This window comes from Kutzneria chonburiensis (assembly GCF_028622115.1).
In the GTDB taxonomy this organism is placed as follows: domain Bacteria; phylum Actinomycetota; class Actinomycetes; order Mycobacteriales; family Pseudonocardiaceae; genus Kutzneria; species Kutzneria chonburiensis.
In genome coordinates, this window is record NZ_CP097263.1 from 9871895 (window position 1) to 9987237 (window position 115343).

At 69.9% G+C, this 115343-nt stretch carries 102 protein-coding genes and 3 pseudogenes (2 of these 105 running past the window's edge); 47 read left to right on the plus strand and 58 right to left on the minus strand.

Features of this window, described 5'->3' with window-relative positions:
* The 4 genes and pseudogenes from M3Q35_RS45950 to uppS form a co-directional block, all read left to right on the plus strand.
* A pseudogene (locus M3Q35_RS45950) lies at positions 1 to 16 on the plus strand (ABC transporter ATP-binding protein) (it extends 882 nt beyond the left edge of the window).
* A complete protein-coding gene (locus M3Q35_RS45955; RefSeq protein ID WP_273938906.1) occupies positions 13 to 864 on the plus strand; it encodes an ABC transporter permease in 852 nt (283 codons plus the stop codon). The pseudogene M3Q35_RS45950 and the gene M3Q35_RS45955 overlap by 4 nt, the downstream one beginning before the upstream one ends.
* A gap of 7 nt (positions 865 to 871) precedes the next feature.
* Positions 872 to 1111: a helix-turn-helix transcriptional regulator gene (locus M3Q35_RS45960; RefSeq protein WP_273938907.1), complete on the plus strand. Its 240-nt coding sequence runs from the start codon at positions 872 to 874 to the stop codon at positions 1109 to 1111.
* A gap of 53 nt (positions 1112 to 1164) precedes the next feature.
* A complete protein-coding gene (gene uppS / locus M3Q35_RS45965; RefSeq protein WP_273938908.1) occupies positions 1165 to 1938 on the plus strand; it encodes a polyprenyl diphosphate synthase in 774 nt (257 codons plus the stop codon).
* On the opposite strand, the gene M3Q35_RS45970 is transcribed toward uppS, so the two are convergent.
* The 3 genes from M3Q35_RS45970 to M3Q35_RS45980 all read right to left on the minus strand — a co-directional run bounded on the left by M3Q35_RS45970 (position 1935) and on the right by M3Q35_RS45980 (position 3567).
* Positions 1935 to 2720, minus strand: a complete 786-nt coding sequence (locus tag M3Q35_RS45970) for a M56 family metallopeptidase (RefSeq protein ID WP_273938909.1) — start codon at positions 2718 to 2720, stop codon at positions 1935 to 1937. The two genes, uppS and M3Q35_RS45970, sit on opposite strands and share 4 nt — an antisense overlap.
* On the minus strand, positions 2713 to 3066 hold the full coding sequence (locus tag M3Q35_RS45975; RefSeq protein ID WP_273938910.1) for a BlaI/MecI/CopY family transcriptional regulator: 354 nt from the start codon (positions 3064 to 3066) through the stop codon (positions 2713 to 2715). The genes M3Q35_RS45970 and M3Q35_RS45975 overlap by 8 nt, the downstream gene beginning before the upstream one ends.
* A gap of 69 nt (positions 3067 to 3135) precedes the next feature.
* Entirely contained in the window at positions 3136 to 3567 is a 432-nt protein-coding gene (locus M3Q35_RS45980) for a MarR family winged helix-turn-helix transcriptional regulator (protein WP_273938911.1), read from the minus strand.
* 109 nt (positions 3568 to 3676) lie between these two features.
* Between M3Q35_RS45980 and M3Q35_RS45985 the strand changes: the two genes are divergently transcribed.
* Positions 3677 to 4906, plus strand: coding sequence for an MFS transporter (locus tag M3Q35_RS45985; RefSeq protein ID WP_273938913.1), 1230 nt, complete (start codon positions 3677 to 3679; stop codon positions 4904 to 4906).
* Positions 4907 to 5057: 151 nt separating this feature from the next.
* Here M3Q35_RS45985 and M3Q35_RS45990 read toward each other — a convergent pair whose 3' ends face one another.
* Positions 5058 to 5999, minus strand: a complete 942-nt coding sequence (locus tag M3Q35_RS45990; protein ID WP_273938914.1) for a hypothetical protein — start codon at positions 5997 to 5999, stop codon at positions 5058 to 5060.
* A gap of 814 nt (positions 6000 to 6813) precedes the next feature.
* A complete protein-coding gene (locus M3Q35_RS45995; protein WP_273938915.1) occupies positions 6814 to 8448 on the minus strand; it encodes a PHP domain-containing protein in 1635 nt (544 codons plus the stop codon).
* Between the two features lie 131 nt (positions 8449 to 8579).
* Between M3Q35_RS45995 and M3Q35_RS46000 the strand changes: the two genes are divergently transcribed.
* Positions 8580 to 9251 (plus strand): DUF742 domain-containing protein, encoded by a 672-nt coding sequence (locus M3Q35_RS46000; RefSeq protein ID WP_273938916.1) that lies wholly within the window; start codon positions 8580 to 8582, stop codon positions 9249 to 9251.
* Between the two features lie 93 nt (positions 9252 to 9344).
* Entirely contained in the window at positions 9345 to 11807 is a 2463-nt protein-coding gene (locus tag M3Q35_RS46005) for a glycoside hydrolase family 3 protein (RefSeq protein WP_273938917.1), read from the plus strand.
* A gap of 6 nt (positions 11808 to 11813) precedes the next feature.
* Here the strand turns inward: M3Q35_RS46005 and M3Q35_RS46010 are convergent, their stop codons facing one another.
* Both M3Q35_RS46010 and M3Q35_RS46015 read right to left on the minus strand, forming a co-directional pair.
* Positions 11814 to 12566: a dioxygenase family protein gene (locus tag M3Q35_RS46010; RefSeq protein ID WP_273938918.1), complete on the minus strand. Its 753-nt coding sequence runs from the start codon at positions 12564 to 12566 to the stop codon at positions 11814 to 11816.
* 73 nt (positions 12567 to 12639) lie between these two features.
* Positions 12640 to 13806, minus strand: a complete 1167-nt coding sequence (locus tag M3Q35_RS46015) for a cytochrome P450 (RefSeq protein WP_273938919.1) — start codon at positions 13804 to 13806, stop codon at positions 12640 to 12642.
* A 93-nt stretch (positions 13807 to 13899) separates the two neighbouring features.
* Between M3Q35_RS46015 and M3Q35_RS46020 the strand changes: the two genes are divergently transcribed.
* Positions 13900 to 14496, plus strand: a complete 597-nt coding sequence (locus M3Q35_RS46020; RefSeq protein ID WP_273938920.1) for a TetR/AcrR family transcriptional regulator — start codon at positions 13900 to 13902, stop codon at positions 14494 to 14496.
* Between the two features lie 119 nt (positions 14497 to 14615).
* On the opposite strand, the gene M3Q35_RS46025 is transcribed toward M3Q35_RS46020, so the two are convergent.
* The 4 genes from M3Q35_RS46025 to M3Q35_RS46040 all read right to left on the minus strand — a co-directional run bounded on the left by M3Q35_RS46025 (position 14616) and on the right by M3Q35_RS46040 (position 19607).
* The gene (locus tag M3Q35_RS46025) at positions 14616 to 15269 is read right to left on the minus strand and encodes an SAM-dependent methyltransferase (RefSeq protein ID WP_273938921.1); all 654 of its coding nucleotides are present in this window, start codon (positions 15267 to 15269) and stop codon (positions 14616 to 14618) included.
* Positions 15270 to 15357: 88 nt separating this feature from the next.
* A complete protein-coding gene (locus M3Q35_RS46030) occupies positions 15358 to 16512 on the minus strand; it encodes a hypothetical protein (protein WP_273938922.1) in 1155 nt (384 codons plus the stop codon).
* Complete coding sequence (locus tag M3Q35_RS46035; protein ID WP_273938923.1) at positions 16509 to 18254, minus strand: dynamin family protein; 1746 nt, start codon at positions 18252 to 18254, stop codon at positions 16509 to 16511. The genes M3Q35_RS46030 and M3Q35_RS46035 overlap by 4 nt, the downstream gene beginning before the upstream one ends.
* A 117-nt stretch (positions 18255 to 18371) precedes the next feature.
* Complete coding sequence (locus tag M3Q35_RS46040; protein ID WP_273938925.1) at positions 18372 to 19607, minus strand: IniB N-terminal domain-containing protein; 1236 nt, start codon at positions 19605 to 19607, stop codon at positions 18372 to 18374.
* A 261-nt stretch (positions 19608 to 19868) separates the two neighbouring features.
* On the opposite strand from M3Q35_RS46040, the gene M3Q35_RS46045 reads away from it, so the two are divergent.
* A complete protein-coding gene (locus tag M3Q35_RS46045) occupies positions 19869 to 21137 on the plus strand; it encodes an Hsp70 family protein (RefSeq protein ID WP_273938926.1) in 1269 nt (422 codons plus the stop codon).
* Positions 21137 to 23575 carry a helix-turn-helix transcriptional regulator gene (locus M3Q35_RS46050; protein WP_273944724.1) on the plus strand — a complete coding sequence of 813 codons (2439 nt, stop codon included), beginning with the start codon at positions 21137 to 21139 and terminating at the stop codon, positions 23573 to 23575. Before M3Q35_RS46045 ends, M3Q35_RS46050 begins: the two co-directional genes overlap by 1 nt.
* Here the strand turns inward: M3Q35_RS46050 and M3Q35_RS46055 are convergent.
* Complete coding sequence (locus tag M3Q35_RS46055; RefSeq protein WP_273938927.1) at positions 23535 to 24275, minus strand: hypothetical protein; 741 nt, start codon at positions 24273 to 24275, stop codon at positions 23535 to 23537. The genes M3Q35_RS46050 and M3Q35_RS46055 overlap by 41 nt on opposite strands.
* 183 nt (positions 24276 to 24458) lie before the next feature.
* Here M3Q35_RS46055 and M3Q35_RS46060 point away from each other — a divergent pair, with 183 nt between their 5' ends.
* Both M3Q35_RS46060 and M3Q35_RS46065 read left to right on the plus strand, forming a co-directional pair.
* Positions 24459 to 26201, plus strand: a complete 1743-nt coding sequence (locus M3Q35_RS46060) for a DUF5107 domain-containing protein (protein ID WP_273938928.1) — start codon at positions 24459 to 24461, stop codon at positions 26199 to 26201.
* 20 nt (positions 26202 to 26221) lie between these two features.
* Positions 26222 to 27676 (plus strand): SDR family oxidoreductase, encoded by a 1455-nt coding sequence (locus tag M3Q35_RS46065; protein WP_273938930.1) that lies wholly within the window; start codon positions 26222 to 26224, stop codon positions 27674 to 27676.
* 65 nt (positions 27677 to 27741) lie between these two features.
* Here the strand turns inward: M3Q35_RS46065 and M3Q35_RS46070 are convergent, their stop codons facing one another.
* Positions 27742 to 28161: a MarR family winged helix-turn-helix transcriptional regulator gene (locus M3Q35_RS46070; RefSeq protein ID WP_273938931.1), complete on the minus strand. Its 420-nt coding sequence runs from the start codon at positions 28159 to 28161 to the stop codon at positions 27742 to 27744.
* A 55-nt stretch (positions 28162 to 28216) separates the two neighbouring features.
* Between M3Q35_RS46070 and M3Q35_RS46075 the strand changes: the two genes are divergently transcribed.
* Positions 28217 to 28828, plus strand: a complete 612-nt coding sequence (locus M3Q35_RS46075) for a TIGR03086 family metal-binding protein (RefSeq protein ID WP_273938932.1) — start codon at positions 28217 to 28219, stop codon at positions 28826 to 28828.
* Positions 28829 to 28865: 37 nt separating this feature from the next.
* The gene (locus tag M3Q35_RS46080) at positions 28866 to 29159 is read left to right on the plus strand and encodes a hypothetical protein (protein WP_273938933.1); all 294 of its coding nucleotides are present in this window, start codon (positions 28866 to 28868) and stop codon (positions 29157 to 29159) included.
* A 6-nt stretch (positions 29160 to 29165) separates the two neighbouring features.
* Here M3Q35_RS46080 and M3Q35_RS46085 read toward each other — a convergent pair whose 3' ends face one another.
* Together M3Q35_RS46085 and M3Q35_RS46090 are read right to left on the minus strand one after the other, a co-directional pair.
* The gene (locus M3Q35_RS46085) at positions 29166 to 30044 is read right to left on the minus strand and encodes a serine/threonine-protein kinase (RefSeq protein WP_273938934.1); all 879 of its coding nucleotides are present in this window, start codon (positions 30042 to 30044) and stop codon (positions 29166 to 29168) included.
* 11 nt (positions 30045 to 30055) lie between these two features.
* Entirely contained in the window at positions 30056 to 31822 is a 1767-nt protein-coding gene (locus M3Q35_RS46090) for an N-6 DNA methylase (protein ID WP_273938936.1), read from the minus strand.
* Between the two features lie 107 nt (positions 31823 to 31929).
* Here M3Q35_RS46090 and M3Q35_RS46095 point away from each other — a divergent pair, with 107 nt between their 5' ends.
* The 3 genes from M3Q35_RS46095 (at position 31930) to M3Q35_RS46105 (ending at position 35609) form a co-directional block, all read left to right on the plus strand.
* On the plus strand, positions 31930 to 32688 hold the full coding sequence (locus M3Q35_RS46095; RefSeq protein ID WP_273938937.1) for a PP2C family protein-serine/threonine phosphatase: 759 nt from the start codon (positions 31930 to 31932) through the stop codon (positions 32686 to 32688).
* 10 nt (positions 32689 to 32698) lie between these two features.
* Entirely contained in the window at positions 32699 to 34729 is a 2031-nt protein-coding gene (locus tag M3Q35_RS46100; protein WP_273938938.1) for a sensor histidine kinase, read from the plus strand.
* 226 nt (positions 34730 to 34955) lie between these two features.
* Complete coding sequence (locus tag M3Q35_RS46105) at positions 34956 to 35609, plus strand: response regulator transcription factor (protein ID WP_273938939.1); 654 nt, start codon at positions 34956 to 34958, stop codon at positions 35607 to 35609.
* Between the two features lie 21 nt (positions 35610 to 35630).
* Here the strand turns inward: M3Q35_RS46105 and M3Q35_RS46110 are convergent, their stop codons facing one another.
* From M3Q35_RS46110 to M3Q35_RS46120, 3 genes are read right to left on the minus strand one after another with little or no spacing between them, the layout of a single operon-like run.
* The gene (locus M3Q35_RS46110) at positions 35631 to 38975 is read right to left on the minus strand and encodes a TM0106 family RecB-like putative nuclease (protein ID WP_273938940.1); all 3345 of its coding nucleotides are present in this window, start codon (positions 38973 to 38975) and stop codon (positions 35631 to 35633) included.
* 28 nt (positions 38976 to 39003) lie between these two features.
* Complete coding sequence (locus M3Q35_RS46115; protein ID WP_273938941.1) at positions 39004 to 39867, minus strand: hypothetical protein; 864 nt, start codon at positions 39865 to 39867, stop codon at positions 39004 to 39006.
* Positions 39780 to 40394: a hypothetical protein gene (locus M3Q35_RS46120; RefSeq protein WP_273938942.1), complete on the minus strand. Its 615-nt coding sequence runs from the start codon at positions 40392 to 40394 to the stop codon at positions 39780 to 39782. The genes M3Q35_RS46115 and M3Q35_RS46120 overlap by 88 nt, the downstream gene beginning before the upstream one ends.
* Positions 40395 to 40595: 201 nt before the next feature.
* Here M3Q35_RS46120 and M3Q35_RS48700 point away from each other — a divergent pair.
* From M3Q35_RS48700 to M3Q35_RS46135, 4 genes and pseudogenes are all read left to right on the plus strand, one after another.
* Positions 40596 to 41021 (plus strand): annotated as a pseudogene (locus M3Q35_RS48700) (RICIN domain-containing protein); the annotation flags it as partial.
* A gap of 95 nt (positions 41022 to 41116) precedes the next feature.
* Positions 41117 to 42739 carry a coagulation factor 5/8 type domain-containing protein gene (locus M3Q35_RS46125; RefSeq protein ID WP_337960653.1) on the plus strand — a complete coding sequence of 541 codons (1623 nt, stop codon included), beginning with the start codon at positions 41117 to 41119 and terminating at the stop codon, positions 42737 to 42739.
* Between the two features lie 60 nt (positions 42740 to 42799).
* Positions 42800 to 43708 carry an RluA family pseudouridine synthase gene (locus tag M3Q35_RS46130; protein ID WP_273938943.1) on the plus strand — a complete coding sequence of 303 codons (909 nt, stop codon included), beginning with the start codon at positions 42800 to 42802 and terminating at the stop codon, positions 43706 to 43708.
* A 1040-nt stretch (positions 43709 to 44748) separates the two neighbouring features.
* Complete coding sequence (locus M3Q35_RS46135) at positions 44749 to 49887, plus strand: type I polyketide synthase (RefSeq protein ID WP_273938944.1); 5139 nt, start codon at positions 44749 to 44751, stop codon at positions 49885 to 49887.
* Between the two features lie 66 nt (positions 49888 to 49953).
* Here the strand turns inward: M3Q35_RS46135 and M3Q35_RS46140 are convergent, their stop codons facing one another.
* The 7 genes from M3Q35_RS46140 to M3Q35_RS46170 form a co-directional block, all read right to left on the minus strand.
* A complete protein-coding gene (locus tag M3Q35_RS46140; protein WP_273938945.1) occupies positions 49954 to 50544 on the minus strand; it encodes a GTP-binding protein in 591 nt (196 codons plus the stop codon).
* Positions 50525 to 50899, minus strand: a complete 375-nt coding sequence (locus M3Q35_RS46145) for a DUF742 domain-containing protein (protein ID WP_273938946.1) — start codon at positions 50897 to 50899, stop codon at positions 50525 to 50527. Before M3Q35_RS46145 ends, M3Q35_RS46140 begins: the two co-directional genes overlap by 20 nt.
* Positions 50896 to 51330 (minus strand): roadblock/LC7 domain-containing protein, encoded by a 435-nt coding sequence (locus M3Q35_RS46150; RefSeq protein WP_043717399.1) that lies wholly within the window; start codon positions 51328 to 51330, stop codon positions 50896 to 50898. The genes M3Q35_RS46145 and M3Q35_RS46150 overlap by 4 nt, the downstream gene beginning before the upstream one ends.
* Before the next feature lie 21 nt (positions 51331 to 51351).
* Entirely contained in the window at positions 51352 to 53796 is a 2445-nt protein-coding gene (locus tag M3Q35_RS46155; RefSeq protein ID WP_273938947.1) for a sensor histidine kinase, read from the minus strand.
* A 406-nt stretch (positions 53797 to 54202) separates the two neighbouring features.
* Complete coding sequence (recQ, locus tag M3Q35_RS46160) at positions 54203 to 56014, minus strand: DNA helicase RecQ (protein ID WP_273938948.1); 1812 nt, start codon at positions 56012 to 56014, stop codon at positions 54203 to 54205.
* The gene (locus M3Q35_RS46165; RefSeq protein ID WP_273938949.1) at positions 56011 to 57186 is read right to left on the minus strand and encodes an FAD-dependent monooxygenase; all 1176 of its coding nucleotides are present in this window, start codon (positions 57184 to 57186) and stop codon (positions 56011 to 56013) included. The genes recQ and M3Q35_RS46165 overlap by 4 nt, the downstream gene beginning before the upstream one ends.
* 118 nt (positions 57187 to 57304) lie before the next feature.
* The gene (locus tag M3Q35_RS46170; RefSeq protein WP_273938951.1) at positions 57305 to 57748 is read right to left on the minus strand and encodes an ArsI/CadI family heavy metal resistance metalloenzyme; all 444 of its coding nucleotides are present in this window, start codon (positions 57746 to 57748) and stop codon (positions 57305 to 57307) included.
* A gap of 72 nt (positions 57749 to 57820) precedes the next feature.
* On the opposite strand from M3Q35_RS46170, the gene M3Q35_RS46175 reads away from it, so the two are divergent.
* Positions 57821 to 58180, plus strand: coding sequence for an ArsR/SmtB family transcription factor (locus M3Q35_RS46175; protein WP_273938952.1), 360 nt, complete (start codon positions 57821 to 57823; stop codon positions 58178 to 58180).
* Positions 58181 to 58228: 48 nt separating this feature from the next.
* Here the strand turns inward: M3Q35_RS46175 and M3Q35_RS46180 are convergent, their stop codons facing one another.
* Positions 58229 to 59992, minus strand: coding sequence for a sensor histidine kinase (locus M3Q35_RS46180; RefSeq protein ID WP_273938953.1), 1764 nt, complete (start codon positions 59990 to 59992; stop codon positions 58229 to 58231).
* Positions 59992 to 60684, minus strand: a complete 693-nt coding sequence (locus M3Q35_RS46185; RefSeq protein ID WP_273938955.1) for a response regulator transcription factor — start codon at positions 60682 to 60684, stop codon at positions 59992 to 59994. Before M3Q35_RS46185 ends, M3Q35_RS46180 begins: the two co-directional genes overlap by 1 nt.
* A gap of 78 nt (positions 60685 to 60762) precedes the next feature.
* Here M3Q35_RS46185 and M3Q35_RS46190 point away from each other — a divergent pair, with 78 nt between their 5' ends.
* From M3Q35_RS46190 to M3Q35_RS46215, 6 genes are all read left to right on the plus strand, one after another.
* Positions 60763 to 61296, plus strand: coding sequence for a hypothetical protein (locus M3Q35_RS46190; protein WP_273938957.1), 534 nt, complete (start codon positions 60763 to 60765; stop codon positions 61294 to 61296).
* A 13-nt stretch (positions 61297 to 61309) separates the two neighbouring features.
* On the plus strand, positions 61310 to 62377 hold the full coding sequence (locus M3Q35_RS46195) for a peptidoglycan-binding protein (RefSeq protein WP_273938958.1): 1068 nt from the start codon (positions 61310 to 61312) through the stop codon (positions 62375 to 62377).
* On the plus strand, positions 62374 to 63057 hold the full coding sequence (locus M3Q35_RS46200; protein WP_273938960.1) for an ABC transporter ATP-binding protein: 684 nt from the start codon (positions 62374 to 62376) through the stop codon (positions 63055 to 63057). The genes M3Q35_RS46195 and M3Q35_RS46200 overlap by 4 nt, the downstream gene beginning before the upstream one ends.
* A complete protein-coding gene (locus M3Q35_RS46205) occupies positions 63054 to 64262 on the plus strand; it encodes an ABC transporter permease (RefSeq protein ID WP_273938961.1) in 1209 nt (402 codons plus the stop codon). The genes M3Q35_RS46200 and M3Q35_RS46205 overlap by 4 nt, the downstream gene beginning before the upstream one ends.
* A gap of 57 nt (positions 64263 to 64319) precedes the next feature.
* Positions 64320 to 65021 (plus strand): flavodoxin family protein, encoded by a 702-nt coding sequence (locus M3Q35_RS46210; RefSeq protein ID WP_273938962.1) that lies wholly within the window; start codon positions 64320 to 64322, stop codon positions 65019 to 65021.
* Between the two features lie 228 nt (positions 65022 to 65249).
* The gene (locus M3Q35_RS46215; protein ID WP_273944725.1) at positions 65250 to 66812 is read left to right on the plus strand and encodes a GMC family oxidoreductase; all 1563 of its coding nucleotides are present in this window, start codon (positions 65250 to 65252) and stop codon (positions 66810 to 66812) included.
* A gap of 4 nt (positions 66813 to 66816) precedes the next feature.
* On the opposite strand, the gene M3Q35_RS46220 is transcribed toward M3Q35_RS46215, so the two are convergent.
* Together M3Q35_RS46220 and M3Q35_RS46225 are read right to left on the minus strand one after the other, a co-directional pair.
* Entirely contained in the window at positions 66817 to 67308 is a 492-nt protein-coding gene (locus tag M3Q35_RS46220) for a MarR family winged helix-turn-helix transcriptional regulator (protein WP_273938963.1), read from the minus strand.
* Between the two features lie 55 nt (positions 67309 to 67363).
* The gene (locus M3Q35_RS46225; protein ID WP_273938964.1) at positions 67364 to 68458 is read right to left on the minus strand and encodes an FAD-dependent oxidoreductase; all 1095 of its coding nucleotides are present in this window, start codon (positions 68456 to 68458) and stop codon (positions 67364 to 67366) included.
* A gap of 135 nt (positions 68459 to 68593) precedes the next feature.
* On the opposite strand from M3Q35_RS46225, the gene M3Q35_RS46230 reads away from it, so the two are divergent.
* Complete coding sequence (locus M3Q35_RS46230; RefSeq protein WP_273938965.1) at positions 68594 to 69517, plus strand: NAD(P)-dependent oxidoreductase; 924 nt, start codon at positions 68594 to 68596, stop codon at positions 69515 to 69517.
* A 58-nt stretch (positions 69518 to 69575) separates the two neighbouring features.
* The gene (locus M3Q35_RS46235) at positions 69576 to 70586 is read left to right on the plus strand and encodes a LacI family DNA-binding transcriptional regulator (RefSeq protein WP_273938966.1); all 1011 of its coding nucleotides are present in this window, start codon (positions 69576 to 69578) and stop codon (positions 70584 to 70586) included.
* A gap of 159 nt (positions 70587 to 70745) precedes the next feature.
* Here the strand turns inward: M3Q35_RS46235 and M3Q35_RS46240 are convergent, their stop codons facing one another.
* From M3Q35_RS46240 to M3Q35_RS46255, 4 genes are read right to left on the minus strand one after another with little or no spacing between them, the layout of a single operon-like run.
* The gene (locus M3Q35_RS46240; protein ID WP_273938967.1) at positions 70746 to 71384 is read right to left on the minus strand and encodes a molybdopterin cofactor-binding domain-containing protein; all 639 of its coding nucleotides are present in this window, start codon (positions 71382 to 71384) and stop codon (positions 70746 to 70748) included.
* The gene (locus M3Q35_RS46245) at positions 71351 to 72841 is read right to left on the minus strand and encodes a molybdopterin cofactor-binding domain-containing protein (protein ID WP_337960649.1); all 1491 of its coding nucleotides are present in this window, start codon (positions 72839 to 72841) and stop codon (positions 71351 to 71353) included. Before M3Q35_RS46245 ends, M3Q35_RS46240 begins: the two co-directional genes overlap by 34 nt.
* Positions 72790 to 73239: a (2Fe-2S)-binding protein gene (locus M3Q35_RS46250; RefSeq protein WP_273938969.1), complete on the minus strand. Its 450-nt coding sequence runs from the start codon at positions 73237 to 73239 to the stop codon at positions 72790 to 72792. The genes M3Q35_RS46245 and M3Q35_RS46250 overlap by 52 nt, the downstream gene beginning before the upstream one ends.
* An 11-nt stretch (positions 73240 to 73250) precedes the next feature.
* Positions 73251 to 74153 (minus strand): LysR family transcriptional regulator, encoded by a 903-nt coding sequence (locus M3Q35_RS46255; RefSeq protein WP_273938970.1) that lies wholly within the window; start codon positions 74151 to 74153, stop codon positions 73251 to 73253.
* Between the two features lie 83 nt (positions 74154 to 74236).
* On the opposite strand from M3Q35_RS46255, the gene M3Q35_RS46260 reads away from it, so the two are divergent.
* The 3 genes from M3Q35_RS46260 to M3Q35_RS46270 are packed head-to-tail and all read left to right on the plus strand — an operon-like array spanning position 74237 to position 76788.
* On the plus strand, positions 74237 to 75442 hold the full coding sequence (locus M3Q35_RS46260) for an MFS transporter (RefSeq protein ID WP_273938971.1): 1206 nt from the start codon (positions 74237 to 74239) through the stop codon (positions 75440 to 75442).
* A gap of 4 nt (positions 75443 to 75446) precedes the next feature.
* Complete coding sequence (locus M3Q35_RS46265) at positions 75447 to 76187, plus strand: class I SAM-dependent methyltransferase (RefSeq protein ID WP_273938972.1); 741 nt, start codon at positions 75447 to 75449, stop codon at positions 76185 to 76187.
* 10 nt (positions 76188 to 76197) lie between these two features.
* Entirely contained in the window at positions 76198 to 76788 is a 591-nt protein-coding gene (locus M3Q35_RS46270; RefSeq protein ID WP_273938974.1) for a nitroreductase family protein, read from the plus strand.
* Here M3Q35_RS46270 and M3Q35_RS46275 read toward each other — a convergent pair.
* Complete coding sequence (locus M3Q35_RS46275; protein WP_273938975.1) at positions 76775 to 78325, minus strand: CocE/NonD family hydrolase; 1551 nt, start codon at positions 78323 to 78325, stop codon at positions 76775 to 76777. The two genes, M3Q35_RS46270 and M3Q35_RS46275, sit on opposite strands and share 14 nt — an antisense overlap.
* 62 nt (positions 78326 to 78387) lie before the next feature.
* Between M3Q35_RS46275 and M3Q35_RS46280 the strand changes: the two genes are divergently transcribed.
* The 6 genes from M3Q35_RS46280 to M3Q35_RS46305 all read left to right on the plus strand — a co-directional run bounded on the left by M3Q35_RS46280 (position 78388) and on the right by M3Q35_RS46305 (position 82768).
* Positions 78388 to 78912, plus strand: a complete 525-nt coding sequence (locus tag M3Q35_RS46280; protein ID WP_273938976.1) for a GNAT family N-acetyltransferase — start codon at positions 78388 to 78390, stop codon at positions 78910 to 78912.
* Positions 78909 to 79892: a GNAT family N-acetyltransferase gene (locus M3Q35_RS46285; protein ID WP_273938977.1), complete on the plus strand. Its 984-nt coding sequence runs from the start codon at positions 78909 to 78911 to the stop codon at positions 79890 to 79892. Before M3Q35_RS46280 ends, M3Q35_RS46285 begins: the two co-directional genes overlap by 4 nt.
* A 16-nt stretch (positions 79893 to 79908) precedes the next feature.
* Positions 79909 to 80220 (plus strand): hypothetical protein, encoded by a 312-nt coding sequence (locus M3Q35_RS46290; RefSeq protein WP_273938979.1) that lies wholly within the window; start codon positions 79909 to 79911, stop codon positions 80218 to 80220.
* Positions 80166 to 80888 (plus strand): GNAT family N-acetyltransferase, encoded by a 723-nt coding sequence (locus M3Q35_RS46295; protein WP_273938980.1) that lies wholly within the window; start codon positions 80166 to 80168, stop codon positions 80886 to 80888. The genes M3Q35_RS46290 and M3Q35_RS46295 overlap by 55 nt, the downstream gene beginning before the upstream one ends.
* Positions 80885 to 81907, plus strand: coding sequence for a GNAT family N-acetyltransferase (locus tag M3Q35_RS46300; protein ID WP_273938981.1), 1023 nt, complete (start codon positions 80885 to 80887; stop codon positions 81905 to 81907). The genes M3Q35_RS46295 and M3Q35_RS46300 overlap by 4 nt, the downstream gene beginning before the upstream one ends.
* 69 nt (positions 81908 to 81976) lie before the next feature.
* On the plus strand, positions 81977 to 82768 hold the full coding sequence (locus M3Q35_RS46305) for a sugar phosphate isomerase/epimerase family protein (RefSeq protein WP_273938982.1): 792 nt from the start codon (positions 81977 to 81979) through the stop codon (positions 82766 to 82768).
* On the opposite strand, the gene M3Q35_RS46310 is transcribed toward M3Q35_RS46305, so the two are convergent.
* Both M3Q35_RS46310 and M3Q35_RS46315 read right to left on the minus strand, forming a co-directional pair.
* Entirely contained in the window at positions 82763 to 83548 is a 786-nt protein-coding gene (locus tag M3Q35_RS46310) for a helix-turn-helix transcriptional regulator (protein ID WP_273938983.1), read from the minus strand. The genes M3Q35_RS46305 and M3Q35_RS46310 overlap by 6 nt on opposite strands.
* Before the next feature lie 97 nt (positions 83549 to 83645).
* Positions 83646 to 84497 carry an NAD(P)-dependent oxidoreductase gene (locus tag M3Q35_RS46315; protein ID WP_337960539.1) on the minus strand — a complete coding sequence of 284 codons (852 nt, stop codon included), beginning with the start codon at positions 84495 to 84497 and terminating at the stop codon, positions 83646 to 83648.
* On the opposite strand from M3Q35_RS46315, the gene M3Q35_RS46320 reads away from it, so the two are divergent.
* Both M3Q35_RS46320 and M3Q35_RS46325 read left to right on the plus strand, forming a co-directional pair.
* Positions 84496 to 85380, plus strand: coding sequence for a LysR family transcriptional regulator (locus M3Q35_RS46320; protein WP_273938985.1), 885 nt, complete (start codon positions 84496 to 84498; stop codon positions 85378 to 85380). The two genes, M3Q35_RS46315 and M3Q35_RS46320, sit on opposite strands and share 2 nt — an antisense overlap.
* Before the next feature lie 55 nt (positions 85381 to 85435).
* Positions 85436 to 87067, plus strand: coding sequence for a flavin monoamine oxidase family protein (locus tag M3Q35_RS46325; RefSeq protein WP_273938986.1), 1632 nt, complete (start codon positions 85436 to 85438; stop codon positions 87065 to 87067).
* Here M3Q35_RS46325 and M3Q35_RS46330 read toward each other — a convergent pair.
* From M3Q35_RS46330 to M3Q35_RS46350, 5 genes are all read right to left on the minus strand, one after another.
* Positions 87053 to 88174 carry a glycosyltransferase gene (locus M3Q35_RS46330; protein WP_273938987.1) on the minus strand — a complete coding sequence of 374 codons (1122 nt, stop codon included), beginning with the start codon at positions 88172 to 88174 and terminating at the stop codon, positions 87053 to 87055. The genes M3Q35_RS46325 and M3Q35_RS46330 overlap by 15 nt on opposite strands.
* A gap of 109 nt (positions 88175 to 88283) precedes the next feature.
* The gene (locus M3Q35_RS46335; protein ID WP_273938988.1) at positions 88284 to 89399 is read right to left on the minus strand and encodes a hypothetical protein; all 1116 of its coding nucleotides are present in this window, start codon (positions 89397 to 89399) and stop codon (positions 88284 to 88286) included.
* Positions 89303 to 90835 (minus strand): aspartate--tRNA(Asn) ligase, encoded by a 1533-nt coding sequence (gene aspS / locus M3Q35_RS46340; RefSeq protein WP_273938989.1) that lies wholly within the window; start codon positions 90833 to 90835, stop codon positions 89303 to 89305. The genes M3Q35_RS46335 and aspS overlap by 97 nt, the downstream gene beginning before the upstream one ends.
* A gap of 249 nt (positions 90836 to 91084) precedes the next feature.
* Positions 91085 to 92644: a flavin monoamine oxidase family protein gene (locus tag M3Q35_RS46345; RefSeq protein ID WP_273938990.1), complete on the minus strand. Its 1560-nt coding sequence runs from the start codon at positions 92642 to 92644 to the stop codon at positions 91085 to 91087.
* Positions 92645 to 92701: 57 nt separating this feature from the next.
* The gene (locus M3Q35_RS46350; RefSeq protein WP_273938991.1) at positions 92702 to 93166 is read right to left on the minus strand and encodes a MarR family winged helix-turn-helix transcriptional regulator; all 465 of its coding nucleotides are present in this window, start codon (positions 93164 to 93166) and stop codon (positions 92702 to 92704) included.
* A gap of 111 nt (positions 93167 to 93277) precedes the next feature.
* On the opposite strand from M3Q35_RS46350, the gene M3Q35_RS46355 reads away from it, so the two are divergent.
* Both M3Q35_RS46355 and M3Q35_RS46360 read left to right on the plus strand, forming a co-directional pair.
* On the plus strand, positions 93278 to 94738 hold the full coding sequence (locus M3Q35_RS46355) for an aldehyde dehydrogenase (protein WP_273938992.1): 1461 nt from the start codon (positions 93278 to 93280) through the stop codon (positions 94736 to 94738).
* Between the two features lie 95 nt (positions 94739 to 94833).
* The gene (locus M3Q35_RS46360; RefSeq protein WP_273938993.1) at positions 94834 to 95562 is read left to right on the plus strand and encodes a DUF4097 family beta strand repeat-containing protein; all 729 of its coding nucleotides are present in this window, start codon (positions 94834 to 94836) and stop codon (positions 95560 to 95562) included.
* Here M3Q35_RS46360 and M3Q35_RS46365 read toward each other — a convergent pair.
* The 4 genes from M3Q35_RS46365 to M3Q35_RS46380 form a co-directional block, all read right to left on the minus strand.
* Positions 95559 to 95903, minus strand: a complete 345-nt coding sequence (locus M3Q35_RS46365) for a hypothetical protein (protein WP_273938994.1) — start codon at positions 95901 to 95903, stop codon at positions 95559 to 95561. The genes M3Q35_RS46360 and M3Q35_RS46365 overlap by 4 nt on opposite strands.
* A 91-nt stretch (positions 95904 to 95994) precedes the next feature.
* Positions 95995 to 99585 carry a discoidin domain-containing protein gene (locus M3Q35_RS46370; RefSeq protein WP_273938995.1) on the minus strand — a complete coding sequence of 1197 codons (3591 nt, stop codon included), beginning with the start codon at positions 99583 to 99585 and terminating at the stop codon, positions 95995 to 95997.
* Between the two features lie 134 nt (positions 99586 to 99719).
* Positions 99720 to 100745: a glycosyltransferase gene (locus M3Q35_RS46375; protein ID WP_273938996.1), complete on the minus strand. Its 1026-nt coding sequence runs from the start codon at positions 100743 to 100745 to the stop codon at positions 99720 to 99722.
* 94 nt (positions 100746 to 100839) lie between these two features.
* Positions 100840 to 101607, minus strand: a complete 768-nt coding sequence (locus tag M3Q35_RS46380) for a helix-turn-helix transcriptional regulator (protein ID WP_273944726.1) — start codon at positions 101605 to 101607, stop codon at positions 100840 to 100842.
* A 66-nt stretch (positions 101608 to 101673) separates the two neighbouring features.
* Here M3Q35_RS46380 and M3Q35_RS46385 point away from each other — a divergent pair, with 66 nt between their 5' ends.
* On the plus strand, positions 101674 to 102360 hold the full coding sequence (locus M3Q35_RS46385) for an SDR family NAD(P)-dependent oxidoreductase (RefSeq protein ID WP_273938997.1): 687 nt from the start codon (positions 101674 to 101676) through the stop codon (positions 102358 to 102360).
* Between the two features lies 1 nt (position 102361).
* Here the strand turns inward: M3Q35_RS46385 and M3Q35_RS46390 are convergent, their stop codons facing one another.
* Positions 102362 to 103357 (minus strand): hypothetical protein, encoded by a 996-nt coding sequence (locus tag M3Q35_RS46390; RefSeq protein WP_273938998.1) that lies wholly within the window; start codon positions 103355 to 103357, stop codon positions 102362 to 102364.
* A 56-nt stretch (positions 103358 to 103413) separates the two neighbouring features.
* Positions 103414 to 104418 carry a hypothetical protein gene (locus M3Q35_RS46395; protein WP_273938999.1) on the minus strand — a complete coding sequence of 335 codons (1005 nt, stop codon included), beginning with the start codon at positions 104416 to 104418 and terminating at the stop codon, positions 103414 to 103416.
* 47 nt (positions 104419 to 104465) lie between these two features.
* Between M3Q35_RS46395 and M3Q35_RS46400 the strand changes: the two genes are divergently transcribed.
* A complete protein-coding gene (locus M3Q35_RS46400; RefSeq protein ID WP_273939001.1) occupies positions 104466 to 106595 on the plus strand; it encodes an oxidoreductase in 2130 nt (709 codons plus the stop codon).
* Here M3Q35_RS46400 and M3Q35_RS46405 read toward each other — a convergent pair.
* From M3Q35_RS46405 to M3Q35_RS48705, 5 genes and pseudogenes are all read right to left on the minus strand, one after another.
* The gene (locus M3Q35_RS46405; RefSeq protein WP_273939002.1) at positions 106522 to 106824 is read right to left on the minus strand and encodes a hypothetical protein; all 303 of its coding nucleotides are present in this window, start codon (positions 106822 to 106824) and stop codon (positions 106522 to 106524) included. The genes M3Q35_RS46400 and M3Q35_RS46405 overlap by 74 nt on opposite strands.
* Before the next feature lie 95 nt (positions 106825 to 106919).
* On the minus strand, positions 106920 to 107552 hold the full coding sequence (locus tag M3Q35_RS46410) for a cytochrome b/b6 domain-containing protein (protein ID WP_273939003.1): 633 nt from the start codon (positions 107550 to 107552) through the stop codon (positions 106920 to 106922).
* Entirely contained in the window at positions 107530 to 108195 is a 666-nt protein-coding gene (locus M3Q35_RS46415) for a molybdopterin-dependent oxidoreductase (protein WP_273939004.1), read from the minus strand. The genes M3Q35_RS46410 and M3Q35_RS46415 overlap by 23 nt, the downstream gene beginning before the upstream one ends.
* Positions 108196 to 108265: 70 nt before the next feature.
* Positions 108266 to 108757, minus strand: a complete 492-nt coding sequence (locus M3Q35_RS46420) for a MerR family transcriptional regulator (RefSeq protein ID WP_337960540.1) — start codon at positions 108755 to 108757, stop codon at positions 108266 to 108268.
* Between the two features lie 54 nt (positions 108758 to 108811).
* A pseudogene (locus M3Q35_RS48705) lies at positions 108812 to 108991 on the minus strand (MerR family DNA-binding transcriptional regulator); the annotation flags it as partial.
* Positions 108992 to 109070: 79 nt separating this feature from the next.
* Between M3Q35_RS48705 and M3Q35_RS46425 the strand changes: the two are divergent.
* On the plus strand, positions 109071 to 110282 hold the full coding sequence (locus M3Q35_RS46425; protein WP_273939005.1) for an erythromycin esterase family protein: 1212 nt from the start codon (positions 109071 to 109073) through the stop codon (positions 110280 to 110282).
* A gap of 83 nt (positions 110283 to 110365) precedes the next feature.
* Here M3Q35_RS46425 and M3Q35_RS46430 read toward each other — a convergent pair whose 3' ends face one another.
* The 6 genes from M3Q35_RS46430 to M3Q35_RS46455 form a co-directional block, all read right to left on the minus strand.
* Positions 110366 to 111400 (minus strand): amidohydrolase family protein, encoded by a 1035-nt coding sequence (locus M3Q35_RS46430; protein WP_273939006.1) that lies wholly within the window; start codon positions 111398 to 111400, stop codon positions 110366 to 110368.
* Positions 111397 to 112185, minus strand: a complete 789-nt coding sequence (locus tag M3Q35_RS46435) for a class I SAM-dependent methyltransferase (protein ID WP_273939007.1) — start codon at positions 112183 to 112185, stop codon at positions 111397 to 111399. The genes M3Q35_RS46430 and M3Q35_RS46435 overlap by 4 nt, the downstream gene beginning before the upstream one ends.
* On the minus strand, positions 112178 to 113263 hold the full coding sequence (locus tag M3Q35_RS46440) for a cupin domain-containing protein (RefSeq protein WP_273939008.1): 1086 nt from the start codon (positions 113261 to 113263) through the stop codon (positions 112178 to 112180). Before M3Q35_RS46440 ends, M3Q35_RS46435 begins: the two co-directional genes overlap by 8 nt.
* 71 nt (positions 113264 to 113334) lie before the next feature.
* Positions 113335 to 114225, minus strand: coding sequence for an oxygenase MpaB family protein (locus M3Q35_RS46445; RefSeq protein ID WP_273939009.1), 891 nt, complete (start codon positions 114223 to 114225; stop codon positions 113335 to 113337).
* A gap of 9 nt (positions 114226 to 114234) precedes the next feature.
* A complete protein-coding gene (locus tag M3Q35_RS46450) occupies positions 114235 to 114393 on the minus strand; it encodes a hypothetical protein (RefSeq protein WP_273939010.1) in 159 nt (52 codons plus the stop codon).
* Positions 114394 to 114484: 91 nt separating this feature from the next.
* Positions 114485 to 114988 (minus strand): helix-turn-helix domain-containing protein, encoded by a 504-nt coding sequence (locus M3Q35_RS46455; protein ID WP_273939011.1) that lies wholly within the window; start codon positions 114986 to 114988, stop codon positions 114485 to 114487.
* Positions 114989 to 115250: 262 nt separating this feature from the next.
* Between M3Q35_RS46455 and M3Q35_RS46460 the strand changes: the two genes are divergently transcribed.
* Positions 115251 to 115343 carry the start of a hypothetical protein gene (locus M3Q35_RS46460; protein ID WP_273939012.1) on the plus strand. It continues 240 nt past the right edge of the window, so only the first 93 of its 333 coding nucleotides appear in the window; it begins with the start codon at positions 115251 to 115253; its stop codon lies beyond the right edge, outside the window.

The window sequence follows — 115343 nt, forward strand, 5'->3', positions numbered from 1 at the left end:
GGAGGTGGCCCGGTGAACCGGCTGTCCGGCGCCGCGCGCAGCGGTTTCTCCCGTGGGCTCATCGAGTTCCGGCACATGTTCACCACGACGCAGGACCTGGTGGCGTTCCTGCTGCCCACCGTGATCTTCATGGTGGCCATGGCCTTCCTGCGGGCCGTGCCGACCGGGGCCGCCGGGCTGTCCATCGGCACGCTGATGGTGACCAGCGTGCTCGGTTCCAACGTGTGCTTCAGCGGGCTGCTGACCGTGTCGCAGGCGTTGAGCACCGAGCGTGAGGACGGCACGCTGCTGCGGGCCAAGGCCGTGCCCAACGGCATGCTGTCCTACCTGATCGGCAAGATCGTGTTCATCAGTGGCGCGACCCTGGTAAGCCTGGTCATCACGCTGACCTACGCGCTGGTGGTGTTCGACGAGGTGACCGTGCCCGGGCCGCTCGGCTGGCTCAAGCTGGCCGCCGTGCTGGTGTTCGGGCTGTTCGCCACCATGCCGCTGGGCGCGGTGCTCGGCTCCGTGTTCTCCAGTCCGCGGATGACCGGCTTCATCAGCATGCCGATCATGGGGCTGATGGCCGTGTCCGGCATTCTGTATCCCATCACCATCCTGCCGGTGTGGGTGCAGTGGATCGCGCAGGCGTTCCCGATGTACTGGCTGGGTCTGGGGATGCGGTCGGCGTTGCTGCCCGACTCCGCGCTGGCCGTCGAGATCGGACAGTCGTGGCGGGGCTGGGAGACTTTCGGTGTGCTCGGTCTCTGGGCCGTGATCGGCCTGGCCCTGGCGCCCGCCGTGCTCCGGCGGATGGCTCGGCGCGAGTCCGGCTCCAGCGTGGCCGCGCGGCGGGAGAAGGCGATGCAGCGGATTGGGTGAGACACGGATGACCGAGACGGTGCACAACCGCATCGCCATGCTGCGGGCCGAGCGCGGCATCAGCCGGCGCCAGCTGGCCGATGCGCTCGGCGTGCACTACCAGACCATCGGCTACCTCGAACGCGGCGAGTACAGCGCCAGCCTCTACCTGGCGCTGCGCATCGCCGAGCACTTCGAGGTCCCGGTGGAGGTCGTCTTCTCCACCAAGCCGTTCCCCCGCATCGGCAGCGAGGACCGGCCGGCGTAGACCTTCACAAGACCTCCGCAGCTTCTCCACATCTGGCTGGTTCGGTGGGAGGTATGGCTTCTTGGCTCACGGGACCGGTCTATGCCCTGTACACCCATCGCCTGCGCCGGCGGGTCCGGCAGGGGCCGGTGCCGCGGCATATCGGGCTGATCATGGACGGGAACCGGCGGTGGGCTCGGCACAAGGGCATGGTGTCGCCGAGTGTGGGGCATCGTTACGGAGCGGAGCATGTGGATGACGTGCTGGAGTGGTGCAGGGCAACGGGAATCGAGCATGTGACGGTGTTCGTGTGCTCGGCGGAGAACCTGCAACGCCGCGGGGACGAAGAGGTCGCCTACCTGATGGGCGTGATCGAGGACGTCGTCACGGAGCGGCTGACGAAGGGCAACGAGCACTGGCGGGTGCACATCGCGGGAAGCCTGGATGTGTTGCCGGACAGCACGGCCCACGCGCTGAAGCGGGCGGTGGAACAGACGCGGACACGGGAGAAAGGGCACATCACGCTGGCGGTGGGCTATGGGGGACGGCAAGAACTCGTGGAGGCAATGCGGGAACACCTGTACGTCAACGGGGACAAGAGTCCGAGGGACATCGCGGCGGCGCTGACGATGGACGACATCACGGACCGGCTGTACACGGCGGGCCGGCCGGATCCGGATCTGGTGATCAGGACCAGCGGCGAGCAGCGGATGTCGAACTTCCTGCTGTGGCAGAGTGCCTACGCGGAACTGTACTTCTGCGAAGCGTACTGGCCGGCCTTCCGGGAAGTGGATTTCCTGCGGGCGCTCAGGAGTTACGCACAGCGGCAACGCCGTCACGGCGCCTAGAACAGCTGCCAGAGGTCGAGAATCGCCTCGGTGGCCTCGACGAAGACGTAGCCGACGAGGACAACGGTGAGCAGGGCCAGAATCCGGTACCGGGGCCGGACGGGCGTCAACAGGGCGGCGACGCGCTGCGGTACGGGACCGGCGGAAATGCCCAGCGTGGCAACGGAAAGCCGGGAGTGGCGGGCGGCGAGGGCGGCGGTGGCGACGGCACGGGCGGTGAGCACACGGTCACCGGTGGTGGCCGCGGCGACCTCGTCGGCCCAACGCTCCACTGTGTACCGAACGGCGTCCCGAAGCGGCCACAGCAAGGGCTGGGCGGCGCTGGCCAGGTCGACGATGAGCACGAAACGGTGATGCCGCAAGGAAACGTGGGCCCGTTCGTGGGCGAGCAGGGCACGTCGCTGGTCGGCGGCCAGGGCCCGGACCATGCCGCGGGAGACGACAACGCCACCGGGCAGGGCATAGGCGACGGGCTCGTCGTCGGGCAGAAGGGCAAGCCCGTCAACGGGAATCTGCCAAGCCCGACGCCGGTGCCAACCCGCGGCACCGACCGAGAGGACCGCGGCGAGGAACAACGTGCCGAGCACGGAGCCGAGCAGCACGGAACCGTTGAGCAGCGAGGAAACGGCGGTCACGGCGAGCGTCACGCTGCTGGCCAGCGCCAGCAGCGCGCAGATCCCCGCGATCAGCCAGCTGGTCGCCCTCGGCGGCCACGACCGGCAGTGGACCAGGGCCCAGGCCAGCATCGGCGCCAGCAGCGGCACCAGCGCGCCGTCATCCATCCGAGTCCGCGAGCAGTTGTCGCAGCAGCACTTCGTCCTCCTGGCTCAGGTCCGTCACGAACCGGGTCAGCACAAGGCGCCGGTCCGGCTCGGCGTCGAGGAGCTTACGCATCCGACCGGCCGCCCGGCCCGGTTCGTCCTGGACTGGGGAATACGCGTACGCCCGACCTTGCCTCTCCCGTGCAGCCGCGCCTTTTTCGTGCAGTCGCGACAGAATCGTGACCACGGTGGTGTAGGCGAGGTCACCGCCCAGTTCGGCCTGCACCTGCGCGGGCGTCATCGGACCGTCGCCCGCCCACAGCGCGGCCAGCACCTCGGACTCGAGTTCGCCGGACCTGCGTCGCATCCGGACAATCTACGACCGGTCGCGAGTCGGCACCTAGCAGTTGCCGCCATCCGGGCAGGGATTCGACGGTCAGGCCGACAGGGCCCGCACCAACGGGGCGAACTCGGGATTGCCGGCGGCCTCGCCCAGCGCCTTCTCCAGTTCGGTGTCGTTGACCGGCCGGGCCGCCTCGAGCAGGGCGAACCCGTCCTCGGTGACCTCGGTGTAGATGCCGCGCCGGTCGGTGGGGCACAGGTACCGGCGCAGCAGCCCGCGGTCCTCCAGCCGGTTGACCAGCCGGGTGGTCGCCGACTGGCTGAGCACCACGGCGTCGGCCAGCTGATTCATCCGCAGGTGGTGCTCGACCTGGCTGGACAGCGTCAACAGCACGCCGTACTCCCGGACGGACAGCTGGTGGGAGGCCTGCAGGGCCCGTTCCAGGCGGTCCTCGATGCGGTTGTGCAGGGCCGCCAGCGTGCACCAGCCCTGCGCGCGCCGGACGTCCTCGTCGGCCAGTGTCACGGCTCACTCCTCGTCGGCTTGCCCCAGCAATCCTTGCGTGCAACATTATCAAGCGTCTGCAACTATTGCGGAAGCTTGCTACTGACGAGTCTACTGCGGAAGGAACGCCATGCCTCTGGCCCTGCTCGCCCTGGCGGTGAGCGCGTTCGGCATCGGGACGACCGAGTTCGTCATCATGGGCCTGCTGCCCGAGGTTGCCGGCGACCTGCACGTCACGATCCCGACGGCCGGCCTGCTGATCTCCGGCTATGCGCTGGGCGTGGTCATCGGCGGCCCGCTGCTCACGGTGGCCGGCAACCGGCTGCCCCGCAAGAACCTGCTGCTCGGGCTGATGGCGTTGTTCATCGTCGGCAACCTGATCTCGGCCGTGTCCCACAGCTACGCCCTGCTGCTGACCGGCCGCGTGGTCGCGGCGCTGGCCCACGGGGCGTTCTTCGGCGTCGGCTCGGTGGTCGCGGCCAGCCTGGTCCCGGCGGCCAGGCAGGCCAGCGCCATCGCGCTGATGTTCACCGGCCTGACCGTGGCCAACGTGCTTGGCGTACCCGGCGGCACCGCCCTGGGCCAGGCCTTCGGCTGGCGCTCGACGTTCTGGGCGGTGACCGCGCTCGGCGTCATCGGCCTGCTTGGCGTCGCCTTCCTGGTCCCGAAGCAGCCGCTCGAACCCGGTCCCGGGCTGCGCGGTGAACTGGCCGTGCTGAAGCGGCCGCAGGTGCTGCTCGCGCTGGCCATGACCGCGCTCGGCTTCGGCGCTGTGTTCGCCGCGTTCACCTACATCGCGCCGATGATGACCGAGGTCGCGGGTTTCTCCAGCGGCTCGGTCACGTGGCTGCTGGTGCTGTTCGGCGTCGGGCTCGTGGTTGGCAACCTGATCGGCGGCAAGGCGGCGGACCGCAGGCTGATGCCCAGCTTGTACGTCATCCTCGCCGCCCTGGCCGCGATCCTGCTGGTGTTCGTGTACACCGCCCACGCCCCGATCCCGGCCGCGATCACGTTGTTCCTGTTCGGCACGATCGGCTTCGCCACGGTCCCGGGCTTCCAGACCCGCGTGATGCAGCAGGCCGACGGCGCGCCCGCGTTAGCGTCCACGGCGAACATCGCCGCGTTCAACCTTGGGAACGCGTTCGGTGCCTGGCTGGGCGGCCTGGCCATCGACGCGGGCCTGGGGTATACGTCACCGAGCTGGATCGGAGCCGCGCTCGCGTTCGTGGGTCTCGTCGTCGCCGCATTGTCGGGTCTGCTGGAGCGCCGTCAGCAGACGTGGCCGCCATCGACTTCCAACGGGACCACGGAGCCCGCCGCGGCCGGCGTGACATGCAGCGTGAGCAGCCCGTCGGCGTAGATCGGATTTCAGGGTCCACGACTATCCCGCCGCCTGGCCGATCCGCCTCGAATGCCGCGTAAACCGTCATGCCCCATAGCTCCGAGCGTGCCCCTATTCGCCACGTCAGGGGGTGTGTTGGCACCGTAAGTGCTTAGCGACTGCTGGCCACCTATTGGGGCTGCGAAGTAGTTGATTCCTTGGAGCTTGAACCGGTTTCGTCGGAAAATACGATATTCCGCACCACGCTCTTCGGGATCTTGGCCTTCACGGAGACCCAGAGCAGTGTGAAGCATGCAAAAAGGCTGATTACGAGAAGAAATGCTGCGATTGAGATTAGAAGGCTACCTCCGGAGCTGGTTGCGTCAACCTGACGGGCAAACTCGGTTTGTCCATCCAGTGTTCTTAGATTGAACCTGTTGACATCTACGAGTGTGGCCGGTTGGGAAATAATAGGAAGTAGAATTCCAAATGTAAAAACTCCAACCGTTACGAATGGAAACAGGATTACGGCAACCCAAAATCCTCGAAATCGGTTCCGAAGGCGCTCGCGGAGCGATTTGGAGACGATGATGAGCGATTCTCGATCAAGTGCTGCTCCGCCTCGGTTCTCGAGCTCGGCACCTCTGATCGTTCCTACAATTAAAGGTGCGTCGGAGCCTTGGTGAATCAGCTCGACGACGCAGCCATCTCCAGAATCCAGGAAGTCGAATCCAACCACTACGGAAGACGCTTCGTTTGGGTCTTGTGCCACGGACAATTCGTTCTGGGTTCTGCTGTGTGCCACAATTCGGGCTTGTAGGAAGCTGTCGTCGTCGCAGAGCTGCATTCGCAACTTGTCGCCGGGGAGGATATCTGCCCCTCGTACTGTGTCTCCCTGATGATTCCATACGGCTAAGTATGTTCTGCTGATGCGTTTAATTGGGATTTCAGACGAGGAGCGGAGGAGTCCTTCGCTCAAGAATCCATCTTCAGGGCCCGCGATCGGGTCGAAATCGGTGACGTAGCGCAAGACTGGCCGCTTCCGTCCGCGGCGAGCCAGTATGACTGCGAGGGGTATGCCAATCACTGAAAGGGTGAGGCCCAAGATGCCGACTATGTCGCTCAGATTCATCTGGTAATCGCCACCGTATTTCTTGAAATTTAGCCGATCGCATCGCGAGCAACTAGCTGGATAGTGCTGGGCACCTACTTCGTCAGGAGCTTCGAATGAAGGTGGCATAACGTTACGTCCTGATCTCAATCTGTTATGCGGATGGGCCGTGTGTCATCACATTGAGCTGGGGCGCACTTGCTCGCTTGGCCTCCTGAGGTGCGGCTTGAGCCTGGCCGGACGCGGCTGCGTAAGCTCTGCGCGCGGTCACGGCCCCTTCCGGAACCGCCGCTGCGTCCTGTCTTTCGCCATACGGGCCGCCTGCCCCGATCAGCGGGTACATGATCTTGCCGGCCACCCCCATGCGATACGCGGGGGTGGCCTTGATCGAGGAACCGAAACTGCGAACGCTGACGCTGTACGACAGTTCTTCAGGTCGATGACCATGAGCCTGTGGCCGCGGTTGGTTCGCGGGGATCTGGTGACCTAATTCCTGCCGGCTGCCAGCGGGGCTCCTTGAACGGCGTGCCGTGCGTGAACTCGCCGGGTAGCCACGATACGGCGATCTTACGACCGCGTAGCCGGACACTGCACGTGTCAGGATTCGATCGTCTGAGGCTTGCGCGGCTGATTTGCGGTCAGCGGCTCGCATGGGGAATCGGAACGCCCGCCCTATTCACGCTCGGTTCGCGCCGAGAAGTCTTCAGACCCGTCCAGCTCGATGGACACGGCCTCGCCATCGATGCTGCCTCGGATACACGTTCCTGAGCTGGATCGGAGCCGCGCTCGCGTTCACGGGTCTCGTCGCCGCGGCGTCGGGTCCGCTGGAGCGGCGTCAGCACACGTCCACGAACACGGGGTTGGAGTACGTCCACAAGTCGCTCCACGGATCCACTCCGCCGGCCGGATCCATTCGTGGCTCAAGTGAGCCAGCAGCGTGGAAGTTTCCGTCGGTGCCGCGAAGTCGCAGGTAGAAGGGGTCGCGGACGTTGCGGAAGGTGTGCTGGAAGACGGCGACGGGCACGAACCCGCGGCGCGTCTCGAAGGACTGCACGACGCGGACGGCCGGGGTGGCGAAGGTGTCGCGATCGGTGACCGGTCCGGTGACCTGGCCCTGGATCAGGTCCATGCGAGCCAACTTGGGCACGCTCCCGCCGGCGTTCGGCCGGGTGGCCAACCGGGCCACCACGAGGATCGTCACGTTGCCGCCCCGACGGACGGTTGTCCGGCCGCCCAACGTGACCGGCCAGCCGCCCTCGTCGGAGAACACGGTCACCTCGAGGCCGGCGAGCAGGCCGCCCATCGCGACCCAGACCCGGCCGTTGCGGATGCCGTCCATGACCGCGCGGTAGCTGCGGTCGGTCGCGCCGACCACGGTCCGCGAGTACTGGCCGGGCCAGAAGTCGGCCCAGCTGTGCTTGACGCCGCTGTCCACGGGGTCGAGGTGCTTGCCGGTGGTGCTGTAGTCGGCGTCGGGCGAAGGGCTGGTCAGGGTGTCGCCGAAGTTGCGGTGCGAGTCGGAGTTGGACGTGATCCACCAGCCCCGGCCCTCGGCCAGCATGGAGTCCCACAGCCCGCCGAGCTTGGCCGTCATCCAGTCGAAGCCGCCGTGCGTGCGGTACAGCTCCAGCGGATAGCCGGGCCACGAGTCGGCGCCGGGGCTGTTGGAGTAGCCGCCGCGCAAGGCGCCGTTGCCGCCCAGCGCGATGGGCGTGCTGTCGGCCTGCGCGCCGGGGGAGCCTTCCATACCGACGGCGATGTGCGGCGCGACGTCCCGCCAGTTGCGCAGCTCGTGCGGCGAGAGCCGGCCGTTGCGGGACGGGTGGTTGGCCAGGAACAGCGCCGAGTTGATTTTGCCGGCCCGCACCTGGGCGTCGAGCCAGCGCAGGCCCTGCACGGCGATCAGCTCGTTGGCCGGCGAGCTCGGATTGGTGCCGTTGACGTTGCCGTCGAACAGCTGCTCGAACGTCTGGAGCATCTGCGCCTCGTCGTGCGAGCAGTCGAAGAACACCGTGGAGTGCTCGGCCGCCGGGGTGTTCCACTCCAGCCCCTGCCACAGCAGCAGCCCGCGGTGCTTCTGGCGGGCCTTCAGCACGTCGGCATAGGTCTGCTGGACCGCGTACTTCTCGTGGGCCAGGTAGCCGTGGTCGGTGATGACCATCCAGTCCAACCCGTTGCGCACACCCCCGGCGACCTGCTGCTCCACCGTGTACATGGCGTCGTTGGAGTACTGCGTGTGGATGTGGTGGTCGCCGGACAGCCACTGGTAGCGGCCGGGGCCGTCCCAACCCGGCGACGCCGATGCGGTGCCGGCCGACAGCGCGCCCGCGCCGGCGACGGTGGCGCCGAGCAGGCCGGCGTTGCGCAGGAACCGCCGGCGGCTCACGTCCAGCGGGCGCAGCTCGCGCTCCGGCACGGAGAGGTCGGCGTAGTCGGGCGTGTCACCGTGATGGTGGTGGTGGTCGTGCACGGCCGGACGCTAAGAGCCGGAGGTGGCCACCGCGTGACCGTGACCTGAACTCGGGGCGGTTCACCTGGAACGAACAGAGTCGAAACATCCCCGACACGTGCGGAACCGGTCTCGGTAATAGGTTGGCCGACGTGGTGGAGGTCGGTCGGACCGGAGCTCGCTTCGGGTCGGCGCGCAACCGTGGCCGGTGGACGGACGTCGAACCGGACGTGGAGCAGCCGACACCGGTGGCGCCGGCGGAACAGGAGCCGATACACGAGCCGGCGTCGGAGGTCGGGCGCACCGGCGCCCGTTTCGGCTCGTCACGGGCTCGCTACCGCTGGCAGAAGGACGACGACCTGCCAGGAGCCCATCGGGCTGGGGATGCGGACGATGACGACGTCGCGCACACTCAGCCGATGCCGGCCCCGCCCAAACCGACGCCGCCACCGCCGCCGGAGTACCCCGAGGACGACCGGTCATGGGACGACCTCGATGACGACGAGGAACCCAGCTCGCTGGTCCGCCCTTACGCGCGCACGGGTGGGCGGACCGAGGCGAGCCGCGAACTCCGGCTGGAAACACTGATCTCGGTCGACCGCTCCGACGTAGTACTGGCCATGGAGCACCGTCGCATCGTGGAGATCTGCGAACGGACCACCTCGGTGGCCGAGGTCGCGGCCGCCCTGCCGGCGCCGCTGGGCGTGGCCCGTGTCCTGATCGACGACCTCATCGAGCTCGGGGTGTTAACGGTGCATACCGGAGACAGCCGCCCCGACGAGGCACTTCTGGCCCGGGTGTTGGCGGGACTTCGCAGACTGTGACCCGCCGGTAACGCTTGACGGTCGTCAGGCAGCCGTGAAAAGTTCTCGCCTACTCCGCCGAACGGAGTCCCGATCGGCCTGCCATCCAGGCGGATGCCGAGGGCGAGGAAAGGGGCGGCCACGTTCCGACTCGCCGACACCGGCCAGCAGCAGGAGCCCACCCCGCGACAGGTCGCCGATGACCTCGTCGCCACCCTCAGCTTAGCGGAGAAGATCGAACTCACTCAGCAGACCCAGCCGGCCCTGCCCCGGCTCGGCCTGCCGGCCGCGGATTTCACGCTGCGGTGCGTCACCGACGGCGTCGAGTCCGAGTTCCCGCTGCCGCTGGGCCTGGGCAGCAGCTGGAATCCGGACCTGGTGGCCCGGGTCGGCGTGGCCATGGCCGACGAGATCCGGGCGTCCGGTGGCGGCGGCGTGCGGGAGATCCCGCTGGTCAACCCGTCCTACGATCCGCGGCACGCGCGCAACGAGCGCGGCTTCGGCGAGGACCCGCTGCTGTGCTCCAAGCTCGGCGTCGTGTACGCCCTGGGGTTGCGCGGCCCGGAGAAGGCCCACCCGAAGACCGTGCCGGTCGTGCGGCACGTGGACGACCTCGACCGCTGCGCCATGGCCCCCGGCTTCAACCTGCGCGTCTTCAACGAGTACGAGATGCCGGTGTACCGGGCCGTGGTGGAGACCGGCGGCGCGGCCGGGATCGTGTTGTCGCAGATGATGATCGAGGACTATCCGGCGCTGGCCGCGCAGCTGTTCCAGCTCGTGCTGCGCGGGTGGAGCGACGGCGAGGCGGCGATCTGGAGCGAGAAGCAGCCGGGCCGGCCGCTCACCTCCGGCGGCCAGGCGCTGGCGCTGCGGCTCGGCGCGGACGCCTTCATGGGCGGCGAGCGGACCGTCGACGAGATCGCCGAGGCGTACCACCGCGGCGAGGTCACCGAGGCGATGATCACCGCCGCCGCGCGGCGGATGCTGATGCTGCGGCTCCAGCTGCTGGCCTCCAGCTCCGGACCGGCGCACGTGGACCGCAAGGCGCACCAGGAGCTGGTGCAACGCGCGTCCCGTGAGTCGATCGTGTTGCTACGCAACGACGGCCTGCTGCCGCTGCTGGTCGGCCCGGGCATGCGGCTCGCGGTCATCGGCCCGCACGGCGAGGGGCTGGCCGATGAGCTGAGCCGTCGCGTCACCGCCCAGTACGTCAGCGGGGCCGACCGCGTCACCGTGCCGGGGCTGGACGGCGAGTTCGAGCTCACCGAGTGGCGGGCGGGCCGGTACACGCTGACGTCCGAGACGATGACGATCGAGGCCACCACCGGTCCCGACGGCGTGGTCACCGACGACGAGGGCGAGCCGCTGGAGTGGCAGCGGGCGGCGCACGGCATCGCCGACGCCGTGGCGTTGGCCCGCGAGGCCGACGTGGTCGTGCTGGCGATCGGCAGCAACCCCGCCTTTGACGGTGAAAACCGGGCCACGCTGGAACTTCCGCCGCAGCAGCACCAGCTGGTGCGGGCGGTGCGGGCGGCCAACCCGAACGTGGTGCTGGTCGTGCGCAGCAGCTATCCGTACGCGCTGCGCTGGGAGGACACCTACCTGCCGGCGATCCTGTGGAGCGCGCACCCGGCCGACGAGGCCATCGCGGAGATCCTGTTCGGCGACTGCGCCCCGTCCGGGCGGCTGCCGCAGACCTGGTACCGCGCCGACGACGACCTGCCGCCGACCCTGGACTACGACCTGATCCAGGGCAGCGGCACGTACATGTACCAGGAGTGCGAGCCGCTGTACGCCTTCGGGCACGGGCTGACCTACACCACGTTCACCTACGAGGAGCTGGACCTGAGCTCGCGGGTGATCAACTCGCATGATTCCGTCACGGTGACGGTCCGGGTACGCAACAACGGGTTCCGCGACTGCCACGAGGTCGTGCAGCTGTACACGCGGCAGCTCAACTCGCAGGTGCGGCAGCCGCGGAAGGTGTTGCGGGACTTCAGGAAGGTGCTCATCCCGGCCCGGGACAGCCGGACCGTGACGTTCCGGCTGCGCGGCGCCGACCTGTGTTTCTGGGACGTCACCAGGGACAAGTGGGTGGTGGAGACCGCGCTGCACGAGGTCTTCATCGGCGGCTCCTCGGCCAAGGCGGCCACCAGCGCCGTGCTCGACGTGCACGGCAGCACGCTGCCGCCGCGGACGCTGGCCGGCGTCGCGGTCAACGCCCACTCCTACGACGAGTCCATGGGAGTGTCCCTTGTGGACATTTCCAGTGTAGCCGGACCCGTTGTGGCGGCGGCGAAGGACGGCGCCTGGCTCGGGCTGCTCGGCTACGACCTGAACGGCTGCCGGTCGTGGAGCCTGACCGCGTCCAACGACGGCGACGAGCCCGTGCCGGTGGAGCTGCGCTGCGGCGCGCCGGACGGCCGGCTGCTCGGCACCGTGCTCGTGCCGCCGACCACCGACCGCCGCCGGTACGCCGTCGCCACCGGCTCGCTGATGCCGGTGGACGAGATCAGCGACCTGTTCGTGGTGTTCCCCGAGCAGGGGCCGTGGATCACGCGGATCGGCTTCGCGTAAGGGTTTCTAGCCGATCTGGATGGACCGCTTGGCCAGGCCGTGCCAGAAGCCGTCGATCACGGTGCGCTGGCTGGTCAGCTCGTCCTCGGCCGCGCCGAGCGTGACGAACAGCGGCGCGAAGTGCTCGGTGCGCGGGTGGGCCAGGCGGCCGGCCGGGGACTTGTGCTCGAAGTCCAGCAGCGAGTCGACGTCGCCGGCGTCGAGGGCGTGGTGGCCCCACTCGTCGAACTCCGACGACCACGTCGGCGTGCCGACGGACCGCATGGCGCTCAGGTTGTGCGTGAAGAAGCCGCTGCCGATGATCAGGATGCCTTCGTCGCGCAGCGGAGCCAGCTTGCGGCCGATCTCCATCAGCTTCTCGGGATCCAGTGTGGGCATGGACATCTGGAGCACGGGGACGTCCGCGTCGGGGTACATCTCCACCAGCGGCACGTACGCGCCGTGGTCGAGGCCGCGCTCCGGGGCGTCGTGCACCTGCTGGCCCAGCAGCTTGCGCACCCGGTCGGCCAGCTGCGGCGCGCCCGGGGCGGCGTACTTCACGTCGTAGTAGTGCTGTGGGAAGCCCCAGAAGTCGTAGACCAGCGGCACGGTCGTGGTGGCCGACACGGTCAGCGGCGCCTCTTCCCAGTGCGCCGACACCATCAGGATCGCCTTCGGCTTCGGCAGGTCCTTCGACCACGCGGCCAGCTGGCCGGTCCACAGCTTGTCGTCGGCCAGCGGCGGCGCGCCGTGGCTGAGGTACAGGGTCGGCAAACGCATCGAACGACCTCCCGCCTAGTTGAATATTCAACAGGATAGGCGGGAGGTCGTTCAAATTTCAAGTACCTGGCGGCTACCAGGTCACCGGGAGCTCCGTCACGCCGGACAGCAGCACGTTCTCGCGGCGCGGCACCTCGTCCACCGGCATCGTCAGGCGCAGCGTCGGGATGCGGCGGAACAGCTGCGTGAAGGCGATCTCCAGTTCGGCCCGGGCCAGGTTCTGGCCGAGGCACTGGTGGATGCCGAAGCCGAAGGCCAGGTGGTGGCGCATCGGGTTGGCCACGTCGAGCTCGTCGGACTGCTCGCGGTCGGCGATGGCCGTGGCCACCATGACACCCTCGCCCGCCTTGATCGTCTGGCCGCCGAGCTCGATGTCCTCGGTGGCGACGCGGGCCAGCGTGCCGGCGATCGTCAGGTAGCGCAGCAGCTCCTCGACCGCCCCGGGCACGGCGGCCTCGTCCTCGCGGACCTTGGCCAGCTGGTCGGGCGTGGTGAGCAGCAGCATGGTGCCCAGCGAGATCATGTTGGCCGTGGTGTCGTGGCCGGCGATCAGCATCACCATGCCCATCGCCGCCAGTTCCCCGTGGTCCAGCTGGCCCTCGGCCAGCTGCTCGGCGATGAGGTCGTCGAGCAGGCCCTGGCCCGGCTCGTCGATCTTCTTCTGCACCAGGTCGTGCAGGTACATGTACAGGTTGGCCATGGCATTGCCGTCGGCGTCGAGGCGGCGGCGGGACTGCTCCTCGAAAAACGCGTGATCCTCGTACGGCACGCCCAGCAGCTCGCAGATCACCATGGACGGCACCGGCAGCGCGAAGTCGGCCAGCAGGTCGGCCGGCGGCCCGGCGGCGATCATGGCGTCCAGCCGCTCGGTCACGATGTGCTCGATCTTCGGCCGCAGCGCGGCGATCTTGCGCACGGTGAAGGACGGGATCACCATGCGGCGCAGCCGACTGTGCACCGGCGGGTCGTTGGTGATCAGCGTCGCGGTCAGGTTGGACGGCCGCGAGGCCGCCGGGATCGGGATCGGCATCGGGAAGTTGGGCCGGCTGCGGTCCGACGACACGCGCGGGTCCGACAGCAGCGCGCGGCCTTCGGCGTGGCCCGTGATCAGCCAGGGCGTCGTGCCGTCGAACAGCCGCACGCGGGCCACCGGGCCGCGCTCGCGCAGCTCCGCCGCCCCGTCCGGCGGGTCGAACGGGCAGGACCTGGTCGCGGTGAAGTCCGGGATGGTCTCGGTCATGACGATGTCCCCCACTGCAAGAAACGGATCGTATCTTCAATTCGAGGCTAGACTCCCGTCCCAAGAAACGCAACGGATCTAATCGGGAGGGTCATGGCCGGCTTCAGACGACGCGGCGAGGAGCTGGAGCACGCCCTGCTCACGGCCGCGTGGGCCGAGCTGCTCGAGGTCGGCTTTCCCAAGCTCACCATCGAGAACGTCGCGGTCCGGGCCGGCACCAGTAAGCCGGTGATCTACCGGCGTTGGCCGACCAAGGCCAAGCTGGTCATCGCCGCCCTCGCGCACAACCTGCCGCTCGACGAGTCCAAGATCGACACCGGTTCCCTGCGCGGCGACCTCGTCGAGCTCGTCAGCCACGGCATCAAGCGCTTCCGCGGTGTCCCCGGCGACACCCTGCCCGGCCTCATCACCGAGACCTTCCGCGAGCCCGAGGTCTTCGAGGAGCTCCGCAGCCGCCTGCGCACCGGCGAGGTCGTCGAGCTCATCCGCCCCTTGCTCACCCGCGCCGTCACCCGCGGCGAGCTCCGCACCGACGCCTGCCCCGACCGCGTCCTCCGCCTGCCTTTCGACCTCCTGCGCGCCGAGACCCTCGTCTACGGCGTCATGATCGACGACGCCGCCATCGCCGCCATCGTCGACGACATCGTCCTGCCCCTGTTTCGCTTCCACTGCAACGCAAATCCCGCTTAGGCGTCCGCACGTCAGGTCCGGGCCGGGGTGAACGACGAGAGGCTGGCCGCGTTCTCCGCGGAATACCGGTCGGCGGCACCGCGCCGGCCCGGTGACCATCGCCGGGACCCCCGCGTCGGTCAGCGGGTCATCAGCGCGAAGACGCCCCAGCCGAGGTATTCGCGTTGGTACCGGGCGTACTGCGCCGGCGCGGTGGCCAACTCCACGCGCATCTGATCGGCCAGCTCGTCGTCGGGATTGGCGTCCAGCCAACGGCGGATGTTGAGCCACTGGGCCGCGATGTAACGGTCCCAACTGTCCTGGTCGGCGAGGACCATCTCGACGACGTCGCAGCCGAGCTCCCCGAACTGCGCCAACAGGTTCGGCAGCGGGCGGAAATCGTCTTTCCTGTTGGCGTGACAGGCTTCGACCGTGACCTGGTCCGGAGGATCACGCCGCCAGTACGGTTCGCCGATCAGCAGGATGCCGCCGGGACGCACGCTGCGCCGCAACAGTTCCACGGTGCCGGCGACGCCATCGCCGATCCAGGTGGCGCCGATGCAGGCCCCGATGTCCACCGGTTCATCGGCTACGTGGTTCGACGCGTCGCCGTGAATGAAGGTGACCTGCTCGGCGACGTCCAACTCGATCGCCCGCGCACGGGCCGAGGCCAGGAACACCGTGCTGATGTCCACACCGGTTCCGGTGATGTGGTGATCACGGGCCCAGGTGCACAGCATCTCGCCCGAGCCGCAGGCCAGGTCGAGCATTCGAGCCCCGGGTGGCAGGTCCAACGCCTGTCCGAGGGTGGCCAGTTTCTCGCTGCTCAGAGGGTTGTGGATGCGATGACTGCGTCGACCGGTTATCGCGTCGGCCGCGGGGTCACGGGCGGGTGAGGGTGTCGATGATGCCCTCGCAGGTGCGGACGACGGTCTTGGCGGCTGCGGTCTGGGCCCGGCGCCACACCGGGTTGCCGGCGTAGGCCTGCCAGCGGTCGAGGACGGCGAGGGCGAGCTTGAGCATGTTGTCGCTGTCCTCGACGCCGAGGCGGGCGGCCGGGCTGGTGCCGGAACGGCCGAGCAGCTGCTCGGCCTCGGCGGCGATCTCGCTGGGCAGCTCGATGCGGCCGGTCTGGAGGGCGGCCAGGAGCTTGAGCTCGGCGAAGTCCTGGGTGCTGACCTGGATCCGCTCGACCTCGGCCAACAGACCACGGGCGTCGGGACGGGGCTCGGCCCGCAGCACGGTCTCGACGGCGACGATGGCCGACCGGGCCTTCAACACCGGGGCGCGCTCGGTGAAGTGACGCTGAACGGCCAGTCGGAGGTCGTTCAAACCGCTGCGCTGCACCAACTCCGCGGCCAGCCGGCTGGGATCGCCGTAACCCCGTCGCACGAGCGTGGTGCACAGGCGAACGCCGAACAGCCCGAACCGCTCCAGCAAACCCTGACGCAGCACGACATCCTCGAGCGCGGGGTTCATGAAACGGTCGGTGGACAGCAGCAGCTCGTCGAGCTCCTCACGGGGCAGCGCGGCCAGCGCAACCAGGGCGTCGAACTCGGCGTCGGTCAGGGTGCGGCCGGCGACGGCGAGAAGTCCTGCCACGGCAACGACATCCTGGCAGAGCTGACCGAGCTCGGGCTCGGCCCGCAGCCGGCGGGCGATCATCTTGGCCGAGGTCATGGCGTCGACCCGGCCGCCGCCGAGCTCGTCGGCCCGGGCCAGCACGACGATGGTGTTGACCGGAATGGGATTGCCGGACAAAGTCGAGCGGTCCTCGGACCGTACGGGACCGGTCAGATGCAGCACGGCGTCCACATTGGACGTGTGCCCCTCGATGAAGTCGTCCTCGTCCAGCGCGTCCAGCAGCGTCGACTTGCCGGCCTTGGGTCGACCGGTGACGCCGACCCGTAGCGGCTCGTCGAACAGCTGTCGTTGCTGCGTCAGGAAATGAGTCGCCTTGTTGCTGCCGCGGTACAGCCGCAGCGCCCACTCCAGCAGGGCGCGGGTGTCCTCGGTGAGCAGCTCCTGGGTGATCACTGCGTGATCGCCAGGGCCTGGGCACGCTGCCGGAGCGCCACCAACGTGTTGATCTCCTCCGTGATGGACTGGTTGCGCTGATTGCGCGCCACGATATCGGCATTGGCCAGCTCACGGGCCCGCCGGATGGAGTCGCTCAGCGCGTCCTGCAACTGCTCGGCCTGCTCGGTGAAATGCTCCCGCAGCCGCCGCTGCACCTGCCGCAGCGCGTCCCGACTGTGCTTGCCCACCTGGAACACCAGCTCGTCGACATGCCGCTGCACGGCCGTCTTCGCCACCGCCTGCCGGCGTTTGAGCTGGGCGTCCCGCTCTTCCTTCAACGTCTTCGCGCCCATCACCGCGCCGGCGCCGACCGACACGAAGTTCACCAGCGGCATACCCATCAGGCTGGTCAGCAGACCGAACATCAGCATGCCGCTGTACGAGCCGCGCAGGCCGGTGATCACCTTGTTGGCGATGCCCGGAGGGGCCAGGTCGGGCGTCAGCAGCCCGCCCATCTTCTCCAGCACCCGGGCCGGATCCCGCAGTCCCAGATCGGGCAGCGTGCCCCGGCTCTCCTCGTCGAACTGCTCGGCGATCCGCTGGGCCAGCCAGTGCGTGCGCTCCACGGTCCAGTCGTAGTTGCGCAGCACGGCATCGGTCAGCTTGTCGGCCAGCCAGTCGCAGAACTGCTCCCACGTCTTGGCCGGATCGGCCTTGTCGAAGGCCTGGTCGGTGTGCCGCAGGATGATCCGGGTCCGCTCGCGAAGATCGTGGTCCACATCGGACATCAGGTCGGCCATGCCGTCCATCAGCATGTTCTGCCACCGGGACGACTGCCGCCGCAGCAGCTCGGCCGCGCGCTGGGCGTCCTCGAGGCCGGCGAGGGACGTTGGGTCCTGTGTGGACAGTTCGGCCCGCAGGCCCAGCGACACCTGCTCGGTCACGGCCAGGATGGCCTCGGATGCCGACCGCCGGGCCAGCAGCCCGGCCTGCGCCTTCACGGTGTTCTCCAGATATCCCACCAGGGCGGGAAAACCGGATTCGGCGTTGACATCCTGGCTGCTGGTCAGCAGAGCCCGCTCACGCAGCACGGACGACACGGCCACCAGCGGAATCGCCAGCCCGGCCTCGGCGAGCAGCATCCGGTTGCGCTCAAGGTGCGAACGCCAGCGCGGGCTCATGTCGGTCTTCGTCAGCACGCCCAACACGTTGGGGCAGATGGTGGTGGCGAACCGGAGGAACTGGAGCTCGGCCGGGGACAGTTCGGTCAGCGAGTCGGTCACCGCCAGCACGGCGTCGGCCTCAGCCAGCTCGGCCAGCGTGCGGCTGGTGTGCTCGGACCGTAAGCCGTCGACGCCGGGGGTGTCGACGATGACCAGCCCGCCGGACAGCACGGCCCGGGGCACCCCGATCTCGGCCCGGACCACCTGCCCGCCGCTGATCTCCTCGGCGATCCGGTCGAGGTCGACCGGATCCAGCCGCTGCTGCCCCGGCCGCACCACGGCCGCCCAGGACTGGTCGGCGTGGCGGATGACCGCGGGCGCGGCGCTGGCCACGTCGTCGGCGACCGGGCACACCGAGGTGCCCAGCAGGGCGTTGACCAGGTGGCTCTTGCCCTGCTTGAGACCGCCGACCACGACGACCCGGATCGCCGGGTCGGCGAGTCTGCCCCGCAGGCGGCTGAGCCTGCTGGTCAGGTCGCGCCGGCGGCCGATGGCCGGCTGCCGGAGCGCCTCGTCGATCACATCGAGGGCCGTCATGGTCATCACCCGAGAGATTGTGTCCCCTCCGAACGGGTGATGCACACCAGGCCGGGCCCACGCTGAGGGAGCGGGCCCGGCCTGGAAGCGGTCAACCAGTCCTGAAAGGAGGAAGGATCAGAAACCGGTCAGGTGGGTGGCGTCGAGGTTGTGGGTGATGTCGCCGACGTGCACGCCGCCGAGGTCCACGTTGCCGATGCCGCCGATGTGGTTGTCGTCGCCGATGTTCAGGTCCTTGACCGTGGCGTCGACGGCGCCGGTGACGTGCTGGAGCGCCTGGTCGCCGTGCACCGAGTTGACGGTGTCCAGCGTGTGGGACACGTCGGCGATGTTGGTCACCGCGTGGATCGGGTCGTTGGCGATGCCGGTGACCACGTGGATCGGGTCGGTCGTGACGTTGCCGATGCCGCCGATGTGCGAGGTGAGGCCGGTGACGGTCTTGGAAAGGCCGTCGACGTCCACGCCGTGCACCGCGGAGGTCACGTGGCCGGACGCGTCGGCGACGACCTTGCCGGCGACCGGGACGTTGCCCGCGACACCGGCGACGGTGTGCGTGGTGGTGTCGAGCGTCTTGGTCACGTCGACGTCGGAGGCCACGGAGGTGACCTTGCCGACCAGCGCGTCGACCGACGGGACGGCCGGGATGCCGCCGTGGCCGGCGACGACCGGAACCATCTGGGAGGCCACCTGCTGAACCTGGTTCAGCGAGCGGGCCGGGTCGCTGAGCGAGCCCTGCAGGTCGCCGACCAGCGCGGTCGGGTCGCTGAGGTTGGGCAGGCCGGGCACGCCCGGGGCCACGTTCTGCACGATGCCGCTGACGGCGTCCACCGGCAGGGCGTTGACCGGCAGGGCGTTGACCGGGAGCTCGCGGCCGAGGCCGTCCAGACCCGGCAGGCTGCCGACGGGCAGGCTGTCCAGGCCGGGCAGGCTGCCCACGGGCAGGCCGTCCAGAGCCGGGAGGGGCAGGCTGTCGAGGCCCGGGAGGGCGTCCAGACCCGGCACCGGCAGGGCGTTGACCGGGAGCTCGCGGCCCAGGTCGTCCAGACCCGGCACGGACGGCACGGCGACCGGCAGGGCGGAGGTCAGGTGCTGCAGGGTGGCGATGGCGTCGGCGCCCGGCAGGCCGTTGACCGGCAGGCCGGGGACGGCGCCGCCCAGCGTCTGCTCGAAGGCCTCGACCACGTGGGTCGGCGCCATGTCGAGCACGAGCGGCAGGACGTCGTGCACGTCGGCGGCGGTGATGTCGCCGAGGCCAGCGGACTGCAGGACACCCGTGGGGTCGGCGGCGAACAGCTCACGCGTGGGAGCGTCGCTCAGCAGGCCGAGGGTGAACTCGTGCAGCGTCTGGGCCATGGGGTGGTGCTCCTGACTTCGATCGGGGGACTTGACGGGGATGATCACGGTGTGAGCCGTGATGAGGACGAACCGTAGGGTCTGGCGGCCCGTACGCCATCCGGGATCACTCCCAGTCCTGCCCGCCGAGCACTAGGGATCGGGCCCGGATCCCGGCCTGGGGCACTAGGGAACCCCCTTCGTTACGGGACCAGATCACGAATGGGTTACCTTTGCCCCCACCACCTTCAGCCCTGGCCGCTGCGCCTCGTGGAGGAACACTTGCCGTACACGCTAGGGATCGATGTCGGCGCCAGCCGCGCCGCCGCCGCGATCACCCGGCTCGACGGTCCGCACCGGGGAGCCCCGCACCCGGTGTCGCCGGTCTCGGCCGATCCCGGCCCGTTCGTCGGCCGCATCGGCGACGACGTGCCCATCGTGCTGGGCAATCGCCAGCACAACGCGCACGAGCTGATGGCGACCGGCATCGACCGCATCGTCGAGCAGGTGGCCGCGCACCACGGCGACCGGCCCGCCCGCGTCACCGTCACGCACCCGTCGACCTGGGGGCCCTACCGCATCGACCTGCTGCGGGAGGCGCTGTCCCGAGTGGGCCTGGGGGACTCGGCCCTAGTGCCCGAGCCCCTGGCCGCGGTCACCGCCGCGGCCGCCCGGCACCGCATCGACGGCCCGGCGCCGATCGCCGTATACGACATCGGCGGCAGCTCGGTCACCGCCACCCTGCTGCGCCCGTCGCCGGGCGGGTTCGAGATCATCGGCCGCTCGGAGACCGCGGAGCACCCGGCCGGCGCCGATTTCGACGACGAACTGGTCGCCCTCGTGACAGCGGGCAGACCGGACCCGGGCGCCGCTGCCTGGGACGACCTCCAGAAGCTCCGGCAGGAATGTGTGCAGGCGAAACACATCCTGTCGGTGGCGCCGGAGGCCGTCGTGGCCCCGCTCCAGGTCCGAGTCACCCGTGCGGAGTTCGAGGAGCTGATCAGGCCGTTGTTGCACCAGGGAGTGGACGTCTTGCTGCGAGCGCTGTCCAACGCGGGTCTCACGCCGGACCGACTGGGCGCGGTGGTGCTCGTCGGCGGCTCGGCGCGCATCCCGCTGGTCCGCCAGACGCTGCTGGAGCGGCTGCACCGCCCCGTGCTGGTCGACGGCGCGCCCGAGGCGACCATCGCCGCCGGCGCCGCGCTGATGGCCTCGCGGTCGCTGCCCGAGCCGGTCAACCCGGTGGCCGAGACGGTGATCATGGCCAAGATCACCGACGAGACCGTGGTGCTGTTCCCGATGGACGACCCCGACGCCTTCGACGACGAGCCGGCGACCGAGGAGCCGCCGGCCAGACCGCCGGTGGAGACCGAGCCGCCGCAGCTCGTGCCGGCCAAGCCGGCGCTGGCCGCGGCGCCCCGTGGCCGCCGCCGTCGCCGCAAGGCCAGCCGGCGCGGCCTGGTCATCGGCATCATCACGATGTTGCTGGTGGTGGCCTGTGCCTACCTCGTCCTCCAGTACTTCAACACCCCACTAGGCGGCGGCCTGTGATGGTGCTGGAGTCCGATCTACGGCAACTGGACGAGTCGATCGCCGCCGATCCGTCCGCGCCGCGGGTGGTCGGGGTCCGTGCGCCCGGCGGCTACGGCAAGACCGCCCTGCTCACGCGCTGGGCCCAGATCTACCGCGAGGCCGGCGTCCCGGTGTACGACGGCCGGCACGAGCTGCCGGCGCGGGACGCGGCCGTGCTGGTCGACGACGCCCACCAGCTCGACGACGAGCGGTTACGGGCCCTGCGCGGGCTGGCCGCCTCGGGCAGCGCGCAGCTGGCCGTGGCCTATCGGCCGTGGCCGCGGCGGGCGGCGCTGACCGACCTGGTCGAAGCCGTGACCCGGGTGCGGCCGCCGGTGCTGCTGGGGCCGCTGAGCCGGGCTCAGATCGGCGAGCGCGCCGGCCTGCTGCTCGGCGCCAAGCCGTCCGAGGACCTGGTCGACCTGGTCGGCAAGCAGACCGGTGGCGTGCCGCGGTTCGTGGACCGGCTGGTCAGGGCGGTGTCCGAGACCGCGGACTGCTCGGTGCCGGCGGCGGCCGTCGAGGGGTTCCGGTACGAGGTCGAGAACCTCGAGGCCGACGTCCGGCGAGTACTGCTGGCCACGGCCCTGGGGGCCGGCACCGATCTGCTGGTGTCGCTGCTGGGGCTGGACCTGGACGCACTGGGCGACGCCATGGACGGCGCCCGAGCCAGCGGGTTGCTCGACGAGTACGGGGTGCTGCTGCCGATAGCGCAACGGGCGCTGCTCGCGTTGAGCCCGTGGGAGCGGCGGCTTTCCCTGCACCAGCGGCTGATCGAGATTCAGCTGGCGCGCAGCGGTCCGTTGTTGCCGCTGGTCCGGCCGCTGTTGGGCGCTCCCGTGAGCGGCCCGCTGTTTGCGTCCGCTTTCAAAACCGCTGGTGACGAGGCCTTGGCCGAGTCGCCGGCCTTGGCGGCGCAGCTGTTCGCGGCCGCGGTCGAGGCCGGCGAGCCCGCCCTGGCACTGGCTGCCCGCCGGGCCGAGGCCGCGGCGTTGTCCGGGGACCTCGATTCCGGGTTACGTCTCGCTGACCAGGCGATTGCCGCCGAGGCTGCGGTTGATCGCGCGCATGGGGCCAGCGTTGCCGCCGCAGTGTTGGCGCATCGGGGGCTTTTGGGTAGTAGCACCGAGTTGTACCGCTGGGCCGGCGAGGGCTCGGCCGTCCCGTTCGCGGCGTTGGGGCTGATCGGCACTGGGCGGTTGGCCGAGGCCGACGAGCTGCTGTCCCAGCCCGGCAGCGGAGGCCCGCCGACCTTGTTGGCCGGGGCCGCCCGGCAACTGGCCCAGGGCGTGCGGGAGTCGGTCACCGGTTCGGCGACGACCGCTCTGGCCACGTTGACCAGGGCCGCTGTGCTGATCGAACCGTTGGGCCGCAATGTCCTGTTGCCCGATACTCCGGCCGCCCTGGCGGCGTTGGTGGCCATGCACTGCGGCGAGTTCACCGTGGCCGAGGCCGTGTTGCGGCGGGCCATCGACTCGGGCATGGGCGGGGCCATAGCCATGCGGCGGCACCTGCTGCTGCGCGGTTGGACGGCCATGCTCCGTGGCGGCTTCGAGGCCGCCCGGTCCGATCTGGTCGCGGCCAGCGGACCGATGGAGCCGCGGGACTGGCTGCTCGCCACCGGTTTGGAGATCGGCCTGGCCCGCCGGGACAGCGACCTGTCGGCGCTGCGGACCGTGTGGGATCGGGCTCGTGAGGCCATCGTTCGGCACCCGGCCGACCTGTTCGCCCTGCTGCCGCTGGGGGAACTGGCCGTCGCCGCCGGCCGACTGCACGACACCTCGCGGCTGGCCCCGCACCTGGCCCAGGCCACCGAGCTGCTGGGGCAGCTCGGCAATCCGCCGCTGTGGTCGACGTCGTTGGCGTGGAACCGGATGCACGCCGCCGTGTTGGACGAGCACCCCGAGGACGCCGCCCGGCACGCCGCCGACCTGGCTTCGCTGGCCCCCGCACATCCGTACTGCGCGGCCGTCGCCGACGCCGCCCAGGTGTGGGTGAAGTTGCTGGCCGGCGACGTCGACCCCGTGGAGACCGAGTCCGCCGCTCGGGCTCTGGCCGCCGCGGGGTTGGTCTGGGACGGCGCTCGGTTGGCCGGTCAGGCCGCTATCCGCACTCCTGACCGTACGGCGATGGTCGCTCTACTGGACTGCGCGCGGATCATCCAGGGCCGTCAGCAGGAGCCCCAGCCGGAAGCTCCGCTGGCCGGCGACAACGCCACCACGTTGTCCGAGCGGGAGCGCGAGGTCGCCGAGCTGGTGGTCAGCGGGCTCACGTACAAGCAGATCGGGGAGAAGCTGTTCATCTCCGCGAAGACCGTCGAGTACCACGTGGCCCGGATGCGGCAGCGGCTCGGCAGCGACACCCGCAGCGACCTGCTCAACCAGCTGCGGGGTCTGTTGGGGCCTCGTCCCGTGTAGCGGCGGCGGTCTGCTCGGCTCCCCGGCGGCGGAAGAACTTGAAGCCGGGGATGCCGACGATCGCCTGGCGGACGTCCCGCGTCACCTTGAGCAGCTCAGTCACGTCCGGGCCGACCCGGTCCAGGGTGCTCAGGATGGGCAGGATGTTGGTGATCAGGTGTTCTGTCAGCTGCGGCAGCTCGTCGACCAGCCGGATCGCCGCGTCGACCTCTTCGTCGGACAGCTCCGTGACGAACCGCCCGGCCAGCGGGGCCGCGCGCAGCGCGATCGGCTCGTAGACGCGGATCAGCTCGTTGGCGATGCCCGCCGTGCTCTCCGCCAGCGCCACCACCGCCGCCGCTTCTTCGCTGACCCGGGCCGCCCCGCCGACCACGTCGTTGGCCCGCCCGCTCACGTGCTCCGCCACCGCGACGACGCCGGACGCCTGGCGGCTCACCTGCTCCGCCACCGCGATCACGCCCGAGGCCTGGCCGCTGATCTTCGCCGCGTCGACCACCACCACGCCGGCCGCGCCCGCGATGCCTTCCACCTCCGCGACCAGCCGCTCGGCCCGCTCGACCACCTCGGTGATCCGCTCCACCAGCGTCTCCGCCGCGCCCACCAGCCCGATCAGCCGCGCCGGCAGCGACACCAGCGCCACCGTCGTGTCGATGGCCGCCACGGTGACCGCCTTCGCGAGTCCGATGATCGGCAATGCCATGCCGTCCACTCTGCCCTGCTCGCGGCCGTCGTGCGAGCGAAACGCCCAGTCTGCCGCCGGCCTTCCCGCCGCCCTCTTTGCGGGCCGCGTCCCATCGCCCCCGTCCTCGCCGCCCGCCGGCATCCGCGGCCTACCACCTCCTTCCTCGCGAAACCGGGGCGGCAAACGTTTGCCTCCGGTTGAATGCTGACCATGGGGTGCACGACACTGACCGTGACCGAGCTTCGGCTGCCCGCGGCGGCCCTCGGACCGGAGAATCCGCTGCCCGTGCTGGGTGAGGACCGGGCGAAGGTGCTGCCCTGCCTCCGGCAGGACGGCTACGGGCGGTCACTGGTCGAGACCGACCTGCCGGCCGTGGTGCTGGAGAACGACTACCTGCGGGCGACGGTGCTGCCGGGGCTCGGCGGCCGGCTGTACTCGCTGGTACACAAGCCGACCGGTCGGGACCTGCTGTTCCGGAACCCGGTCCTCCAACCGGCCAACCTCGCGCTGCGCAACGCCTGGTTCGCCGGCGGCGTGGAGTGGAACCTCGGCAGCACCGGGCACACGACCATGACCTGCGCGCCGATGTACGCCGGGACCGTGGAAGGGCCCGACGGCTCGCCGGTGCTGCGGCTGTGGGAGTGGGAGCGGACCCGCAACCTGGTGTACCAGGTGGATCTCTGGCTGCCGCCGGACTCGGAGTTCCTGTACGTCGGCGTGCGGATCCGAAACCCTTGGCAGTACGAGGTTCCCGCCTACTGGTGGTCGAACGCGGCCGTTCCCCGCACCGACGACACGCGGATCCTGGTGCCGGCCTCGGAAGGCTGGCACTACGGGTACACGCAGCAACTGTCCCGTGTGGACGCTTCCTTCGTGACCGTGGCCGACCGTGACGCCGCCGACCTGTTCTACGACATTCCCGCGGACAGTCCACCGTGGATTGCCGCGGTCGACTCGTCCGGCTTCGGGCTGATGCAGGCCTCGACGGATCGCCTGCGTGGCCGGAAGTTGTTCGTGTGGGGCACCAACCCGGGCGGCCGGCGCTGGCAGTCGTGGCTGGCCCCGGGGACCGACGGCTACCTGGAGATCCAGGCCGGCCTGGCCCCGACGCAGTTCGAGTACGTGCCGATGCCCGGCGGGGCATCGTGGGACTGGCTGGAGGCGTACGGGCCGTACGGTGATTTCCCTCCGCTGCCACTGGATTCGTGGCGGTCGATCGCCGACGCCGAGCCGGCGCGGCTGTTCTCCGGCTCCGGCTGGGGTGCGTTGGAGTTGCTCCGCACCGGAACGGATCCGTTGCCCGGCACACCGTTCGACTCCCTCGGTGACGACCAGGCCCCGTGGCTGGCGCTGCTGGACGGGGCCATGCCCGTCGGCGATCCGCTGTCGCCACCAGGATGCACCTTGGTGGCTTGGCATTCGCTGTTGGAGGCGGCCCCCGAGTCGTGGATCTCCTTGTACCACCTGGGCGTTGCTCGCTGGTACGACGGCGACACTCTCGGTGCCGAGTCCGCGTGGGAGCAGTCGTCGGCGCTGGCCGAGTCGCCGTGGTCCTTACGTGCCTTGGCTTTCGCCCGTCCGGACCGGGCCGCCGGTCTGCTGCTCCGGGCCGTCGAGCTCGCCCCGACGGTGCCCGGTCTCGCCATCGAGGCCCTGGAAGCGCTGCTCGCCGCCGGTTTGGCTGCGGAGGCGGCCACAGTGCTCGCATCCCTGCCCGATTCCGTTGCCGCGCTCGGCCGGCTGCGTCTGCTGGACGCCCGTATCCGCCATGCCCTCGGCGATGTCGCCGGCGCCCGTGCCGTCTTCGACGCCGGTTTCGAGGTGCCCGACCTCCGGGAAGGCGAGGAGATCCTCACCGACACGTGGCGTCTCATCGCCGGCGACGAGCCCGTGCCGGCGGCCTACGACTTCCGGATGGTCACCGACGCGCTGCGGGAAGGCTGACACCGGGGCACCCTCGAAGCATGCGATGTGTTGTCTTCGGCGCCACCGGCTACATCGGCGGCCGGGTCGTGCCGGCCCTGCTGGACGCCGGCCACCAGGTCAGGGTCGTTGCCCGCTCGCCGGACAAGCTCGACGAAGCCGCGTGGCGGGACCGGGTGCAGGTCGTGCGCGGCGACGTGACCAGTGACGACGAGGTGCGGACCGCCATCGAGGGCCAGGAGGTTGTGTACTACCTGGTTCACTCGCTCAACCGGCGCGACTTCGTCGACGTCGACCGCGCGGCCGCACAGTCCGTGGCCGACGCGGCGGCGTCGCACGGCGTGGAACGCATCGTCTACCTGGGCGGCATCGTGCCGGACGGGGAGGAACTGTCGCCCCATCTGGCCTCACGGGCCGAGGTCGGCCGGATCTTCCTCGCCGGGCGGGTGCCGGCAGTGGTGCTCCAGGCCGCGGTGATCATCGGTTCCGGGTCGGCCAGCTTCGAGATGCTGCGGTACCTCAGCGAACGCCTGCCGGCGATGATCACCCCGCGTTGGGTGCGCAACCGGGTCCAGCCGATCGCCGTCCGGGACGTGCTGCACTACCTCGTGCACGCCGCCGCGTTGCCGCCGGACGTGCATCGGTCCTTCGACATCGGCGGGCCGGATGTGTTGACGTACTTGGACATGATGCGCCGCTACGCCGTGGTCGCCGGCCTGCCGCGGCGAATGGTGTTGCCTGTTCCCGTCTTGACGCCGTGGCTGTCCGCCCAGTGGGTCAACCTGGTCACGCCCGTGCCGGGATCCATTGCCGTGCCGCTGATCGAGTCGCTCGTGCACGAGGTCGTCTGCCATGACCACGACATCGCCCGGCACATCCCCGATCCCGCCGACGGCCTCACCCACTACGAGCGGGCCGTGGAGCTTGCCCTGGCTCGGATCGCCCGTGCCGACGTGCCGACCCGGTGGTCCGACGCCAGCGGCGAGCCCGCCGATCCGCTGCCGACCGATCCTTCGTGGGCCGGCGGCAGTCTCTACGAGGACGTCCGCGAGCACCAGTGCGACGCCGCGCCTTTGTTGGTGTGGCAGGTCATCGAGGCCATCGGCGGCGAGCACGGTTGGTATTCCTTCCCGCTCGCCTGGGCCGTTCGCGGTTGGGCCGACCGCCTCGTCGGCGGCGTCGGGCTTCGCCGTGGTCGTCGCGATCCCCGTCGACTCCACGTCGGCGAGGCCCTCGACTGGTGGCGCGTCGAGACCCTCGACCGCCCGCGGCTGCTTCGCCTCCGCGCCGAGATGAAACTCCCCGGCCGCGCGTGGCTCGAACTCGGCGTCGAGCCGTCCCCTTCCGGCGGCAGCCGCTACCGCCAGCGCGCCGTCTTCCAGCCCCACGGCCTCGCCGGCCACGTCTACTGGAAGGCCATCTCTCCCTTCCACGACCTGGTGTTCGGCGGCATGGTCCGCAACATCACCGGCGCCGCCGCTCGGACAGCACCGTGAAGGACTGCCGCCCTGCGTGCAGCTGCCGTGCTTGCCGCCGCGAGCTGGGGTGAGCCCGTCCTGCCTTATTGCGGTGGCAGGGCTGAGAGTGTCGCCAGCGCGCGGAGGAAGGCCGACCGGTCGTCGAGGGGGAGGCGTCCGAGCAAGCGGTCCTCGTTGCGCTGGATCTCGGCCTGGACGGCGTTGCGCTTGCGGCGGCCCTCGTCGGTGATGGCGAGGAGCCGGGCGCGGCGGTCGGCGGGGTCGCGGGTGCGCTGGAGGAAGCCCTGGTCCTCGAGCTCGTCGAGCACGCCGATGATGCGGCTCTTGTCGGCGCCGATGAACTCGGCCAACGCGGCCTGGGTGCGGATGGGCTCGCTGTCCAAGGCGCTGAGCACGACGTAGCCCCACATGCTCAGCCCATGGGCCCTGAGCACCGGCATCTCGGCGGCGATCAGCGCGCGTTGCAGCGGCGCGATCATCGCCGCCAGGTCCCGCCTCGTCACGGACCGCATGATACCGACCTTGCGCTTATCATAAGCTTGTGCATATCGTAAGCGCATGCATATTAATGACCTGCTCGCCCAGCATCGAGCCGTGATCCGCGCCAGCGTCGAGGTTGTGGCCCGAGTTCGGACCGATGACCTGGGCCGGCCGACGCCGTGTGCCGAGTGGACACTCGCCGAGCTGCTCGCCCACATGACGGCCCAGCACCGCGGCTTCGCCGCCGCGGCCCGTGGCAACGGCAGCGATCTCGCCGCGTGGGAGGTTCGGCCCCTCGGGGCGAGTCCTGTCGCGGACTACACCGATGCCGCCGTCGACCTTCTGGCCGCCTTCGCCTCGCCGGCCCCGGAGTTCGAGCTGCCCGAATTCCAGCCCGTGTCGACCTTTCCCGCCGCCCAGGCCATCAGCTTCCACCTCATCGACTACGTGGTCCACGCCTGGGACGTCGCCCGTTCGCTCGGCCTCGACTACGTCCTGCCCGCGGGCGTGGCCGATCTGGCGTTGCGGATTGCCCTCCTGGTCCCCGACGGCGACAACCGCCTTGCCCCCGACTCCCCGTTCGCCCCCGCCCTGACCGCCGCCGACGAGGCCGACCCGCTGGCTCGAATCCTCACCGCCCTGGGCCGCTCGCCCGAGTGGTCGCGCCACGGACAGGCGGTGCGGAAATGAGTCGGCCTGCCTGACGTCGTGCCCCTACGATGCGTCGATGATCGACATGCAGGTGCGTCGGGAGCTGTGTGGGGAGGTCGTGGCTCGCGCAGCGGCCGGCATTGCGTGGGATACGACACTCGGCGATCTCGACCGAGCGACCTTTCCCCTTGTCGGTGCGCTGATTCCCTACGGGGACACGGTGTTCAACCACTTGCAGGCAGCGGAGCTGCTGCTGGAGCTGGACCGGCTGCCCGCCCATCACGGCGGCGCCTGGGTGGATGAGGCACGCGCTCTGTGTGACCTCGTGCTGCGCAAGGCCCACCACTACTTGGTGTTCGTCGGCGACTGAAGTCGGTCAGCGGCGGCCGGCGGCGTGGAAGTACATGCGAGCGGGATGGGCCGGGTCGAGGAAACCGGGCAGGGGAGGGAGATCGGTGACGACGGGGAGCAGCCGGTCGTAGAGGGCGGCGGCGTCGGCCGGACGATGTGAGGGGTCCTTCTCCAGGACGTCCTTGAGCAGCTGGGCGAGCTCGGTGGGAAGGCCGGGGACGGCGGGCGGCGGCTCGTTGACCTGGCGGTCGAAAACGGCGTAGGCGGTGGGGCCGGTGAAAAGCTGCCGGCCGGTGAGCATCTCGTGCAACACGCAGCCGAGGGCGTAGAGATCGCTGGACGGACCGGCGGCGCCCCGCTGGATCTGCTCGGGGGCCATGTAGGCGGGGGTGCCGAGGATCTGACCGGCCCGGGTGAACTGGGCCAGATCCGACTCCCGCAGCAGGGCGAGCCCGAAATCGAGCACCTTGACGCTGCCGTCGGGACACAGCATCAGGTTGGTGGGCTTGAGATCCCGGTGCGCGATGCCGAGCGCATGGGCGGCGGCGAGCACGGCGCACGCCTGCGCGGCAATGGAAGCGGCCCACGGCACGGGAACGGGACCGTGTTCGCTGACGAGATCGGCGACGGTGACGCCGTCGATGAACTGCATGACCTGGAACAGCCGGTGCTCGTGCGCCCCGAAGTCGTAGAGCACGGGCGCGCCGGGGTGTTCGAGACGGGCGAGGATGCGCGCCTCCCGGACGAACCGGCGCTCCAGCTCGTCGTCGGAACCGCCGGGCCAGTGAAGGAATTTCACGGCAACCCGGCGGTCGAGGTGCTGGTCGTGGCCACCGTGCACGGCGCCCATGCCACCCCGGCTGAGCGGCAGGTCGTCGAGCTCGTACCGGTCGGCGACGATCATCGGCCCTCCCGCTAGCGTCCTGGCCGCAGGCTACCCTCGACCAGGCCGTCGACGCCGAGCCGCACCAGCGAACCGCCGATCGACGCGGCCGCCCGCAGCCGGTCCTCGAACGCCAGCAGCAGCTCGAACGCCTCCCCGCAGGCCCGCTGCTCGGCCAACCCCAGCCGCGGCACGAGCGTCCGCCGCGCGTCGAGTCGACTGGAGCCCGTGACGGGCCGGGCGGTGGAGGCCCGCAGCGCGCCGGCCAGGAAGCGGGCGTCGAGCTGCTGCTCGTCAACGTGATAAGCGGTGAGATACGGCCCGAGGGCAACGGTTTCCGTTGCCACGCGGGCCATGCCGGTCGGGGCGGCGACGACGTCGCCGGGCTCGACCAGCACCAGGTCGCCGGAGTCGGCGGCCCGATCGCCGGCCGGACGGCCCGCGGCGAGGTCGTCCATGGTCAGCACGGAAACGTCGTCGCCGGGCACCAGCTTGACCGGTGCGTGCCGAACGCTCAGCGCCCCCGAACGAACCAGGTCGCCGACGGTCGTGGTCGGCGCGGCGGCGTGCTCGGAAAGCACGGCCAGGTCCGGCGGCGTGAGGTCGATACCCCGGAACCGCTCGACGGCGTCGGCGAACTCGCGGCCGATGTCCGGCCCCTGGGCCAGCTGCCGCCGCCGGGCCGGACTGATGTCGACGTCGTCGTCGAGCAGGTCGATGATCCGCACGGCGTCGGCGGCGGCAGGGTCGAGCCACGCCGTCTCCACGCCAGCGGTCTCGTCGGTGATCAACACGGTCGACGGTGGCGACAGCTCGGGCATCGGCCGGCACAGCAGCCACAGGTCGGAGCCGGCGTCGGGCAGCCCGATCACGGCGCGCAGCGCGCCCGTCCGCAGCAGCTTGGCCCGGATCCGCCGGCCGGGCCGACGGCTCGCGGCGGTCGGCGGCATCAGGATCGCCACCATGCCGCCCGGTTCGACGTGGGCCAGGCAGTGCTGCACCCACGCTAGCTCGGGCTCGCCGCGTGGCGGCACGCCGTACTCCCAGCGCGGGTCGCCGACGAGCTCCTCGTGTCCCCACGTCCGGTCGTTGACCGGCGGGTCGCACAGCACGGCGTCGACGAGCTGACCGGCGAACCGGTCGTGCCGCAGCGAGTCGCCGGTGGCCATGTCGACATCGGTGTCCCGCAGCGTCAGCCGGCACGAGGCGATCACCACGGCGGCGCGGTCGGTGTCCTGCACCAGAACCTCGTGCGCGGTGGTGGCCATCGGCAGCGTGCCGATGCCGCACGCCGGGTCGAGCACGATGCCGCCGTCGGGGCAGGCGAGACGCACCATCAGCTCGGCGACGGCCGGCGGGGTGGCGGCGAGCCGGCGCGAGTGTGCTTCCAGGTAGCGCTCGACGATCAGTTCGTACGCGCCGGCGGCGCCGTGCTCGGCGGCCAGCCGGTTGAGCAGCTGGGCCAGCTGCGAGTCGTCGAACCCGCCGCTGCCGGCGAGGAAGATGCCGGCACGGGCGACCTCGTCGCCGAGCCGCAGGTCGTCGACGCCGGAGCGCAGCGCCTGCCACGCCCGCTCGGCGGTGGACACCTGGAACGCCTTGCCGTTGCGGCGCAGCCAGTCCTCGACCTCGGTCAGGGAGAACAGCGGGCTGGCCGCGCTGCCGCCGACCGGCCGGGGGAAGTCGTCGAACCGCCGCCGCCAGTTGCTGACGGCCGCCCGGCCGACGTCGACCAGTCGGGCGATGTCGGCGGCACTGACCGTGGCGGTGACCGCGCTGGCGGGCGTGTCGGGGTTCACCGACCGAAGCCTAGCAGCGTCGGTGCACAACCGTTTTGCTTGTGAACTCAGTTCACAACTGATTCACTGGCGGCATGGCGAACACATCAAAGTTTCGGTTGACCGCTGTGTCACGCACCCACCCTGGTTGCCTGCGCGGCTACAACCAGGACGCCGTCCACCTGGGCAAACACGTGCTGGCGGTGGCCGACGGCATGGGCGGCCACGCGCACGGCGAGGTGGCCAGCGCCGTCGCCGTACAGGTGCTCGCCGAACTCGAGCAGGCTGTCGACGTCGGGAAGAGTGCAAAACTCGACCAGAATTCAGCTCTCGGCTCGGTTGCCGGCGAAGTGCAACGCCGCCTCGACGACCTCGCCGCGCGAGACAGCGGTCTGTACGGCATGGGCACGACCATCACCGCATTGCTCTGGAACGGCGAAATGCTCGCCGGCGTGCACATCGGGGATTCTCGTGCGTACCGCTGGCGCGCCGGCGAGCTCCAGCAGATCACCCAGGACCACACGCTCGTCCAATCACTGCTGGACAGCGGTCGCATCACCGAAGAGGAAGCCGCCGTCTACCCGCGACGCAGCATGCTGGCCCGCGCCGTGCAGACCGGCAGCAACGCCGAACCGGACGTCTTCGCCCATCGGGTGAAAGCCGGCGACCGCTACCTCGTCTGCTCCGACGGCCTCACCGCCGTGCTGACCGACGAGACGATCGAGGGCATCCTGGCCGATGTCGTGGTCCCGGACGACGCGGTTGACCAGCTCATGGACCTCGCGCTGCGAGGTGGGGCACCGGACAACGTGAGCGTCGTGCTGGCCGATGTGTCCGAAACGCCGCGTACCGGCTACCGAAAATACTGGCCGCGGCACTCTGGGTAGCGTATGCGGGGTGAGCTGGGGCAAGGGTGGCTCCCCCAGGCGGGTGACCTGGTGGGCCTGGCTGAGCTATGGCGTGATCGTCGCCGAGGTGCTGGCCGGCGTCGGACTGTGGTTCGGCGACGGCTGGTCGTTCGCCGACGGTGTGCAGAACTTCCTGGTCACCGACAGCCTGCTGGCGATGACGTTCGCGCTGTGCGGTGCGCTGGTGGCCTGGCGGCGGGCCCGTAATCCGATCGGGTGGCTGCTGCTGTGCGGCGGCGCGGCCCACGCCACCACCGTCTGCCTGGTCGGCCTGCTCAGCTTCGGGCTGGTGCACGGCTGGTCCGACCAGACGCTGGGCGTGATCGTCACCGCCGCGACCGCGTCCTGGCCGCTGGGCCTGCGGCTGTTCATCCCGTTCGCGCTGCTGCTGTTCCCGACCGGCACGCTGACCCGCCGGTTCCGCCCGGCGGCCTGGCTGACCGTGGTCATCGCGGTGCTGTTCGAGTGCTGGGCGCTGACCACCACCTCGCCGTACTCGGTCGGTGGTCCGCCGCCGTACACCGGGGCGTTCGCGATCACCGCGCTGGAGCCGATCCGCCTCCAGCTGGACCTCGCGGCCATCGTCGTGCCGATGCTGATCGACGTGGCCGTGCTCGCGGTCCGCTACCGGCACGGCGACGAGCGGCAGCGGCGGCAGATGCTGTGGCTGATGCTGGCCGTGCTGTGCGCGGTGCCGTGGGCGCCGTTCGGCATCAGCGCCACCTCGCTCCAGGTGCTGATCTTCCTTCAGCCCGTGGCCATGGCCATCGGTCTGCTGCGTCCCCAGTTGTTCGACATCAAGCTGGTGGTGTCGCGGACACTGCTCTACCTCGTGCTCTCCGGCGCGGTCCTGCTGCTCTACAGCGGCGTGGTCCTGTTCTTCGACCTGGTGTGGCAGAGCCGGCTCGGGGAGGTGGGGGCCGCGCTGGTCGCGCTGGGCGTGGCCGTCGCGTTCCAACCCGGCCGGGCCTGGCTGCAGACCCGCATCGACCGTCTCTTCTACGGCGATCGCGGCGATCCCGTGCGGGCGCTGCGCACGCTCGGCGATCGGCTCCGCCAGGATCCCGGTTCGCTCGACGATCTGCTGACGGCCGTGCGGGAGTCGCTGCGGCTGCCGTTCGCCGCGTTCCGACTGGACGGGCGAGAAACGGCGACATCTGGTCAGCCGGGTCGGCGTGTCGAGGTGCTACCGCTGCTGAGCTCGGACAATGGCGACGTGGAACTGGTGATCGGCGTCCGGCCGGGACAGTCGCGCCTGGATCCCGAGGACCTGCGGGTGCTCGGTGTCCTGGTCGCGCCGCTCGCCGTCGCCGTCCGGGCGACCGCGTTGTCGGCGGAGTTGCAGGCGTCGCGCCAGCGGCTCGTGTCGGCCCGTGAGGAGGAACGCCGTCGGCTGCGCCGAGACCTGCACGACGGTCTCGGTCCCACGTTGAGCGGCTTGGCCTTCACCACCGACGCCGCGCGCAATCTCGTCACCGACGCGCCGGCCGGCGCGCTCGAGCTGCTCGGCCAGCTCCGTGAGCACACCGACGCGGCCATCGGCGAGATCCGGCGGCTCGTGGACGGCCTGCGGCCGCCGTCGATCGACGAGCTCGGGCTCGTGGATGCGTTGCGGCAGCAGGCCGAGCGGCTCAGCTACCGGGCCGGCGGCGATCCGCTGCGGATCATCATCGACGCCCCCGAGGGGCGGCTGGAGCTGCCGGCCGCCGTCGAGGTCGCGGCGTACCGGATCGTCGTCGAGGCCCTGACCAATGCCGCCCGGCACTCCGCCGCCGACCAGGCCCGCGTGGAGATCTCGGCCGCCGACGAGCTGCGGATCGAGGTCACCGACAACGGCGGATCCTCGTCCACCGCGTGGACTCCGGGCGTCGGCACCGCGTCGATGGCCGAGCGCGCCGCCGAGGTCGACGGCTGGTGCCGCAGCGGGCCCGGCCCCGGCGGCGGCCGGGTCAGCGCCGCCCTTCCGTTGGAAGGACGGCGCACCGGGCTCACCCGTAGCTCACCGGCATCACCGGGGTGACTTTCCGGACGAACTCGGCGTGGGGGATGGAAAAGCGCGCGACGATGCCGAAGTCCTCCACGAACATGGTTTTCTCCCAGGGAAGGTGAGGGCGTACTGCCCCCGACACTGCACAGCCTGCCCCGGCCGGCTTCCCGGTCACAGGGGGCAGGCCCCCAGCCGGACCGGGAAGTTCGTCCCGGCCGGGCCGGGTGACCTCTATCCGTCACGAACACAGGAGCAGCAGGTGTCCCACCCCGAGATCACTGTTGTGCTGGCCGACGACCATCCCGTGGTGCGCAGCGGCCTGCGGGCTCTGCTCTCCTCGACGCCCGGCGTGCGGGTGGTGGCCGAGGCCGTCAACGGGCGGGAGGCGATCCAGGCGGCCGCCGCGTACCGGCCTACGGTGCTGCTCGTCGATCTCCAGATGCCCGAGCTCGACGGCATCGACGCCACCCGCGCCGTCGTCGCCGTCGCCCCGAGCACGGCGGTGCTCGTGCTGACCATGTTCGAGGACGACGAGTCGGTCTTCGCCGCCGTCCGCGCCGGCGCCCGCGGCTACATCCTCAAGGGCGCCGGACCGGACGAGATCCTGCGGGCGCTGCGCTGCGTCGCCGAGGGTGGCGTGATCTTCGGGCCCAGCATCGCCCGCCGCATCGACGCCCTGCTCAGCCCCGGCCCGGACGACCTGCCCAACCTGCCCTTCCCGCAGCTCACCGAGCGGGAGCGCGAGGTGCTCGACCTGATCGCCGCCGGCCTGGCCAACGGCCAGATCTGCGACAAGCTCGGCCTGGCCGTGAAAACGGTCGGCAACCACATCTCGTCGATCTTCGCCAAGCTCCAGGTCGCCGACCGCGCCCAGGCGATCGTGCGGGCCCGGGACGCCGGGCTGGGCCGCTGACGGTGCGGGACCGGAGCGCGGTCACGAAGTCCAGGGCGTCGCGGCGTTCATGAGGCCGATCATGCCGGACACCAGGCGCATCTGGTCGACGGTGCGGATGTCGGCCTCCACCAGCTTGGGGGAGCAGACGAGCACGGCGACGGCCTGGGCCCGGGACAACGCGACGTTCAACCGGTTGCGGGACAACAGGAAATCGAGCCCACGGGGGAGGTCGACGGCCGAGGAGGAGGTCATGGTGGTGATCACGACCGGGGCCTCCTGCCCCTGGAACCGGTCGACGGTGCCGACCCGGATGTCGGGGAAGCCGGCGACCTCCAAGGCGCGGGTGACCACGCGGGCCTGAAGGTTGTACGGGGCGACGACAAGGATGTCCTCGTCGCCGAGCGGCCGCACGCCGGAGCTGTCCGTCCACTTGCGACCGTGCAGGGAGCGCACGATGTCAACGACGGCAGCGGCTTCCTCGACGGAACGGGTGGTGTTGCCGCGATGGTCGACGGACGCCAGGTACAGCCCGGCCTCGATGCCGTCGATGGAACGCTCGGCGGCGCAAGGGTGGGCATGCAGCAGCCCGGCGTAGGAAAGCCGCGACACGGGTTCGCAGACGGCGGGGTGCATCCGCCGGGACTGGTCGAGAAAATAGCCCAGCGAAGGGGGAATCACGTCGTTGTCGCCGATGAGGTGCCCGAGCGCGGACGCCTCGGCCCCGGCGGGATGGGTGCCCTGAACAACTTGCGGCAGCTGCTGGGGATCGCCGAGCAGCACGAGGTTGCGGGCGCACATGGACACCGCGAGCGCGTCGGCCAACGCGAACTGGCCGGCCTCGTCGATCACCAGCACGTCGAACGGCTCGGCCCGGATGGCCTCGTTGGCGAAGGTCCACGCGGTGCCGCCGACCAGATGCCCGTCGGTGTGCTCGGCCCGCCACCGGGCCAGCCCGCGGTTGTCCTTCGGCTGCTCCCAAGGCACATCCTTCTCGGGCGCCTTCTTCGGCCGCTTGGCGGCCGGCAGCGTCGGCGCGGAGGATGTGGCTGCCCGCAACACGTTCTCCACGGCCTTGTGGCTGGTGGACGTCACCGCGACCGTGCGGCCGGTGCCGACGAGGTGCGCGATCAGCTTGCCGGCCAAGTAGGTCTTGCCGGCGCCGGGCGGTCCCTGCACGGCCAGCGTCGACCCGTCGAGCAGGTCGACGGTCTCGATCACGGTCCGCACGAGATCCTCGCCGTGCGGCGGCAGGGAGCCCGCCGCGTAGGCGCGGGGCGTGCGGCGCAGCAGGTCGATGCCGGGATGGCTTGGCAGCGAAGGCAAAACGTCCACGGTGAGCTGGGCCAGCTCGGCGACGGCTTCGTCCTTGGGCTGCGGTCGCACCGGCGCGCCGGGCAGCACGGCGTTGGGGCGGCCTTCGGCGGTGTCGTCCGGCTTGGCGCTCTCGACCAGCGTCAGCTCTTCGGCCGTGGCGGCGCTGACGATCGCATCGCGCGTGGAATCCCCGTACCGCAAGCGAACCTGGTCACCCGCGGCGTAGGGATGCGGCCGGTCGGGATCGCACACGAGCGTCAACATCCGCTTGGCCAGCTTGATCCGCCCGGCCGGCGGCTGCCAGTCGCTGACCTGCACGGAAACCGGCACCGCGCAGGTGGTGTCCACCTCCAGATCGGACAGTGGGGCGGCCACCTGGCGGAAGAACTCCCACCACGCCGGGTTGGTCTCCCGGCGGTGATACCCGACCGAGGCGCCCAGCAGGGCCCGAGCCTTCTCATCGTCAGTCGCATCAACGGGATTGTCGGGCAGGTCGGCCAACAGCGGATCGACCAGCGCGGCCAACTTGGCCGCGCGTTCGGCCCGGCGCTCGGCGGCGACGAGGTCCTCGACCAGCGTGAGGAGATCCTCCTCGGGAACCTCGGCCACGGTCTCGATCCCGGCTTCGACCCGAACCCGGTGCAGGAAAAGGAAAAGCTCTCGTGTCGACACGCAGTCGTACTCGTTGTAGTCGCTGATGCCCCGCAACACCTCGGCCGCCCGCGGGTCGCCGAGCTGGTGCAGCGTCAGGTATTCCTCGTAGGCCTCGATGCTGGACACGGCCGTCTTCACGTCGCCGTCACGGGCCGACGGCATGTACAGCGGCTCAAGGTACTTGATCGAGTACGACCGCTGTGACACCCGCAAAGCCTTGCGCACCACGGCATACAGGTCGATCAATGCGCCACCGCGGAGCAGGTCGTCGACCGCCTCCTCCCGCGTGCCGTGCACGGCAGCGAGCCGCTTCAACGCCGTCACCTCGTACGGCGCGTAATGGTAGATGTGCGCGCCGGGATGCGCGGCCAGCCGGGCCGAGGCGAAGTCGACGAACTCCTCGAACGCCTTCTTCTCGGCCGCCCGCGAATGGGCCCAGAACGGCGTGAACCCATCCGTGGTCACCGCGCCGAACAGGTACTCAAGCCCGGTCCCGGCCAGCGCGAACGGGTCGCCCTCCATGTCGAAGAAGACGTCGCCGGGGCTGGGCGCGGGCAGTGTGGCCAGCTCATCGCCGTCAACCACCTCGTAGGTGATCTTCCCGGTGGCGTCCTGGCGCACCTGGATCGCCGCCTGCGCACGCAATGCGGTGAACGTCGTCGCCGACAGGTCGCGCGGGCGATCCTCGGGGGCGGCGGCGGCCAACGCGTCGATGGTGCCCATGCCGGCCTCGACGAGCTTGCGCCGCTGATCGGCTCGCATCCCGGCGACCAGCGACAGATCGCGGTCCTGCTCCCGCCCGGTTTCGCACGTGCTCAAGAACTTGCACGTCGCGCAGGCCGGCCGGGCGTCGTCCCACAGCTTCAGCGGCAACGCCGCCGGCCGCACGGACAGCTTGGCCCGCAAGCGATCCAGCAGCGGCACGAAGTCGTCCACCCGCAGCGTCACGTCGCTGCCGTCGCCCAGCAACAGGTGCATGTGCGGGCCGGTCGGGAAACCGGTGCGGCGCAAGGCATCCGCGTACGCCGTCAGCTGGAGTACCGCCGCCGGCCGGGCATGCCGGGCCAGCTTGGTGTCGTACGCCTCGTACCGGCCCTGGTCGTCGGCGATGAGGAAGTCGGCCCGCCCGGTCAGGTCGCCGTCACGGAACACCGCCTGGTAGATCACCGGCGCGCCGGCGGCCAGCGCGGCCAGGGTGGCGGCCACCGGGTCGTCACCGGAGATCTCGACCACGCCGTGCGAGGCCCGCAGCCGTTCCAACACCGCCAGCTCATGGGCCTGCCCGTGCTTGACGGCCAGCTGGTCGCCGCCGGGATCGGGCTTCGGCGCGCCGGGCAGCCCGGCGTCCAGCGCCTGGTCGAGCACGCTCCGGTGCTCGCACTCAAGCAGGTCGGCCAGGTCCGTCGGTGTGAACATCGCCGGCACAGTGTTCCACAGGCGAAGATCAACCCGCGGTTGCCACGCGCGCGGCCTCGTCGGCGAGTCGCGCGGCCAGCCCGGGGTCGGCGGCCGAGCTGAACACCGTCAGCACCAGGTTCCCGCAGCGCACGACCATCTCGGTGCCGTGATCGGTGCGCACCTGCGCGGACTGGTCGCACGGCCCGTCGACCGGGTGCGGTGCGCCGAAGACGGCCACGGTGGCCAGCGCGAACTGCCGCTTCGACTGCTCGATGTCGCCGCTGCCCACGTACGCGTCGATGGCCACGAAGTCGATCGGCAGCGGCCCGTGCTGCTGGGACCACTCGCAGCCGTTGACCGTCGCCTCGATGAAGGTGACGCCCGGCGGCCCGTCGATCTTCGGCGCGATCCGGGCCAGCGCCGCCCGTGACAGCAGCGCGCACGCCGACACCTGCCGGAACTGCGGTTCCGGCGACGGGCCGGCCAACACGGGGGTGAGCAGACCGAGCCCGACAGCGGCGATCGAGGCGATGGACAACCAGGACAGCTGGTTGATTCGTTGCGGCGTCAGGCGGTTGCGACCGCGGGTTGACGAGGTTCCCCAGCCGATTCCGAGCGATAGGACAGCAATCGCTGACACGACAAGCCATTCGCGCCCGCCGAAGTCGTGCTGCCACCAGCCCGTGTCCCAGGACTTGCGGATCGTCCAACAGATCATGAAGGCGAGCGGCGTCACGGTGATCGCCGCGATGCGGAGGCGACGGCCGCTCGACGTGCCCAGCACGACCTCGGCCAGCGGCAGGAGGCAGGCCAGGGACAGGCTCAACGCCAACGAGATCGAGCGGTGATAGGTGGCCGGCTTGATGTTCCAGGTTTGTTCCAGCCAGGCCAGCGCGGCCACGGCCAGCACGCAGGCCAGCGCGGCCCCGACGATTTCCTTGTCCAGCGCGGCTTGCGTGCCGGGACGGCAGCCAGCACCGGGTAGATCATGTTGGCCCGCAACAGCTCCGCGGCGACGGTCCGGCCGGTCGCGGTGCGCCTGGCCAGCGGCTGATGCCTCGCCGCCAGCTCGTCGGCAGCGTACGAGCGAAGATCGACATGGGGCCGGAACGGCAGCAGGGCGGGAATTGGCGCAGTGTCGTCGTCCAGTTGGCCCAGCACGAAAGCGACCGTCGCGGTTCGGGGCAGTTGAGCCAAATGCTCGCGTTGGGCCGAGGCGTACCCCGCGCGTGACCGGAGAAGTCGATCGTGCAGACTGTGCCGGAACCCGGCGGTCCCGACTCGGTGACGCAGCCAGGTCTCGACGCCCAGCCAGCCGGCCGCAGCCACCAGAAGTGGCGCGAACACCGGCACCCGCACCGCCAGTGCGGCCAGCGACAGCGTCGCCACCAGTCCCGCCAACGCGGTTCCGGTGCTGATCGGACGCCTTGTCACCATGCGAGCATGATCCTCGCCGGCAGGATTGTCTCGGTCTTATTTTAAGTCGTGTATTGACGCTCCTCTGTGACCCCCATAACATTCGGGCTCGTCGGGGCCGCCACTCAGACCTGTCCTCTCCCAGCGAAGCAGGAGGGCCCTGTGTCTTCTGTGCGCACCACCGCGCTCGCCGCGGCGGTCGTGACCCTGTCCGCGACCGCCATGTCCATCGGCCTGGCGCCCGCGGCCGGCGCCGCGGTGTCTCCCGGCACCTACACCGTCACCAACGCCGGCAGCGGGAAGTGCGTCGACGCACGCTCCGCCGCCACCGCCAACGACACGGCCGTGCAGCAGTACACCTGCAACGGCACCGCCGCCCAGTCCTGGACGTTCACCGCCACCGACTCCGGCTACTACCAGATCGGCGCGTCGACCGCGACCGGCCAGGTCTGGGACGTCGCCAACGTGTCGACCGCCGACTCGGCAGTGGTCCACCTGTGGACCTACGGCGGTGGCGCCAACCAGCAGTGGCAGCCGGTCGACGAGGGCAACGGCAACTACCACTTCGTCAACCGCAACAGCGGCAAGTGCCTGGACGTGCCCGGCGCGTCGGTGAACGACAGCGTTCAGTTGCAGCAGTACACCTGCAACGGCACCGCGGCGCAGACGTTCTCGCTCAGCGGTGGCGGCACCACCCTCCGCCGCCTCCGCCGCCCCCGAACCAGCCGGACTTCGGCCCGAACGTGTCGGTGTTCACGCCGTCCACGCCGCAGTCGACGATCCAGAACAAGCTCAACTCGGTGTTCAGCCAGCAGGAGTCGGCCCAGTTCGGCACCGGCCGCTACGCACTGCTGTTCACGCCCGGCACCTACAACGTGGACGCCAACGTCGGCTTCTACACCGAGGTCGCCGGCCTCGGCCTCACGCCCGGCCAGGTCACCATCAACGGCCAGGTGCACGTGGAGGCCGACTGGATGGGCGGCAACGCCACGTGCAACTTCTGGCGTGACGCCGAGGGCCTGACCATCAACCCGCCCGGCGGCACCAACACCTGGGCCGTGTCGCAGGCCGACCCGCTGCGCCGGGTGCAGGTCAACGGCAACCTCAAGCTGGACGACAACGGCTGGTCCTCCGGCGGCTTCCTGGCCGACTCCCGGGTCACCGGCCAGGTGCAGTCCGGCTCGCAGCAGCAGTGGCTGTCCCGCAACGACCAGATCGGCTCCTGGAACGGCCAGAACTGGAACATGGTGTTCTCCGGCGTGCAGGGCGCGCCCGGCAACACGTTCCCGAACCCGCCGTACACCACGCTGAACACCTCGCCGGTGATCGCCGAGAAGCCGTACCTGTACATCGACGGCAACGGCAACTACAGCGTGTTCGTGCCGGCGCTGCGCACCAACAGCTCGGGCACGTCGTGGGCCAACGGCAACCCGGCCGGCACGTCGTTGCCGATCAGCGGCTTCTACATCGTCAAGCCGGGTGACACCGCCTCGACGATCAACGCCGCGCTGACCGCCGGCAAGAACCTGATCGTCACGCCGGGCATCTACCACCTCAACCAGACGCTGAACGTGACGCGTCCGGACACCGTGGTGCTCGGTCTCGGTGTCGCGACCTTCGTGCCGGACAACGGCATCACCGCCATCCAGACGGCCGACGTGAACGGCATCAAGATCGCCGGTCTGCTGATGGACGCCGGCACGACCAACTCGCAGCAGCTGCTCCAGGTCGGCCCGAACGGCTCGTCCGCGGACCACTCGGCCGACCCGACCGTGCTGTCCGACGTGCACTTCCGGCTCGGCGGCGCGACCGTCGGCAAGGCCACCCGGTCGCTGGTGATCAACGCCAACAACACGATCACCGACGACACCTGGATCTGGCGGGCCGACCACGACGACAACAACGGCACGTCGGGGTGGAACACCAACACCGGCGCCAACGGCCTTGTCGTGAACGGCAACAACGTCACCGCGTACGGGCTGTTCGCCGAGCACTACCAGCAGTACCAGGTGATCTGGAACGGCAACGGCGGCAAGACGATCTTCTACCAGTCCGAGATGCCGTACGACGTGCCCAACCAGAGCGCGTACATGAACGGTTCGACGCAGGGCTGGGCCTCGTACAAGGTGGGGTCCAACGTCACCAGCCACGAGGCGTGGGGCATGGGCGTGTACGCCTTCTTCAACACCAACCCGAGCGTGGTCAACTACCACTCGTTCGAGGCGCCCCAGAACGGCAACGTCCGGTTCCACAACATCCTGGACCTGTCGTTGGGCAACAAGGGATCGATCACCCACGTCATCAACGACACCGGTGCGCAGACCCCGACGAACACCTCCCCGGTGAACATCGTCAGCTACCCGTGACGTAGCGCGTTTCGAGGCCGCCCTGCTTCGGCAGGGCGGCCTTGTTATGTTTGTGTCGAGATGAGACGTCGTGCCAAGCCCCCGCTGCCCCAGCGCCTCGGCCTCGACCCGGTGCGCATGCGGATGCCGGCCGAGGGGCCGTGGCGGACGCTGCGTGAGCACCTGGTGTTCCGACTGCCGCGGGTGGATCCCGCGCGCATCGACGAGATGTTGCGGGAACGGCGGATCGTCGACCTCGACGGGCCGCTGGGGCCGGACGCGCCGTTCGTGCCGGACGGGGTGATCTGGTTCCACCGGGACCTGCCGGTGGAGACGCCGGTGCCGTTCGACATCGGGATCGTGCACCGCGACGATGATCTGCTCGTGGTGGACAAACCTCACTTCCTGGCCACGATTCCGCGCGGCCAGCACATCGCCGAGACCGCGCTGGTGCGGCTGCGACGGGACCTCGGGCTGCCGGATCTGGTGCCGGCACACCGTTTGGACCGGGTGACCGCCGGCCTGGTGATGTTCGTGATCACCCCTCATGTTCGCGGCCGCTACCAGACGATGTTCCGGGATCGCTTGGTGCGTAAGGAATATGAGGCGATCGCCGGCTACGACCCGGCGTTGGCGCTACCGACGACCGTTCGGAGTCGGATCGTCAAGGAGAAGGGCGTCATTGTCGCCCAGGAGGTCCCCGGTGAACCGAATGCGGAGACCGTTGTGGACCTGGTCGAGCAGCGCGACGGCATCGGCCGATACCGGCTTTCCCCGCTCACCGGCCGCACTCACCAGCTGCGCCTGCACATGGCCGGTCTCGGCGTTCCGATCCTGAACGACGACTTCTACCCGGTGCTCACCGAGAAACCGTTGGACGACTTCACCAATCCGCTCCAGCTGTTGGCCAGGACCCTGGAGTTCACCGACCCGGTGTCCGGTGAGCACCGTCGCTTCGAGAGCCGGCTGCGACTGTCCGCCTGGGGCTGACCCCCGATTCGATTGTCCATTCAACGAGTCGCCGGCGTGTCGTTATTCGAGGTCTTGCATAACGGGCGTTCGGTTATTTCCCGGGTTTGCGGGACTGGGCCGCTCGGCTTCTTCGAGGCGCTCGGCCGGCCGGGTCCAGGCGGCCGGGCCGGCCGCCTGGACAGGGTTGCCGGGCTGGACGCCGGGTCCGGGTGGCCGGGCCGGCGGCCGGCTGGGCAGGGTTGTCGGGCTGAGCGGCCGGGCTGGGCTGCCAGGTTCGAGGCGTAGCGTGAGCTGGGGGCCTCTGCCCGGCGAACGGGTGGGCGATGGCACCCCCGGAATCCGATCCAACCACACGAAGGTGTGGGGGCGGGTTGGGCGACGGCCGGCGGACCGCGGCCGGGCCCGGTTGCCAGGTTCGGGGGCTAGGCTGGAATCGGGGGCTGCTCAGATCTGGGCGGCCCGGTCATCGGACCTGACGCGGCCCGGTCATCGGACCTGACGCGGCCCGGTCATCGGACCTGGCTCGGTCGTGGCGGCGGCTCCGGTTGCCGGCCCGTCAAGTGTCCGGTGCTGTCGTGGCGCTCGGTGATCACCGCAGGTCCCGCCGGTAACCGACCGGCGCGGCGATGTGGCGTTATCGTCACTCGTTTCACTCCGTCATCTCGGCCGGGTAATCTCAGTCGCGCTTGATACGGACTGTCCGGGAGGGAGGGGCCGCCTTGGCGACCGCTTCGACGAGTTCGACGCGAGACCGATGCACGCACCGTCGAATATAAGCTTGCACCGGGCGTCCGTTCCGGTCTGACAACGTTGTCAGACCATTGGTTGACAGCGCTGCGTCACACCGTTGAATCTCGAATCACCGGGTGGGCGGTATGTGCTGTCGGTCGTTGTCGGATAGGTTCTTCAGCGCACGTGGAACCGGCCACAGTAGACGGTCTGCCGTGGTCGGAGCTGGTCGCCGGTCTACTACTTCGTCATGAGGCCGCCGTGGTCGCACGGGAGGCTTGTTTTCGCGCGTCTTTGCCATCGAAGTGGGGCTCGAGCAGGAGGTGCCGGTGGGCGCAACCCGTCAGCCGCGGCATGAGTTCATTCCGGTAGCCGTCGTCGGCGTGGGGTGCAGATTCGCTCCCGATCTGGCATCGGTGGCGGATTTCTGGTCGTTCGTCATGGGCGGCGGCAATGCCGTCGGCGACATTCCGGCGCAACGACTCGAGCCGTATGTTGATGGCAACCCGCAATTAGCAGCCGCTTTACGGAAGGCGCAGACGCGGGCCGCCTATCTTAATGACATCGACGCATTCGATGCCAACTTCTTCGGTATTTCGCCGCGCGAGGCGGAAGTGACCGATCCGCAGCAGCGTCTTTTTCTGGAAGTGGTGTGGGAAGCGCTCGAGCACGCGGGTATCGACCCGCTTTCGCTCAGCGGCACGAACACCGGCGTCTACGCCGGCGTGACGTTCGCCGAGTACGGCCGGCGCACGCTGGAGGACCTCACCGACGTCGAGCCGTGGGCCGGCATGGGCAGCACCTACTACGCGGTCGCCAACCGCGTGTCGTACTTCCTCAACCTGTTCGGCGAGAGCCTCGCGGTCGACACGGCCTGCGCCTCCTCGCTGACGGCCGTCGACCTGGCCTGCGAACGGCTGGCCGCCGGCCGCATCTCGGCGGCGATCGTCGGCGGCGTGAGCGTGCTGCCGACCCCGCACGGCTTCGTCGCGCTGGACGCCATGGGCGCGACCTCCCCGGATGGCCGTTCCAAGTCGTTCTCGGCCGATGCCAACGGCTACGGGCGTGGTGAAGGCGCTGGCGCAGTGGTGCTCAAGCGCCTCGACGACGCCCTCGCGGCCGGCGACCGGGTACTCGCGGTGATCAAGGCCAGCGTGTCCCGGCACGAAGGCCGCACCCAGGCGATCATGGTGCCCAGCACCGAGCGGCAAGGGGCCATGCTGGCCGACGCCTACGAGCTCGCCGGCATCCTGCCCGAGGCCGTCGACTACGTCGAGGCGCACGGCACCGGCACCCCGGTCGGCGACCCGATCGAGGCCGCCGCGCTGGCCGAGGTGGTCGGCCGCGGCCGACCGGCCGGGCAGCCGTGCCTGATCGGCTCGGTGAAGCCGAACATCGGCCACCTGGAGGCGGCATCGGGCATCGCCGGCCTGATCAAGACCGTGCTGGCCGTGCACCGCGGCGAGATCCCGCCCAGCGCCGGCGTGACCACGCCCAACCCGGAGATCCCCTGGGAGGACAACGGGTTGCGGCTGGTGACCGAGCCGACCCCGTGGCCCGGCAACGGTCCGCGACGGGCCGGTGTCTCGTGCTACGGCTACGGCGGCGCCATCTCGCACATCGTCGTCGAGCAGGCCCCCGAGACCGCAGTCCCGTTGCGGGACAACAACGAGTCCCTGACGACCGTGGTTCCGCTGTCGGCTCGTACCGAGGCTGCCCTGCGCGCCAACGCTTCGAACCTGGTGTCCTGGCTGGAGTCCAACCCTGACCAGGACTTCGCCGCGGTCGCCGCCACGCTGGCCCGGCGGCGGGCGCACCTGCCCAGTCGCGCCGCGGTCGTGGGCGACCGCGACACCGTGCTGACCGGGCTGCGGGCCCTGGCTGCCGGCGATCCCGCCCCGGGCCTGGTTTCCGCCGAGGCCGGCGAAGACGTCGCCCCGGTATGGGTTTTCTCCGGCTACGGCGGCCATTGGGCCGGCATGGGACGCGAACTCGTCCTCACCGAGCCGGTTTTCGCCGCGGTGATCGACGAGCTGGACCCGATCTTCGCCGAGGAACTGGGCGTCGGGGCGCACGACCTGCTCATCGACGGCGACCAGGACCACGTCGATCACATGCAGGCGGCCACTTTCGCCGTGCAGGTGGCCCTGGCCGCGCTGTGGCGTTCCTACGGCGTCGTCCCGGCGGCCGTGCTCGGCCAGTCGTTGGGTGAGTATGCAGCCGCGGTCGTATCGGGAGCGCTCACGCTCGCCGACGCGGCCCGCGGCGTGTGCCGGCGTGCGATGATCATGCGTCGCGTCGAGGGCCAGGGCGGAATGGCCCTGGTGTACTTGAGTTTCGACGTGGTAAAGGCGCGACTGGCCGGGCGCGGCGACCTGGCCGCGGCGATCACCTCGTCGCCGACGTCCACAGTGGTCTCCGGCGACGTCGACTCGATCGTGGCGCTGCTGGCCGAGTGCGAGGCCGAGGGCATCAAGGCGTTCAGGATCAACACGCCGGTCGCCTATCACAGCCACCACTTGCGTCCGCTCGGCGATGACGTGGTGGCGGCGCTGTCGGACATCGAGGCGAAACCGCTGACCCTGCCGGCCTACAACACGACGCTGGTCGACCCACGGTCGGATGCGGTGCGGGACGCCCGTTTCTGGGCCGTGAACATGTACGAGATGTGCCGGTTCACCGCGGCTGTCACGGCAGCGATCGAGGACGGTCACCGGTTGTTTCTCGAGGTGTCCCCGCACCCGCTGGTCCTGCACTCCGTCGGCGAGATGCTGGCCGGCGAGGGCGCCATCGTCGGCACCTTGCGCCGCAACGAATCCGAGCAGACGCAGTTCGGTCTGGCGCTGGCCGCCCTGCACTGCCGGGGCGCGGCCGTCGACTGGGGCCGGGTGCATCCCGACCTGGCCATGATCGACCTGCCGACGAACGCCTGGCAGCACCGGCCGTACTGGCACAGCGGCAAGGCCCGCGCCGCCGATGCCGGCCACGACCCCGACAGCCACACCCTGCTCGGGTCCAAGGTCACCATCGGCGGCGGCAGCCCCACCCAGATGTGGCAGACCACTTTGGACGAAGCCAGCCGCCCCTACCCGGGCGAGCATCCGGTGCACGGCGTGGAGATCGTGCCGGCAGCGGTGCTGCTGAACACCTTCCTGGCCAGCGGCGACCTCACCGGGCTGACCGATGTGACCCTGCGGATCCCGCTCGCCGTCGAGCCGAGCCGGGACGTGCAGGTGATCCGGCAGGGCAGCCTGCTGACCCTGGCCAGCCGCCCGCACGGCGACGACGACGACACCTGGCTCACCCACACCACGGCCGTCGCCGAAACCCGAAAGTCGGTGGAGGACAACGGCTTTCCCGACTTCGTGGCGGCACGGCAGCGCTGCGCGACCGTGTTGGACGGCACGGCCGTGCCGGCGTTGATGGCCGAGATGGGGGCCGACGGTCTCGGTTTCGACTGGCAGGCAACGGAACTGCGGCGCGGCGACGGCGAGATGTTCGCCCGCATGACCATGGGCGACGGGCCGCTGTCCTGGGCCCACGCCTTGGACGCCGCCGTGACGCTCACGCCGCTGGTGCTGCCGGACCGGACCGTGCAACGGATGCCGGCGCACATCGCTCTGCTGTCCGTGGCCGATGCCCTGCCGCCCAACGAGATCCAGGTGTCGGCGCGAGTCAACTCCTCCTCGCCGTCGGACTCGGTCGACGTGTGGGTGGCTGACGCCCTGGGCGTGCCGGTCGCCGTCGTCCGGGGAGTTCGCTTCGGGCTGCTGGATTCCACCGACGGCGTCGTGACCGATCCGCGTCGGCTGGTGCACGAGCTGGCCTGGCGTCCGCTGCCCGATCCCGAGCCCACGCACCGGATGGCCGACCCGCGGCTGGCCGTCATCATCAGTGACGACAACGAGTTCGTCCGCGAGCTGTCGTCCCAGTTCGTCGTCGGCGGCCTTCGCTGCGTGCACGTTCGGGAGCCTGAGGAGCTGACCGACCTGCGCGGCGACTTCGACACGCAGAGCGTGATCCTGTTCGCGCCGGCGATCCCCGGTCCCGGCGCGGCGCTGGCTGACGTCATCAGCGATACCACCTGGCGGTATACGCGAACAGTTCAGCGCCTCAACGAATTGGGCGCGGCGGTCGAGCCGCGGCTGTGGTGCTTGACCCGCGGCGTACGTGCCGCCGAGTCGGGTGCTGTCGCCCACGCGCCGCTGTGGGGCGCCGGGCGCGTCACAGCCAACGAGCACCCCGAGTTCTGGGGCGGCACCATCGATCTGGCCAACGGCATCGAGGGCCTGCTGGGGCTGCTGCGCGCCGCCCCGCGTGACGACATTCTGTCGCTGACCTCAGGCATGGTCGAGGTTGCTCGGTTGGCTGCGGTTGACCGGGCACCCGACCAAGGCCCCGTCGAGCTTCGGGCCGACGGGACCTACCTGGTCACCGGCGGTCTCGGCGACCTCGGCCTTGAGGTTGCGACCTGGCTGGTCGGCCGGGGCGCCCGCCGTCTCGTCCTCGCCGGCCGCACCCCGCTGCCGCCGCGCCGCAAGTGGCCGCTCGTCACCGATCCGGCCGTGCGCCGGCAGGTGGACGCCATCGTCGCCCTGGAGTCGTTCGGCGTCGCCGTCCATCCCGTCGCCCTGGACATCGCCGACGCCGGCAAGACCATCAAGGTGCTCGACGCCCTTCAGCTGCCGCCCATCCGGGGCGTCGTCCATGCCGCCGGTGTCCTGCACGACCAGCTCATCTCGCAGGTCGAGCCGAGCTCCCAGGCCAAGGTCCTGCGCCCCAAGGTCGACGGCGCGCTCGTCCTGCACGAGCTCTTCCCGCCCGGCTCGCTCGACTTTCTGGTGCTGTTCTCCTCGTGCGGGCAGGTGTTCCAGGTGCCCGGGCAGATCAGTTACGCCGCCGCCAACAGCGTGCTCGACGTGCTCGCCGCCCAGCGTGGCGACAACACCCAGAGCCTCGCCTGGACCGCTTGGCGGGGTCGGGGCATGGCCGCCGGCGCCGGTGACGCCCTCGCCGCCGTGATGGCCGCCCAGGGCACCACCGATCTGTCCACTGTGGACGCGTTCCGGTGCTGGGAATGGGCCGAGCGCTTCCGCTCGCCCTACCTGGCCGTGCTACCCCTCACCACGTTGGCCCCCGGCGAGCGCCGGCTCCCCGTTTTCGCCGAGCTCACCCCCGACACCCCTGTCGTCGAGGAAGAGCCCGTCGAGGAGCTCACCGTTGACCGCCTTGCCGACCTCGTCACCACCGCTGTCGCCACCGAGCTCCGCCTACCTGCCGCGGAGCTCGACCCACGCCGGCCGCTGACCGAGATGGGCATCGACTCGGTGATGAGCATCGCCATCCGTGGCCGCCTGCAACGCAAGCTGCGGGTCGACCTGCCGGCGACGCTGCTGTGGACCTACCCCTCGGTGGCCCGTATCGCCGAGTTCGTGGCCGGCCTGATGGGCGTGCCCGATCCGGTCTAGGTGCCACGAAAGCGCCGTTGGTGGCGCTGGGCGCCACTGAAGCACCAGTGGTGCCCAGCGAAGGCCCTAGGCCGGGGTGGCCTCGGGGATCTTGCTCATGGCGTGCTCGATCAGCTTGATCAGGGCCAGCTTGCTCGAATCCCGCTGCCGGGCGTCGGCGATGACGATCGGCACGCCCTCCTTGATCGCCAGGGCGCTGCGGATCTCCTCCGGCTCGTAGTGGTGCGAGCCGGCGAAGTTGTTCACGGCCACGATGAACGGGACCTCGCGGCGTTCGAAGAAGTCGATGGCGGCGAAGCTGGTGTCGAGGCGGCGGGTGTCGATGAGGACGATGGCCCCGATGGCCCCACGGGCCAGCTCGTCCCACATGAACCAGAAGCGGTCCTGGCCGGGCGTGCCGAACAGGTAGAGCACCAGGCGCGGGCTGATGGTGATGCGGCCGAAGTCCAGGGCGACCGTGGTGGTGGTCTTGCCCTCGATGCCGGCGAGGTCGTCAACGCCGGTGCTGGCCTCGGTCAACAGCTCCTCGGTGCTCAGCGGCGGGATCTCGCTGACCGACGCGACCAAGGTGGTCTTGCCGACCCCGAAACCGCCGGCCACCAGGATCTTCACCGACTCGGGGACCACGGTTGACGGGCTAGAGTGCACGGACACCATCGAGAACCGCCTGAAGTAGTTCCCGGCCCGGCGCGCGCAGCGCCTGGGCGGGAGGACGGACAACCACGTCGCCCCGGTCGATCAGGTCGCTGATCAGCACCTTGACCACGACCAGGGGCACGTTCACGTAGTGCGCGATCTCGGCCACCGACAACGCCCGGTGGCACATCTCGAGAATCGCCGCCTGCTCGGGGCCGATGCCCACCCGCTCCGCGGTGGACGGCACGGTCACGACCTGCGTGGCCACGTCCAGCCACGACGCCCCCGGCCGGGTCCGGCCGCCGGTCATCGCGTACGGGCGGACCAGCGGACCGGCGGCCTCGTCGAACCACTCGGCCTCGTTGTCGGCGGTCATGCCCGCTGCCCGCTGTCGGCTGTCGCCGCCTCTGGATTGCGCGGCGCCGAGCTGAGGTACACCCCGACCTGCTTGACCAGCAGGTTCATCTCGTACGCGATCAGCCCGACGTCAGCGCTCTCCACGGCCAGCACGGCCAGGCACGCGCCGCGCCCGGCCGCGGTGACGAAGAGGAAGGCGTGCTCCATCTCCACGATGGTCTGCCGGACCTGCCCGCCGCCGAAGTGCCGGCCGGCCCCTCTGGCCAGGCTCTGGAAGGCCGACGCCATCGCCGACAGCTGGTCGGAGTCGTCCCTGGACAGCCCGTCGGACTTGCCGATGAGCAGGCCGTCGGCCGACAGCACGACCGCGTGCCTGGCGTCCACCACCCGCTCGACCAGGTTGTCCAGCAGCCAGTTCAGATCCGTTTCCGAATGCGCCTTGTCGTTCATCAGGTCCTGACTTCCCTGTTCCTACGCTCGAGAGTCCGGGTACTCGCCTGCTTGACGGCCCTTCAGCGAACCCGCCTGGTACGCCGACATGGTGTGCCGGATCTCTTCCGGCGACCGGTAGTCGTCGTCGATCTCCAGCTCGGGCTCGTCGTCGAGATCGCCGCGCAGCTGCGGCGCCAGGCTGTTCTGGGGCTGCCGCTGGGGCAGCTGCGGGCGGATCGCGGGCAGCGGCGGTGGCGCCTCGTCCACGTCCTCCGCCTCGGGCCAGCGGGTCACGCCGGTCGGGACCGGCAGTGAGCCGGAGTCGGGGTTGAGCCGGTCGGCGATGTCGGCTCCCGGCGGGATCGGGTCCAGTGCACCGTGAAGACTCTCGGTGGTCTGAACCTTGTCGGCAAGACGCGAACGGCTCAGTGCCCAGAACTCGTCGAGCTCCGAGCTCTCCGGCTCGACGGCGGCCGCCTCGGACTCGGCGGCGGCCACCGGGTGCTGATGGGTGAGCTGCACGGTCTCCGGCGCGCGGTCGGCCGAACCGCCGCTGGCCAGGATGGACGAGGGCAGCAGCACGATGGCCCGCGTGCCGCCGTAGGGCGACACCCGGAACTCCACGTTGATCTCCAGCCGGTTGGCCAGCCGCGCGATCACGAACAGGCCCAGCCGCGAGTCGCTCTTGAGCGCCATGGCGTCGAACTCGGGGGACTCGGCCATCATCCGGTTGGCCCGGTCCCGGTCCTCCTCGCTCATGCCAAGGCCCTGGTCCTCGACCTCGACCACGGCGCCGCGGGCCACCAGCGTGCTGCTGACCAGCACCTGGGAGCGGGGCGGGGAGAACGAGGTGGCGTTGTCGACCAGCTCGGCGATCAGGTGGATGGTGTCGGCCACGGCCGAGCCGATCACCGACACGTCCGGGCCGCGCTCGACCTGGACCCGGTGGTACAGCTCGGTCTCCGACACGGCGGCCCGCAGCACGTCGACCAGCTTGACCGGCTTGCGCCAGCGCCGTCCGGGCAGCTCGCCGCCCAGGATGATCAGGTTCTCCGCGTTGCGCCGGGCCCGGGTGGCCAGGTGGTCCAGCTGGAACAGCCGCTCCAGCTGCTGCGGGTTCTCCTCGCCACGTTCCATGGTGTCCAGGATCTTCAGCTGGCGGTGCACCAGGCCTTGGTTGCGGTGGGCGATGCTGAGGAACACGTTGTGCACACCGTCGCGGGCCTGCGCCTCGGTGACGGCCGCGGTCACGGCGGTGTACTGGGCGGCGTTGAACGCGTCGGCCACCTGCCCGATCTCGTCCCGGCCGTAGTCCAGGTCGGGCATCTCGGCCCGGACGTTCACCGGCTCGCCCTCACGCAGTCGCCGGACGATGTCGGGCAGCCGGTGCTGGGCCAGCGCCAGCGCCTCGTCGCGCAGCCGGGCCAGTCGGGTGACCAGGGTCCGGTCGACCAGGGTCCGGGACACCCGGACCGCGGCCACGATCGCGCCGATGGCGGCGATCAACGCCACGATCGAGCCGATCACGACCCAGGTGAGCTGCTGGTTGGCGTCGGAGATGGCCTGGCTGGAGACCTCGTCGGCGTTGGAGATGGTCAGGTCGGTCAGCTGGTCCAGCACCTGGGTGGACAGCTGGTTCCAGGTCGCCTCGTTGACCGGCAGGCCGGCGGCGCCCTTGGTCCACACCCCGTGCTCGATCAGCGCGTTCTCGGCCGCCACCAGCTGCTTGTAGGTGTCGCCGGCGAACAGCGCCTGGAACTTGCCGCGGATGTCGGGCCGCAGGAACGGCACCGACTTGTCCAGCTCGGCGTGGTAGGTGCCGACCAGGTTGGTGAAGGCCCGGAAGTCCTCGGGGGCCAGCGCGTTGGCCGCGAACCCGGCGGAGACCAGGGCGGCGCCGCGGGACATCTGGTCGGTGGCGCGGAAGACCTCGGTGGTGGTCGCGCCGTCCAGCGCGACGCTCACCACCGGAAGAATGCGGCCCTGGGTGTCGAACAGGCTCGACGCGTTGTCGAGGAGCGTGTTGTAAAAGGTATAGACCTCAGCCTTGTCGATACTCTTCGTGTCGATCTGTGCACGGATCTTGGGCAACTGATCGATGCTCGCGTACAACTTCTGCGCACTGGCCCCGACCTCGGGCGGCGCACTCGACAGCACCGCCTCCGATGCCGTCCGCATCGCGGCGAAGGACTGGTCGGTCTGCTGCTCCTGGTTGTGCAGGTCGGTGGTGCCGGTTGCCGGTTTGCCCAGATAGGCCATGCCGAGCTGGCGCTCTTTCTCGGCCGAGACCAGGCCGGTCACGGCCGGAATGGAGATGTCCCGCACACTGGAGACGACGGCTTTCACGTAGAATGCGTCGAACACCAGGTAGGCCGCGCCGACCGTCCATAGCACGATCAGCGTGATGCTGGGGATCAATACCGCGCCGACAAGCCGTGACCGGATCGACTTGTCGTCTTTGCTGGAATCACTCTTGTTCTTCACGGCGCTCCATGACCGACCCCGGGGTCCGGGCAGGCGGTCTCTGTCGGCTTCGACTGGTCCGGTTCTACGACAGCTGTTCCTACCTGGTGGATAAGCCTGCGACTCACGGACACGGGCCGATCGCACACGTCAGTGTTGATCATCCCGCGGCCGAGAAATTTAGCAGATCCCGCAACGCCGCCCAATGGGCCTCCGGACGGCCATCAGGGCATTCGGCAGCTACTGCGATGAACGTACATCACCTTGCGCCGAACGGTCGCCTCGGGTTGGGTCGCGCTATCGCTATCCGGCAAGAACTGCACTCGGCCGCGCAACCGGTTCACTCCTTCGGCGGTGTTCGGGCAAAGATCAACACCGCTAAGGGGAAAGGCGTCTTCTTCTGGTTGACAGCCATCGTTCGCAGCCGCTATGCGCCGTCCGAGAGGGCATCGAGAATGGCCTGTCCGTACTTCGCCAACTTGTTCTCGCCGACGCCGCTCACGGTGCCCAGTTCGGCCAGCGAGCCCGGCGCCTCAGTGGCGATCTGTCGCAGCGTAGCGTCATGGAAGATCACATAAGCGGGCACTCCCTGCTCACGCGCGGTTGCAGCGCGCCACGAACGCAATTGTTCGAAGATCGACGCCGCCTCCGCCGGCAATTCGACCGCGGCACCTTTGGCCGGGCGGGCGGCCTTGGGCGGTTTGGCGGCGGTCTCCCGGCGCAGCCGGACCTCGCGCCTGCGCCCGAGCACCTCGCCGCTGGCCTCGGTCAGCGACAACGTGCCGTAGTCGCCCTCCACCGCCAGCAGGCCCTGGGCCAGCAGCTGCCGCACCACACCCCGCCACTCCGACTCGTTGAGCTCGGTGCCGATGCCGAACACGGTCAGCCCGTCGTGGTCGTGCTGGATGACCTTGGCCGTCTTGCGGCCCAGCAGGATGTCGATCACCTGGCCGGCGCCGAAGCGCTGCCGCCGCTCCTTGTCCAGCCGGAACACCGCGGACAGGAACTTCTGCGCGGCCACCGTCCCGTCCCATGACTCGGGCGGCGTCAGACAGGTGTCGCAGTTGCCGCACCGCTCGGTCAGGGTCTCGTTGAAGTAGGCCAGCAGCCCGCCGCGCCGGCACTCCACGGTCTCGCACAGCGCCAGCATCGCGTCCAGGTGCTGGCCCAGCCGCCGCCGGTGGGCGTCGTCGCCCTCGGAGGTGTCGATCATCTTGCGCTGCTGGATCACGTCCTGCAGCCCGTAGGCCAGCCACGCCGTGGACGGCAGCCCGTCCCGGCCGGCGCGGCCGGTCTCCTGGTAGTAGCCCTCGACCGACTTCGGCAGGTCGAGGTGGGCCACGAAGCGCACGTCCGGCTTGTCGATGCCCATGCCGAAGGCGATGGTGGCCACCATGACCAGGCCGTCCTCGCGCAGGAACCGGGCCTGGTTGGTGGCACGGGTCTGGGCGTCCAGCCCGGCGTGATAGGGCAGCGCGTCGATCCCCTGCTCGGTCAACCACTCCGCGGTTTTGTCCACAGAGGACCGGGAAAGGCAGTAGACGATGCCGGCGTCGCCCTTGTGCTCGTTGCGCAGCAGCTCCAGCAGCTGCCGCTTGGGCTCGTTCTTGGGCACGATCCGGTACTGGATGTTCGGCCGGTCGAAGCTGGCCACGAAGTGCCGGGCCTGCTCCAGGTTGAGCCGGCTGGCGATCTCCTTGCGCGTGGCCTCGGTGGCCGTCGCGGTCAACGCGATCCGCGGGATGTCCGGCCAGCGCTCGTGCAGATGGGACAGCTGGAGGTAGTCCGGGCGGAAGTCGTGGCCCCACTGGGAGACACAGTGCGCCTCGTCGATGGCGAACAGCGAGATCTTGCCGCGTTCCAGCAGTCGCGGCGTGGACTCCATGCGCAGCCGCTCCGGCGCCAGGTAGAGCAGGTCCAGCTCGCCCGCCACGTAGAGCGACTCCATCAGCTGCCGCTCGCCCGGATCCTGAGTGGAGTTCAGGAAACCGGCCCGCACGCCCAGCGCGTTGAGCGCGTCCACCTGGTCCTGCATCAACGCGATCAGCGGCGAGATGACGATCCCCACGCCGTCACGAGCCAGCGCGGGGATCTGGTAGCACAGGGACTTTCCACCGCCGGTGGGCATCAGCACCAGCGCGTCGCCGCCGGCCACGACGTGCTCCACGATCGCCTGTTGATCGCCGCGGAAGGAGTCGTAGCCGAAGACGGTGCGCAGTACCTGAGCCGGATCACTCACGCCGCCCGAGTGTAGTCCGGTAGCGTCAGCGAGTCGGCGGAGCGGTTCACCAGCCACGTCAACAGGCCGGTCATCGGCCGGGTGTTGAGCACGCGGTACACGTACTTGCGGCCGCGGATGCCGCGCGCGGTGCCCGGCGCGAAGAAGCCGCCGCTGTGCCTGGCCTGGTTCTGGCCCATCTTGGCGCTGGGTCGGATGATCTCCTCGTACGCCGCGAAAGCCTTGTCGTGGCTGGATTTCGCGGCCAGCTCGCCGGCCAGCACGTAGCCGCCGATCATGCCGAGGCCGGTGCCGCCGCTGCCGGGGCCGCCGGCCCACGCCGCGTCGCCGACCAGCACGATCCGACCCGTGGACCACTTGTCAAGTCGGATCTGGGTGAGCGAGTCGAAGAACAGCGTGTCGGCGTTCGCCAGGCCGTCCAGGATGATCGGGATCTCCCAGCCGGCACGGCGGAACTTGTCGGTCAGGATGCGCTTCTGCTGCCCGATGTCGTGCCGGTCGTAGGTCAGCGGCTCGGAGGCGAAGTACATGGCCACGCCCATGGTGTCCTGGTCGAGGTGGCTGGTGACCATGGCGCCGATGCCCGGCTCGGAGTACATCTGGCCGGCGTGGTCGAGGCCGATGTGGTTGGGCACGGTGAAGTACGCGACGTAGTAGCCCAGGTCGGTGGCGAAGTCCCGCTCCGGGCCGAAGGCCAGCGCTCGAACGCCCGAGTGCGCGCCGTCAGCTCCGACGACCAGGTCGAACGTCTGCGGGGCACTCTTGGCGAAGGTCACGTCCACACCACCGGCGTGCTCGGTGAGCGACGTGATCTTGTCGCCGAAGACGTACTCCACCTTGTCCCTGGTGTGTTCGTACAGCACGCGGCTCAGGTCGCCGCGCGGGATCTCCACCTCGCCGCTCATCACCGCGGCCGGCACCTTGGCCTCGGGCCGGCCGTCGCGATCGACGATCGTCACGTCGCCCATCTGCGTGCTGAGCGCCTCGATCGCCGGCAGCACGCCCATCTTGCGCAGGATCTCCAGCTGCTCGCCGCGGAAGTCGACCGCCGACCCACCCTCGCGCAGCTTGTCGGCCTGCTCCACGACCGTGACCTCGAAGCCGTGCCGCCGCAGCCAGTACGCGGTGGTCGGGCCGGCGATGCTCGCTCCGGAAACCAGGATCTTCGTCATTTCTGCCTCCTCGGTCGGTGTCTGGACACACCTTCGAGCGAGGCGCTGACCATCGGCTGACCGTGCGCTGACGGTGCCGTGGCTGACTGTCAGCGGGGCTGTGACCTGCGCTGATCGCTCAGGAGCAACAGCCGGTCGGTGTGGTCTCGGTGCAGCACGTGGCCGGCGACAGTTCGGGGTCGGCGCCGTAGGTCGTGGAGTCGTCCTTGACCACGTACACCTCCCACGGCTCCTGGCCGGGTCCGTGCACCCAGACCTTGTCCTGCACCGCGTAACAGCAGGTGGTGTCGGTCTGCACGTCGGTGAACAGGCCCAGCGCCGACAGCCGCTCGGTCGCCTCGGCGACCTGCTCGGTGGACTCGACCTCGACGCCGAGGTGGTCCATCACCGTCTCCTGGCCGGCTTCGCCCTCCAGCAGGACGAGCTTGAGCGGCGGCTCGGCGATGGCGAAGTTGGCGTAGCCGGGGCGGCGCTTGGCCGGCTCCGCGCCGAACAGCTTGCGGTAGAAGGCGATCGAGGCTTCCAGATCGGCCACTCGCAGGGCCAGCTGCACACGGGACACGGGATCCTCCTTGGATAGACGTTCATCTAAACAGAGATTGCTCGCTGCTTAGATGTCTGTCAAGATAGAGATATGTCGAAACAGCTGCCGCTGGTCGAGCAGTCGCTGTGCTGCTCGCCGCTGATGCGCCAACCGCTGTCCGAGGACCAGTCCGCGGAGTTGGCCCGGGTGTTCAAGGCGCTCGGCGACCCGGTGCGCCTGCGGCTGCTGTCCCTGATCGCCTCCCACGCCGGCGGCGAGGCGTGCGTGTGCGACCTGACCGACGCCTTCGACCTGACCGGGCCGACCATCTCCCATCACCTGAAGGTGTTGCGGGAGGCCGGGATCATCGACGGCGAGCGGCGCGGGACCTGGGTCTACTACCGGGTGCTGCCCACGACGTTGCAGATGCTGTCGACCGTGCTCATGGCGCCCGGGTCGGTGACCACGTGACCGCTGTGGACGACGGCCAGCACTACGGCGTCTGGCGCGACGTCGTCCTCATCGAGCGTCGCGGCTCTCGTTGACCGTGGGCAGCCGGACCGTGAACCGGGAGCCCTCACCCAGCACGCTCTCGGCCGTGACGGTGCCGCCGTGGGCCTCCACCAGCTTGCGCACGATGGCCAGACCGAGTCCGCTGCCGCCGGTCTGACGGTTGCGGGACTTCTCGGCCCGCCAGAAGCGGTCGAAGACGTGCGGGAGGTCCTCTGCCGCGATACCCGATCCAGTGTCGCTGACCGCAATCACCGTGGAGTTGGTGGCGTGGCGGCTGACCACCCGGACCACGCCGCCCGGGCCGGTGTGCCGGACGGCGTTGGTGACGAGGTTGTCGACGATCTGCCGGAGCCGTACGGGATCGGCGTCGACATCGCCGTCGTCGGCCTCGCCGGCCAGCTCGACCCCGGCGGCGTCGGCGCGGGCCCGGTGGGCGGCGCACACCTGCGTGGTCAGCTCGGTCAGCGACACGGGCTCAGGATGCAGGCGCAGCGTGCCGGCGTCGGCCTGAGCCAGGTCCTGGAGGTCGTCGATGATGTGCTGGAGCTGCATCGCCTCCTCCAGCAGCGACGCGATCAGCGCCTCGTCGGGCTCGCTGACGCCGTCCTGGGTCGCCTCCAACCAGCCCCGGATGTTGCTGAGTGGGGTCCGGAGCTCGTGGGCGATATCGCTGATCAGGTCGGTCCGCAGGCGCTCGACCTGGGCCCGGGTCGCGGCCATGTCGTTGAACGCCCCGGCCAGGCGGCCGATCTCGTCCCGGCGCTTCACGTCGACCGTGGCGTTGACGTCGCCGTCACGCATGCGCTGCGCGGCGGCGGTCAGGGCCCGCAGCGGCTGGGTGAAGCGCCGGCCGGCCAGCAGGGTGACGACGATCGTCACGAGCAGGACGCCACCGACGGCCAGCCCGATGCGGACCTTGTTGCCGGCCGACAGGTCGAACGGGTTCGGCGTGACCGAGCCGCCGGGACTGGTCACGAACAGCAGGGCGGCGGGCGCGACGAACGGCGTCAGCTGCTCGTGCCGGCCGGTGGTGACGCAGTCCTGCACCCGCTGGTCGTTCTGCGCCGGCGCGACCTCGCTCGGGGCGGCCTGCGTGGTCCGCGCCTGCCACGAGAAGTCAAGGCCGACGTCGACCGGGGGCAGCTTCTGTCGGGCCAGGCACTCGTTGACCAGGCCGTCCAGCTGGTCGAGGGCGGCCTGCTCGGACTTGACGGGCTGGTTGAGCGTCTTGGCGCAGGTGCCGGCGTCGGGGCTCTGGATCCGCGGCCGGCCGCTGGGCAGCTCGGTGACGGTGCCGACCGCGCCGCGGTTGCGCACGCAGTCCAGCGCCCGGTGGGCCAGCGCGTCCAGGAAGGCGATGTCGTCCTGGCTCAACGCGTACGGGCCGATCGCCGTCGGGGAGATGCGGTCCGGCCCGGCGTTGACCAGGCTCGGGTCGACCGACAGCGCGTCGACGCCGGCCGAGGCCGAGGTGGGCAGCGGAGCGTTGCCGGGCTCGGAATCGATGATGACGTGGCGGTTCTGGTCGGTCAGCACGATCCGCCGGCCGAGCTCCTGCGCCAGCACCGTCACCTGCTGGCCGACGCCGTCCCAGCTCGGGTGCCGGGCCGCGTAGCCGACCAGGTCGTCGTAGATCTGGTTGCCGGAGCTGATGGCCTGCCCCTGCTCCTGCTGGATGGCCACGCTGGTGGTCTGGATGGCCAGCCAGGCCGTGGCCGCGATGGAACAGGCGGCGACCACAATGGACAGTGCCAGCAGCCGGGTCAGCACTAGGGCCTCTCCTCGGCGGTCAGCTTGTAGCCGACCCCGTACACGGTGACCAGCCGGACCGGGCGGCGCGGGTCGGGCTCGATCTTCTTGCGCAGGTTCATCACGTGCACGTCGATCGTGCGGTCGGTGATGTAGCGGTCGAAACCGTGCAGGCGGGCCAGCAGCTGCTGCCGGGTGAACACCCGGTCCGGTTGCCCGGCAAGGGTTTCCAGCAGCAGGAACTCGCCGGGCGTGCACTCGACCCGCCGGCCGTCGCTGGTCACGATGTGCCGTCCGGGATCGATGACGATGGGGCCGACCCGCAGCAGCTCGTCCGGCTCGGCCGCGCGCCGGCCGCGGCGCAGCAGGGTCCGCACCCGGGCGACGAGCTCGCGTGGGCTGAACGGCTTGGTCATGTAGTCGTCGGCGCCCAGGTCCAGGCCGAGCAGCAGATCGTCCTCGGTGGACCGCGCGGTCAGCATCAGCACCAGCACGTCCGATTCGGACCGCAGCACCCTGATCACGTCCAGACCGTCCACTTTGGGCATCATGACGTCCAGCACCAGCAGGTCGGGCCGGCTGGCCCGGACCGTGTCGATCGCGGCCCGGCCGTCGCCGACCACGACAACCGTGTGTCGCTCACGCTCGAGATAGCGGCGGACCAGCTCCGCCTGCTTCTCGTCGTCCTCGGCCAGCACGATGTGGGCGCACATGGCACCGATGATAGTTCCGCCACGCGGAAGCCACCGGATCCTGACAAGTTCCACACAACCGTCGGTGATGGTGTCGGCATGAGCAAACTCCTCGGCCTGGCGGCGCTGGCCGTGGTGTTGGGCGCATGCTCGACGACCGCCCCGCCGCCACCGCAGGTCGCGTCCATCGAAGGCGGCAGCGCCGCGCCGACCACCAGCGCCACGAGTGTGGCCGGCCGTCCGCAGTGGCGGCTGGACAGCACCGACGAGGAGGTCAAGAAGCTCTGGTTCGCCTATTACGCCTGCCTGGGCGAACACGGGCACAAGATGATCCCGGAGCGGGGGTCGCCGGACCAGAACAGCCACACGCCGCAGGACAAGGCGGCCGAGGACGCCTGCCTGCACACGATGCCGCTGGAGCCGGACGAGCTGGACAAGTCCAAGAACCCGCACTTCCTCGACGACTACCACGTGTACATGAAGTGCCTGACCGACAAGGGGATGCGGGTGCACGCCATCGACCCGTTCGGCACCGGCTGGACCTTCGACGACGGCGTCACGCAGACCTTGTCCAACGACCAGCAGATCAAGGTCGAGCACGACTGCCAGGCCCAGTCGTTCGCCAACCACTGAAGGAGAACGGGAAGTGGCAGCGCAGGGCCGCCGTCGGGCGGTGATCGGGATCGCCGTGCTGGTCGTGGTGGTCGGCACGGTGCTGGGGGTGGCGTGGATCGACTCCCGACACGGCTCGTCGGCCGCCGTCACCGCTCCGCCTTTGGCATCGACCGTGGAAGTCAAGCGGATGGACCTGACCAACGGGCAGTCCTTCGGTGGCACGCTGGGCTTCGGCGCGCCGCAGACGGTGAAGGGTGCCGGGGCGGGCGTGGTGACGAAACTGCCGGCGGTGGGGGACATCGCGGCGCAGGGCAAGGCGTTGTACTGGGTCAACGACAAGCCGGTTCCCGTCTTCTTCGGTGACACACCGCTGTTCCGCAAGCTCGACGGGCCCACACTGAAGGGGGCTGATGTCGCCGTGGTGGCGGCCAACCTGAAGGCGTTGGGGTACAGCGTCGGTGTGGTGGCGGCGAAGGATCCGTCGTTCACGCCGGCTCTTGCGGCGGCGTTGAAGAAGTGGCAGAAGAGCGTCGGTCTGGACGACACCGGCACGCTGGATGTCGGTCAGGTGATGGTGCTTTCCGGCCCGATGCGGGTGAATTCCGTGACGGCCCAGTTGGGTGATGCGGTCACGGGTGACCTGTTGTCCGTGACGTCGACCAAGAAGGTCGTCACCATGCCGGTGGATGCCACCGAGGTCGGGCAGATCAAGACCGGCGCGGCGGTGACGATCATGCGGCCGGACAACAAGACCGTTTCGGCCGAGGTGACCGCCATTTCGACCACTGTGGACGGTGGCGGCAAGGATCAGACTGCCAGTGGGCCGCCCAAGCTCGCCGTCACGGTGACGCCGGACGATCCGTCCACTTTGGCCGATCTGGACGCCGCGTCCGTGCAGGTTCAGGTGACCACTTCGGTCCACAAGGCAGTGTTGGCCGTGCCGGTCGGCGCGCTGGTGGCGTTGCGGGAGGGTGGTTACGCCGTGCAGACGCCCGACGGCAAATACCTGGCCGTGCAGACCGGGATGTTCGCCAACGGCATGGTGGAGGTCAGCGGCAACGGGGTCGCCGAGGGGCTGAAAGTGGTGACCACGTCGTGACTCCGGTGCTGGAGTTGGCCAACGTCAGCAAGCACTATCCGGGCGTCACCGCGTTGGACTCGGTGTCGCTGGAGATCGAATCCGGTGAACTCGTCGCCATCGTCGGGCCTTCGGGTTCGGGCAAGTCGACCATGCTCAACATCATCGGCACCCTGGACCTGCCGTCCGAGGGCACGGTCCGGCTCGGCGGCCTGGACGTGACGACGTTGTCCGACCGTCGGCTGTCGGCGTTGCGTGGGCGATGGCTCGGCTTTGTGTTCCAACAGTTCCATCTCACCGACGGGCTGACCGCCGCACAGAACGTCGCCACCGGGCTGCTCTATGCCGGCGTGCCGCGGCGGCAGCGCCGCGATATGGCTTTGGACGCACTGGACCGGGTTGGGCTGGCCCATCGGGTCGACCATCTGCCGCAACAGCTTTCCGGCGGTGAGCGGCAGCGGGTGGCCATTGCTCGGGCCGTGGTCAACGATCCCGCGCTCGTGTTGGCCGACGAGCCGACCGGCGCGCTGGACACCGTGAACGGGCAGGCTGTGCTGGAGTTGTTGCGGCGCTTGAACGATGACGGCACCACCATCGCCGTGATCACGCACGACCGGGACATCGCCGCCGGCCTGCCGCGGCGCGTCGAGATGCGTGACGGCCGGCTGGTCGCGGACACCCGTGCCGGGAGCCTGGTGTGACAACTCTGGACACCCACCCCGTTCGGCTGTCGTTCGGCGATGTGCTCCGGCTCGGGCTGCTCGGCGTCAGCAGCCGCAAGATGCGCACTGTGTTGTCGGCGCTGGGAATTTCCATCGGCATCGCCACCATGGTGATCGTCACCAGCATTCCCGCGTCCAGCCAGCAGGCGCTGCTCGATCAGCTGACCGCCTTGGGCACCAACCTGTTGCGGGCCGAGCCGCAGCAGACGCAGGGCAATCCCGTGCTGCTGCCCGAGGACGCCATGGGCATGGTCAAGCGGATCGGGCCGGTGACCGCGGCCGCGCAGGTCGCCAACGCGCACAAGTCCGTGCACCGCAACGACAAGATCGACCCCAACGCCGACTCGGGGTTGACCGTGTTGGCCAGCAGCACCAACCTGTTGTCGGCGGTCAACGGCTCGATGCACGTCGGCAGGTTCCTCGACGACGCCAGTGCCAACTTCCCGACCGTCGTGCTCGGATCCGTTGCCGCGTCCCGACTTGGCTTTGTTGACCTGGTTCCGGGCCAGCAGCCGCCGCAGGTCTACATCGGCACGCAGTGGTTCACCGTGATCGGCATCCTCAACCCGATGCCGTTGAACCCCGATCTTGAACGGGCCGTGCTGGTCGGGTGGGGCGCGGCCAAGCAGGTGTTGGGCTTCGACGGGCATCCGACCGTCGTCTACGTGAAGGCCGACGAGGACGCCATCCAGGACGTCCGGGCCGTGCTCGGGCCGACTTTGTATCCGCAGCTGCCCGGCCTCGTGCAGGTGTCGCGACCGTCCGATGCCTTGGCCGCCAAGCAGGAGACCAGGACCACCTTCTCCGGTCTGTTCCTCGGGCTGGCCGGTGTCGCGTTGCTCGTCGGCGGCGTCGGCGTGGCCAACACCATGGTCATCTCCGTGTTGGAGCGCCGCCGGGAGATCGGTCTGCGGCGGGCGCTCGGCGCCACCCGTGGCCAGATCCGTGGCCAGTTCCTCACCGAGGCCGCTGTTCTCTCGGGTCTCGGCGGTCTCGCCGGCACCCTCATCGGCGTCGTCGCCACCCTCGCGTACACCGGATACCAGGGCTGGCCCGTGATCATTCCCTTCGCCGCCCTCGGCGGCGGGCTCGCCGGGGCCGTGCTCATCGGCGTGCTCGCCGGCATCTATCCGTCCGTCCGGGCCGCTCGGCTCACCCCGACCCAGGCGCTCGCCGCGCCGTGACATTAGGGGTTCTTACCGAACCGCCGAAAGCGGTCGTTCCCGTGTTGGACTGTTCCCATGGCCTTCGACGACCTTCGCGCGCTGTTCGTCAACTGCACGCTCAAGCGGTCCCCCGAGATCAGCAACACCGACGGGCTGATCGACATCAGCAGCGGCATCATGGCCCGCAACGGCGTCACCGTCGAGGTGTTGCGGGCCATCGACCACGACATCGCCGTCGGCGTGTGGCCCGACATGACCGAGCACGGCTGGGCCACCGACGCCTGGCCGGCGCTCTACGAGAAGGTGCTCGCCGCCGACATCCTCGTGCTGTGCGGGCCCATCTGGCTCGGCGACAACAGCTCCGAGATGAAGAAGGTCATCGAGCGCCTCTACGCGTGTTCACATCTGTTGAACGCTTCCGGCCAGTACGCCTATTACGGCCGGGTCGGCGGCTGTCTCATCACCGGCAACGAGGACGGCATCAAGCACTGCGCGATGAACGTGCTCTACAGCCTCCAGCACCTCGGCTACACCGTTCCGCCCCAGGCCGACGCCGGCTGGATCGGCGAGGCCGGTCCCGGTCCGTCCTATCTGGACCCCGGTTCCGGTGGGCCCGAGAACGACTTCACCAACCGCAACACGACCTTCATGACGTGGAACCTCATGCACATGGCTCGGATGCTCAAGGACGCCGGCGGCATCCCCGCCCACGGCAACCAGCGTTCCGAATGGGACGCCGGCGCCCGCTTCGACTTCCAGAACCCCGAGTACCGCTGACCCGTTTCGAGCCGCCCCCGAATCAATCCAACCAGATCAACCTGGCAACGCCGGCCGGCCGAGGTCGACCACGATCGCCGCGACGGGGGTTCCCAGGTTCGCCGAGTAGGCTGGAAAACGGGGGCTGCTCAGCGCAGTTGATCTCGATGTGAGCGGGGTCGGTTCCTTTGCCGCACTTGGTTGCCTGATCGATCGGCCTGGGCGTCGATGATGTTCGAGCTGGCTAGCATCGGCGGTATGGAGTCCTTTGACTACGTGGTCATCGGCGCCGGCAGCGCCGGGTGTGTGCTGGCGAACCGGCTGACGGAGGACGGCGAGACCCGGGTCCTGCTGCTGGAAGCCGGTGGATCGGACGACGTGGTCGAGGTGCAGATGCCGGGGGCTTGGTCGGCGCTGCTCGACACGGAACGGGACTGGGCCTACACGTCGATGCCGCTGGCGACTACGGGCCGCGCGGTGAACGTGCCGCGGGGGCGAATGCTGGGCGGCTCGTCGTCGATCAACGCGATGATCTACATCCGCGGCAACCGAGCCGACTACGACGGCTGGCGCGACGAGTTCGGGGCCAAGGGCTGGGGGTACGACGACGTGCTGCCCTACTTCGTGAAAGCGGAGAGCAATGCGCGGCTGGCGGGCCCCTGGCACGGCGCGGACGGACCGCTCCGCGTGGAGGACCCGCTCTACACGCATCCCCTGAGCCGCGACTGGGTCGGGGCGGCGGTCGACTGGGGACTCGCGGACAACAAAGACTTCAACGGGGCGACGCAGACCGGCGCAGGGCTGTACCAACTCACCTGCCGCGACGGGCGGCGCTGGTCGGTCGCGGACGCCTACCTGCACCCGGTGGCCGATCGCGCGAACCTCACCGTACGCACCGAGGCCACGGTGACGCGGATCCTGATCGAGAAGGGTGCCGCGACCGGGGTCGTCTACCGCAGGGCCGGAGTCGAGCAGACGGTCCGGGCCGACGGCGAGGTGCTGCTCTGTGCCGGAGCCATCGCGTCGCCGCAACTGCTGATGCTGTCCGGCGTCGGCCCCGCCGAGCACCTGCGTGAACACGGCATTGAAGTGCTGCTCGACGCGCCGGCGGTCGGTACGGGCCTCCAGGATCACGCCTCGGCGCCGCTGGTCTGGAACACCCACGGCGCGACCGACCAACGCGACCTCGCCGAAAGCGAAGAGGCGCTGGCCCAATGGGTGAGCGACCGCCGCGGGCCGCTGACCTCGAACATCGCCGAGGCGGCACTGTTCTTCTCCACCACCGGATCGGCGGTGCCTGACATCCAGGTCCACGCCGGCGCCACCACCTTCTGGGACGACGGCCGGGGACACTCCGACCAACCCGGTGCCGGTGCGACGGTCACGCTTCTCACCCCGGAGTCACGGGGCGAGGTCCGGCTGCGGTCGGCCGAACCGACGGACCACCCGAACATCGACTTCCGGTTCTACGAGCACCGAACCGACCTGGAGACGTTGATCACCGGTCTGGAGATGGTGCTCGACATCGCCGGACACGAACCGCTGGCGTCGCACCTGACCGGACCGCTGCTGCTGAACACCGCCACACCGGACCGCGCCCAGTTGGCCGAGTACGTGCGGCGCTACACCCAAACGCTCTACCACCCGGTCGGCACGTGCGCGATGGGCGCGGTGGTCGATCCGCGGCTACGGGTCCGTGGTGTCGACAATCTGCGCGTCGTCGACGCTTCCGTGATGCCGGCGGTGGTCCGCGGCAACACCAACGCCCCGGTGGTGATGATCGCGGAGAAGGCGGCGGACCTGATCAAGTGAGCCGTCAGGACCAGGCGGCATCGGGTGTCGCGACGGCGGGCTCGCCACCGGCCTCGGCGAAGGCCGACAGGGCGTCGACCAGGCCGACGCGCGTCGGCTCCGGCATCCGGGCGACGATCTTGGCGATCTCCTTGCGGCGGCGGGCGGTGACCTGGCGCACCACCCGTCGCCCCTCGGCGGTGAGCTCGATGACGATCTCCCGCCGCGACGCCGGATTGGTCTCCCGCACGACCATGCCGGCGGCGACCAGGCGGTCGACCATGCGGCTCGCGGTGGACGGGTTGACCCCGAGCTGGTCGGCCAGCGCGGCGTGCTTGACCGCGCCGACGGAGTTCAGGATCACCAACAGCCGGAACTGGGCCAGCGTGATCGTCTCGTCCACGGCGGCGATGGACCGGGCGGACACCGCGACCAGCAGCCGCGAGGCCGTGAGAACGGCGTCGGTGACGGCGTCGACATCCGTGGACTCGGCGAGTTCGCCCGGTGTGCGCGGCATGCCACCAGTGTGCCTCAGGCCCGTGCGAACAGTGCGAACGTGTGCGGGGCGCGCCTCAGGCACTCCCGGACAAAGCGGGCACGGCGTCCCGAATCGCGATCTGCCAGCGGGTGGTCGGGGCGACCCAGCCGGCCGCGCGCCGACCGGCCCGCTGCACCTGCCGCACCGTGGGCAGCAATCCCTGCTGGTACGCCGCCATGCCGGTACGGAGATCCACGGACCGGACCAGCGAGTCGGCCAGCCGGAAGGCACCTAGCAGTGCTAGCGACGCGCCGTGACCGGCGAGCGCGGAGACGGCCGCGGCGGCGTCGCCGACGAGCACGGTCCGCCCCACGTGCCAGGTGGCCAGCTCGACCTGCGACACGGGCGCGTGGTGCAGATTTTCCGGGCAGTGCGCGAGGGCCCGGTCGACCACCCACCCCATGCCGGCGCAGCGGTCGCGCACCTCGGCGACGGGATCAGTGGGGGAGCGGTCGCCGCGGTGCACGAGGAACGCGGCGATGCGACCGTCGGCGGTCCGGCTGAACCCGGCCTGCCGGTCGGCCAGGCTGAGCACCTTCAACTCCGTGCCGAGACGCCGGCCGAGGTCGTCGTCCCGAAACAGGAAGGTCGAGCAGTGCTGGCCGAGCGGCCGCACGTACAGGCGGTCCGGCCCGAACACCAGCCGCCGCACGGTCGAGTGCAGGCCGTCCGCGCCGATCAGGGCGTCGGTGGCGTGCACGCTGCCGTCGGACAGCTTCACCCTCATCGGCCCGTCGCCGTCTTCGACGGCCTTGACTTCGACGCCTCGCAGCACCTGCACGCGTGACGGCAGCGCCGCGATCAACGCCGCCTCCAGGTCGCCGAGCATGATCGTCAGCAGTCGTCCGCGCAGCAGGGTGGCCGTCGCGAGATAGCTGACGGTGGCCAGGGTGCCGCCGTCCTGGTCGACGTACACGATGGCCGGGATGTGGCGCCGCCGGGCGTTCAGTGTGGGCAGCACGCCCATCCGGTCGAGCACGTCGTAGCCGGCGCCGCCGACGTCGAGCAGGTGCGCGGCGTCGCGGGGCTGCTCGTCGCGATCGACGAGCAGCACGTCCCAACCGTGCCGGCCGAGCCACCACGCCGTGGTCAGCCCGGCCACCCCGGCGCCGCACACGAGCACCCGCATTGCCCCTCCGGTCCGTTTTGTCGAGCCCTGAGTCTTGCATAGTGCAACAGTCGGTGGCGGTAGAATGGCTCACGACGCGGGACTCCTCGGGCAGCGTAGGCTGCGAACGTTTGCACACCGCCGTTGAGGAGTGTCATGGCTCTACCGAGCATCGGCTGGATCGGCGCGGGGCGGATGGGCGCCGCCCTGGTCAGACGGCTCAGCGCCGCCGGCTACGAGGTGGCCGTGTACAACCGGACCCGGGCCAAGGCCGAGGCGCTCGGGGTGACCGTCGTCGACCGGCCGGTCGACCTGGCCGGCCGCGACATCGTGTTCACCATGGTCGCCGCCTCGGCCGACCTGGAGCAGGTCACTTCCGGCGCGGACGGCCTGTTCACCGACCCCGACGTGGCGCCGCGCGTCGTGATCGACTCGTCCACGGTGTCCGAGGAGGCCTCCGCCGCCGTTCGGGTGGCCGCTCGCAAGCGCGGCTCGGAGCTGCTGGCCGCCCCGGTCAGTGGCAACCCGAAGGTCGTGGCCGCCGGCAAGCTGACCCTGGCCGTGTCGGGTCCGCGCCCGGTGTTCGACGAGGTCGAGCCGGTGCTGCGGGTGCTCGGCCGGGGCGTGACCTACGTCGGCGACGACGAGGTCGCCCGGCTGGTGAAGATCGCTCACAATGTGTTCCTCGGCGTGGTCATCCAGTCGCTGTCGGAGATCACCGTGCTGGCCGAGAAGGGTGGCGTCAGCCGCTCGGCGTTCCTCGAGTTCCTCAACGACTCGGTGCTGGGATCGGTGTTCACCCGGTACAAGTCTCCCGCGCTGGTCAACCTGGACTTCACCCCCACCTTCACGATGCCCTTGCTGCGCAAGGACTTCGACCTCGGCCTGGCCGCCGCCCGCAGCCTGGAGGCGCCGATGCCCATCGCGTCGGCCGCCGCCGCGCTGGTCGCCTCGGCCGTCGGCGCCGGTCACACCGAGGAGGACTTCGCCGCGCTCGTGCTGGAGCAGGCCCGCCGGGCCGGGCTCATCCTGGAGCCGGAGGACGTGTCAGTGGATGATGGGTTGACTCCGGACGAGTGAGTTCGCCGCGTCCTCACCATTGCGGTCACGATGCCGGCGCGGTCAATATGCTGGCGCGATGGACAAGCCCGCGACCATCAAGGACGTCGCCGATCTGGCCCGCGTGCACGCGGCGACCGCGAGCCGTGCGCTGAACCCGCAGACCAGGGACAAGGTGAGCCCGCGCACCGCGGCCCGGATCGTCGAGGCCGCGCGGACCTTGGGCTACTCGCCCAACTCGGCCGCGCGCAGCCTGCGGACGCGGACGTCGTCGGTGGTCGGCGTGGTCATTCCCGACCTGCGCAACCCCGTGTTCCCGCCCATCGTGCGGGGCGTCGAGGACGCCCTGCGGGAGGCCGGGTACCTGGCCCTGCTCGGCAACACCGACGGTGACGCCGAGCGGGAGCGGGACCTGCTGGCCACCATGCGTGGGCAGCAGCTGGCCGGGTTCATCCTCGCCACCAGCAAGCGCGACAGCCTGCCGTTCGGGCCGGACGTGTCCGTCGTCCTGGTCAACCGCCGCACCGACGCCGGCGACGTCGCCTCCGTCGTCGCCGACAGCCGAGCCGGCGTGCACGCCTTGGTGAATCTGCTGGTCGAGCGGGGGCACTCCCGTATCGCCCATCTCGCCGGCCCGCAGGACACCTCCACCGGTGTCGAGCGGCATCGGGCCTTTCTGGACGGGCTCGCCGCGCACGACCTCGCACCCGTCGGCGTCGAGGTGTGCGCCGCCTTCAGCGAGCAGGCCGGCTTCGAGGCCACCCACAAGCTCCTCGCCGCCGTGCGGCCCACCGCGATCGTCGCCGGCAACGACATGATCGCCCTCGGCTGTTACGGCGCGCTGGCCGAGCTCGGTCTGCGCTGTCCCGAGGATGTCTCGGTCACCGGTTTCAACGACATGCCGTTCGTCGACAAGCAGCGGCCGGCGCTCACCACCGTGCGTATCCCCCACTACGACATCGGCTACGAGGCCGCCCGTCTCCTGCTGGAGCGCATCGCCGCCCCCGCCTCCCCGCCCAAACGCGTTGTCCTGCCCGTCGAGCTCATCGTCCGAGGCTCGGTCGCCGGTCCCGCCGCCGATCGCGCGTAGATCAACTGTGGTGAGCTGCCCCCGTTTTCCAGCCTACTCGGCGAATCTGGGAATCCCGCTCTGCGCGATCTTGGTCGACCTCGGTCGACGGGCGTGTTCATGTTGATCTGGTTGGATGGGAATCGGGGGGCTCAATTCGGGGGCACAAGATCCCCGGGATCACATCGCCGCGATGATGTTGGCCGGGGTGAGGGGGAGGTGGCGGACCCGGATGCCCAAGGCCGAATGCACGGCGTTGGCGATGGCGGCGGCGGTGGGGCCCTGGGCGGTCTCGCCGGCACCGAGGCTGGGCTGATCGTTGTCCACGATCACGACCTCGACGGCGGGAATCTCGGAGAACCGGAGGATGGGGTAGGACTCCCAGTCGGTGCTGGTGACGCGTGACCGGGAGAAGCGCACCTGCTCCTTGATGGTCCAGCTGGTGCTCTGGATGGCGCCACCCTCGACCTGGTTGCGAAGGCCGTCGGGACTGATCACGGCGCCGGCGTCGACGGCAAGGGTGAGGCGCTTGACGCGAACCGAGGTCTCGGCCTCGACCTCGGCAACGACGGCGCAATAGGCGCCATGGTTGCTGTAGCGGGCGAAAGCGAAGCCCCAACCCTCGCGGTGGGAGGACCAACCGGCGGTGTCGGCGGCGGCGGTGATGACGGCCTGCGCGCGAGGGTCGGTCAAGTGGCGCAGGCGGTAGGCGACGGGATCCTCGCCGGAGCGGGCGGCGAGTTCGTCCACAAAGGACTCGATGGCGAAGACGTTGGCGTAAGCGCCTAGCGCCCGCAGGGACGAGGTGCGAAGGGGCATCTCCAGCAGGCGGTGCTTGCTGACGTGCTTGCCGGGAAACGCGTACAGCGGCACGGAATTGCGCTCGGAACCGCCGCCGCCGGCGAAAGGGGGTCCATGGAGACCGGTGGGGGAGTGCCGGTTCGCAGCTGGGCGCCGAGTAGGGAAGGGGTGTCGAAGAGGCCGGGGCGGGAAACGTGGCCATTGCTGTAGACGTCCTGCCGCCAAGCGACGACGTCGCCGGAAGATGAGAGATCGGCCTCGATGTGCACGGCCATGGCAGCGCCGAAAGGAGCCCAGCCGAGCTCGTCGGCACGAGACCAGACGACCTGGACGGCCTGCCCGTTGACGGCCCGAGCCAACAGGACGGCGTCGAAAGCGGCGTCATCGGCACCGTTGTGGCCATAAGCCCCGGCGCCCTCGACATGGTGCACGGTGACCTGGTCGATGGCGACGCCGAGCGCCCGGCAGATGTCCCGGCGCAAGTGGTAGACGCCCTGGCTGTGGGTCCACAGCTCCAGCTTGTCGCCGTCCCAACGGGCGACGCCACAAGAGGGAGCCATTGAAGCATGGGCGATATAAGGCCGCGAGTAGGTGGCGCTGAGGGTTGTCACGCCACCGTCCGAAGTGGACTCGTCGACGAGAACGACGTCCTCGGTGTCACGAGACATCAAGAAGTCGGGCAAGGCATCGACGTCGGGCAGGCTGTCGTGTTCGGCCCATTCGCAGCGCAGCAATTCGGCGGCGCGCAGGGCGGTCTCCTCGCGAGCGGCGATCACGCCCAGGAAATTGCCGTCCCGTACGACCTCGACACCGTCCAAAGCTGCGGCAGCGCTGCTGTCCAAGGAAACGAGCGTCGCGCCACGGGAAGGCGGCCGGACGACGCGGCCGTACAGCATGCCGGGCAACGACAAATCGTGGATGAAACGGGGACGGCCGTAGACCTTGTCGGGAATGTCCAGACGGCCGGGACTGGTGCCCACCACCCGTCGCTCGGCGACGGGCTTGGGCGACACGGATCCGGTGGCCTCGATGCGGAGGTCGACGTCGTCGACCAGATCCCAGTAGCTGACCGAGCCGTTGATCACACCGTCCACAACGGACAGATCGGAAGTTCCCAACAGCTTCGACGCGGCAGCAAGGAACAGGGCACGGACCTCGGCGCCGACCTGGCGCAGCGCGGCGCCGGAGTCCTCGATCGACCGGCTGCCGGCGGTGATCGCCTCGTCAGGGCTGGAATCGGTGGTCAGAGGCACCATGCGGATCCGGCCGTACGCGACGTCCAGCTCATCGGCAGCGATTTGCGCCAAAGCCGACAGAATGCCCTGCCCCAGCTCGACTTTGCCGCAACGGACATCAACGGTGCCGTCAGGCTGCACCGTAATCCAGTGCGACAGAAGGGGATTGTTCGCCAGATTCGCCGGGATCACTGGGCGGCCTTCAGTACCGCACGGACCATGCGATTGTGCGCCCCGCACCGGCAGAGGTTGCCGTCCAAGGCTTCCCGGACCTCGTCCTCCGACGGCCCGGAATTCCGGGCCAGCAGGGCGGTTGCCGTCATCACCACACCCGACAGGCAGTACCCGCACTGCGCCGCTTGCTCATCGATCATGGCGCGCTGCAAGGCGGAATCGCCAAGTCCTTCCACGGTCAGGACTTCCTTGCCCTCGACCGACCACAGTGGAGTGTCGCACGAGTGCACGACCTGTCCGTCGACGAGCACGTTGCAGGACCCGCACAGCCCGAGTCCGCAGCCGAACCGCGTGCCCTTCAGCCCCAGCTGATTGCGCAGCGCGTACAGCAACGGGGTGTCACGGTCGGCCGCGACCGTCACCTCGGCCCCGTTGACCAGTAGGGAGAACGTCTCGTCGCTCACCCGGGTAAACGCTATTCGCCGTCCTCGCCGGCCGTCAACAGCACTTCGACCAGTCCCAACAGGGTGCTGAGCGCCCGGCTGGGCCGGTGGTCGGCCAGGCACACCAGCGTCACCCGCCACTGCACGTCCACCTCGGCCAGCTCGATGGGCGCCAGGTCGGGCCGGTGCACGATGTCCAGGTCCGGCACGACCGCGATGCCCAGCCCGGCCCGCACGTAGTCGGCCACCACGCGCAGGTCGGCCACCTCGGCCACCACCCGTCGGGGCCGGCCGGCCGCGTCGAAGGCCCGGTCGACGGCCATCCGGTTGCCGAAGCCCCGTGGCAGGTCGACAAAATCCTCGCCGGCCAGTTCGCTGACGGTCAGCGCCGCCCGGTCGGCGAACCGATGGTCGGGCGGCACCAGCACGACGTACGGGCGGCGGTCCAGCTCCCGTGACCACAGGCCGGCCAGGTCGGCCGCCGGCAGCGCGAGCAGGGCGGCGTCGAGGCGGCCGGCGCGGACGTCCTCGGCCAGCCCGACGGAGCCGTGCATCGACGCGGTCAGATGCAGGTCGACCAGCGGATACTGCCGGTGGAACGCGCCGAGCAGGCCGGGCAGGTCGAGCACGCCGACGCTGATCATGGTGCCGATGCGCAGGCTGCCGCGGAGCCCGGCGCCGGCCTCCTGCACGACCGATCGGGCCCGGTCCAGCTGGGCCAGCGTCGCCTTGGCCTCGGGCAGGAAGGCCGCGCCGGCCGGGGTGAGCGCGACGGCCCGGGTCGACCGGTCGAACAGCGTGGTGCGCAGGTCCGACTCCAGCGACTTGATGCCGGCCGACACGGTCGACTGCACGGCTTGCAGCTGCAGCGCGGCCCGGGTGAAGCTCAGTTCCTCGGCCACCGCGACGAAGTACTCCAGCTGGCGGGTGTCCACGCCGTCGATTATCTCATCACATCGATAACTGTGACCAGGATCTTTCGTTGGACTCGATGAAGGCGTCGACCCACACTCGAGGCATGACTTCCACGCTGATGGCCGCACGCCCCACGCCGCGGTTGGGCCACGGCGCCGGCTTCCGGGTGGTGGCCGCCGCCTTCCTGCTGGCGCTGGCCTTCTCCACGCTGCCGACCCCGCTCTATCCGCTCTACCAGCAACGCGACGGCTTCCCGACCGTCGTGATCACGGTCGTGTTCGCCGCCTACGCGCTCGGCGTCGTGGCCAGCATCTACCTCGTCGGCCACGTCAGCGACTGGCTCGGCCGCCGCCGCGTCGCCCTGGCCGCCGTGCTGGCCGAGGCCGTTGCGGCGGCGGTGTTCCTGACCTGGCCGGACGTGCCGGGGCTGATCATCGCCCGGTTCGTCGGCGGCGTCGGCATCGGCGCGCTGACCGCGACCGCCACCGCGCACCTGGCCGAGCTGCGGGCCCTGGCCCACCCGGGCCGCGACGCCGGCCTGTTCTCGTCCATGGTCAACATGGCCGGCCTCGGCCTCGGACCGGTGATCAGCGCGCTGCTCGCCGGCCATGTCACGGCCCCGCTGAGCACGCCGTACGCGATCTTCCTGGTGGCGTTCCTGATCACCGCGGGCGCCATCACCTTCGTACCTGAGACCGTGGAACGCAACGAAAGCGCCATTCACTACCGCCCGCAGCGCGTGTCGGTGCCGCACCACGCGCGGCCGGTGTTCTGGGCCGCCGCCGCGGTCGCCTTCGCCGTCAACATGTTCAGCGGCCTGGTCGGTGCCCTCGCGCCGACGCTGTTGCGTGGCACGTTCCACGATCCATCGCTGCTGGTCGGCGGCCTGGTCGCGATGTCGGTCTTCGCGGCCGCGGCCGGCGCGCAGCTGCTGGCCAAGGGCCAGCCGTTGCGGCGGCAGCTGCTCATCGGCCTCGGTGCGCTGGTGTTGTCGCTGGTCGCGATCCCGATCAGCGTGCTGACCGGCAGCGAGCTGCTGTTCGCCGCCGGCACGGTCGTCGGCGGCGCCGGCATGGGCCTTGGTTTCCGGGTCGCCCTGGCCCGCGTCGCCACGGTCGCCACGCCTGAGCTGCGCGGCGAGACGCTGGCCGGCGTGTTCCTCGCGTTCTACCTGGGCCTTGCGCTGCCGGTGCTGGTCGTGGGCATCGCGTTGACCGCCCTGCCCAGCCTCCCGGTGCTGGTGGTGTTCAGCATCGTGCAGCTGGTGATCTTGTTCTGGGCCGGCCGGCGGCTGTTCGCGGCATCGTGAGGGCGTGATCCAGTATCGGACCGTCGACAAGCTCGCGGCACGCATCGCCCTGCACGGCTACGGCACGAACCGACAGTCATGGTCGGAATGGGTCCGCGAACGCTTGCCGTGGCAGCAAGGTGAGCGCGTGCTGGAAGTCGGTGCCGGAACCGGCGCCTTGTGGCCGGTACGACCGGAATTCGCGCTCATCGCCTCGGATTTCTCCGCAGCGATGTGCAACGCCTTGAGAGACAAGGGATTCGCGTCGGCCCGATGCAGTGCCGACGCCCTTCCCTTCGCCGACGCCACGTTCGACGGCGCGCTCGCGTGCCACATGCTCTATCACGTTCCCGAACCGGCCGAGGCCATCGCCGAGCTGCGGCGCATCCTCAAACCCGGCGGACGGCTGGTCGCCACCACCAACGGCGGCGGGCACATGGCCGAACTGTGGGACATCGCCAAGACCGTCGGCCTGCCGATGTCGTTCCCGGAGGCCGTCGATCTCTCGTTCCGTGCGGAGAACGCGATCGCCTTGCTGAGCGGCGACTTCGACGACGTCGAGCTGATCCGCTACGAGGACGAGCTGGTGGTGCCGACGCCCGAGCCGGTCGTCGCCTACCTGGCCAGCTGTGTGGACCGTGACCTCACCGACGGGGAGTTGTCCGTGCTGCACAACGAAGTCGCGAGCCGGGGAACGATCCGCATCCGCAAGCATTCCGTGCTGATCGGGGCAGAAGCGCGTGGCATGCTGGAGGCCCATACGTGAGGAGACGACCGTGGACTTCGCCGATGTGCTCCGGGCCCGCCGGATGGTGCGCAGCTACCGCCCCGACGCGGTGCCGGAGGACGTGCTGCGCCGGATCGTGCAGGTCGTGCACCGCGCGCCCAGCGCCGGTTTCAGCCAGGGGCACCGGCTGATCGTGGTCACGGACCCCGAGCTCCGCGGCAAGATCGCCGAGCTGACCGAGGCGCCGTACGTGGAATCGGGCATGAAGCCGTGGATCTCGGTGGCGCCGGTGCTGATCGCCGTCGGCGTCCGCGAGGAGTCCTACCACGAGCGCTACCGCCAACCGGACAAGGTCACCGACGAGGGCGACGAAGGCAACTGGCCGGTGCCGTTCTGGTGGTTCGACAGCGGCAGCCTGCTGGTGATGCTGCAACTGGCCGCGGCCAACGAAGGCCTGGCCACCGGCTTCTTCGGCCCGCACGCGGACGGCCTCGAGGAGCTCATCGGCCTGCCCAAGGACGTCGGCCTGTCCGGCTTCCTCACCCTCGGCTACTCCGACGACAACGCCCGTGGCGTCACGGCCAGCCTTACCCACCGGCCGAAGCGGATCCCGTTGGAGGACCTGGTCACCTGGCGTTAGGGATCACCGGCAGCGACAGCCGGCTGGGGCGGGCCGGTCCGAAGTGGACGGTGTTCTCGGCGACCACCACATCCTTCGGCCCGGCCGCCGCGACCACGCCGCCCGTGTTGGGATTCCGGTCGTAGCGTGGGAAGTTGCTGCTCGTGACCTCGAGCCGGATGCGGTGCCCAGGCAGGAACACCGTGGACGTCACGGAAAGGTCCAGGGTCAGCTCGTAGATCCGGCCCGGCGTCAGGAGTTCCGGGGCGGACAGGGAGTTGCGGTAGCGGGCGCGCAGCATGCCCTCGCACAGGTTGATCGCCGTGCCGTCGGGGTGCACGTCGACCAGCTTGCCCATGAAGTCCGTGTCAACGGCGTCACTGGACACAAAAAGGGTCAACGAGACGTGACCCGTGACCTCCAACGGATCGGCCAGCACCGGGCCGGTGAAACACAGCACGTCGTCCCGGACCTCGACCGGCCGCTGATCACGCGGGCCTGCGTCGGCGGCCAGCGTGTTGCCGCCGATCGTCGGCACCGGGTCGAGCGGGTCGTACCGGTACATCAGACTGCCGGACGTCAGGGGCTGGCCGGACAGTGTTCCGTCACCGAGGAAGTAGTCCATCCGCCGGGTGTCGGGCAGCGGCCAGCTGGGCTCGTCGCGCCACTGGTCGATGCCCATCACGAAGATCCGCACCGGCGCGGAGTCGTCCGGCTTGCCGCGCAGCCACTGGTCGAAGAAGCGCAGGTGTGCGTCGGTCAGATTGGCGCCGCGGTAATCCTGGCTCAGATGGGTCCACGGCCCGATGATGAGCCGTTCATTGTGCGAGCGCACGGTTTCGTTGACGAAGATGTCGTACCAGCCGCCGACGCTCAACGCCGGCGTCTTGGCCGCCGGGGCCAGCCGCTGCCAGTAGCCGTCATGGTCGGGGTGCGCGAAAACCGTGTCCAGCCAAGGGAAATGCCGGGCCAGCACGAAATGGTCGCGGGTCGGCAGCGTATCGAACTGCTGTCGCATGATCTCCGGGAGGTCCTGTGCCGCACCGGCTTTCATTGCCTCGCCGGCCGCGTTGGCGGTGATCCAGGTCAGCACGGTGTGCAGCGACATCGCGCCGCCGGGGGAGTACCACGGCGCCAGGTAGAAGTCGGCAGTGCCGAAGGTCGGGGCGATGGCCTGCGCCAACTCCGCCGACTGCCACTGCACCGCGCCCTGGTAGGACGCGCCGAAGCCGCCGATGTTGCCGTCACACCAAGGCTGTTCCCGCAGCCAGGCCATCGTGTCGGCGCTGTCGGCCGCCTCGGTCTCGTGCGGCACGTGCATGCCCTCGGACCGCGCGGTGCCGCGGCAGCACTGGATGACCACGGCGTAGCCGGCGTCCAGCAGGGCGAACAGGTTCGGCCGGTTGCCGCCGTAGCTGGCGATGTCGTCCTTGCCGTACGGGGTGCGCAGCAGCAGGACCGGGGCCGGCCGCTCATCGGCCGGTCGCCAGATGTTCGTGGCCAGCGCGACGCCGTCCCTGGTCACGATCGGCACGTCGGTGTCCACGAGGTAGCGCATGGGGCCGATCGTGCAGCATCGTCCGTGCGCTGTCGAACCGGTATCTCTGGCATTGTTGGGCCATGAACCCGTTCGCCTCGCCGTTGGTCATCACCGGGAACGGCCTGCTGCTGCGGGATTTCACCGAGACCGACCTGCCCGTGATGGTCGATCTTTTCGACGACCCCGATGTGGCGCTGCGCACGCCCATCGCCTCGCCGTTCGACCTGGCCGCCGCGCGGGAGTACCTGGCGGCCATGCGTCGGACCAGGGCCGAGGAGAACCGGCTGCACCTGGCCATCACCCGGCCGGGCGAGGACGTGCCGCTGGGCATGGTGTTCCTGCGGCCGGCGCTGTGCATGGTCGGCTACGTCATCGGCAAGCGGCACCGGCGGCAGGGACTGGCCCTGCGGTCGGCCCAGGTGATCACCGAGTTCGCGTTGCGCACGGTCGGGCTGCCGCACGTGCTGCTGGAGATCGAGGCCGAGAACACCGCCAGCGTGGCCGTGGCCCGGGCGCTCGGGGCCCGGCGCAGCGACGCCGATCCGGTGGAAGTCGTGTCGAAAGGCCGGTCGCTGCGGCTCGACACGTGGATCATCGAGCCGTGACGCCGGAGATCCGGCTCGTCGACCCGCTGGCCGAGGACGTCGACGAGCACGTTGAGCTGCACCTGGCCGTGAGCCGCGTGGACTACCCGAATGTCGCGCCGCCGACGCGGGAGACCGTGCAGACCCGGCTGCGGAGTCCGGACATCGATCTGGGCGAGAGCCTGGCCTGGACCGCGCGGGTCGACGGGCGGCTGGCCGGCGCGTTGGGCACGCAGCTGCCCGTGGACGGCAACGAGCACCTGAGCATGATCCGCCTCGTCGTGCACCCTGATTTCCGCCGGCAGGGCATCGGCAGCCGGTTGCTGCACACCGCCGCCGAGGCGCTGCGGGCGCGGGGGCGGGTGATCGGCGAGGTGTCCCGGGTCGAGTCCAACTCGCCCGGGTCCCGGTTCGCCGCCGCGCTGGGTTTCCGCACCGTCAACACCTCCGTGTTCCAGCTGCTCGAGTTCGCCGAGGTCGACCCGGCCATCTGGGAGGTGCCGGTGCCGCTCGGCTACCGGCTCGTACGGTGGATCGGGCAGGCCCCCGAGTACCTCGTCGAGTCGTACGTACGGGCCCGGCACGCCATCGGCGACGCCCCGCCCGGCGAGTCCGCCTTCCGCACCCCGTCGTGGACCGTCGCCCGCCTGCGGCGTCTCGAGGCCGGCTACCGCTCCAACGGCATCGAGCGCCGCGTCGTCGCCGCCGTCGACTCCGACGGCGACGTCGTCGGCATCACCGAGCTCGACCTCCAGTCCCTGCGCCCCGACCTCGCCGCCCAGCGCGACACCGCCGTGCTCGCCGCCCATCGTGGGCACGGCCTCGGGCAGGCCATGAAGGCCGCCATGCTGCGATGGATCACCGCCGACCGACCCGACCTCCGGCGGGTGTGGACCTCGACGGCGACCGCCAACCAGTACATGGCCGACGTCAACCACCGCCTCGGTTTCGCGACGGTGCGCAGGTACAGCGTGGTAAACCGAGAACTCGACGGTTTGTGACACCGGGGGAGATCCGATGCTGGAGATACGGACCTTCGACGGGCGACGGGCGACCGAGGCCCAGATCGACGAGTGCCACGAGCTGCGGAGCGCGGTCTATGTCGTGGACTATCCCGATCTGCCGGTGCAGACCAGGCAGGAGACGGCGGCGGGCCTGCGGACGCCGTCGGCGCAGCATGCTGACGAGCTGAGATGGCAGGCTCGCCTGGACGGGTGGCTGGTCGGGCAGGCGATGGCGGGCCTGCCGGGTGACGGCAATGAGCACATCCGGGCGTGCACATCTCGGTGCATCCGGACTACCGGCGGCGGGGGATCGGCTCGGAGCTGATGGAGACGATCATCCCGGTGCTGCGGGAGCGCGGCCGCAAGGTGATGGAGGGGTACTACATCACCGAAGGCAGCACGGGGGAGCACTTCACGCGGGCACAGGGGTTCAAGGTCGTGCACACGCGCGTGGCCCAGATGCTGACGTTCGCCGAGGTGGATCCGGGACTGTGGGAGGTCGCCACCCCGGAGGGCTACCGGCTGGTGCGGTGGATCGGCCACGCCCTGGACGACCTCGTCGAGTCCTACTCCCGCGCCCGAGACGCCATCGCTGACGCCCCGACCGGTGACTCCACGTACGTCACGCCGGATTGGTCCGTGGCCAGCATCCGTCGGCTCGAAGCGGAGAATCGCGAGCAGGGCGTGGAATGGCGCACGGTGGTGGCCGTGGACGAACGGGGCGAGGTCACCGGCCTGACCGAGGTGGAGCGGCTGCCGCTGAGCCCCGATCGGCTGTTCCAGGGCGATACGGCAGTGCTCGCGGCCCATCGCGGCCACGGCCTCGGGCTGGCGATGAAGGCTGACATGCTGCGCTGGCTGACGGCCGACAACGACGGTCTGGACCACGTCTGGACCTCGACGGGCACGACCAACGTGCACATGGTCGCCGTGAACGCGAAGCTCGGATTCAAGACCGTGCGGCGGTCGAACGTGGTGAGCAGGAAGCTATGACACTGGACATCCGGCCGTTCGACGAAGCCGAGATCGACGAGTACCACGAACTCCGGCTGGCCCTCTACCGGCACGACTTCCCGGAGCTGCCGACGCCGACCAGGGAAGCGACGGTGTCAACGCTGAGCCGGCACGGCGACCGCCTGCTGTGGACGGCGCGTCGGGATCAAAGGGTGGTCGGGAAGGTGAGCGTGCTCCTGCTCGACGACAACGAGCACCTTGCGGTGGTCGACGTCGCGGTCCTACCGGAGCTGAGGCGGCAGGGCATCGGCACGGCGCTGCTGGACTTCGTGCTGCCGCACGTGCGCGACCGCGGCTGCACGGTGGTCGAAGGCGGGTACGTGAAGCTGGACGGCCCTGGCGGGAGCTGGACGCGGAATCGCGGGTTCCGAGAGGTGCAGAGCACCATCCTGCAGATCCTGGAGCTGGGCGAGGTCGACCGTGCGCGGTGGGCGGTGGATACGCCCGAGGGGTATGAGCTGGTGCGGTGGCGCGGGCACGTACCCGATGAGCTGGTGGCGTCGTACGCCGAGGCCCGCCGGGCCATTGCCGACGCGCCGTGGGGCGAATCGGCCGAGCATCCGCCGGACTGGACGGTGGAGCGGGTGCGCCGGATCGAGGTGGAACGCCGTGAGCAGGGCATCGACCTCCGCACGGTTGCCGCGGTGGACACGCACGGCACGGTGGTCGGACTGACCGAGGCGGAGGCCCGGCCCAAGGATCCGACCAGGCTGATGCAGGGCGACACGGTGGTGCTCAAGGCTCATCGCGGACACGGGCTGGGCGTGGCGATGAAGGCCGAGCTGCTGCGCTGGTTCACCGCCGAACACGGCGCCCTCGAGCAGGCGTGGACCAGGACGGCGGCGGCCAACACGTACATGGCGGACGTCAATCACCGGCTGGGCTTCGCCACGGTGGGCCGGTACGGCGCGGTGGCCGGGCCAATCGGCACGATTGGCTCGGAATTTCGACCGATCGTCGGGTCGGACGGGGGCAACCCGGACTGTTACGCGGGGTAGCCGTTGCGCCGACCGGCGGTAGCTGGTAGTCCACGGGTGCACCCTGCCGATAGTGGAAATGGAACCAGCATGCGGCTGTCCGTCATCACCGACGAGATCGCGCCCGACCTGGACACGGCGCTGCACGAGTGCGAGGCGCTCGGCCTGTCCGCGGTCGAGCTGCGCAGTGTCGGCGGCCGCAACGTGGTGCACCACGAGCAGGCCCGGCTGCGGGAGTTCCGGGACGCGCTCAGCGCCGGCGGCTTCGAGTGCCCGGTGGTGGACACGCCGTTCCTGAAGGCGACGAAGGCGATCTGGGAGCACCTGGACCGCGGCATGGAGATCGCCGACCTGGTCGGGGCCAAGGCGATCAGGGTGTTCTCGGGCCTGCGGGTCGACGACCGGGACTGGTACCTGCCGTGGCTGGCCGACGTGCTGTCGGCGGCGGCCAACCAGGCCCGCGCGGCCGGTTTCACGCTGCTGCTGGAGATCGACGAGGCCTGCATGGTGGCCACGGTGGCGGAGGCGGACGAGCTGCTCGGCAAGATGGCCCCGGGCCTGCTGGGCGTGGTCTGGGACCCGGCCAACGAGGCCCGCTTCCGCGACACGGAGCCGGACGCGGTGAACTGCGGCAAGGTGGCGGAGGCGGTGGCCCACGTGCACGTCAAGGACTACGCGCGCGGCGAGGGCTGGGTGAAGCCGGGGGCCGGCATCGTGGGCTGGGAGGCCCAGCTGCGTGGCCTGGCCGACGCCGGCTACGACGACTACCTGTCGATCGAGACGCACTACTCGGCGCCGGTCGGCGGCACCGTGCAGGCGACGCGGGACAGCGTGGAGTCGTTGCGGCGCATCGCCGAGGCGAGCGGCGTCGCCCTGCTATGACGGCAGCAGCCCGGCCTTCTGCGCCCGCAACACGGTGGTGAGCCGGTCGGACGTGCCGAGCTTGCGGTAGATGTTCTCCAGGTGCTTGTGGACGGTCCGAGGCGACGCGCCGAGCCGGTTGGCGATGCCGCCGGCGGTCAGCCCGGAGGCCAGCAGCGACAGCACGGTGACCTCACGGTTGGTCAGCTTCAACGCGGCGGCTCGTTCCGGACCGTGAATTGCCTTGTCCTGCCAGAGCTTCAGCTGCCGCACATGGCCGTCGACCCGGCGCAGCAACGGTTGCAGCCGGCGCACGAAGGTCCGCTCCCGGTCAGTGAAGTCCATCCCGGACCGCCCGACCACGAAACCCCGGTTGGCGCCGGACAAGTCGTGCAGCGGCAGCGCGATATGCCTTGTCGCGCCGGAGGTTTCCCGCAGCGAACTGAACGTCTGGGTTGACCGCCACGTGCGGTCGTCCAGCAGATCGCTCACGGTCCGCGGCTCGCTGTCGCCGGTCTCGGCGTAGTGGCGCACCAACGGATGCAGCGGCATCCGGGAGCGTTCCTCGGCGGACGGCGGCAGCACGCCGCGGTACCACGGCGTCCACACCTCGACCTCGTCCAGCACAATCACGCGGCTGACGAACCGGTGGCTGCGGGACAGCACACACGTGGTGCCGTGCAATGATCGGACCAATTCGTCGGCCACGAGCGACCACGTCCGGTCCACATTGCGGCTGTCCATCACCGCAACGGCCAGGTCGAGCATCCGCTCGTAGTCGCGCGCAGCCAGTTCCGCCACGGGCACCCCCGCACTCGTCGCCGGCACGGTACACGGCAGCGCGCCCCTCGTCGCGCCCCGCGCCCGTTCGTCTCAACGCGACGGCGGCCGATCGGGTTCAGCGCAGCTGCTCGACCACCTTGCCCAAGTCCTGCTCACGGTCGGCCAGCCGGTCCAGCTGCTCGTGCACGGTGCGGGCGAGCGGCAGGTCGGCCGACAGCGCCGCGAGCGCGACATCCTTGGCCGCCAAGCGAATCGGGTAGTACACGCCGTCGGCGAAGGCCCGTGCCGCCGCCCCGCCGAGCGGGCTGTTGCCCAGGGCCGCCTTGACCAGATCGTCGGGCAGGCCGTAGGCGGCGGCGAGTTTCATCGCCTCGGCGATCTCGGTGACGCCGACGATCACGGCCGTGATGATGACGATCTTCAGCGCCGAACCGGCCCCTTGCCGGCCGCAGCGGGTGATCCGGCCGAACTGCGCCAGAATCGCCTGCACGGGCGTGGGATCGCCGCCGACCAACAGCACCAGTTCACCGGCGGCCGCCCGGTCGACGCTGCCCAGCACCGGGGCGTCGATCGCGGTGACGCCTTCGGGCAGCTTGGCCACGACGTCGGCGAAGGACTGCGGGCCGATGGACGACATGTCGATCAGGTAGGCGCCGGGCCGCAGCGCGGGCGCCATGGCGTCGACCACCGCGTGCACGGCGTCCGGGTCGGCCAGCATCGTCACGACGACGTCCGCGTCCCGCACGGCTTCGGCCGGTGTGGATGCGACTTTCGCACCGTCTGACGCCACCAACTCCGCTTTGGTGGCGGTCCGGTTCCACACGGTCAGCTCGTAGCCGGCGGCCAGCAGGCGGCGGGCCATCGGCAGACCCATCGAGCCGAGCCCAAGAAACGCGATCTTCTCCATGGCCTCGACGCTACGAGTACGGCAGCGATGCCACCAGCGAATGTCTAGCATGGCTGGCATGCCTGACGCGCATGAGTTGTCCAGCGGTTTGCTGCGGGTCTTCGTCGAGGTCGCCCGGCTCGGTTCGTTCACGGCGGCGGGCACCCGCCTCGGCTACACGCAGTCGGCCATCTCGCGGCAGATCTCCGCGCTGGAGGACGAGGCCGGCACGCCGCTGTTCGACCGGCTGCCGCGCGGCGTCCGGCCGACCGAGCCCGGCCGCCGGCTGCTGCCGCACGCCGAGGCGGTGCTGGACCGGCTGGAGGCCGCCCGCCGGGAGCTGGCCGACCTGCGCGAGCTGGCGACCGGCCGGCTGCGCGTCGGCGCGTTCGCCACCGCCGACGCCTCGCTGGTGCCCAAGGCGATCGCCGCCTTCAGGGCGGCCTGTCCGGCCGTTGTCGTGACGTTGACCGAGATGTACACGCCGGGGCTGGTCGGGCGGCTCCGGGACGGCGAGCTGGACGTGGCGATCCTGTCCGGCGACGGCCCCTTTGACGGGCTCGACCTGCGCAAACTCCGTGACGACACGATGCTGGTGGCGCTGCCGGCCGGGCACCGGCTGGCCCGGCGGCGCCGGGTGCGGCTGATCGACCTGGCCGACGAGGAGTGGATCGCCGGCAGCGACCGCCCGGAGCAGACGCTGATCAGCTCGTGCCTGGCCAACGGCTTCCGGCCCCGCATCGGCTTCGTGGCCCGGGACTGGCTGGCCAAGCAGGGCTTCGTCGCGGCCGGGGTCGGCATCACGCTCATCCCGTCCATCGCCGCCGAGTCGGTACGGCCGGACATCGCGCTGGTGCAGCTGCATCCGGACGAGGTGCCGGTACGGGCGGTGCACGCCGCGACCCCGGCCGGGGTCGCGCTGTCACCTGCGACTCGCGCGTTTCTGGACATTGTGAACGACTGATTTCGTTGCCAAGAAGCGTTGACAGTACTGATTCAGTTGGTGTTTGCTCCCGGACATGCCGCGTACGGAGATGTTCCGGTTCCTGCGTCGAGTCGCGACCGATCACGCCGCCGCCGCGCGGCTGGGTATGCCGGTCATGGAGTTCCGCGAGGCGCGGGTGGCGCGGGCCGCCGGCACGATGAGCCGCCGGGACGTGCTCAAGATCTTCGGCGCGTCGGCCGCCGTGCTCGGCGCGGCCAGCGTCTTACGTGCACCGAAAGCCGCAGCCGTGGCGTCCGGCGCCACCAAATCCCGCGTTGCTGTCATCGGGGCGGGCATCGCCGGCCTGAACGCGGCGCTGGCGTTGGCCGACGCCGGCGTGCGCTGCACGGTCTACGAGGCGAACGACCGCATCGGCGGGCGCATGTACTCCGAGCGTGACTACTGGGGCGGGCAGGTCACCGAGTACGGCGGCGAGCTGATCGACACCGACCACACCGTCATCCGCGACCTGTGCCGGCGCTTCGGCATCGGCCTCACCGACATCCACGCCGCCGAACCGGCCGGCAGCGTGGATGTCCTGTACTACGAGGGCTGCTACCGCTCGCACGCCCAGTTCGTCGCCGAGTTCCAGCCCGTGTACAAGGCTTTGCAGGCTGACATCCATAAGGCCGGCGAGGATGCCCCGACCTGGGACTCGTCCACCCCCTTCGGCGTCGAGCTGAGCCGGATGTCGGTGCGGGAGTGGATTTCCACCCGTGTGCCCGGCGGCTACTCGACGTGGATCGGCCGTTTCCTCGACGACGCGTACGTGGTCGAGTACGGGCGCGACACCGAGCAGCAGACGGCGATCAACCTGGCCTACATGATGATCGACCAGGCGGACCTGTCCGAGCCGGCGATCTGGGGCGCCTCCGACGAGCGCTACCACATCACCGGTGGCAACCAGACCCTGCCCGAAGCCATCGCGGCGGCCTTGCCCAACGGCACCGTTCAGCCCGGTCACCGGCTGGAAGCCTTGGTGCGCAACGGAGACGGCACTCAGACCCTGCACTTCGACACCGGCGCCGTTCGCGTCGACCACACGATTCTGACCGTGCCCCTCGGGGTGTTGCAACGGCTCGACCTCAGCCGGGCCGGCTTCGACGCCCGGATGAGGGGCGCGGTTTCCTCGTTGCAGATGGGTTTCTGCACCAAGCTGCATCTCCAGTTCGGCTCGCGGCCATGGGTCGGCCGTGGACCCTGGCCCGGCGTCGCCAACGGGATCAGCTTCTCCGACACCGGATATCAGCAGGTGTGGGACGCGACCACCGGGCAGCCCGGCCGTCAGGGCGTCGCCATCCAGTACGGCGGCGGCAGTGGCGCGCTGGAGTTCCAGCCGGCCGAGCCGTTCTCCGATGCTCGGTCGGGGTACGTGCGTGCCGCCGCCCGGCAGAAGCTCCAGCAGTTCGGCGTGGTCGTGCCCGGGATCGGAAAGGCCTACGAGGGCAAGGCGACGCTGGCCGCGTGGCACCGGAATCCGTACAGCTACGGGGCATACAGCTGCTATCCGGTCAACTACTGCCACCGGTTCGCCGGCTACGAGGGAACGCGGCAGGGCAACGTCCACATCGCCGGCGAGCACACCTCCGTCGACTCCCAGGGGTACATGAACGGCGGCGCGGAATCCGGTGCCCGCGCCGCCGCCGAACTGCTAGCCCTGCTCTAGCAACATCTTCGCCGCGACCTCTGTCCCATCCGTACGGACAGTGCCGGCAACCTCCTTGGCGCGGGCGGCGGTTGCGGGGTCGAGGGCCGTCGCCAGCGCGGCCGACAGGGACTCGTAAGTCGGCGTCGGGCCGTCGTGCGCCGCCCCGATGCCCAGCTCCGCTACCCGGGCCGCGAACAGCGGCTGGTCGGCGATCTGCGGCACGACCACCTGCGGCGCGCCGGCCCGGGTGGCGGTGTGCGTGGTGCCCGCGCCGCCGTGGTGGATCACCGCCGCGACGCGGGGGAACAGCGCCTGCTGGTTCACGTCGCCGACGACAAAGCAGTCCTCAACGTCGAGATCCGCCCAGCCACGGGCCAGCACGACGCGACGACCCCGGGCGCGGAGGATGTCCACGGCGAGACGGCCGAGCTCCGGGGCGGCGTGCAGGTGCATGCTCCCGAAACCCACGTACACCGGCGGTTCCCCGGCGTTCAGGAACTCCTCGAGCTCGTCGGACAGCGGGCGGCTGTCGGGCAGGATCCACGCCCCCGTCTGCACGACATCGAGCTCCGTCACACCCTCCAACGGGCAGATCACCGGGTCCGCCGCCAGCCACGGCCGGTCCGTGAACACGTGATCGCGCACGTTGTCCACCGGCGGCAGGCCGAGCTCGGTCAGGTGCTTGTTGAGCGGCTGCTGGTAGAAGGCGTTGATCCGGGCCACATCGGTCTGCCAGACGGCCTTCTGCAGGCCGTAGAGCTGGTAGCTGGCGAACACGTAGCGAATGCCCAGCTGCTCGGCGACCGTACGTGCCCCGGCCGGCATGAGCCCGGCGGCCACGATCGCGTCGGCGCCCTCGGCCGTCTTGGCCAGGATGTCGAATCGGGCGTCGACCAGCCCGGCCGCCAACCCGAACGGGTCCGGCTTGGCCACCGACATCAACTCGCGCACCGACGGCCCGAGCGGCACGTGCGGCACGCCGGCCCGGTCCATCAGCGTCACGAACTCCTCGTCCGGCGGCGCGCACACGACCGCCTCCGAGCCCAGCTCGCGCAGCTTGGCCGCGAGCGCCACGATCGGCTCGACGTCGCCGCGCGAGCCGTACGTCAACAACACCACACGCATGTGGTTGCCCCCATTTTTGCTGGTAACAGGCTTACGGCGGGCAATGATGCGGCACACCCCGGGCCTTGCCGCAAGGCCGGGGGTCCGCTATAAATTGAGAGGGGAGAGATCAGCGCCAGCGGGTGAGATAGACCTGGCGCGCCGCCAGGCTCACCGCCAGATGGTCGACCAGCGGCTCGAAGAAGGACCGCCGATAGCGCTCGTCGGTGACGGTGGACGCGACGAAGTACAGCGCCGAGAACGCGGCCAGGAAGATCGACACGTGCAGCAACTGGTTGGGCACCGGCACCTGCACGCCGAACAGGTTGCCGACCGTCGGATTCTGGTTGCTCCACGCCTTCATCACCTCGGGACGCACCGCGAGCACGCCGAACACCACGAAGAACACGAACATCACCACGCCGAACACGGCGGCCTGGAAGGCCTCGGCCAGCACGAGCACCAGCACCATGTTGACCCGCTCGACCGGGCGCAGCCGCACCGGGCCGGCGGCAACGGGTTCGTCCAGAAAGGACTCCAGCGGGCTGCCGCGCAGCTTGCCCGGATCGACCGCCGGCAGGGCGGCGCCGGCCAGGGTGCGCACCTCGTCGGACAGCATCGCGCCGAGGAACAGCAGCGCCGCCACCGCGAACAGGCCGGCCACCAGCCACATCTGCTGGCGCGTCAGCACAGCCGTGGCCTGCCAGAGTTCCGCGGTGAAGAAACCGAACACGGTGAACAGCAGCAACAGCGGCAACGCCCGGCTGGCCATCGTGCCCAAGGTGCCGAGCTGGCGGACGGCCGCACGCACCGCCCAGGCCAGCACCGACCCGCCGCCGACGACCGTCACGGCCAGCGCCCCCAGCACCTGTAGGACATTGACCACGATTTGCAGCACGATGTCGTCGGTGGTGCCCATGAGCTTCTCGAGCACGGGAAAGGCCAGCGCGTAGAAGGCGATGACCACGATAGCCGTCACGGTCGCAGCCCGGTCGGGTTCGCCGGTGGTGTGCCGCCGGAGCCAGCGGTTCGCCAACCACGCGCCGACGGTCGGGAACACCACCCAGCCGATGAGCAGGGCGTCGTACCCGAGCAGGTAGGCGTCGTTCTGTATCAGCCGTTCGAAGTCCTCGTCCGAGGTGCCGTCGATCAGTGCCAGTGCGTCCACGACGAAGCCCAGCACGATGAGAAAGGCCAGCGCCGGCACGCTGCGGACCAGCACGTGGGTCGGCCGGCCACGCACCACCGACGGCAGTCCCCGGCGTCGGAACCATTGTTCGACCGGGTGGCGCTCCCGGTCCACCATGTGCCTGCCCTTGCCGGTTGACGAATGACCACAGTGGCCGGTCGCGAGTGTAGCCGCCGGGTGTCCAGCCAGGTGGCGGTTGGTTCCGGCGCACTGGCGGGTGTGCCGGAACCGCTACGGCGTGAGTCGGTGCAGGTCTCGGGGAACAACGTCGTCTGCCGGATGTTGGCCACGCCCAGCAGCCGCGCCGTCCACCGCTCCAGTCCGATGGCGAAGCCACCGTGCGGCGGCATGCCGTGCGCGAACATCGCCAGGTAGCTCTGGTACGCCTCGGGCGACTCGCCGCGTTGCGCCAGCGCGGCGAGGTAGTCGGCGTGCCGGTGCAGACGCTGCCCACCGGTGACGAGTTCCAGACCGCGGAACAGCAGGTCGAAACTGTTGCTGTAGTTGGGGTCCTCGGGTGACGGATGGGTGTAGAAGGGACGTTTGGCCATGGGATAGCCGGTGACGAAAAGGAAGTCCGAGCCGTGTTCGCGCAGCGCCCACTCGGACAGCCACCGCTCGTCGGCCGGGGCCAGGTCGATCTCGTCCTTGCCGCCCAACAACTTCTGTGCCTCGGCGAAGTGGATGGCCGGGATCTCGGCCGGCACCTCGGGCAACTCTGCTTTCAGCAGTGCGACGGCTTCCGAACGGGCCGCCACCGACGACAGCATGCCGGCGATGGCCTCCCGCAGCACCGCCATCACGTCCCGGTGGTCGGCGATGAACCCGATCTCCGCGTCGAGACTGGTGTACTGGGCCAGGTGCCGGGCGGTGTCGTGCGGCTCGGCCCGGAACACCGGCCCGACCTCGTACACCCGCTCGAACACGCCGACCATGGCCTGCTTGAAGAACTGCGGCGACTGGGCGAGAAAAGCCTTGCGTCCGAAGTAGTCGATGCCGAACACGTTCGCGCCGGACTCGGTGGCCGAGCCGACGATCTTCGGCGTGTGGATCTCCGTGGCGCCCAGGCCGTCCAGCGCACTGCGGAACCCGGCGACCGAGGCGGCCGAGATCTCGAACCGGGCCCGTAGCAACGGATGTCGCAGCGACACCGGCGCACTGTCCAAAATGGTCGGCAGCGTCGCCGGCACGGTCGGCCGGTACAGGTCGAACGGCGGTGGCACAACGGCTTCGCCGAGCACGGTCAGCACCGGCTCGGTCAGCTCGACGCCGCCCGGCGCCTTGGGGTTGGCGGTGACCAGGCCGGTCACCTCGACAACGGTCTCCTCGGACGGCGCGGGACCGGACGTGACCACCTGGGTCAGCCCGGAGCGGTCGCGCACGACCACGAACGTCACGGATTTCAGCTCACGGCCGCGGTGCACCCAGCCGGCGACGCGAACGCGTTCGCCGACGTGCGAAGGGAGTTCCGCGGACAGGACACGGGCGATCATCGCCACTCCAGTGGTCGAGTCGACCCCTTGGGAGTGCGGGCGAGAAGGGAAACTCGCGGTGCCACCGCACTTTCGCTCCCGCCGGAGCGGGAACCTCGTTCACTGCCACACACTCGGGAGTGTCTTCACCGGGGGACGCGGGACCGCCTTCGCAGCTACCGGCGGCTCTCTGACCCGCGTCGGTCCCCGGCTACTTGTCTCCGTCACCGTGTTGCGGGGCAGCGTATCCGATGCCGCCCCCGGTCCGCCTCAGGATTTCAGCACGCGCTCGTGCAGCTCGGTGACCACCCGCCGGGCCGAGGCGAACGCGCCGGCCTGCCAGGTCACCAGGAAGGTCAGCCAGTCACCGGCGAAGTACACCCGCCCCTGCGGCTCGTTGAGCAGCCGATAGGACGGCGCGTCGGTGGGAATCGCCCAGCCGCCCTCGATGTACGGGGTTCGGTGCCAGGCAACGGAGAACGAGCTGGCCAGCTCGGTCCGGTACTTGTCGCCGTGGATCCGCACACCCTGCGCGACCGCCCGGGCTTCCCGCTGCGCCGGCGTCAGCTGTCCGTAGGCCACAGCGTGATCACCGGTGTTGTAGTAGCCGATCAAGGTGCCCCGCCGGCCGTGGTAGCCGTGCGAGGGATACCAGACGTGGTCCAGGTCCAGATCGGTCTCGGTGATGCCGCCGTAGATCCGGTGGTCGGTCTCCCACCAGCGGCTCCGGTACTCCAGGCCCATCTTGCCGACGGGGTCGCCGTGATAGGTGGACAATGCGGCCTGCACGCCCGCGCCCAGGTTGTGCGGGATCTTGGCGGTGACGTGCGGCGGCATCGCGGCGATGCAGTAGTCGGCGTCGATCCGCTGCGGCTGGCCGTTTCTGGTGTACGTGACGGAAACCCCGTTGTCCCCGTTGGTGATCCCGGTGACGGCGCAGCCGGTGCGCACCCGCGCGGGCCCGATCGCCCGCACCAGCGCGGCCGGGATCCGGTCCATGCCGCCGACCGGCTGGAACATCAGCATGGCCTGCTCGTACTCGAGCTCGAACGAGAAATGCCGGCCGACGCCGCTGGCCAGCACGTCCGACAGCGACGGCGGCGGGCCCAGCACGGTGCCGCGCTGCTCGGCCGCGCCCGGATCGACGGAGAAGCCACGGCGCAGCGATCCCGTGTACTTGTGCTGCGTTCCGATGTCGCCCCAGTCCTCGAGGAACGCCAGCAGCCGCTGCTTGTCGTCGCTGGTCAGTGCACTGTCCAGGGCGCCTTGGTCGGTGGCCTTGGCCAGGAGTTCGCTGACGTAGCCGTACACGTCGGCCTTGGCCGTCCGGTAGCGGACCGGCGCGGTCATGCCCTCGTGGTAGATCAGCGCGCTGGCGTTGACGTTGGTGAAGACCTCCAGCGGAATGCCCAGCTCACGGCAGTAGTCCAGGGTCACCATCCACTGCGCCAGCCGCGCCGGCCCGGCGTTCATGTACTCGCCGTCGGAGAACCGGCCGACCTGGGTCCGCCCGTCGAGATCGGTCTGGCGGGTGCCGCCGCGGACGGTGAAGTTGCGGCCGCCGGCGACGTCCCGGGCCTCGAGCACCGTGCAGTCGTAGCCGGCCTTGCCGAGCTCGTACGCGCTGGCCAGGCCGGCGATGCCGCCGCCGAGAACGATCACCTTGGCCGCCGCGCGGCCGCCGAGCGTGAAGTCGGACGGCCGCGGCGGCTGATAGTCCGGTGTGCCCATGGCGGTCGGCGCGAGGCCGAGCGCGCCCATCGTCGCGAACATCGCGCCGGCCCCGCCCGCGGCACCGACCGCGGCCAGGAAATCCCGTCGAGAAATCATGTGTGCCACCCCGGTCGCGAGGCTGGCACAGCTGGGCCGCGACCGGCGCGGGAACACCTAAATTGCCGGTGGGTTCAGCCGATCGTGCAAGGCCGCGAGCCCGGCGGCGAAGGCGGCGAAGTCCTTGCGGCTCATGCCGTCCACGAACAGATCGCGGACCAGGGCGGCATGTTCGGGCGCGGCCTCGCGCAGCTTCTGCCAGCCGGCCTCGGTGAGGGCCGCGACGATGCCCCGCTCGTCGCCGGCGCAGCCACAACGCCGCACCAGACCGGCCTTCTCCAGCTGCCCGACCTGGTAGGTGAGACCGCTCTTGGACGTCACGGCGGCACCGGCCAGGTCGGTCATGCGCAGCCGGCCCTCGGGCGCCTCGGCCAGCCGGGCCAGCACCTCGTACTGCTGGTGCGACAGCCCCGCGTCCCGCTTGAGCTGCTGGTCCACCAGCCGGTTGATGGCCGCGCCGGTGCTCAGGAACTGCTTCCACGCGGTCAGTTCGCGCTCGTCGAGCCAGTTCGGGTCGGCCATGGCCCACATCGTACAAATTTCAACAGAGGCCGCTTGACGAGCGGTGTCGTCCGCGCCACACTGGTGTGCGGATGACGAATGGATGTGCGCACAGCGAACACGGGAGTGTCTGTGACGATCAAACGAGACCTGGTCATCGGCGGCGAGGACGTTCCGGCGCTGGACGGCCGCACGACAGAGGATCTCAACCCGTACACCGGGGAGGTGTACGCGGTGGTCGCGGCCGGTGGAGCGGCCGACGTCACGCGCGCGGTGGACGCCGCCCAGCAAGCGTTTTCCACCTGGTCGACGACCTCGCCGGGGGCCCGCCGCCGGATCTTCCTCAAGGCGGCCGACATCCTGGAGTCCCGCACCGCCGAGGCGGTGGCGCTGATGGCCGAGGAGGTCGGCGGCGTGGCCGGCTGGGCCCAGTTCAACGTCGGCCTGGCCGCCGGCATGCTGCGTGACGCGGCCGCCTCGATCGGGCAGCCGCTCGGCGAGGTGCTGTCCACCGAGACCGAGGGGCAGCTGTCGCTGGCCCTGCGTGAGCCGGTCGGCGTGGTGGCGGCCTTTGCACCGTGGAACGCCCCGATCATCCTGGGCACGCGGTCGCTGGCCGTGCCGCTGGCCGTGGGCAACACCGTGGTGCTCAAGCCCAGCGAGGACGCGCCGCTGTCCTGCGGCCTGTTCCTGGCCGACGTGCTGCGCGAGGCCGGACTGCCGGCCGGGGCGTTGAACGTCGTGACCAACGCGCCGGCCGACGCGGCCGAGGTCGCGCGCACCCTGATCGCGGACAAGCGGGTCCGGGTCGTCAACTTCACCGGCTCCACCCGGGTCGGCCGCATCATCGGCATGACCGCGGCCGAGCACGTCAAGCCGGCCGTGCTCGAACTCGGCGGCAAGAACGCGCTGCTGGTGCTGGAGGACGCCGACCTCGACTACGCCGTGAACGCCGCCACCTTCGGCGCCTTCCACAACGCCGGCCAGATCTGCATGTCGGCCGACCGGCTGCTGGTGCACCGCTCGGTGGCCGAGGAGTTCACCGCCAAGCTGGCCGCCAAGGCCGCGTCGCTGCCGCACGGCGACCCGACCGACCCCGGCACGGTGATCGGCCCGCTGATCACCGCGTCGGCCGCCCAGCGGGTGTCCGAGCTCGTCGCCGACGCCGTGGCCGCCGGCGCCTCGCTCCGGGCCGGCGGTGGTGACGCCGACGCAAGCCGCTATCCGGCGACGGTGTTGTCCGGCGTCACCCCGGACATGCGGATCTTCACCGAGGAGATCTTCGGGCCCGCGGTCACCGTGACCACAGTGGACGACGACGAGCAGGCCATCGCCATCGCCAACGACACCGACTACGGCCTGACCGCCGGCGTCATCACCGAGGACTCCCGCCGCGGCCTGGCCATCGCCCGCCGGCTCCGCACCGGCATCGTGCACGTCAACAACCAGACCGTGGACGACGAGCCCCAGGTGCCCTTCGGCGGCGTGAAGTCCAGCGGCTACGGCCGGTTCGGCGGCCGGTGGGGCGTGGAGGCCTTCACCGCCACCCGCTGGGTCACCGTGGCCGGCCAGCACAACCACTTCCCGTACTGAGGCCACGTAGGGGTCCGTCTCAGGGTTATCCCCCGATACGACACTGCCTCACGTCCTATACCGTGCGTCATCGGACCTCAAAGGGGAGTGAGTCGATGCGCAGGGTGCTGGGGGCTGCCGGCTTGGTCGTGGCCGGAGTGTGGGTGATGTCGGGGTGTAGCCACCTGCTGCCGCCGCAGTCGATGACCGAGACCAAGACGCTGGACCAGTCGGTCACCTCGATCAAGCTGGACGGCCGGTCCGGCGGTGTCACCGTGCACGGGCAGGCCGGGCTGGCCAAGATCACGGTGCAGCGGAAGATCACGTACCACGACACCACGCCCAAGCAGGACACCTACCGGGTCGACGGCGGCGTGCTGGTGCTCAGTGGCGACTGCGGCACCAACTGCTCCGTCGACTACGACGTCACCGCGCCGGCCGGGCTGCCGGTCAGCGGCAAGACCGACAACGGCGGTGTCGAGCTCCGCAACGTCGGGGCGGTCGACGTGACCACGAGCTCGGGCGAGATCGACCTGGCCGACGTGGCCGGCACGGTGAAGGCCGAGACCAGCAACGGCGAGATCACCGGACGGGGGCTGCGCGGCGGGAACGTGCAGGCCAAGACCAGCAACGGCCGGATCGACCTGGCGCTGCTGGAACCGGGCGACGTGACCGCGCGGACCGACAACGGCGACATCAAGCTGGCCGTGCCGGCCGGCGGCTACCGGGTGACCACGCAGAACCACAACGGGCACCGCAAGATCGGCGTCACCGAGGACCCGAACGGCAAGAACACCCTGGACCTGGGCAGCGACAACGGCGACATCGAGGTGGCACAGGCCTAACCGGCCCGGTTGCTCCGCCGTCGCAGCGGGAGCCAGGTCACCAGCACGAACACGCTGAACAGGTTGAGCAGCAGCCAGGTCGGATGCAGCAGTGCCGCCGGCAGCCGCGACCAGTTCAGGTACCAGTTGGCCAGCAGGTCGAGCACGATCACCGCGAAGGCCAGCGTCACCCCGTGCCGCTGGTCCAGCGCGACCAGCACGGCGGTCAGCGGATCGATCACCAGTAGCGCGGTGAAGAACACGGCCAGTGGCGCCGGGGTGTCGGCGTAGCCGCCGGCCAGCAGGTCGATCGCGTGGGTCGTGGTGCCGACGAGGAAGCCGACCACGTAAACGGCACGCACGATCCACCAGGGCACAACCCGGACATTACGCGAGCGCCGCGGCCGGTGTTGCTCGGAACCGGCCGCGGCGTCCCCGTTCAGGACAGCACGGTCAGGAAAGAACGGTCGGGACGTTGTAGCCCTCGACCAGCAGCCGGGGCTGCGACACCGACTTGCGCGGTGCCACGCTGACCGTCTTGCTCTCGCCCGGCAGCAACCAGAAGTAGTTGTCGCCGTAGAGCGTGGGCAGCACGCGGTCCTTGCCGTTGTGCTCACGCAGCGACAACCGGACCATGGCCGCCACCGTCTTGCCGGTGTTCTTCACCACCGCGCTGTACGAGTCGCCGCTCTGCTTCAACGACACCGATACCGACGTCGCCGCGACCTGGTTGAGCGCCCGCATGTCGGTGTCGTTGCGGTAGCGCCAGTACGTGTTCTCCGACAACAGGTTGCCCGCGCTGTCGGTCATCCGCAGCCGCAGCAGGTGCAGCGCCGGCAGGGAATCCGTGAACGGCACCGTGAACGAGGCCGTCACCGAGGACGGCGCGATGTCGACCTTCGCGCTCTGGGCCGCGCCCAACGCCTTGCCGGCCAGGTCGTACAGCTGCGCCGACACCGTGGCCCCGGACACCGTGACCGGCGTGTGGTTGAGCGCGCTGATCTTCCAGTCGACCAGGCTGGCCTGCACGTGGTGCGGCTCGCAGCCCTTGCGGGAGCCGTAGTAGCTGCCGTTGACGTCCATGTCGTAGTCGTAGGTCTGCCACACCGTGCTGTGCCAGGCCGGGTGTGACATCCACAGCAGCACGCCGCGGGCGTCGTTCCACAGCACCGCGTTCCACGCCTCGAAGATGGCGCGCATGCTTTCGTAGTTGATGAACTGGGCCTTGCGGCAGAACTCCTCCAGCCCGCTGGCCGGGGCCAGCCGGGCCGAGATGGCGTCGACGTAGGTCTGCGGCCGCTGGTTGCCGTTGGCCGACCAGTCGTGCAGGTACCAGGACGGGCCGATCGGCCAGCCCGGGTCGCCGTCGCCGACCAGGTTGCGCATCGACTCCACCACCGACACCGTCGGCAGGCCGATCTCGCTCCAGAAGCCGTGCGTGACGCCGTAGTAGTTCTTCGGATCCTGCCAGAAGTACGGCCCGTCGCCGCTGATCACGCCGCCGGCCGAGTTGCTCTGGTACATCAGGTCGCAGCTGCCGGTGACGATCTCGCGCAGCGGCGTGTCGATCGAGTCCGGCGGCGAGCCCTCGTTGCAGCCGAACCACACCACGGTGCACGGGTGGTGCCGGTAGCGCAGCACGGTGTCCTTGGCCTGGGCCAGGAAGATGTCGTGGTTGGCCGGGTCGGCCGAGAAGCCGTCCCAGAACTCGTTCCACAGCAGCAGCCCGTACTTGTCGCAGGCCGCGAACAGCTCCTCGCGGTAGCTGCACCCGATCCAGTTGCGGATCAGCGTGAAGTTCATGTCCCGGTGCATCGCCACCAGGTTGTCCACGCGCTCCGGCGGCATCCGGCGCAGCAGCTCGTCCCAGCCCCACGCGCCGCCGCGGATGAACACCTTGACGCCGTTGACGAAAATCGTCATCGGCACCGGGGAGTTGTCCACCGCCTTGGCGTCGGTCCAGGTGTTTCCGTCGTTGGAGACCTGGAGCACGAAGGTCGCCGCGTAGGCGTACTCCCAGGTCAGGTTGACCCGGTCGAAGGTCTGCGGCGAGCCGAGGTCGACCTGGATGTACTGGTCGTCCTCCCAGGCCGAGGCCCAGCGGGTGTTGGGATCGCCGTCGACGGCCAGGCTCGGCGGGCGGCTCGGGTCGTCGACCGAGGACGCCGTGGCCGGCTTGTTCAGGGCCAGGTCGACGGTCGGCGCGGCGCTGTTGACCACCGACAGGTTGTACAGCGAGATGCCGTAGCTGGTGGCCCGCTTGTGTCCCTGGAGCCGGAAGTAGCGGGCCGTCTGCACCGGGAAGTCGACGGTCTGGTCGGCCCGGTTGTTCTTCATCGTGATCGGCAGGTTGTAGTCGTAGCTGATCTTGCGGATGCCGAACTCGACCGACCGCTTGTCGCTGGTCCTGCCGCCGGCCGTCGCCGTCATCTGCAACGTGTGCAGGTTCGGGTCGCCGTAGCCGTTGGGCCACCACAACTTCGGATTGGCCAGCTTGAGCTGTGGGTAGGCCGTCGGGTCGAACTTCACGTCGACCTGCTGGCCGCCGGCGACCGTGACCGTCTTGCTCAGCTTGACGTTGTCGAAGGACGCGGCGACGGTGACCTGCTGCGAGCTCGACGAGGCGTTGCGCACCGGCACCGTGATGGTGAGCTCGGCGGCGCTCAGGTCGGGCAGCTTCGGCAGCACGGTGTCGATGCGCGCGTCACCGAGCACCGCCGCGCCGGTCGAGCGCAGCCGGACGTGGTCCCAGATGCCGGCGACGCGGTCGCGCACGGCCGGCATCCAGTCCCAGCCCGAGGCCGCGACCAGAGTGGGGGAGTTGGCGAAGATGCCGCCGCCGGCGTCCACGAAGGACTGGCCGGCCGGGCCCTTGTCGCCGGGGCTGCCCGGGAACGGGATGGGCGTGATCTTCACGGCCAGCGCCTGGTCGCCGCTGCCGCGCAGCGCGCCGGTGACGTCGAAGACCGCGCGGCCGAACGGGTGCGACAGCGAGCCGATCGACTTGCCGTTGAGCCACATGTCGGCGGTGTTGTTGACGCCGTCGAACTCCAGCCAGACGAACCGGCCGGCGCTGGTGTCCAAACCGGACGGAAGCGCGAAAGTCCTTCGGTACCACCAGGAGTGCCGGGCCAGTGCCTCCGGGATGACCATGTTGTTCATGCCGCGCACCGGGTCGGGGAAGTGTCCCTGCTCGACCAGCGAGGCCAGCACCGTGCCCGGCACGGTCGCCGGCACCCAGTTGTCGGTGTTGACCGACGGGCCGGACAACGCCGAGCCGTCCTGGCTCGGCGCGAAGTCGTCCATGGTCAGAACCCAGCCGGACTCCACCGGCACGGTGCCGTCGGCGGCCACCTTCAGCGCCGGCGGCGTGCGGTGCTGCGACGGCCAGTTCGTCCAGCCGGTCACCTGCGGGCGGCTGGCCCTTGTCGTGCCGTAGACCTGGAAACCGTTGATACCTAACGGGTTCGTGGTGGAGCGGGCGAACGACGTGAACCGCACCCAGCGGGCGTTCACCGGGTTGTCCAACGCGATGGTGTTGACCGCGCCGGTGCCGGCGGTGGTGCTGTGGACCGTGGTCCACACCTCGCCGTCGGTCGACACGTCCAGCGCGTACGAGGTGGAGTAGCTGGTCAGGATCTCCAGGCCGTTGGTGCCGTTGCGGGACTTGGAGAAGTCGAAGGCCGGGTCGCCCGGCTTGGCGTCGAAGGTCAGCACGATCTTGCTGACCTGGCACGCCGCCTGGAGGTCGACCACCATCCACTGCGGATCGCCGACGGCCGCGCGCCAGCCGCTGCCGCGCAGGCCGACCTGGGCGACGCCGTCCACCGCGAAGGAGCCCGGCGTCGCCGCGTAGTCGGTGGAGGACACCGTCACCGGCCGGAACAGGGCCAGGTCGGCCGGCGCGCCGGCGGAGGCCTGCGCATCGGTCGCTGCCTCGGCGACGCCGGGCAGCGCCGCCGCGAGGCCGAATCCCGCGAGCATGGTGACCCCGGTGGCCAGGAATCCCCGTCGCGACAGCCCGTCTTCTTCGACCTGCGTCATGCCCTGCTCCCAATCCCGTCGCAGCGTTGACAACGTTGCCAAGACCCTGCTGGAGCGGTGTGACAGTGTCAAGAAGACAAGCAAGACAGGAAATCAGGACTTCGACATCGTTGTCACCGAGCGGCCACCGGGGGTCAGCTCCCCGCGACCGGCTCCGGCTGTTTCGGGAAGTGCTTGACGATCTCGGCCAGCCACCTGGCCGGATGTGTGGCCGTCGCCGCGCCGCCCGGCATGGCCCGGGCCAGCCGCACGCCTTCGACCAGCGCGTCGGTCGCGGTCTTGGTGTTGTACCGGTCCTGCACCCACTGCCGGCCGGCCCGGCGAACGTCGTCCTGGTCGGGCCGGTCGAGCAGCTCCAGCGCCTTGTCGGCCAGCTCGTCGGTGGCCAGCTCGGCGATCGGCCAGGCCGACGGCGAGTCGAACAGCTCGGCACCACCGCCGCCGGTGTAGCCCGTGACCAGGCAACCGGCGGCCATCGCCTCGGCGGCGGGCAGCCCGAAGCCCTCGCCCTCGGGGGATCCGAGCGCGATGAACACCGAGGTCTCGCCCAGCACCCGGGCCACTTCCTCGTGCGAGACGCCGTTGATGTCGTGCAGCTCGACGCCCTGGCTGCGCGGATCCGAGCGCAGCAGCCGGCGCAGCAGCGTGCTCTCCATCGGGCGCTTGCGGGACATCCACGCGACACGGCGGATCCGTTCGGCACCCGGCCGGAACAGTTCGGCGTCGATCACGTTCGGCACCAGGTGCGGCTCGAAGCCGGGCAGCGCGCGTCGCAGCATGTGCACGCCGGCCTGCGACACCGTCCACAGCGCCGGGCGCGTCGCCCAGCCCGGGTACGGCTCGACGTCGGCCGTGCCGAGGAACGTGATGTAGTGGCCCTGCGAGTAGATCACTGTGTGCCCGCCCGGCGCCGGGTCGTAGTCCGGCGCCACCGCGACCTCCGGCAGCAGCAGGACGTCGTCCTGGTCCAGCTCCAGGGTCATGCCTGACAACGTTGGCACGTCGTCGTCGAACCAGGTGTAGCGGAAGCCGGGCGTCGGGGTCCAGCGATACGCCTCCACCCCCGCGGCCCGGAGCAGTGCCACCTGCTGGCTGAGCACCCTGATGCCGCCCAGCGGGAACTGCATCTCGAACGACGCGTAGACAACTCGACCGGCCACGGTGTCTCCCCAGGAATTCAACAACTGTAGAACAACAGCATATGAGCTCGACTCGGCCGCGGGACACGGTGCGGCGCAAGGACTGCCCGATCGGTCAGACCAGTGACGCGAACAGCTTCGCCGTCACAGAGCCGGGATCCGCGGTCATCAGCACCACCTGCTGGTCGTCGTCCGGCAGGTGCAGGACATCGCAGTCGACCTTGATCGGGCCACGGGCGTGCTCGAGGGTCTTCGTGCGGTGACCGGGTGTGCGGACCGGGTTCGTGGCCCAGATGTGCCGGAATTCCGTGCTGGCATTGAGATCGGCGAGCAGGTCGCGCAGGCGCGGGTCGTCGGGGTAGCGGGCGGCGGAACTGCGGAGGCGGGCCACAGCGATCTCGCCGAACTCCTCGGCCCCGGTGCTGCGATGCAGGTCGGGGTGCAGGAACCGGCGTCGGGCGAGGTTGGGCTCCGTCTTCAGATCGCCGAGCAAGGCCTCGGCCAGCGGGTTCCAGGCGATGATCTCGTACGTCGCGTCGGTGACGACCGCACCGGTCTCGGGCAGGCGGCGCAGCATGTCGGCGACGTGTGGACGAACCGTGCTCACCGGTGTCTGTGCGGGGAAGACGGTGTCGGCCAGCCGAAACAGGTGCCGGCGCTCGGCTTCTCGGAGCCGGAGCGCAGTGGCCAGGGCGTCCAGGATGCGGGGCGACGGCCGGGGACCGCGGGCCTGCTCCAGCCGGGCATAGTAGTCCACCGACATCGCGGCCAGGCCGGCGACCTCCTCGCGGCGCAGGCCCGGCGTGCGGCTGCGGCCGGTCCGGGGCAGGCCGACGTCCGCGGGGCGCAGGCCGCCGCGGCGGTCGCGCAGGAAGCGGGCCAGCTCCTCCTCGGCATGGTATCGATTGTGCCTGGTTGCCGGGTTGGTTCGCGAGGCATGGTGGCTGTCATGACCATCGCACTGGTGACCGGCGCCAACAAGGGCATCGGCAAGGAGATCGCCCGTCAGCTCGTCGAGGCCGGCATGACCGTCCACATCGGATCGCGTGACGCGGCACGCGGCCGTTCCGCGGCCGCCGAGATCGGTTGTTCTTCCGTCGTGTTGGACGTGACCTCCGCCGACAGCATCGCGGCCGCCGCCGCTGAGCTCTCGACGCTGGATGTGCTGGTGAACAACGCCGGCATCATGGTCGACGGATTTCCGCCTACTGAAGCCGATGTGGCGTCGTTCCGCCGTACGTACGAGACCAACGTGTTCGGGGTGTTGGCCGTCACCAACGCTTTCCTGCCGGCATTGCGGCGTTCGTCGCATCCTCGGATCGTGAACGTCTCCAGCGGCACCGGATCGTTGACGTGGAGCGGTTCTCGCTACGTCGGCGACGGCTCCGGCGCGGCGTACCGGTCGTCCAAGACCGCTTTGAACGCGCTGACCCTCTACTACGCGCAGGCGTTGCCTGACTTCAGGGTCAACGCGTTGGCCCCGGGTTTGCGTCGCACCGACCTCAACTCCCGCGCCGCCGCCAGCGACGGCGACCCCGCCGAGGCCGCCGCCGGTGCCGTGCGCTTGGCCCTGCTGCCCGACGACGGCCCCACCGGCACTTTCGTGTCGTGGGACGGAACTCCGGCCCCGTGGTGATCTACGCGATGTTGCGCCAGCCGGCGCGGTAGAACCACAGGCGACCGGTCGAGTCCACGTAGAGGTCGCCGTTCTGGCCGCCCGCCGGCGGCGTCGCCGCGTTACCCGGGGTGAGGCGGATCTGCGCCGCCCCGCCCGTGAACACCCTGCCGCGGGCACTCAGGCTCGTGCCGACAACCCCGTTGGCCGAGTTGCTCACGCCTTGCACGCCCGTCTCGGCATCGGCGTCCCCCGTCACCGCCGCCGGCGTGACCTGCTGGCCGCTGCGTTGCACCGCGATACCGATGACGCCCGTGCCCTGCGTCGTCGTGGCCAGGCCACGGACCCCGTAGCCCTCGTTGGCGATGCCGTGTACCCCGCTGTTGTTGCCGGAGTGCCCGTACACCCCGATGGCTTCGTACGCGCCATCCCCGAACACCCCGAAACCGGCGGGGTTCTGGCAGTTCCCGTGCACGCCGGCCGTGCCGAAGGACTGGGCCGACACACCCTCCTTGTCGCTGGAGAAGCCGTAGACCCCGGACGATCCGGACCAGCCGATGCCGGCCACACCGACCGGATCGGTCACCCGCATCACCGTGCGGTAGTCCTCCGGGCAGATCCCGATCACGCCGGCGCGGGTGTGACCGTGGCCGACGACGCCGTAGTCGACACCGGCGCCGAAGATCGCCCCGGACAACCGGTTCGCCGTGTTGGCCGCGTCGTTGCGGGCCGTCAGGGCGTCGCTGTCCGGCCCGTTCACGGTGAACCCGGTCGGGGTGGTCGAGGTGTTGGAGTCCCCGAGGATCACCGGCGGCCCACTGGATGGCGCCGCCGCCGCTTCCGGCGCCACGGCGATTCCTCCCACCGTCAGCGCCGCCGCCCCCACCGCCGCACGTTTGAACATGCCGCGCTGGTTCACCGGCTCCGCCGCCGTCAGCTCGTCGATCCGGGCCGACAGCCGGCGGTTCTCGTCTTCCAGCCTGCGCAGCCGGGCCAGCAGTTCCTCGTTGTCGGACATGGACTTCAGTGTCGTGGCGAGAGGTCGTCGGTGTCGGCGTCCCATCGGGTGCCCGATCAGGCGAGCTTGAGCCAGCTGCCCTGCTTGCAGTACCAGAGATTGCCTGCGGAGTCGGCGTAGAGGTCACCGGTCTGGCCGTTGGCCGGCGGGGTCGCCGACTTGCCGGGCACCAGTCGGACCTGCGCCGCCCCACCGGTGAACACGCCGCCCCGCGCGGAACCGCTCGTGCCGACGACTGCGTTGGCCGTGTTGCTCACGCCCTGCAGGCCGACCTGGGCGTCGGCGTCGCCGGTGACCGCCGCCGGCGTGATCGACTGGCCGCTGGCCTTGATGGCGATGCCCATGACGCCGGTGCCCTGCGGGGTGTTGGCCAGGCCGCGAATGCCGTAGCCCTCGTTGGCGATGCCGAGCACTCCGCTGTTGCGGCCGGAATGCCCGTACACGCCCACCGCGCCGTACGAGCCGTCGCCGAACACGCCGATCCCGTTGTCGTTCTGGCAGTTTCCGTGCACACCGGCTGTGCCGGTGCTGACGCCGGTGACGCCTTCGTTGTCGACCGACCGGCCATAGACCCCGGCCGCACCGGGGTTTCGGCCGATGCCGGCCACGCCGGCCGGCTGGGGCACTGTGAGCAGGTCCTTCTCGTCCAGCGTGCTCATGCCGACCATCCCGACATGGCTCTCGCTCATCCCGACGACGCCGTAGGTGAACGTGCGGCCGCGGATCGCGCAGGCCAGGCTGTTCCGGTCGGCGGCGCCGGTGTTGTTGACGTCGAGGCCCGGCGCGTTGATGGCGTCCATCATCATGCCGGTGCTGCTCGTGCCCATGTTCATCACGCCGAACCGGATCGGCAGCCCGTCGCCCTCACCCGCCGCCGCTTCCGGCGCGGTGACCACCTCCGCCCCTACCGCCAGCGCCGCCGCGCCCAGCGCCACGCGCTTGAACATGCCGCGCCGGTTGACCGGTTCCTCCGCCGTCAGCTCGTCGATGCGGGCGGCCAGCCGGTGGTTCTCGTCTTCCAGCTTGCGCAGTCGGGCCAGCAGCTCTTCGTAATCGGGCATAGGGCCCAGTGTTGCGGCCGGGCCGCTGTGCTGTCCCGTCCGACGGGGTGCCCGATCGCGCCGAGCTGTGGCACGGTTGCCTGGTGTCCTACGACGTGCTGTTCGAGCCGGTGGCGATCGGTCCGGTCGTTGCCCGGAATCGGTTCTTCCAAGTGCCGCACTGCAACGGCATGGGATATCGCGACCCGTCGGCCGAGGCGGCGATGCGTGGCGTGAAGGCCGAGGGTGGCTGGGCGGTGGTCTGCACGGAGGAGACGGAGATCGATCCCTCCAGCGACTTGACGCCGTCGATCGAGCTGCGGCTGTGGGACGACCGTGACGTGCCGGCGGTGGCCCGGATCGCTGAGCGTATCCACGAACATGGGGCGCTGGCCGGTATCGAGCTGGTCCACAATGGACTTCACGCGGCCAATCTGATGTCCCGGATCGCGCCGATGGGGCCCAGTGCGCTGCCGGTGGTTGGCAGCAACCACCCCGTCCAAGCGCGGGCGATGACCCTGGCGGACATCGCCTCGTTACGCGAAATGCATCGAGCCGCCGTCCGGCGGGCGTTGACCGCCGGCTATGACCTGATCTACGTCTATGCCGCACACGGCTACGGCATGCTGGAGCACTTCCTGTCGCCGCAACACAATCACCGCTCCGGCGCCTATGGTGGAACCCTGATCAACCGGGCCCGGCTGCTGCGTGAGGTGCTGTCCGACACGCGAGAACTGTGCGACGGCAAGGCGGCCGTGGCGTGTCGGCTGGGCGTGGGTGGCGGGGCCGACGAGACGGCGTTGTCGGCGGCCGAGACGCGCGAGGTCGTGCACGAACTCCGTGACCTGCCGGACCTGTGGGACTTCGTGGCCGGGCCGTGGTCGCTGGACTCCAACACCTCGCGGTTCGGGCCGGAAGGTGAGCAGGAAGCCGCGGTTCGTGGGCTGAAGTCGTTGACGTCCAAGCCCGTTGTCGGCGTGGGCCGGTTCACCTCGCCCGACGCCATGGTGCGGCAGATCCGCACGGGCATCATGGATTTCATCGGTGCCGCCCGGCCGTCCATCGCCGATCCCTTCCTGCCGGCCAAGATCCGGGACGGGCGGCTGGACGAGATCCGGGAGTGCATCGGCTGCAACATCTGTGTGTCCGGGGACCACACGCAGTCGCCGATCCGCTGCACCCAGAACCCCAGCATGGGCGAGGAGTGGCGACGCGGCTGGCACCCGGAGCGCTTGCGCCCCAAGGACTCTGACGCCCACGTGCTCGTCGTCGGCGCCGGCCCGGCCGGTCTCGAAGCCGCAATGTCCTTGGGGCGACGGGGATATCGCGTCACGTTGACCGAACGTTCCCGTGCACTCGGCGGCCGTGTGCGTCAGGAGGCCGTGTTGCCCGGGCTCGCCGCGTGGATCCGCGTCGTCGACCATCGGGAGACCATCCTGGCCAAGCTTCCGACCGTCGATGTGTACTTCGAGAGCGCCATGACCGCCGATGACGTGCTGGAACACGACTTCACCCACGTCGCCGTCGCCACCGGCTCCCGTTGGCGCGCCGACGGCGTCGGCCGAGCCCATCCCCTCGGCCTGCCCATCGACCTCGCCGCCCAGGTCCTCACCCCCGAGGACCTCTTCTCCGGTCTGCGCCCCCGCGGTCCCCGTGTCGTCGTCTACGACGACGACCACTACTACCTCGCCGCCGTCCTCGCCGAGCTGTTGGCCCTTGAGGGCTTCACCGTCGAGCTCGTCACCCCCGCCGCCAGCGTGTCCGAGTGGACCGCCAACACCATGGAACTAGCCAAGATCCGCCGCCGCGTCATCGAAGCCGGCATCACCGTGCACACCTCCCGCTCCGCCCTTTCCCTCGCCGCCGACGCCCTCCACACCGCGTGCGTCTTCACCGGCACCCAACGCAGTCACCCCACCGACACCGTCGTCCTGGTCACCGCGCGCCTACCCGTCGACGACCTCGCCCACTCCTTGCTCGCCCGCCAACCCCACTGGTCCCACCTACGTTCCGTCCGCGCCATCGGCGATGCCTTCGCCCCCAGCACCATCGCCGCCGCCATCTGGTCTGGCCGCGACTACGCCGAAACCCTCGACGCCATGCCCACCCCGTTCCGCCGCGAGATCACCAGTCTCGAAAGTCGCTCTCCTGGGGCGGCGTCGGATCGATCCCGACAGCCCGGAGGTCGTCCGCGGTGAAGACGTCGTCGCGACGCTCGTGAAGCATGATGCTGAGCAGCGAGTCGAGCAGCTCGAGGTGCAACTGCCGGGATTGTTCGGCCAGGTCGTTGATCCGGCCCATGCGGTCGTAGATCTCCTCCTGCCGCCCGGTTTCCTCCAGCCTGCGGACCAGCAACCCGGCTTCGAGCCAGCCGTCCGATGGCGTGGTGATGCCGGCGTAGCACCGGGCGGTCTTGTTGAACAGCATGAACATCACCCGGTCGGCGCCGGTCAGCGAATCGTGGCTCAGTGCGACAGGGCGCGTCGGTCGTAGCGGATCTCCTCCATGCGCCGGACGGTACCTCAGTCCGGGTCGATCCAGCGCGGATGTTCTTTGCGGGCCCAGTCCTTGCGGACGTAGCCGGTGCGCATCCCCTGCCGGGCCAACGGATCCCGGTAGGCCATCCGGATGTGTCCGATGATCACGACGGCGATGGCCAGCGCGAGCCAGTCGTGCACGAAGATGGCGCTGCTGCGGGGAATCCAGGGCAGCAGGCCGCCGAACCACATGAGGAGGCCGGTGAACAGCATGACCGGCACGGCGCCGGCGATCCATGACGCGTAGAGCTTCTGGCCGGCGTTGAACTTGCCGGCCTGGCGTCCGGGACGGCGTCGTAAAGCGAGGCGGAGCCACTCGGCGTCGTACTTGGCGAAGCGGTTGAGGCGCTTCAGTTCGGCGCGGAAATCCGGGGACAGGAGGCCGAGGAGCACGGGAACGGGGAGCAGGATGCCGGAGAACTCGTGGACGGCCACGACGAGGAGCCGGCGTCCTACGAACTCGGCCAGCGGGCCGAAATACAGGCAGGCGGCGGTGCCGAGGCATAACGCCATCAGCCAACCGGTGGTGCGATGCACGAGCCGCGGCACGCGCCCGAATCGCTGGATCCGCTCGGTGCTGGACTGCACAGCGTGGTCAGAGCCAACCGTCGACGGCATAGCCGTAGTCCTCCCAATAGCCCTGCTGCACGCGGTCGGTGACGGTGATTCCGGACAGCCACTTGGCCGACTTGTAGAAGTACATCGGCGCCACGTAGAGCCGTACGGGTCCGCCGCGCTCGTGGGTCAGGGGCTGGTCCTGGAGCTTGAGCGCGGCCATCACATCGGGGCGTCGGGCCTGCTCCAAGGTGAGGCTTTCCGTGTACAGGCCGTCGAAGCAGGTGAAACGGATGGCCTTGCCCTCCTTCTTCACGCCGACGGTGTCCAGCAGTGTCGAGAGCGGCACGCCGGTGAAGGCAGCGTTCTCCACCTTCCAGCCGTCGGTGCACTGCACGTCGTGCACGACCCGGCGCTGCGGCAACGCGGCCAGATCGGCGAGGGTGAACGTTCGGGGCCGATCCACCAGTCCGTCCACGGTGAGCTGGTAGTTCGTCTCGTTCTTGACCGGAACCGAGGCCGTCACGCTGAAGTAGCGGAATCCGCCGCTGTTGGGCAGCAGGCCGGTCACGCCGACCGGGTCCGCGTCCAGCAGCTTCTGCCAGCCGCCCTGTAGCGCCGGGGCCGCCGCGATGCCCGCCGCGCCCAGCCCCAGCATCGACAGCAGCACCCGCCGCCCGATCGGTTTGCCCTCGTTCTCACGCACGCCACGAGCTTATGCGCACCGCTCTAACCGGTGTGTAATTTGTGGGCAAGTTGGCGGGATGTGTGCGCCGCTACGTCTGGTCGACAAGGGCGAGATAGGCGTCGAGCTGGGCGGCGCCGGCCAGGAGATGACGGCTGCGGGCGATGAGACGCTGCTGCCAGGCGTCGAGGAAGGTGCGCAGTGCGTCCGGGCCGCCGCTGGCCCGGAGGGATTCGATGAACTGGGCGACATTGCGGAGTGGATAGCCGCCCCGACGCAGTTGCCGCGCGATCTCGGCATCGCGGACAGCGTCGCCGGCGTAGACGCGGTAACCGGTCGGATGGTCACGGCCGGGGCGGAGGATGCCGGCCGACTCCCAGGTCCGCAGGGTCGCCGGGTGCACGCCAAGCCGCCGCGCGAGTTCGCCGACGGTCAGCGGCGGACCGTGGAAAACCGTAAGGGCGTCATCGGTGAGGCCTGTGAGAGTGGAGGCGACTTCGGCGAGGGCGGTGCGGTCGCTGCTGAGCGAGACGTGGGCGGCGTCGATGAGGCGATACGCGGCATCGACGTCGCGACGGTGCACGGCGCGCATGATTTCGACGGCGGGTTGGTGGCCGTGTCCGAGCCGAAGGGCGAGGAAGGCCCGCAGGGCCTGGGCGTGCAACGGGGTGTAGCGCCGGTGCCCGGACTCGGCACGGTCGGCGGGCGGCAGGACCCCGGCGTCGTCGTAGTTGCGGATGGCCTGGGCCGACAGGCCGTGCTCCCGGGCCAGGTCGATGGGTCGCAGTGTGCACCACCGTTTGAGGTTTTGGACCAGGAGCTGCTGGTCAAGGTCGGAAAAAGTTCACTCGAATCTTCAACGATAGCGTCAAGGGGGCAAGCCTAGGGAGGATGACATGTCCGCTGGTGGAGTGCTGGACGGGATCGGTCGCGGGGCGGCTGACGGCGAGGATTTGGGACGAGCGCTGGACGAGATACTGGCCAACCGGACCACGCGTGTGTTGGCGCTGGGCGAGCCCACACACGGCGTGAAGGCGTTCCCGGTGCTGCGCAACGACCTGCTGGAGCAGCTGGTCAAACGGGGCTTCAGGTCGGTGGCGTTGGAGATCGACCTGTTTGCCGCGGAGGCGGTCGACGACTACGTGCGCGGCAACGCGGCAGACCTCGACGAAGTGATGGAAAGCGGATTCAGTCACGGCTTCGGCCGCATACCCGGCAACCGCGAGTTGGTGGCATGGCTGCGGGAATACAACACGGGAAAGGCCGCGGGGGCGAGGGTTCGTTTCTACGGTTTCGACGCACCCACCGAGACCGGGGCGGCACCGAGTCCGAGGTGGGCATTGATCGCGGTGCGGGACTTCCTCCCGGCCGCGCTCCGCCCGCAGTCGGCGACTGAGCTGGACGAGCTGCTGAGCACCGACGACGAGTGGACGAACCCGGCGGCGATGTACGACCCCGGGGCGTCGATCGGCAACTCGCCACGGGTGTCGGCGTTGCGAATCGTGGCCGACGACCTGGCCAGCGCGCTCCGACGGGCCGCCCCCAGCCTGAGCTCCGGGGATCCGGCCGGCTACGCCCGGGCGGAGACACATGCCCGGGCCGCCAAGGGTGTGCTGCGATACCACGCGGCAATGGCCCGAACCGCCCCCGATCGCGTCGGGATGCTGATGAGCCTGCGCACCGAGATGATGGCCGACAACCTCCTGGCCATCACGGCCAAGGAACAGCACCGCGGCCCGACCCTCGTGTTCGCGCACAACGCCCATCTCCGGCGCGGACAGTCCACCCTGTCCTTCGGCGAGCACGAGGCAACGTGGGCCAGCGCCGGCTCACTCGTGGCGCTGAGTCTGGGCGACAGCTACATCTTCGTGGCCACGGACGGCAGCCCTTCCAGCGCCGTCGGCACGCTTCAGGACGCCATGGCCTCAGCGACCGACCGCCGCGCCCTGTTCCCGGCGGCGGGGTTGCGCGCGGCGCTGCCGGCGGACATCAGCACCGACGAACCCGTTGTGCGCGGCCACATCCCGCTGACGGCAGCCGACCTCGACGCCGCCGACGCGGTCGTCTTCATCACCGACACCGACGGCAAGCAGCACCAGTTCTGGTAGTGGAGTCAACGGGCGGCGCAGTGGTCGGCACGGGGAGGAAGCGGTGTGAGACGGAGCGGGTGTGATGCCCTGGAGGTGAGGGTCTAGCGAACGCGGCGGCCGCGGAGGATGACGGCGATGGGGTTCTCCAGGACGGACAGGTCGGTGCGGGGGTCGGCGGGATAGACGACGGCGTCGGCGGGGGAGCCGGGGGTGAGCAGGCCGAGGCCGAGGAAGGAACGGGCGGACCACGAAGCGGCGGCGAGGGCGTCGTGGGGGCGGAGACCGGCGGCGACGAGTGAGCGGATCTCGTCGGTGATGCGGCCGGTGGGACGGGAATCGGTGCCGGCGAGAACGGTGACGCCGGCCTCGACGGCGGCGGCGGTGAGGGGCCCGTGGGCCTCGGCCCCGGAGAGGTACCAGTCGCGGCGAGGGCTGGGATCGGCAGCCCGGGCCCGAGGGAGACCGCTGGTGATGATGGTCAGCGTGGGGGTGAGCACGCTGCCCTGGGCGGCCATGGTGGGCAGCGCGGAAGGATCGAGGCCCATGCCGTGCTCGATGGAGTCGACACCGGCGGCGACGGCGGCGAGACCGCCGGCGGCCTGCTGGCTGTGGACGGCGACGCGGCCGCCGACGGCATGCACGGCTGAGACGACGGAGCGAAGCACGGCGACGGGCACGGGCTCGTCGTCGGGACCCCAGTCGGCGATGATCTTGGCCCAGCCGGAGCGGGCGGCCTGCGCGGCGGCCATGGCGGGCATCTCGGCATGAGTGGCCCGACGGCCCCAACCGTCGAAGAACTGGCCGTGTTGGGCCAGCCACGGGCCGGCATGCCAAGCGCGGGGCACGTCGGGATCCCGGCCGAACCATGCCGGCGGCTCGCCGGCGATGCCGGGCGCCCTGATTGCTGTCACGCCGGCGTCGACATGCCGGTGTAGGTCGTCCCGCAGCAACGCCTCGTCCAACGGGTCGCCGGGCTTCTCGGCGCCGGGATGGGTGTGGGCGTCCACCAGACCGGGCAGCAGCCAGCCCTCGAGGAGCTCGGCGCCGGGCGCGGGATCGGTGGTCCAGCGGTCGCCGTCGGCAGAGAGGTCGACGACCTCGCCGTCGGGCAGGGCGTTGCCACGTATGCGGATCACACGGTCCTCCGGGCGGTGAGCAGGAGCATGCCGGCGGGGCTGCGGAGGTCGACGAGGTCGAGACCGGCGGCGCCGAGCCAGGACATGAGCTCGTGTGGGGTGAAGGAGCGCACGCCGAAGGTGTCCTCGTGCTGCTGCTGGAAATGGCGGTAGGTGGGGCGGGTGGCCTGGCGGTAGGTGAAAGCGGTGAAGAGGCCGCCGGGGCGCAGGCATCGGGCGACCTCGCGCAGGACCGAGCGAGGCTCGGGAAGAAGCTGCAAAGCGTTGGAGCAGTTGACGGCGCCGAGGATACCGGTGGCGAAGGGCAGACGGAGCGCGGTGCCGCGGACGATGCGGATGCCGGGAATGTCGGCCCGGATGGCGTCGATCATGGGAACGCTGAGGTCCAACGCGACGACGCGGTCCAGGCCCAGGTGGTCGATGAGGGTGCGGGTCCACCGGCCGGCACCACAGGCGAGGTCGAGCAGAGGCACGTCGGCAGCGGTGAGATGGGCCCGGAGGTAGTCGTCCTCGGCCTCCGGGGTCAGGGCGTTCTCCCAGTTCTCGCCCATGATCTGGAGGAAAGCGGTCCGGGTGTGCTCCTCGTACCGGGGCACGTGCAGCGGGTCCTGGAGGAAGAACTGGCCGAGGCCGCCGCCGGGGGCACGGGAAGCGGGGCCGAGGTCGAGGTAGCCGCCGAGATCGGGATAAAGATGCTCGCAGGCAGCGCACTCGACGCCGTCGGCGACGGTGGTCAGCGGCCCGACGCAGGTGGGGCAGGCGAGGAGGTCGACGAGGTCAGACACGGGCGTTCCGTTCCACGTGGTGATCGGCCTTCGCGCCCATGAAGGCGAGCAGCGAGGTGGTCTCGGCGTCCCAGATGGCCTGTACGGTCCCGGCGTCCCAATCCCCCTCGGCCCGCCAGCGGCGGTCCAGCTCCTGCTCGGCCTCGCTGAGCTCCCACAGCGCGGGCGTCGGCCACGAGCGGCCGATCCGGGTCGGATCGGCGGCGGCGAGGCAGCGCTCCAACCGCCGCCGGTCCTCTTCCTCGAGACCGACCACGGCGGCCAGCACGGCCGGGGCGTGCTCACGGAAATGCGCGCCCAGGAACGCCAGCGCCAGCAGCACGGACGAGGGCTGGTCCGGACCGACGGCGGCAAGGATCTCGGGCAGCCGCGCGGAAACGAAGTCGTGCGCGGTCTCGGCCAGGATGCCGAGCAGGATCAGCGCCCGCGCATGCCCAGGGTCCTGCGGTATTCGTTGTGCGGCAAGGACAAGCCCGTCGATCACGTCGCCGAACACCGGGCCCGGCCCGGCGATCAGCCCGGCCAGGTGCCGATAGGACGAGGCGGTGCCGGGCCCAGCGGCCAACAATGCGACCTGACGGGCCCGCTCGGCCGGATCGTCACGGAAGATCACGGTGCCGCGTGCCGCCGACTCGGCCGCCATGATGGCGGGATCGGTGGCGGGGTGGACGTCCTCGCCCGGCATTCGCTCCTCGGGCGCCGGGAAGTTGACGACCTGGAACATCTCCTCGAACCCGCCAGGCGTGATCAGCATGAGGTAGTGCGCCCGCTCGGAGGTCACCGTGAACCGATGGGCCTTGTGCCGGGGCAGGAACGCCGACTGGCCGGCGCGTAACACCCCGTCGCGGTCGCCGACGGTGTACTCGAGTTCTCCTTCCAGCACAACCAGGGTCTCGTCCTCGCGGGAGTGCACGTGCGGCGGCGTGGCGTAGCCGCGCAGCGCCCGCTGCTCGACGACGCTCAGCGCGCCTTCGGTGTCCCCGGCGGTGACCCGGATCGACATCAAGCCGCCGAGGTGCCAGAGCTGGCGCGGCAGTTCCGTGGTGCGCCGGGCCAGCAGACCGGGTGGGATCGACATGGCAACCACACTAGCGACCGCGACCGGCCGGCACGGCGGATTGCGACGAAGGGGCAGTCCACTGCGGACGGTCAGAGCCCGACCCGCGAGATCTCGTACCCGTCGGGATAGCTCGGAGTGGCCAGTTCGTCCTGGTAGAGCGGGGTTTTCCGGACCGGTAGCCAACGGACTACAACACCGCGGGCCTTGAACGCAACCCGGGCCGCGCGGACCGCCCACGCCGGCACCGGACCGACCCCCAACGCCGCTCGCAACCGGTCGTCCAGCAGCGCGTTGGCCATGGTGTCGGCGAAGCGGCGGCCGGCCGCCGCCAGCGGGCCGGGCAGCCACGCGGCGAACAGCTCGGTCAGCTGGGTCCGGGTGGCGTCCCACTGCCGCTGATTCTCAACGGTGTAGGCGAAATTCTCCCGTTCGTACGCATCGAACCAGGCCTCGAACTCGGGCAGCGTCGGTGGCACGTCCCGTACGCCCATCAGCCGCCCCAGCTCCTGGTAGAACCGGAACATCGCGGTCCGCTCATGGCAGCAGATCGGCCGCCAGGCGTACCGATCCAGCCACCGCAGCACCGGAATCACGAAGGTGCCCAGCACGTAGACGAATTCGTGGTTGGGGATCCGCCACGGCTGCTCGGGTGTGCTGACCTGGCGCACCGCCGCGACGTGCACCCGCCGCATCTGTCGCATGGCGGCCAGGCCCCGTTCGTGCTCGAAGCCGTAATGGATGGCCTCGAAGATCAGGATGGCGGTGTTGTCCAGCCGCCGCTGGGTGTGCCCGGTCATCCGCCCGGTGCGGTCGAGCAGCGCGCTGATGCCCGGCACCGCGAAGGTACGGTAGAAGCCGAGCTGGATGCCCATGGTCATGTCCCACGGGAATTCCAGCAGGGCCATGTCCCGGTAGATGCGGTGGTAGTCGCACGTCGGGTCGAGCCGCCGGAACTCGCGCAGCCGGTCGTACCGCCCCATCGACACCCCTCACTGAAGCAACGGGGCGATCGTGCCGACCAGCTCGTACGAGCGGCGGCGCGCCGCGTGCCCGTACACCGGCGTGGTCAGCATGAGCTCCGTCGTGCCGGTCTCGTCCAGGACAGCCTGCAACAGCCCGCGCACCGTGTCCGGCGACCCGACCAGCACGCCACCCGATCGGACGGCGATCTCCGCGCGGTCGGAAGCGCGTTGCTGCCCTGCACGATCGGCGAGGTGTCGAGCACGGAAAGGCGGATGGTCACGCGTCTTCGTCGTCGACGAGGGCCTTGGCCAGGGCGCGCATCATCGAGGCCTGCGCACGGGCGGTCCGGGCGTTGACCATGCCGCGCTGGGCCATCTTCGTGACGCCGGAGTCGCGCATGGCCTGCTGGAGCTCCTGGGTCGCGGCACGCAGCTCGTCCTGTGCGGCCGCGTTGGCGGCAAGCGTTTGCGCCAGCTTGGCGGCCTGGCCGGCGAGCTCGCGGTCGACGTCGGCCGGGATCTCGGCGTCGGTGAAGTAGCCGACCTGCACCTGGAAGAAGGAGGCGATGGCCTGGAGGGTGCGCAGCGTGGGGTTCTGCTTGACGCCGCGGCGCAGCTCGGACAGGTGCGACTCGGACAGCTCGAGGCCGGCGGCCTTGCAGGCGGTCACGACCTCGCGGTTGGTGTAGGCCCGCTCGGGGGCGTCGGCGGGGCGGCGCACGTCGAACAGGCGGTTCAACCGATCGCTCAGCGTCGTCGGTGTCTCGCGATCGGTGCTCATGTTCCGCTCTCCCCAGGTCGGCGTTGCGGAACCAGTATTCCATGTAGTTGAGATGCGAACCAGCGTCGGGCAGATTTGATGCACATCTGTACCATTTCACTTGAGCGTAGCGAAGCGGCTCAAAAGTGCTGTACGGTTTCGCTGGTACGGCGAAGCCATCGCCGCCATGCTGTTGCTGTTGCGCGGGGGATGGTGGCCGATCCGGCGCTCTAGGGGTGCGCCGGATCGGCTGCCCCATACCGGCATGGGGTATGTTGGCGCGGTGACCTCCGGTGCGCGGCTGCTGACGGTGTTTGCCGTGCTGGCCGGGGTCTTCCTGATGCACGGGCTGCCGGCGCAGGACTGTTCCGGCGGC

Bases quoted from the DNA above. Each gene is read 5' to 3' on its own strand.
- M3Q35_RS46390 (WP_273938998.1), bottom strand. From the start codon at position 103,357: ATGTCCGACAACGAGGAACTGCTGGCCCGGCTGCGCAGGCTGGAAGAC.
- M3Q35_RS46455 (WP_273939011.1), bottom strand. From the start codon at position 114,988: ATGAGCACCGATCGCGAGACACCGACGACGCTGAGCGATCGGTTGAAC.
- M3Q35_RS46055 (WP_273938927.1), bottom strand. From the start codon at position 24,275: ATGGCATTGCCGATCATCGGACTCGCGAAGGCGGTCACCGTGGCGGCC.
- M3Q35_RS46385 (WP_273938997.1), top strand. From the start codon at position 101,674: ATGACCATCGCACTGGTGACCGGCGCCAACAAGGGCATCGGCAAGGAG.
- M3Q35_RS46325 (WP_273938986.1), top strand. From the start codon at position 85,436: ATGCCGCGTACGGAGATGTTCCGGTTCCTGCGTCGAGTCGCGACCGAT.
- M3Q35_RS46360 (WP_273938993.1), top strand. From the start codon at position 94,834: ATGCGCAGGGTGCTGGGGGCTGCCGGCTTGGTCGTGGCCGGAGTGTGG.
- M3Q35_RS46320 (WP_273938985.1), top strand. From the start codon at position 84,496: ATGCCTGACGCGCATGAGTTGTCCAGCGGTTTGCTGCGGGTCTTCGTC.
- M3Q35_RS46145 (WP_273938946.1), bottom strand. From the start codon at position 50,899: ATGACCGCCGACAACGAGGCCGAGTGGTTCGACGAGGCCGCCGGTCCG.
- M3Q35_RS46120 (WP_273938942.1), bottom strand. From the start codon at position 40,394: ATGGTGACAAGGCGTCCGATCAGCACCGGAACCGCGTTGGCGGGACTG.
- M3Q35_RS46040 (WP_273938925.1), bottom strand. From the start codon at position 19,607: ATGGCCCAGACGCTGCACGAGTTCACCCTCGGCCTGCTGAGCGACGCT.
- M3Q35_RS46010 (WP_273938918.1), bottom strand. From the start codon at position 12,566: ATGCGTTTGCCGACCCTGTACCTCAGCCACGGCGCGCCGCCGCTGGCC.
- M3Q35_RS46290 (WP_273938979.1), top strand. From the start codon at position 79,909: ATGCTGGAGATACGGACCTTCGACGGGCGACGGGCGACCGAGGCCCAG.
- M3Q35_RS46440 (WP_273939008.1), bottom strand. From the start codon at position 113,263: ATGTCGATCCCACCCGGTCTGCTGGCCCGGCGCACCACGGAACTGCCG.
- M3Q35_RS46060 (WP_273938928.1), top strand. From the start codon at position 24,459: ATGCTGACCATGGGGTGCACGACACTGACCGTGACCGAGCTTCGGCTG.
- uppS (WP_273938908.1), top strand. From the start codon at position 1,165: ATGGCTTCTTGGCTCACGGGACCGGTCTATGCCCTGTACACCCATCGC.
- M3Q35_RS46230 (WP_273938965.1), top strand. From the start codon at position 68,594: ATGGCTCTACCGAGCATCGGCTGGATCGGCGCGGGGCGGATGGGCGCC.
- M3Q35_RS46085 (WP_273938934.1), bottom strand. From the start codon at position 30,044: ATGATCGTCGCCGACCGGTACGAGCTCGACGACCTGCCGCTCAGCCGG.
- M3Q35_RS46275 (WP_273938975.1), bottom strand. From the start codon at position 78,325: ATGCGCTACCTCGTGGACACCGACGTGCCGATCGTGACCAGGGACGGC.
- M3Q35_RS46370 (WP_273938995.1), bottom strand. From the start codon at position 99,585: ATGACGCAGGTCGAAGAAGACGGGCTGTCGCGACGGGGATTCCTGGCC.
- M3Q35_RS45970 (WP_273938909.1), bottom strand. From the start codon at position 2,720: ATGGATGACGGCGCGCTGGTGCCGCTGCTGGCGCCGATGCTGGCCTGG.
- M3Q35_RS45985 (WP_273938913.1), top strand. From the start codon at position 3,677: ATGCCTCTGGCCCTGCTCGCCCTGGCGGTGAGCGCGTTCGGCATCGGG.
- M3Q35_RS46330 (WP_273938987.1), bottom strand. From the start codon at position 88,174: ATGCGTGTGGTGTTGTTGACGTACGGCTCGCGCGGCGACGTCGAGCCG.
- M3Q35_RS46220 (WP_273938963.1), bottom strand. From the start codon at position 67,308: ATGCCGCGCACACCGGGCGAACTCGCCGAGTCCACGGATGTCGACGCC.
- M3Q35_RS46005 (WP_273938917.1), top strand. From the start codon at position 9,345: ATGCCGAGGGCGAGGAAAGGGGCGGCCACGTTCCGACTCGCCGACACC.
- M3Q35_RS46315 (WP_337960539.1), bottom strand. From the start codon at position 84,497: ATGCCAGCCATGCTAGACATTCGCTGGTGGCATCGCTGCCGTACTCGT.
- M3Q35_RS46050 (WP_273944724.1), top strand. From the start codon at position 21,137: ATGGTGCTGGAGTCCGATCTACGGCAACTGGACGAGTCGATCGCCGCC.
- M3Q35_RS46035 (WP_273938923.1), bottom strand. From the start codon at position 18,254: ATGACGGCCCTCGATGTGATCGACGAGGCGCTCCGGCAGCCGGCCATC.
- M3Q35_RS46015 (WP_273938919.1), bottom strand. From the start codon at position 13,806: ATGACCGAGACCATCCCGGACTTCACCGCGACCAGGTCCTGCCCGTTC.
- M3Q35_RS45960 (WP_273938907.1), top strand. From the start codon at position 872: ATGACCGAGACGGTGCACAACCGCATCGCCATGCTGCGGGCCGAGCGC.
- M3Q35_RS46175 (WP_273938952.1), top strand. From the start codon at position 57,821: ATGTCGAAACAGCTGCCGCTGGTCGAGCAGTCGCTGTGCTGCTCGCCG.
- M3Q35_RS46410 (WP_273939003.1), bottom strand. From the start codon at position 107,552: ATGCCGTCGACGGTTGGCTCTGACCACGCTGTGCAGTCCAGCACCGAG.
- M3Q35_RS46165 (WP_273938949.1), bottom strand. From the start codon at position 57,186: ATGACGAAGATCCTGGTTTCCGGAGCGAGCATCGCCGGCCCGACCACC.
- M3Q35_RS46405 (WP_273939002.1), bottom strand. From the start codon at position 106,824: ATGCTGTTCAACAAGACCGCCCGGTGCTACGCCGGCATCACCACGCCA.
- M3Q35_RS46235 (WP_273938966.1), top strand. From the start codon at position 69,576: ATGGACAAGCCCGCGACCATCAAGGACGTCGCCGATCTGGCCCGCGTG.
- M3Q35_RS46140 (WP_273938945.1), bottom strand. From the start codon at position 50,544: ATGGTGTCCGTGCACTCTAGCCCGTCAACCGTGGTCCCCGAGTCGGTG.
- M3Q35_RS46300 (WP_273938981.1), top strand. From the start codon at position 80,885: ATGACACTGGACATCCGGCCGTTCGACGAAGCCGAGATCGACGAGTAC.
- M3Q35_RS46305 (WP_273938982.1), top strand. From the start codon at position 81,977: ATGCGGCTGTCCGTCATCACCGACGAGATCGCGCCCGACCTGGACACG.
- M3Q35_RS45975 (WP_273938910.1), bottom strand. From the start codon at position 3,066: ATGCGACGCAGGTCCGGCGAACTCGAGTCCGAGGTGCTGGCCGCGCTG.
- M3Q35_RS46185 (WP_273938955.1), bottom strand. From the start codon at position 60,684: ATGTGCGCCCACATCGTGCTGGCCGAGGACGACGAGAAGCAGGCGGAG.
- M3Q35_RS46080 (WP_273938933.1), top strand. From the start codon at position 28,866: ATGATCGACATGCAGGTGCGTCGGGAGCTGTGTGGGGAGGTCGTGGCT.
- M3Q35_RS46110 (WP_273938940.1), bottom strand. From the start codon at position 38,975: ATGTTCACACCGACGGACCTGGCCGACCTGCTTGAGTGCGAGCACCGG.
- M3Q35_RS46350 (WP_273938991.1), bottom strand. From the start codon at position 93,166: ATGGCCGACCCGAACTGGCTCGACGAGCGCGAACTGACCGCGTGGAAG.
- M3Q35_RS46225 (WP_273938964.1), bottom strand. From the start codon at position 68,458: ATGCGGGTGCTCGTGTGCGGCGCCGGGGTGGCCGGGCTGACCACGGCG.
- M3Q35_RS46020 (WP_273938920.1), top strand. From the start codon at position 13,900: ATGGCCGGCTTCAGACGACGCGGCGAGGAGCTGGAGCACGCCCTGCTC.
- M3Q35_RS45990 (WP_273938914.1), bottom strand. From the start codon at position 5,999: ATGAATCTGAGCGACATAGTCGGCATCTTGGGCCTCACCCTTTCAGTG.
- M3Q35_RS46190 (WP_273938957.1), top strand. From the start codon at position 60,763: ATGAGCAAACTCCTCGGCCTGGCGGCGCTGGCCGTGGTGTTGGGCGCA.
- aspS (WP_273938989.1), bottom strand. From the start codon at position 90,835: ATGATCGCCCGTGTCCTGTCCGCGGAACTCCCTTCGCACGTCGGCGAA.
- M3Q35_RS46150 (WP_043717399.1), bottom strand. From the start codon at position 51,330: ATGAACGACAAGGCGCATTCGGAAACGGATCTGAACTGGCTGCTGGAC.
- M3Q35_RS46395 (WP_273938999.1), bottom strand. From the start codon at position 104,418: ATGCCCGATTACGAAGAGCTGCTGGCCCGACTGCGCAAGCTGGAAGAC.
- M3Q35_RS46130 (WP_273938943.1), top strand. From the start codon at position 42,800: ATGAGACGTCGTGCCAAGCCCCCGCTGCCCCAGCGCCTCGGCCTCGAC.
- M3Q35_RS46240 (WP_273938967.1), bottom strand. From the start codon at position 71,384: ATGCCCCTTCGCACCTCGTCCCTGCGGGCGCTAGGCGCTTACGCCAAC.
- M3Q35_RS46210 (WP_273938962.1), top strand. From the start codon at position 64,320: ATGGCCTTCGACGACCTTCGCGCGCTGTTCGTCAACTGCACGCTCAAG.
- M3Q35_RS46425 (WP_273939005.1), top strand. From the start codon at position 109,071: ATGTCCGCTGGTGGAGTGCTGGACGGGATCGGTCGCGGGGCGGCTGAC.
- M3Q35_RS46345 (WP_273938990.1), bottom strand. From the start codon at position 92,644: ATGATTTCTCGACGGGATTTCCTGGCCGCGGTCGGTGCCGCGGGCGGG.
- M3Q35_RS46260 (WP_273938971.1), top strand. From the start codon at position 74,237: ATGACTTCCACGCTGATGGCCGCACGCCCCACGCCGCGGTTGGGCCAC.
- M3Q35_RS46280 (WP_273938976.1), top strand. From the start codon at position 78,388: ATGAACCCGTTCGCCTCGCCGTTGGTCATCACCGGGAACGGCCTGCTG.
- M3Q35_RS46065 (WP_273938930.1), top strand. From the start codon at position 26,222: ATGCGATGTGTTGTCTTCGGCGCCACCGGCTACATCGGCGGCCGGGTC.
- M3Q35_RS46445 (WP_273939009.1), bottom strand. From the start codon at position 114,225: ATGGGGCGGTACGACCGGCTGCGCGAGTTCCGGCGGCTCGACCCGACG.
- M3Q35_RS46075 (WP_273938932.1), top strand. From the start codon at position 28,217: ATGCATATTAATGACCTGCTCGCCCAGCATCGAGCCGTGATCCGCGCC.